Consider the following 115,343-nt stretch of genomic DNA (forward strand, 5'->3'; position numbering starts at 1 on the left):
GCAGAGCCGGGTATGGTGTCTGTAGCCAATTACAACTGTCCGGGACAGGTGGTGATTACCGGAGCCTCTCAGGCTGTGGAAGAAGTTGCCGAAAAGCTGAAAAAAGCAGGAGCCAGAAGAGTGCTTCCCCTACAGGTATCCGGGCCTTTTCATTCTCCCATGCTTGCGGAAGCAGAAGAAAAGTTAAGAAGCGCTTTGCAGGAAATCAAGGTGCAGAAGCCGGGGATTCCTTATACCGCCAATGTGACGGCGCAGTATGTAAGAGAGGCCGGTGAGGTGAAAGAACTTCTGGCTCGTCAGGTCTCTGCTCCGGTACGGTGGCAGCAGTGTGTGGACACCCTTCTGTCTGATGGTGTAGAGACTTTTGTAGAAGTAGGACCGGGAAAAACCCTCACCGGATTTGTGCGGAAAATAGACAAAAATGCCAGGGTACTGCAAGTGCAGACCATAGAAGATTTTCAAAATCTGGTAAATATCTGGAAAGAAAGGTAGGAAATTGGAGTGATGTTAGAAGGAAAAGTGGCATTGGTAACCGGAGGCGGCAGAGGCATTGGACGCGCCATTGCCCTAAAGCTGGCTGCATACGGGGCGGCTGTGGCGGTAAATTACTGCGGCTCTAAGGAAAAAGCGGAAGAGGTGGCAGACTTGATTTTAAAAAACGGAGGAAAAGCCAAAGTCTATGCCTGTAATGTAGCAGATTTTCAGGCTAGTAAAGAGATGACAGAGCAGGTGATAAAGGATTTTGGGGGGCTGGATATTCTGGTCAACAATGCAGGCATTACCAGGGATAATCTGCTGATGAAGATGTCAGAAGAAGAGTTCGACATGGTTCTCAATACCAATTTAAAGGGAACCTTTCACACCATGCGCCATGTGTCCCGGTATATGTTAAAGCAGAGAAAAGGAAAGATTATCAATATTTCTTCTGTGTCCGGGATTCTGGGAAATGCAGGACAGGCCAATTATGCAGCCAGCAAAGCCGGGGTTCTGGGTCTTACAAAGACAGCGGCAAGGGAGCTGGCCTCCCGGGGTATTACAGTAAATGCCATTGCGCCGGGATTTGTGGAAACCGACATGACAAAGGTGCTGAAAAAGGAAGTTCAGGAGGCAGCCTGCAGCCAGATTCCCCTGGGACATTTTGGAAAAGCAGAGGACGTGGCGGAAATGGCTGCATTTCTGGCTTCGGATAAGGCAGCTTATATTACGGGACAGGTATTTTGTGTAGACGGCGGCATGAGCATGTAGGAGGAAAAAATGAGAAGAGTAGTTATAACCGGAATGGGAGCCATTACACCTCTTGGGTTAAATGTGGAGGAATACTGGCAGGGATTAAAAGAAGGGCACACAGCCTTTGGTGAAATCACAAAGTTTGACAGCAGTGCATATAAAGTACATTTGGCAGCCGAAGTGAAAGGCTTTCAAGGAAAAGAATATATGGATTTTAAGGCGGCAAAGCGTATGGAACTTTTCTGCCAATATGCGGTGGCAGCAGCAAAAGAAGCGTTGGAACAATCGGGGCTTGATATGGAACAGGAAGATGCTTACCGGGTGGGCTGTTCCATTGGGTCCGGCATTGGAAGTCTGCAGACAGTAGAACGGGAACACCAGAAGCTTTTGGAAAAAGGGCCCAATCGTGTGAATCCCCTTATGGTGCCCATGATGATTTCCAACATGGCGGCAGGTAATGTGTCCATTCAGTTCGGACTGAAAGGCAAAAGTCTGAATGTGGTGACAGCCTGTGCATCCGGCACCCACTGTATCGGCGAAGCGTATCGGAGTATACAGGCCGGAGACGCGGAAGTAATGGTAGCAGGCGGCGCAGAATCCTGCATTACCCCGGTGGGTGTGGCAGGTTTTTCCGCCCTGACCGCCTTGTCTGTATCTGCAGACCCCAAACGCTGTTCCATTCCTTTTGACAGGGAAAGAGACGGATTTGTCATGGGCGAAGGAGCCGGAGTTCTGGTACTGGAGGAGTTGGAGCATGCCAAAAAGAGAGGGGCAACGATTCTGGCAGAAGTGTTGGGGTACGGCGCTACCAGCGATGCTTATCACATTACCTCACCCAGAGAAGACGGCGAAGGGGCAGCTAAGTGCATGGAATACGCCTTGAAAGAGGCGGGTATTCCTTTGGAAAAGATTTCTTATATCAATGCCCACGGAACTGGAACACACCACAATGATTTGTTTGAGACAAGAGCCATTAAGAAACTCTTTGGTGAGCATGCTTATGAAATGAAAGTCAATTCCACAAAATCCATGATTGGGCATCTTCTGGGTGCAGCAGGAGCTGTGGAAGCCATTGCCTGTGTAAAGGAAATACAGGAAAATTATATACATGAGACCGCAGGATGGCAGGTGCCGGATGAGGACTGTGATTTGGATTATGTAACCGGACAGGGCGTGGAAACGGAAGTGAACTATGCACTGAGTAATTCTCTGGGATTTGGCGGACACAATGCCAGCCTGCTTCTGGGCGAATATGGAAAGGACTGAAAACATGGAATTGGAGAAAATAAAAGAGCTGATTCAGGCGGTGAGCCAGTCAGATTTAACCCGCTTTTACATGGAAGATGGGAACCTGAAAATTTCCATGAAGGCAGGAAAAAAGACCGTGGTAAAAGGGGTAAAAGACCCCATACAGGAGGAAAAAGAGACAGAAGAAATTCCCTCTTTTAAGGAACAGAGAACCGTTAAGGCCCCTCTGGTGGGAACCTTTTACAATGCCCCTTCTCCCGGTGCAAAGGTCTTTGTACAGGAGGGGGACAGCGTGAAGAAAGGCCAGGTATTGGGAATCATTGAAGCCATGAAGCTGATGAATGAGATTGAGGCAGAAGAAGACGGTGTGATTGAGAGAATTCTGGTCTCCAATGCGTCCATGGTGGAGTATGGACAGCCGTTATTTGTTATGAAATAGGAGGACGTGATGAAGCTGACAACAAAGGAATTAATGGAAATGATTCCCCACAGACATCCCTTTCTTCTGGTGGATACCATAGAAGAACTGGAACCCGGTGTGCGGGCTGTGGGACGCAAATGTGTGACTTATGACGAACCCTTTTTTGCCGGACATTTCCCACAGGAACCGGTCATGCCGGGGGTGCTGCAGATAGAAGCCCTGGCCCAGACCGGAGCGGCGGCTATTTTAAGCAAGCCGGAAAATAAGGGAAAAACCGCTTATTTCGGAGGTATCCGCCAGGCAAAGTTCCGGCAGAAGGTAGTGCCGGGGGATGTGCTGACTTTAGAGGTAGAGCTTGTGAAGGTAAAAGGCCCGGTAGGCGTGGGAAAAGCCGTAGCCAGAAACCAGGAGGGCAAAATCACAGCAGCCGGAGAATTGACATTTATGATTGGATAGAGGAGTGGCAGGTATGTTTCAGAAAATCTTAATTGCAAACCGGGGAGAAATTGCAGTGCGGATTATCCGCACCTGCAGAGAAATGGGCATTTGCACGGTGGCTGTTTATTCGGAGGCTGACCGGGACGCACTTCATGCCCAGCTGGCAGATGAGGCCGTGTGTATCGGTCCGGCATCTCCTATGGAAAGTTATCTGAATATGGGAAGGATATTAAGCGCAGCCATCGCCACAAAGGCGGAAGCTATTCACCCGGGCTTTGGTTTTCTTTCGGAGAACAGCCGCTTTGCCGCCATGTGCGAGGAGTGTCACCTTGCTTTTATCGGCCCTTCTGCCCAGGTGATAGAAAAAATGGGGAATAAAGCAGAGGCCAGAAAAACCATGGTGCAGGCAGGCGTTCCGGTGGTTCCGGGGAGCAAAGAGCCGGTTTATGAAGCTGAAGAGGCTCTTTTGCAGGCAGAAAAAATCGGTTTTCCCATTATGATAAAAGCGGCTCTTGGCGGCGGCGGCAAGGGCATGCGTGTGTCTGTCTGCCGGGAAGATTTTCTGGAAAATTTCCGCATGGCACAGACGGAAACCCTGCACGCTTTTGCAGATAATGCCATGTATCTGGAGCGTTATATTGAAAAGCCCCGACATATAGAAGTACAGATTCTGGCAGATAAACAGGGACAGGTCATACAGCTTGGGGAAAGGGATTGCTCCATTCAGAGGCGGCATCAGAAACTGATTGAAGAATCTCCTTCCTGCGCTGTATCACCCAAAGTCAGAGAACAGTTGGGGGAAACGGCCTGCCGGGCAGCTCTGGCTGTGGGATATGAAAGTGCCGGAACCATCGAGTTTCTTCTGGACAAATCCGGGGAATTTTTCTTCATGGAAATGAATACCAGAATCCAGGTGGAGCACCCGGTTACAGAGTTTGTTTCCGGAGTGGATTTGATAAAAGAACAGATTCGTATTGCAGCAGGACTTCCTTTATCTGTAAAGCAGGAAGAGGTTCTTTTGCAGGGGCATGCCATAGAATGCAGAATCAATGCGGAGAATCCTGAAAATAACTTTCTGCCCTGTCCGGGAACCATTCAAAATCTTCATATTCCCGGCGGGAAAGGGGTGCGGGTGGACACGGCGGTGTATTATGGATACCGGATTCCTCCCAATTATGATTCTATGATTATGAAGGTCATTGTCCATGATAAAGACCGGGCTTCTGCCATTGCCAAAATGCGCAGTGTACTGGGAGAAGTGATTATTGAAGGGGTGGAAACCAATCTGGATTTTCAGTACGATATTCTGAATCAGAGAGACTTTGAAGAGGGAAACGTGACAACCCATTTTATAGAAGAACATTACGGAGAGAGGGGTGAAAGAACATGTCTCGACTAAAAGAATTGTTTAAGAAAACAGCCGGAATACAGGCAGAAAAAGCACAGGAAAAGAGAGAAACAGAAAGCCCCTCTGTGCCGGAAGGCCTGTGGGTTAAGTGCCCCAAATGCGGGGAACTCTTATGCAAGGAAGAGGTAGTACGGCATGCATATACCTGTCCGAAATGCGGTGGATATTTCCGCATGAAAGCCAAAACCAGGATGAAACTGGCTGCAGATGAGGGGAGTTTTACGCCCTGGTTCACAGAGATAAACGGGAAAAATCCATTGGACTATCCAGGCTATGAGGAGAAACTGGAGGAATTGAGAAACAAGACAAATCTGGATGAAGCTGTGTACATCGGGAAGGGAAAAATTGACGGCAGTCCAGTGGTTTTAGGTGCCTGTGACACACGTTTTCTTATGGGGAGTATGGGATATGCCGTGGGAGAAAAAATCGCCCTGGCCTTTGAGCGGGCTGTGCAGGAAAAGCTGCCGGTGATTCTTTTCTGCTGTTCCGGCGGCGCCCGTATGCAGGAAGGCATTGTGTCTTTGATGCAGATGGCAAAGACGGCTGCGGCCATCAAAAAGCACAGCCAGGCGGGACTTCTGTATGTTTCTGTACTGACAGACCCTACCATGGGCGGAGTGACCGCCAGTTTTGCCATGCTGGGGGACGTGATTCTGGCAGAACCCCAGGCTTTAATCGGTTTTGCAGGACCCAGAGTCATAGCCCAGACCATTGGAGAGAAGCTGCCGGAAGGTTTTCAGAGGGCAGAATTTCTTTTAGAGCATGGTATGATTGACCGGATTGTAAAGAGAGAGGAACTGCGGCAGGCCTTGTCTGCTCTGGTGAAAATTCATGAGCGCAGACAGGGATATTGTCAGTTTTTCGGTATTTCTATTCCAAAAGAAGAGAAAAGTCAGCAGGAAAACTCCGGAAAACAGGTTCAGACAGAGAACGAAAAGAGAACAGCCTGGGACAGAGTGGAAACGGCCAGAAGCAAAAAGCGGCTGACGGCTTTGGACTATATGGAAACCGTATTTGACGGCTTCTGGGAACTTCACGGAGACCGTCTTTTCGGAGATGACCCTGCCATTATGGGCGGGCTGGCTCTTTTAGACGGGCAGCCGGTGACCGTTATCGGGATTCAGAAAGGACGGACAACCAAGGAAAATCTGGCGAGAAATTTCGGTATGCCTTCTCCGGAAGGATACCGCAAAGCTCTGCGCCTTATGAAACAGGCAGAAAAATTCCAAAGGCCGGTGATTACCTTTATTGACACCCCCGGCGCCTTCTGCGGTATGGAGGCAGAAGAACGTGGACAGGGAGAGGCCATTGCCAGAAATCTGCTGGAAATGGCAGATTTGCAGGTGCCGGTGCTGTCTGTGGTAACCGGAGAGGGAGGCAGCGGCGGCGCCCTGGCTTTAGGCGTAGGAAATGAGGTTTGGATGATGGAAAATGCCACGTATTCCATCTTGTCGCCGGAAGGCTTCGCCTCTATTCTCTGGAAAGACAGTAAGCGGGCGAAAGAGGCGGCAGAGGTCATGAAGGTAACTGCCAAAGACTTGCAGGAACTGGGGATAATTGAGCAGGTGATTTCCGAAGAAATTCCCGCCTGCCCGGAAAATCTCCGGGAAATAGCAGGAGAAATGAAGAAAAGAATGAAACAATTTCTGGAAAAATACAATGCCATGACACCAGAGGAACTGGCGCAGCAGCGATACGAAAGATTTCGCAGAATGTAAAGGAGAGGCTATGGAAAAAACACTGAAAATCGGATTGCTGGAAGCAAAAATTCCGGTGATACAGGGGGGGATGGGTGTGGGAATCAGCCTCTCCACCCTTGCAGGAACTGTGGCAAAAGAAGGCGGTATCGGCATGATTTCCACGGCTCAGATAGGCTGGAGAGAGCCGGATTTTAAGAAGAATCCCTTTGCTGCAAACTACCGGGCCATAAAAAAAGAAGTGCAAAAGGCGAGAGCCATAGCCCCCGGCGGGATTCTGGGTGTCAACATTATGACAGTTACCAGAAACTATGCCCAGTATGTAAGAACAGCAGTGGAGGCAGGCGTTGACCTGATAGTTTCCGGGGCCGGACTTCCTGTGGATTTGCCTGCTTATACAGAGGGAAGTCCGGTAAAAATTGCACCTGTGGTATCATCCCTGAAATCCTTTTTGGTGCTGTGCAGGCTGTGGGAGAGGAAGTATCAAAAAGTCCCGGATTTTGTAGTGGTAGAAGGACCAAAAGCGGGGGGACATCTGGGTTTTTCACAAGAAGAACTGGAAAGATTTCAGAGAGATTCCTATGATGAGGTGCTGCTTTCTATTATAGAAAAAGCCAGAGAATATGGGGAAAAAGTCGGAAGAAAAATCCCGGTTCTTGCAGCCGGAGGGATTTTTGACAAAGAAGATATGTGCCATGCGCTTGCCCTTGGGGCAGACGGAGTGCAGGTGGGAACCCGCTTTGTTGCCACAGAGGAATGTGATGCGCCCAAAGCTTATAAAGAGGCTTATATACAGGCCCAAAAAGAAGATATCTGTATCATAAAAAGTCCGGTGGGAATGCCGGCAAGAGCCATCAGAAATCCGTTTTTGGAACAGGTAGGGAAGAATACCATGAAAATTCAGCATTGCTACCAGTGTATTTCCACCTGTAAGCAGAAAGAAATTCCTTATTGTATTACAGAAGCGTTGGTACATGCTGCAGAAGGGGATATCGAGCATGCTCTTTTATTTTGTGGGGAGAATGCGTGGAAATGTGAAAAAATAGAAAAAGTGAAGGATATTATGAAGGAATTTGCAGAGGCGGCACGAATGTAAAGGTGCCGCCTCTTTTTAAATGATAGAAAATCTGATTTTGCAAACTGGTAGATACTAAATGTAGTCTTTTGGAAACTATTGGAAAATTTTGGTATTTCGTATACTAAGAGCAGAAAATAATAACTGCAAGTTTACAAAGGAGAAATGACTGTGCAAAAGAGTTTTGGCAGAAGAATTAACAAAATCAGAAAGGAACAGGGGATTACTTCAGAAGCCCTGGCGGTTATCTGCGGCGTGAATCCAGTTTTCATCCGACAGATTGAAGGCGGTACCCGGACACCCAGTCTTCCTGTTTTTGTCCGCATTTGCAACGCACTGGAAATGTCACCGGAATATTTTTTACAGGATGAATTGAAAGAGAACCCCCATTCCTGCGACAGAGAAGAAATCATAGAATACATTTCAAAATTTACCCCTGCAGAACTGAAAATGGCAAAAAATATTATTCAGGCCATGGAAATTTCTTTTTCAGATAAGGAAGATTAGAACTTGCTATTTTTCCCGATTTTTTGTATGCTTAGTACAGACGCAATATCACAGACATGAAGGAGGAAATGAATATGAGCAAATTGGAAGAACTGGGATTTGAACTGCGCCATGTAGGTATAAACTGTGAAAACGAAGGAGAAGCCTGCAGCGTAGCAGAGCGTTTTGAAACAATTTTCGGATTTACAAAGAAAGTGGGCAACAGCTCTGTATTCGCAGGAACCGCGGTAGAGGCTATGAAAACACCGTATCTTGGAAAGAACGGACACATTGCCATCGGCACTACAGACGTAGCAGAAGCAGTGAAGTATCTGGAGAGCCAGGGCGTGGAGTTTGATATGGAAACTGCCAAATATAAGAATGAAAAAATGATTGCCGTTTATATGAAAGAGGAAATCGGCGGTTTTGCCGTACATCTAGTACAGAAATAGGAAAGAAACGGGAATTACTACTTGAAAATAGAAAGAGGTTTGAGTATAATTTTCATGGTGACGGGGTATAGGGTGAAAGCCACATACCCCTTGCTTTTTGCTATAGAGAAAGAACATGTAAAAAAGTAAAGGAGATATAGAAGATGAGTACAGTAAGAACAAGATTTGCCCCCAGTCCTACAGGAAGAATGCATGTGGGAAATTTAAGAACGGCTCTTTACGCTTACCTGATTGCAAAACACGAAGGCGGAAGTTTCATGCTGCGTATTGAGGATACAGACCAGGAACGTTTCGTAGAGGGTGCGCTGGATATTATTTACCGCACACTGGCGAAAACCGGACTGGTGCATGACGAAGGTCCGGACAAGGACGGCGGTTACGGTCCTTATGTGCAGAGTGAGAGAAATGCCCAGGGCATTTATTTAAAATATGCAAAACAGCTGATTGAGCAGGGAGATGCGTACTACTGCTTCTGTACAAAGGAGCGTCTGGAATCCCTGAAATCCCAGGTGGGTGACAAGGAAATTGCCATGTATGATAAGCACTGTCTGCATTTGAGCAAAGAGGAGGTAGAGGCAAAGCTGGCGGCAGGGGAGCCTTACGTTATCCGCTTCAACATGCCTACAGAGGGAACCACTACGTTCAGTGATGACATTTACGGAGATATTACGGTGCCGAATAATGAACTGGACGATTTGATTCTTATTAAATCAGACGGTTATCCGACTTACAACTTTGCCAATGTGATTGACGACCATTTAATGGGCATTACCCATGTGGTAAGAGGAAATGAGTACCTGTCCTCCTCCCCGAAATACAACCGTATTTATGAGGCGTTTGGCTGGGAAATCCCTACTTATGTGCACTGCCCTCTGATTACCAATGAAGAGCACAAAAAACTCAGCAAGCGTTCCGGTCATTCTTCTTACGAAGATTTGCTGGAACAGGGATTTTTGACAGAAGCGATTGTGAACTATGTAGCGCTTCTGGGTTGGTGTCCGGAAGATAACCAGGAAATCTTCTCTTTAGAGGAACTGGTGAAAGTCTTTGACTATCATCACATGAGCAAATCTCCGGCTGTTTTTGACATTCAGAAACTGAAATGGATGAACGGCGAGTACATGAAAGCCATGGATGATGAAAAATTCTATGAAATGGCTCTGCCCTATCTGAAACAGGCCATTACCAGAGAAATCGATTTGAAAAAGGTAGCGTCCATGGTGAAGACCAGAATCGAAGTTTTCCCGGATATCCCGGAATTAGTAGATTTCTTTGAGGCAGTACCGGAGTATGATAATGCCATGTACACCCATAAAAAGATGAAGACCAATCCGGAAATTTCTCTGGAGGTGCTCGCGAAGGTTCTTCCGGTTCTGGAAGCACAGGAAGACTACAGCAACGATGCTCTTTACGAACTGCTCTGCGGTTTTGCAAAGGAAAACGGATACAAAAACGGACAGATTCTCTGGCCAATCCGTACGGCACTTTCCGGCAAACAGATGACTCCGGCAGGCGCTACGGAAATCCTGGAAGTGCTCGGAAAAGAAGAAAGTCTGAAACGGATTCAGGCAGCCATTGAAAAATTAAGCTGAGATGGAGAGAAACGCAGCACAGGAAAAAGCCATTCACCACAGCAGCGGCCCTATGATGCTTCTGGCCGGGCCGGGTTCCGGTAAAACGACTACGATGATAAGGAGGATCCGGGCCCTGTTAAGTGAACAGCATATCAATCCTGCAAACATTCTGGTAGTCACCTTTACCAAGGCGGCTGCCAGAGAAATGAAAGAGCGGTTTGAAAAACTCTGTGAAAAAGAAGGAGAGCAGCAGAATTACAGGCAGGTTACCTTCGGCACCTTTCACGGGATTTTCTACGGGATTTTAAGACATGCTTACGGCCTTTCCAGAAACAATATTATCAGTGAAGAGCGCAGGTACGATATGCTCAAAGAGATTGTCTATGCTCTGCGGATAGAGACAGAGGACGAGAAGGAACTGTTTGAGGGATTGGCAGGGGAAATCAGCGAGGTGAAAAACAGCCGGATTCCTTTGGAACATTATTATTCTAAAAACTGTCCTGACGAGGTGTTCCGCCGGATTTATACAGAATATGTATCCGGCTGCAGAAAGGCAAGACTTTTGGATTTTGACGATATGCTTTTGTACTGCTATGATTTGCTGACCCAGAGACCGGACATTTTGGCAGGATGGCAGAAAAAATTTCGTTACATTCTGGTGGATGAATTTCAGGATATCAATAAACTGCAGTATGACATTGTGAAAATGCTGGCTGCCCCGGACAATAATCTGTTTATTGTAGGGGATGATGACCAGTCTATTTATGCTTTCCGCGGGGCAAAGCCGGAAATTATGATGCATTTTCCAAAGGATTTTCCCACCGTGCAGACGGAACTTCTGGCCTGTAATTACCGTTCCACAAAGCGGATTGTGGAAGCCGCAGGAAAGGTTATCGGACACAATAAAAGACGGTTTAAGAAGAAAATCCATACGGAAAATGAGGAAGGCAGGAAACCGCTTATCAAAGGCTTCGGCACGGGAAGAGAAGAGGAGGTGTACGTAAAGGACTGCATTTTAAAAGCCAGAGAGGAGGGCTGCCCTCTGGAAGAGATAGCTGTGCTTTACCGCACCAATTCCGGCGCCGGCTCCCTGGTGGAACTTCTGATGGAATACCAGATTCCCTTTCAGATGAGAGATACACTGCCGAATCTGTATGAACACTGGATTTCCGGGAATTTTATCTCTTATATGAGACTGGCTATGGGAGAGCGGAGCCGTCAGGAATTCCTCCAGGTAATGAACCGCCCCAACCGTTATATCTCCCGCAATGCACTGGAAGACTCTCAGGTGTCCTTTGAAGCTCTCCGGTGGTTCTATGAGGACAAGGAGTGGATGTGCGACCGCATCGACAAGTTTGAGGAAGACTTGAAGAAACTGAAAAATATGACCCCTTACGGAGCTGTCAATTATATCCGCCATGGTGTCGGGTATGAGGAATACTTAAAAGGCTACGCCGCATACCGGAAGCTGAAGATGGAAGACCTGTATGAAGTGATGGATGAACTGGCAGAAAGCGCCAGAGGCTACAAAACTTACGAGGACTGGTTTGCGCATATGGCAGAATACACCAGAAAATTAAAAGAACAGGCTAAAACCCAGATTTCCGGCAAAAGCGGTGTGGTGATTTCCACGCTTCACAGCATTAAGGGACTGGAATTTGACCGTGTGTTTATCATGGATGTGAATGAGGGAATCATACCTTATCACAAGGCAGTTTCTGAAAATGATATTGAGGAAGAGCGGAGGCTGTTTTATGTGGGCATGACACGGGCCAGAAAAGAACTGAGCATGCTCTATGCAAAGGAACGTCATGAAAAGAGAACAGAACCTTCCCGGTTTCTGACGGAAAGCGGGATTACAGAGCAGGAGGAGAGTGCATGAGCAGACATACATCTTCGCCCAGGGAAAGAATAAACATTTACATAGGGAATATTCGGAAACTGACCGGGGACTGTGCAGATAAGAAGCATGCGCAGAGTATCTGCGGCAGGCGCCTTCTGGCCTATGGTCTGCTGGATACAGGCTGTAGGGGAATTTTTCGGGAAAGAGCGCCTTGGGAGGAAGTTTCTGAATATTTAGAACGTATTATGCAGAGAGGAGAGCAGGGAAAACCATATTTTCCCGCTTTCCCTTCTGTATTTTTTAATATCAGCCATACCGGAGCTTATGCGGCCTGCGCGGTGGCAAAGGTGGCCTGCGGACTGGATATCCAGGAGGTTCGGGCAGTAAAGAGTGAACGGCTTTTGCAGCGGACACTTTCAGAAGAAGAATATGCCCTCGTTAAGGCTTCCGGAGAGCGCAATAGAGAATTTTGCAGACTTTGGGCCAAAAAAGAGAGCTTTTTGAAGCTGAGCGGGGAGGGGATTACCAGGGATTTGAAACATATTCCTGTGCCTGCATGGTATGAGCAGTTTGCGCCTTATGAAAATGTGGAGGGATGTATCAGCGCACAGAAAGTTTGCGGCTGTATGTACAGGGAAGTGACGGCGGAAGAATATTTAGAAAAAATTTCGTTTTTTTAATTCTGTTTCTTAGGAAAAATCTTTTATTCTTTGAAGTATGAAAAAAGATATCGAAAGGAACAGGAGAAAAAATGAAAGAAAAAACATGGAAGCATATCTGGTATGCCAGTATATTGCTGTATGCAGTTACCTTATTCTATAGTTTTGTACATAATATTCGGGCCGGGGACTGGGAGCATGTGGGCATGGCTTTTGTGGCAGTGTTGACGCCTTGTATTGTTCCGGCGGTGTTTCGGGTGTTTCGCTGGAAACCAGTGTACGAAATTTATATTCTTTCCAATGCATTTACCTACTTTGCCAGCATTTGGGGCGGTTCTTTAGAGGCATACCGCTTTTGGGGATACGACAAGCTGCTTCATTTTTCCAGCGGCTGGCTGCTTTCTGCTGCTGTGGCTATGCTTTATTTTGCCATAAAGCAGACCAATGAATTTGCGGATAAGAAAGACTGCCTGATTTTTCTGATTTTTCTGAATACGGGAAATATGGCAGTAGCAGAACTGTGGGAATTTTTTGAATATGCCATGCTGGTGTTCTTTCAGAATGACTGTATTAATCACTATACCCAGGGAGTGCGGGACAGTATGAATGATATGCTCTGCGCTGCGGTAGCAGGGATTTTGCTGACTTTGTGTTTTGTGCGGTATTATAAGACCGGGAAGAAAACTTTTCTCATCTGTACTTGTGAAAAGTTTTATGAAAGGAATGTCAAAAAGCAGGAATACAAAATCTAATCCGCTCAAACCAGTCATAAATAAAGATTGTCCTCATATATTATCTTAAAGAGGTGAGGAAAGATGAATCAGACAGAGATTACACGGCTGTTTCCCCTGCGTATCCGGCAGGCGCTTCATAAGGCCTGCCCGGATATGCACCAGGTCTATGAAATCCGTCTTCGTGTTCATGGGCCGCTGATTTTGATTTATCAGGGAAAGGAATTTTTTCTGACAGAGGACGGCAGGCTTTCCCACAGGGAGGCAGAGGCTTGTATGGTCAGTCCGGGAGATATAAAGGAGACCATGGAATATATCAGCAATTATTCCATGTATGCCTTTGAAGAAGAAATCCGCCAGGGCTTTCTGACCATTCAGGGAGGACACCGGGTGGGAATTGCAGGAAAAACCATTCTGGAAGGGAACAAAATCAAAAGTGTAAAATACATATCTTATATCAATCTTCGATTATCACATCAGATAAAGGGGTGTGCAGCGCCCATACTTCCCTATGTTATAAAAAACAAAAGAATATGCCACACATTGATTATTTCACCGCCCAGATGTGGGAAAACCACTCTTTTGCGGGATTTGATCCGTCAGGTCAGCAATGGCAGCAGCCATCTGGACGGCGTCTGTGTGGGCGTGGTGGACGAACGCTCGGAAATCGGGGGCTCTTATCAGGGAATTCCACAGAATGACCTGGGAATCCGCACCGATATTCTGGACTGCTGTCCCAAGGCAGAGGGCATGATGATGCTCATACGTTCCATGTCGCCGGAGGTGGTGGCCGTAGACGAGCTGGGAGATTACGAGGATATTCATGCCATTGAATCCGTGATTCACTGCGGCTGCAGACTGTTTGCCACAGTACACGGCAGTTCTATTGAAGACATTAAGAGAAAACCATTGCTGCAGCGCCTGATGCAGGAGAAAATCTTTGAACGCTATATTATTCTGCATTATGAGAAACGGGCAGGTGAAGTGAAAGCTATTTTTGATGAAAGGGGAACCAGTCTGTACGACTGCAAGAGAAGGCAGGGTATTCTATGCTGAAAATCGCAGGGGCTGTTCTGGTAATTTTTTCCTGTTCGGCTCTGGGGTACAGCAAAAGTATCCACATGACGAGAAGGCTGCAGCAGTTAAGAGAAATCGAAAAGATGGTGTTTCTGATTCTGGGAGAAATTACTTACAGAAGGGAAGCGCTACCGGAGGCATTAGGTACGGTGGCTTACAGGCTGCCAGAGCCTTTGGCCGGCTTTTTAAAGGAGGTGTCTGAGGCTGCGGGGCAGTATCAGGGGGCGTGCTTTCAGGAAATTTTCAGAGAAAAGGCAAAAACATATCTGAGCGGCACAGCGCTGTGTCCAAAGGACCTGGAAGAATTTTTGCAGTTGGGAGCATATCTGGGATATCTGGATATTACCATGCAGAAAAATACCATTACTTTGTACCTGGAACAGTTAAAAAGGGAGATGGAAAACCTGCAGCGGGAAATGCCTGCAAAGCAGAAGCTGTACCGGAGCATGGGAACATTGGGAGGAATTTTTCTGGCAATTATGCTGCTTTGAAAATTATGCAGGGGGAGAGATGCCATGGAAGTGAGTTTATTATTCAAAATCGGTGCAGTAGGCATTCTGGTGTCTGTCCTGTGTCAGATACTAAAGCACAGCCAGAGGGAGGAGCTGGCCTTTCTCACCAGTCTGACCGGTCTTTTGCTGGTGTTGTTCTGGGTGCTGCCCTATATTTATGACCTTTTTCGCACCATAGAAGACTTATTTGCGCTGTAGGGAGGGAAATGCATGGAAGTTTTGAAGGTTGTTATGCTGGGGATGACAGGCATGCTTCTGGGAATTCTTTTAAAAGGCACAAGACCGGAGTATTCCGTGTATTTAAGCCTGGCTGCGGGAATCTGCATTTTTTCTTATATGACAGGGAAGCTGTCCTATCTGTTTTCTTCTGTACTGAAAATTCAGGAATATCTGCCGGTGGACGCACAATATCTGGAAACACTGCTGAAAATGATAGGAATTACCTATGTCAGTGAATTTGCAGCCGGAATCTGCAAAGATGCGGGATATGGAGCCATTGCCTCTCAGATAGATATTTTCGCAAGGCTGTATATTATGGTATTGTCCATGCCGGTGCTGCTGGCGCTGATGGAAACCATTCACAGCTTTCTGGCATGAACCGGGCCGGGAAAAAACCAAAGATAAAGAGAGGGACATGCTCCGTGTGGAGAAAAAAACTGCTTCTGGCGGGAATCTGCCTGTGCGTAGGTTGGAACCTTTCCGGAAAAGAAGTTTTTGCAGCAGCGGAACAGGAGGAGCAGAAAGGGGAAGAAGAACTTTCTGAGAAACAGCAGGAAGCCCAGGAAAAACTTTTGGAAGGGCTGGAATTGGGACAAATGCAGGAGGCGGTCAATGAACTTCTGGGAGAGGAAACCTTCAACATTAGGGAAAGTCTGGCTTTCGTTCTGAAAGAAGGGCGGCTGTTTAGCAAAGAGGGAGTGAAAGAAATCGGGAAAGCTTTTTTGAAAAGTCATTTGTCTGTACAGAAGCAGACGGTAGTGCAGATTTTACTTCTGGTGCTTGCGGCCTCTTTGTTTTCTAATTTTGCCAATGCCTTTGGGAAGGGACAGACCGGGGAAGTCAGCTTTTATGTGGTGTATCTGCTGCTTTTGGTGCTTCTTATTCATACCTTTGGCAGTATGGGAGAGGAACTTTCAAAAAGCCTGCAAGGGTTTGTCCTTTTTATGAAAGCACTGATTCCATCCTATTTTCTGGCAGTCACTGCCGCTGCAGGTTCTGCCAGCGCCATGGTGTTTTACGAAACCGTGCTGCTGGTCATTTATCTGGTACAGGCCGTGCTGCTGAAGCTGATTCTTCCGGGAATCCATGCCTATGTACTCATATCCATGATTAATTTCATCCACAAAGAGGAACTGCTTTCCCGCATGGCAGAACTCTTCAAAACTTTGTTGGAATGGGGGCTGAATGGCTGTACGGCTTTTGTTATCGGCATGCAGGTGATACAAAATATGATAAGCCCGGCAGTGGATTCCCTGAAAAGGGATATGCTGGGGAAAGCGGCAGCAGCTATTCCCGGTGTGGGAAATGCCATAGATGGTGTGACAGAGGTGGCCCTTGGCACAGCCGTGTTAATCCGAAATTCTCTGGGGGTTCTGGGCATGGCCGTGCTGCTGCTGTTGGGGCTGGTTCCTCTGGTGAGACTTGGCATTTCCACCCTGTTATATAAACTTTTGGCAGCCTTGGTGCAGCCGGTGTCCGATAAGAGGATGACCGGCTGCCTGCAGGCTATGGGGGATGGCTGCAGACTGCTTTTGCGGATGCTGTTTACAGCGGAACTGATGCTGTTGATTACCATAGCTGTTTTGACGGTTTCTTTTGCAAATCATTAGCAGGGCAAAAGCCCGGAGAGAGGGTGAAACATGGAAGCGCTGTATGCCTGGCTGGAAAGTCTGATTTGTTATTTTATTCTGCTTTTTGCAGTGATGAATTGTCTGCCTGACAACAGCTATAGAAAATACATTCAGTACTACATGGGGCTGCTGCTCATTCTGGTGGTGTTATCGCCCCTTTTGCATTTATCTGGTATGGAAGGGCAGATAGCTGCTTATACAAAAGAATTCCAGGAGGAAGCACAGGAATGGGAAGAAAAAGCAGAAACCTGGGAAAGGGAGTGGCAGGAGGAGGCAGGGATTATCGAGGGGCAGGAGGTAGTGCCATGAAAGCATGGAAAGATATGATGAAGAAAGAAAATCTGGTGGTGCTTCTTATCCTGGGACTGCTTTTGCTGGTACTGGCCCTTCCCACGGAAAAGACAGACCGGCAAAATGCCAAAAAGGAGGTGGAAACCGCACAGACAGGTACGGCAGAAAACTGGCAGCAGGAAATGGAAAGACAGCTGCAGGAGATACTGGAACAAGTGGAAGGTGTGGGAGAAACCAGGGTCTTTCTCACTTGCCAAAGCAGCAGCAGGAAAATCGTAGAAAAGGACGAAACGGAAACGGTGTATGAAAAGGATGCAAAGGGCACGCAACAGCCTTATGTGGCTTCTGAGGAATACCCCCGGGTAACCGGTGTCCTCATTGTGGCAAAGGGTGGGGGAAATCCTGTGGTTGTGGGGAATATTCAGGCGGCAGTCGAGGCATTATTTCAGGTAGAACCCCATAAAATTAAAGTAATGAAAATGAATTAGAGGAGAATGTGCATGAAAAAAATCTTCAGGAAAAATCAGGTTATCATTACAGCCCTGGCAATCATGATTGCTGTGGCAGGGTACATCAATTATTCAGATAATCATCTGGGTATTGATAAGACGCTGAAGAAGAGTGACGCAGACACTGCCGAGACCTCCGCTGCGGATACAGACGGAATCGTAGAGGAAATCGAAAGTCTGGATTATGATATCACAGACGAGAGCGCCCTTTTAGAGGAAAACAGCAAAGCAGCAGAAGGGGAAGAGGTGCAGCCAAAGGAAGGGGAAGAAAAAGAAACGGCCAGTGCGGAAGGAGAGACAGACGTGCAGACAGAAACTCCGGGAGAAGCTGTGCTGACAGGGGCTTCCGGCTTTGTGGCAGAGGCCAAGGTCAGCAGAGAGCAGGTGCGCTCGGCCAATAAGGAAACCCTTCTGGAAATCATTAATAATGAGAACCTGGGAGAAGAACAGAAGCAGGAGGCTGTAAATTCTATGGTGAACATGACCAATCTGGCAGAGCAGGAATCCGCAGCAGAACTTCTTTTAGATGCCCAGGGCTTTGCAGATGTGGTGGTAAATCTGACGGGAGACAGTGCGGATGTCATTGTGCCTCAGGAATATATGGAGGATGCCAAAAGAGCCCAGATAGAGGATATTGTGAAGCGCAAAACCAGCGTGGCGGCAGAAAATATTGTTATCACACCATTGGATGGGGGAACACAGGAAAATGAATAGTTGTGCATAAAGCCCCTTGACACACATTTCAACGTATACTAAAATAGCGTCAGTGTGCTATATGAGAGAAGGAGGGCCAAACGTGGCTGACTATACCAAAGAAATTACAAAAAGACGTACATTTGCAATTATTTCCCATCCGGATGCCGGTAAAACAACCCTTACCGAGAAGTTTCTTCTTTACGGAGGGGCTATTAATCTTGCGGGAAGTGTAAAGGGCAAGGCAACGGCCCGCCATGCGGTTTCTGACTGGATGGAAATAGAAAAGGAAAGAGGTATTTCCGTAACCTCTTCTGTATTGCAGTTTAATTATGATGGCTATTGCATCAACATATTGGATACTCCCGGACACCAGGACTTCTCAGAGGATACCTATCGTACTCTGATGGCGGCGGATTCAGCGGTTATGGTAATTGATGCTTCCAAAGGTGTGGAGGCCCAGACCAGAAAGCTGTTTAAAGTCTGCGCAATGCGCCATATTCCTATTTTTACGTTTATCAACAAACTGGACAGAGATGCAAACGACACCTTTGACCTTTTAGATGACATTGAGAAGGAACTTGGAATCCCTACCTGTCCGGTGAACTGGCCTATTGGTTCCGGCAAGAAGTTCCGCGGCGTATACGACAGGGAGACCGGGAAAGTCCTTACTTTTTCCGATACCATGAAGGGAACAAAAGAGGGAATTGAGGAGGAAATCGGCATTGACGAGGCCCGTCTTGACGAGGTCTTAGACCCGGAGCAGAAAGAGCAGCTTTTAGAGGAAATCGAACTTTTAGACGGTGCCAGTGCGGAGTTTGACCAGAAACTGGTGGATGAAGGAAAACTTTCTCCGGTATGCTTTGGTTCTGCGCTTACCAATTTTGGTGTGGAAACCTTTTTGAAGCATTTCCTGAAAATGACTTCCAGTCCCCTGCCGAGAAAAGCAGACATCGGAGAAATCGACCCCATGAAGGAGGATTTTTCTGCGTTTGTCTTTAAAATTCAGGCCAACATGAATAAAAACCACAGGGACAGAATTGCGTTTATGCGCATCTGCTCCGGTAAGTTTGAGGCTTCCAAAGAAGTGTTCCATGTCCAGGGCAATAAGAAAATGCGCCTTTCCCAGCCGCAGCAGATGATGGCGCAGGACCGTCATGTGGTGGAAGAGGCTTATGCAGGAGATATTATCGGTGTCTTTGACCCTGGTATTTTCTCTATTGGAGATACGGTATGCTCACCGGGGAAAAAATTCCAGTACGAGGGTATTCCTACCTTTGCGCCTGAGCATTTTGCCAGAGTCCGTTTGCTGGACAGCATGAAGAGAAAGCAGTTTGTAAAGGGAATCAACCAGATTGCCCAGGAAGGTGCCATTCAGATTTTCCAGGAAATCATGGGCGGTATGGAAGAAATCATTGTAGGCGTAGTAGGCGTCCTGCAGTTTGACGTTTTGAAATACCGTCTGGAAAACGAGTACAATGTAGACATTCGTCTGGAAAACCTGCCTTACGAGCATATCCGCTGGATTGAGAACAAGGAAGAGGTGGACGTAAAAGCCCTCACCGGAACTTCGGACATGAAGAAGGTGATGGATATGAAGGGAAATCCGCTTCTGCTGTTTATCAACAGCTGGAGTATCGGCATGACCCTGGACAGAAACGAAGGCCTTGTGCTGGCGGAATTTTCCAGAAATTAAGAAAAGAAGTGAGAAAAAGCGGTTTTTTACGGGAAAAGTAAAAAACCGCTTTTCATTTTTGCAGGGATTTGGTATAATAAAAAGCAGGATATTTCCTATAGGAGGTTTGAAAAATGGCGGAAGACAGAAACAGATATAAAATACATGACAATGGTTCTCTTGGGGAAGTACAGATTGCAGATGAGGTAGTAGCGATTATTGCAGGACTGGCAGCGACAGAAGTGGAAGGTGTCGGTTCCATGGCTGGAAATATTACAAACGAACTGGTTGGAAAACTGGGTATGAAAAACCTTTCCAGAGGTGTGAAGGTAGATGTTCTGGAAGATGTAGTCTGTGTGGATTTGGCTCTGAATATTGAGTATGGATACAATATTTTAGAGACCAGCAAGAAGGTACAGGAGAGAGTAAAAACTGCCATTGAAAACATGACAGGACTGACTGTTTCCGATGTCAACGTGCGGATTGCAAGCGTTGAAATTGACAAGACTAAATAGTTCATTGACAAGTGAAAAAGCAAAAAGCGGGAGATAAGGTGTCTTTTTCAGAGGCACCTTATTTTAAACTACAGCAGAAAAAGACAATACGGAGGAATATATGGGAAGACGAGAAATGCGGGAGCATATTTTTAAGCTGCTTTTTTTAAACGAATTTAACGGAACAGAGGAAATGCCGCAGCAGATACAGCTGTATTTTGACGGCTTAGAGGACTTAAATCCGGTAGAGCAGGCTTATATGGAAAATAAGTATGCCAAAATTACAGAGCGCCTGGAAGAACTGGACAGTATTCTCAATGAAAAGAGTGCAGGCTGGAAGACCAAACGAATGAGCAAGGTGGATTTGAATATTCTGCGTCTGGCAGTATATGAGATGAAATATGACGAGGATGTTCCTGTAAAGGTTGCGATTAATGAAGCAATAGAAATCAGCAAAAGCTTCGGCGGGGAGGATTCTGCTTCTTTTGTAAACGGAGTTTTAGGAAAAATTGCAAGGGAAAGTTTATGAACAGTATTTATTCCGTAGGACAGGTAAATAATTATATCAGAACCATGTTTGACCAGGATTTTATGCTGAATAAAATCTACATCAAAGGCGAGGTTTCCAACTGTAAGTACCATACCTCCGGACATATTTATTTTTCCCTGAAAGATGAAAGCGGCACAATTTCCTGCGTCATGTTTGCGGGCCAGCGGAAAGGTCTGGGCTTTGCCATGAAAAACGGGGATAAGGTGGTGGCCGGCGGCAGCGTCAGCGTTTACGAAAGAGACGGTAAGTACCAGCTCTATGCCAGAGAAATCACCCTGGAGGGCGCCGGACTTTTGTACGAGCGGTTTCTGGCAATGAAAAAGGAACTGGAAGAAATGGGAATGTTTGCGCCGGAATACAAACAGCCCATTCCTGTCTGGGCAAAAAAAGTAGGCATAGTGACTGCGCCCACAGGGGCGGCAGTGCAGGATATCCGCACCGTGGCAGGCAGGAGAAATCCCTATGTGCAGCTGATTCTCTACCCGGCTCTGGTGCAGGGCGAGGGCGCAAAGGAAAGCATTGTAAGAGGTATCGAAGTCCTGGATGATTACGGTGTAGACGTGATTATTGTGGGAAGAGGCGGCGGTTCTATTGAAGATTTGTGGGCTTTTAATGAGGAAGAAGTGGCAAGGGCCATTTTCAACTGCCGAACCCCTATTATCTCTGCGGTAGGACATGAAACGGATACCACCATTGCGGACTTCGCAGCAGATTTGCGGGCTCCTACGCCTTCCGCGGCGGCGGAGCTGGCTGTGGCAGATGTGCGCGTGCTTTTCAACCAGCTTTTAAGTGCAAAACAGAAACTGATGCAGACCATGGACAACCAGATGTTTTGGATGCGCCAGAGAGTGGAGAAGTACGGGACAAAGCTGGAATATTTAAGTCCGGCAAGACAGATACAGGAAAAACGCACCCGGCTTTTGCAGGCAGAAGACCGGATGTACAGCGCTATGGAAAATCAGATTTTCCGCGCCCGTCAGAATCTGGGAATTTATATTGAACGCATGAAGGGCTTATCGCCCCTGGATAAACTGAAGCAGGGATTTTCTTATGTGGAAAATGGAAAAGGTCATGCAGTTACCCACGTTTCACAGGTAACAGGAGGCGAAGTGCTGCAGATTCAGGTGACAGACGGAAGAATTCAGGCCAAAGTGCTTGGTACGAAACAGGAGGAGAGAGGAGTTTGAAATGGCAGAGACAGAGAACAGAAACCAGGAAATGACCATGGAAGAAGCTCTGAAGGAATTAGACGGGATTGTAGAACGTCTGGAGAGCAGAGAGATTTCCCTGGAGGACTCCTTTGCTTTATATCAGAAAGGGATGGAACTGCTGCGGCAGTGCGGCAGCAAAATTGACACTGTTGAGAAAAAAATGCTCAAACTGAATGAAGATGGTGAGTTAAGTGAATTTTAAAGAAGAACTGAAACAGAAAACAGCCCGGGCAGAACAGGTGATTGCTTCTTTTCTGCCAAAAGAAGAGGGCTTTGCAAAGCATATGGCAGAAGCAATGAACTACAGCATGCGGGCAGGCGGAAAGCGGCTGCGGCCTGTGTTTATGGCAGAAATGTATGAGCTTCTGGGGGGAACGGGAGAAGTTATCCGTCCCTTTATGGCGGCTATGGAGATGATTCACACCCATTCTCTGATTCATGATGACCTTCCGGCTCTTGACAATGATGAATACAGGAGAGGGAAGAAAACCACCCATGTGGTGTTCGGTGAGTCGGCGGCTATTCTGGCAGGAGACGCTCTTTTAAACTATGCTTATGAGACCGCTTTTCGCGCCTTTGACCTGGCAAAAGGAGAGAAGGAACTTCGCCGGACAGCCAGGGCTTTGGAGATTCTGGGAGAAAAAACGGGAATCAAGGGCATGTTGGGAGGACAGGGAGCAGACGTGGAAAATGACGGTAAGCCGCTCTCAAAGGATATGCTGGATTTTATTTATGAAAATAAGACTTCTGCGCTGATTGAGGCTTCGCTTATGATTGGAGCGGTGCTGGCCGGAACAGAGGATATGGTAAAAATAGAGAAAATCGGCAGCTGCATTGGTCTGGCTTTTCAGATTCAGGACGATATTCTGGATGTGACAAGCAGCCGGGAAGAACTGGGAAAACCAGTGGGCAGTGACGCCAAAAACAACAAGACCACATATGTGACCTTAGAAGGAATTGAAAAAGCGGGAGAGGAAGTAAAGCGTCGGACAGAAATGGCTATAGAGCTTCTCGATGACCTTCCGGGAGAAAAGGAATTTTTGAAGGAGCTGTTTCTTTCTCTTTGCACCCGCAGAAAATAGAGGTGCACGATACATGTTATTAGAAACCATAAAAAAGGCAAATGATATTAAGAAAATACCGCCGGATAAATTTCCGCAGTTAGCGGAGGAAATCCGGGCTTTTCTGTTGGATCATGTCAGCCGTACAGGGGGACATTTAGCTTCCAATCTGGGGGCTGTGGAGCTTACCATGGCGCTGCATTATGTGTTTTGTCTGCCGGCGGATAAGATTATATGGGATGTGGGACACCAGTCCTATACCCATAAAATTCTTACGGGCAGACAGGAAGGGTTTGACAGTCTTCGGACTTTGGGCGGTATGAGCGGCTTTCCAAAACGCAGCGAAAGCCCCTGTGATGCTTATGACACGGGGCATAGTTCCACGTCCATTTCTGCAGGCGTGGGATATGTCTGTGCCAGAGATTTAAAGGGAGAGGACTACCATGTGATTTCCGTCATCGGAGACGGCGCGCTCACGGGAGGTATGGCCTATGAAGCAATCAATAATGCTTCTGCGCTGAAGAAGAACTTCATTATTGTTTTAAATGACAACGAAATGTCTATTTCCGAAAATGTAGGGGGCATTTCCAGTTATTTGAGCAATATGAGAACCACAGAGGGATATTTTGAATTGAAAGCAGGCGTAAAGAACAGCCTGAATAAAATTCCGGGACTTGGCCCTGCGGCTATTAAACAGATTCATAAGACGAAGGACAGCCTTAAGAGGCTGATGATTCCGGGTATGTTTTTCGAAGACATGGGGCTGACCTATCTGGGTCCCATCAATGGTCATGACTGTAACCGGATGATTCAGGTGTTCCAGGAGGCAAAAAGAGTCTCCGGGCCGGTGCTGGTACATGTGAAAACAGAAAAAGGAAGAGGCTATGAGCCTGCTATGCGCCACCCTGCCAGATTCCACGGCACGGCGGCTTTTGACCTGGAGCATGGAATTCCCTTAAACAATAATGGAAAAGCCAATTATACAGATATTTTTTCCACGGTTATGCGGAAATTCGGCGACAGAGAAGAAAAGGTGGTGGCCGTAACGGCTGCCATGCCCGACGGAACAGGATTGAAACGGTTCCGTAATATGTTTCCGGATAGATTCTTTGACGTGGGAATTGCAGAGGAGCACGCCGTGACCTTTGCTGCCGGCCTGGCTCTTGGGGGAATGATTCCTGTGGTGGCGGTGTATTCTTCCTTTTTGCAGAGGGCGGTGGACCAGATTATTGAGGACGTATGCCTGCAGAATCTCCATGTGATTTTTGCAGTGGACCGGGCCGGACTTGTGGGCAGCGACGGGGAGACGCATCAGGGCTGTTTTGATTTAAGTTATCTGTCCATGATTCCCAATATGACAGTTATGGCACCGAAAAATAAATGGGAGCTTTCCGATATGATGAAATTTGCGGTAAGCTATGACGGCCCTATTGCCGTGCGCTATCCCAGAGGAGAGGCCTATGACGGGCTGGAGGAGTTTCGGGAACCCATTGTAAGAGGACGCAGTGAAATGATTTGCCGGGGAAAAGGGATTGCCCTGCTGGCAGTGGGCAGTATGGTAAAAACAGCGGAGGCGGTAAGGAAAAAGCTGTTAGAGGACGGAGAAAATCCCACCCTTGTCAACGCCAGATTTGTAAAACCGCTGGATAAAAAAATGCTGGACAGCCTGGCAAAAGACCATGAAGTTATCGTTACTATGGAAGAAAATGTAAAAAGCGGCGGCTTTGGAAGCGCAGTTGTGGAATATCTGCACACCGCGTACCCGGAAGTACAGGTGCTGTCTGCAGCACTTCCGGATGTTTTTATGGAGCATGGAAGTCCGGAAAAACTGAAGGAAAAAGCGGGAATCGATGCCGGTTCCATTTATAATCGGATAAAGGAGGCCAGATAGATGAAAGAGCGTCTGGATGTCCTGCTGGTGAAACGGGGACTGGCCGTTTCCCGTGAGAAAGCGAAAGCTGTCATTATGGCAGGAATTGTATATGTGGAAAATCAGAAAGAAGATAAAGCCGGAAGCATGTTTCCGGATACTGTAAAGATAGAAGTCCGGGGAAATACCTTAAAATACGTAAGCCGCGGCGGATTGAAACTGGAAAAAGCCATGACACATTTCGGTGTGACCCTGGATAAAAAGGTGTGCATGGATGTGGGTGCTTCCACGGGAGGATTTACAGACTGCATGCTGCAGAACGGAGCCGTGAAAGTCTATGCCATCGATGTAGGACATGGACAGCTGGACTGGAAACTGCGAAACGATGAGCGGGTGGTCTGCATGGAGAAAACCAACATCCGTTATGTGGTACCGGAGGATTTGCAGGAACCAGCAGATTTTTCTTCCATTGATGTGTCTTTTATTTCTCTTACCAAGGTACTGCTTCCTGTATATCATCTTTTGAAGGATAACGGAGAGGTTGTCTGCCTCATTAAGCCCCAGTTTGAGGCAGGAAGGGAAAAGGTAGGAAAAAAAGGAGTTGTCCGTGATCCGGCCGTGCACGAAGAAGTCATTGACAAAGTCATTGCCTATGCAAAGAGCATTGGATACGCAGTTCGTCATCTGGAGTTTTCTCCCATTAAAGGACCGGAGGGAAACATTGAATATCTGCTGCATATACAGAAACAGAAAGACGGATTACCGGAAAACCAAGAGGCAGATGTAAAGGGCGTTGTGGCAGCAGCCCATAAAGAGCTGGATAAATAAGTATGGATAAGTTTTATATTATTGCCAATAGTGAAAAAGACGAAGGATTAAAGGTGTCCAAAAGAGTGGCGGAATATCTGGAAAATAACGGAAAACACTGTGTGATTCAGCCTTCCAGCTTTTCTGTACGGGAGCCTTTTACCCATTATACGGATATCAGCACCATTCCCGAAGACGTGGAATGTGTCATTGTATTAGGAGGAGACGGAACCCTTCTCCAGGCGGCCAGAGACGTGGTCAGCCGCCAGATTCCCCTTTTGGGTGTGAATCTGGGAACCTTGGGATATCTGGCAGAGATTGACCGGGAATCCATAGAACCGGCTCTGAATCATCTCATGGCAGACGAATACACCATAGAACGACGCATGATGCTGTGGGGACAGGTATATCACCGGGGAAAGGCCGTGGCGGAAGATGTGGCGTTAAATGATATTGTGATTGGAAGAGAGGGACCCCTGCGGGTTATCCGCTTTAATAATTACGTCAACGGAGAATTTCTCAATTCCTACACGGCAGACGGAATTATTGTCTCCACAGCCACGGGTTCTACAGGGTATAGCTTGTCTGCGGGAGGGCCTATTGTTTCCCCGGAGACGAATATTATGATTATGACACCTGTGGCGCCCCATACCCTGAACACCCGAAGCATTATTTTTCCGGCAGAGGATGAAATTGCCGTGGAAATCACCCAGGGCGCCAAGGAGGGGCAGGGAAAGGCCGTGGCTTCTTTTGACGGAGATACCAACATTTCCATGACTACAGGAGACCGGATTGTGATTCGCCGCTCTGCCAGTGACACCAGAATTATAAAAATCAGCAACATCAGCTTTTTAGAGGTGCTGCGTACTAAAATGAGAAATTAGGAGGAAGGACATGAAGATTGCCAGACATTCAAAGATTCTGGAACTGATTAATCAGTACGATATAGAAACACAGGAAGAACTGGCTGCACGGCTGCAGGCTGCAGGCTTTCGTGTGACGCAGGCCACAGTTTCCAGAGACATTCGGGAACTGAAGTTGATGAAAATTGCAAAGCCGGGCGGCGGCTCCAGATATAAGGTAATGACCTCCAAGGAAAACTCAGACAGCGAAAAATACATAAGGGTCTTAAGAGACGCCTTTTTGTCCATGGACATTGCCCAGAATATTCTGGTGATTAAGACTACCTCCGGTATGGCCAATGCCGCTGCGGCTGCTCTGGACCATATGGAATTTCAGGAAATTGTGGGGAGTCTGGCAGGAGACGATACCATTGCCTGCTTCTGCAAAAGCGCAGAAGAAACCATGGCACTTATGAGCAAAATCAGAAAGCTGATTCATGTGTACGAATAAGAAAACGGAGTAGGAAAAGATGTTAGTGCATTTACATGTTAAAAACCTGGCTTTAATTGAAGAGGCAGAGGTGGATTTTGAGGAAGGGCTGAACATTCTCACCGGAGAGACAGGCGCCGGAAAATCCATTCTCATGGGAGCGGTCAATCTGGCTCTGGGACAGAAAATGTCCAGAGAAATCATAAGAGAAGGCGCTTCTTACGCCCTGGTAGAGCTGGTATTTCAGGTGAGCCCTGACACAGAAGAGAAACTGCGGGAACTGGAGGTGTTCCCGGAAGACGGACAGGTCATTATAACCAGAAGAATTACAGAGAGCAGAAGCATGATTAAGGTCAACGGGGAAACCTGTACGGCTGCAGCCATAAAAAAGGCGGCATCTCTGCTTTTGGATGTTCACGGACAGCATGAACACCAGTCCCTTTTATACCCGGATAAACAGATGGAGATTCTGGATGAATATTCAGAGGCAGAGTCCGGGGAGAAAAAAGAGGCAGTGAAAATGCTTTACGGTGCCTACCGTCAGATCCGAAAAGAACTAGAGGGTTATCAGTTAGATGAAGAGCAGAGACGCAGAGAAATCAGCTTTCTGGAGTATGAAATTCAGGAAATCCAGAATGCGGAATTGAAAGACGGAGAAGACGAGGAACTGGAACATCTCTATCGGAAACTGGTAAACAGCAGGAAAATTACGGAAAATCTGGGAGGCGTATATCAGCTCACCGGATATGAGGAGGAGGGCAGCGGCACCCAGACCGGGCGGGCTCTTCAAAAACTGTCACAGATTTCGGATTTTGATGAAAGTCTGGAAAACTTATACCGCTCTTTGGAAGATATTGACAGCCTGCTCAATGACTTTAACCGGGAAGTGTCTGCCTATCTTTCGGAATTCCGGTTTTCTGAGGAAGAATTCCAGGAAACGGAAAACCGTCTGGATGGTATCAATCATTTAAAGGCGAAATATGGCCATACCATTCCCGAAATCCGTGCTTATCAGGAAGAAAAGGAAAGGGAACTGGAACGTCTCAGAAACTTTGAGGAAAGAAAAGGGCAGTTGGAAGGCGAACTGGAGCAAAAGAGGGAAGAACTGGAAAAAGCCAGCCGGGAACTGACCCAGGTGCGGAAAAGCTGGGCGAAAAAGCTGGAAAATCAGATTACAAAGGGACTGGAGGATTTGAATTTCCTGAATGTGGAGTTTGAAATCCGCTTTTCTCAAAAAGAGAAGTTTTCTCCTCAGGGAAAAGACAGCATTTGCTTTATGATTTCCACAAATCCGGGAGAACCTGTGCGGGAACTTTCCAAAGTGGTATCCGGCGGTGAGCTTTCCAGAATTATGCTGGCCATTAAGACGCTGCTGGCGGATAAAGATGACACGGAAACCTTGATTTTCGATGAAATAGATACCGGAATCAGCGGCAGGACAGCCCAGAAAGTGGCGGAAAAGATGGCGGTTATCAGCAGAAACCATCAGATTATCTGTATTACCCATCTGCCGCAGATTGCGTCCCAGGCCAATGCCCATTATCTCATTGAAAAAAATGTGGAAGAAAAGGGAACTACTACCAGAATCCGCGGCCTTTCTTATGAAGAGTCCGTGGAAGAACTGGCGCGTATGCTGGGCGGAGCAAAAATCACAGAGGCGGTTTTGCAAAATGCAGCAGAGATGAAAGATTTGGCACAGCAACAAAAAAATACAAGATTGAAATAGACGAAAGGTCACATACTAAAAAGGTACACTGCGGTGTATCTTTTTTTGTTTCTATACAGAAAGGTTGTGATTTTTTGTCAAAGAAACGTAATTATCGCCGGTTTCTTATCGTATTATTAGTAGCGGATATTTTCGCCGCAGGTGTGCTGGGATTTCGCCATCTGCAAAACAGTATTCCGAATACCGTGTATATTCATGCGGGACAGGAGGAAGAACTTTCCCGTGCGCTGGATTCTCCTTTGCTTACTTATCCGGATACGATTGACGTATCGGACCGGGGAAGCTACCGGATTTCCTGTTCCCTTTTTGGAATCCTTCCAATCAAAGAGGTTCAGGTGCAGACCATGGAAGAAAAAAGCGTTGCCGTGTGCGGTGTACCTGTGGGGCTTTACATGGAGACAGAGGGCGTTCTGGTGGTAGACACCGGGGAAATTCTGCAAAAAGACGGTATTTCCTGCAGACCTGCCGCAAATATTGCCAAAGCAGGGGATTATATTCTGGAGGTCAACGGCACGCCTATATCCGGAAAAAAAGAACTGATTCAGCAGATTCATGACAGTAAAGGAGAAGCCATGGAGCTGCTGGTAAACAGGGGAGGAGAAAAAATCCCCTTATCGCTGACGCCTGTACTGGCAGAGGATGACAGTTATAAGCTGGGTATCTGGGTGCGGGATAATACACAGGGAATCGGAACCATGACGTATGTAGACACAGAAGGAAAATTCGGCGCCCTGGGGCATGGTATCAGTGATACGGACACAGGAGAACTTCTGGACATAGAAGACGGAGAACTCTACCAGGCACAGATTATGTCGATTGTCAAAGGTGTAAAAGGCACACCGGGGGAACTCTCCGGCTACATTGAATACCAGAAGGACAGGAAAATCGGCACTATAGAAAAGAATACGGAAATCGGAATATTCGGCAGAGTGGAGCAGCCGGAAAAGTTGTGCTTAAAAGAGACGGAAATCGGCTATAAACAGGAAGTACAGGAGGGACGTGCAGAGCTTCTTACCTGTGTGGAAGGAGAGGTGAAATCTTATGAAATCCAGATAACCGACATTTACAGAGAGCGGGCAGATACCAACAAGGCTTTTGTTCTGCGCGTCACAGACCCGGAGCTTTTAGCTGCAACCGGCGGAATTGTTCAGGGAATGAGCGGCAGCCCCATTCTGCAGAACGGAAAACTGGTAGGCGCAGTAACCCATGTTTTTGTACAGGATTCTACCAAAGGATACGGAATTTTTATCGAGAATATGCTGTGGTAAGCTGGCGAAAGTAATGGAAAAAAACGAAAAAATGTCGAATAAATAGGAAAACTATCAGAATACAACATAAGTTGTAAGATGATTTAGCTTGATTCTGAAAAGAAGTGATAATATAATACTAATAGTCTTCAGATATGGCGATTCAAAAGGGCGCCCGTCATATGCTGGAGAATAGAGTTGTAACAAAACAGATGGAGGATGAGTAATGGAGAAGTTAAATGTCGCTATAGCAGATGACAATGAAAAAATGTTGGACTTATTGGGGAATCTTATTAACGAAGACAAAGAGCTGGAATTAGTAGGGCATGCTAATAACGGCGCCGAAATTTACGATATTATCAAAGAAAAAGAACCGGATGTTGTACTTTTAGATATTATCATGCCGAAAGTAGACGGGCTGACCGTTATGGAAAAAGTCAGCAAAGATACCAATTTGAAAAAACACCCGGCTTTTATTATTGTATCTGCTGTAGGACAAGAACAGATTACGGAGGACGCGTTTCAGCTGGGAGCAAATTACTATATTCTGAAGCCTTTTGATAATGACATGCTTTTATCCAGAATTAAGCATGTAAGACAGGCCAGGGACAACAGAAGACGGGATTTAAGAAAAGTGAATGCATATGAGAGTGACAGCAGTTATTATGAGAGAAACCTGGAGGCGGACGTTACCAATATTATTCATGAAATTGGTGTACCGGCCCATATTAAAGGTTACCAGTATTTGAGAGATGCCATTATTCTGTCTGTAAACGATATGGAAATGCTGAATTCAATTACGAAAATTCTCTATCCTACCATTGCAAAAAAACACCAGACCACACCCAGCAGAGTGGAGAGAGCCATACGCCATGCCATTGAGGTGGCCTGGAGCAGAGGGAAGATGGATACTATCGATGAACTGTTCGGTTATACTGTAAGTACGGGAAAAGGCAAGCCCACAAACTCCGAATTTATCGCCCTGATTGCCGACAAAATACGTCTGGAATACAGGAAATAAGTTGAAACAGAGGGGAAAAATAACTTTTCTTTGCATAAAAAATGGGGTATAATATGAATAAAGCTTTGATTTGCAAGGAGGGTGTTTCAGTGAAAAAAATATTATTTGTGGCATCAGAGGCAGTTCCGTTTATAAAAACAGGGGGATTAGCGGACGTAGTGGGAGCTTTGCCGAAATGCTTTGATAAAAATGAGTATGATGTGCGTGTGATTATTCCCAAATATTTATGCATGAAAGAAGAATACAAAAACCAGTTGCAGTATGTGACCCATTTTTACATGGATATTGGCTACAGACGGGAATATGTAGGGATTATGCAGCTGGTTCACGAAGGTATCCAGTATTATTTTATTGACAATGAATATTATTTCTCAGGCTATCAGCCATACGGAGACATTCGTTTTGATATTGAAAAATTTGCCTTTTTCTCAAAGGCAGCCCTGTCTATACTTCCGGTCATTGATTTCCGTCCGGACCTTATTCACTGCCACGACTGGCAGACAGGCCTCATTCCGGTATATTTAAAAGACAGTTTCCAGGGCGGTTCTTTCTATCAGGGCATTAAGACTGTTATGACCATACATAACCTGAAATTCCAGGGAACCTGGGATATTAAGACCATTCGGGAACTGACCGGTCTGCCGGCTTACTACTTTACACCGGATAAACTGGAAGCTTATAAAGACGCTAATTTGTTAAAAGGCGGACTGGTTTATGCCGATGCCATTACCACCGTCAGCAATACTTATGCAGAAGAGATTAAGACGGAGTTTTACGGAGAACATCTGGACGGCCTTTTAAGAGCCCGCGCCCATGATTTGCGGGGAATTGTAAACGGTATTGATTATGAAGAATACAATCCGGAAACAGATACATTTCTGGCGAAAAATTACAATGCCAAGAATTTCCGGAAAGAAAAAGTGAAAAATAAACTGGCCCTGCAAAAAGAACTGGGACTGCAGGAAGACCCCAAGGTAATGATGATTGGTGTGGTTTCCCGTCTCACAGACCAGAAGGGCTTTGATTTGGTAAATTATGTAATGGACGAGTTGTGCCAGGACAGTATCCAGCTGGTGGTTCTGGGAACCGGTGAAGAACGGTATGAAAACATGTTCCGTCATTTTGCATGGAAATATCAGGGAAAAGTATCTGCCAATATTTTCTATGACAACGGACTGTCACACAGAATTTATGCGTCCTGTGATGCGTTTTTGATGCCGTCCTTATTTGAACCCTGCGGCTTGAGCCAGCTTATGAGCCTTCGTTACGGTACGCTTCCCATTGTAAGAGAAACAGGAGGCTTAAAAGACACAGTGCAGCCGTACAATGAGTACGAAAGTACAGGTACAGGCTTCAGCTTTACAAATTACAATGCCCATGAAATGCTGGGCACGATTCGTTATGCGGAATCTGTTTACTATGATAAGAAGAGAGAATGGAACAAACTGGTAGACAGAGCCATGGCCAAGGATTTCTCCTGGGCAAGTTCTGCAAAACAATATGAAGAAATGTACAGCTGGTTAATCGGCGGCTGAGAATAGCAAAAGAATCCTGTTATAGAAAATGAGAATTCTGCCATACTAAGAATGTGAACAAAAAACATTCAGGAGGAAAATGCTATGACAGAAATCTCGGTACTTGATTTACAGAATCTGCGTCATTTAATCGGCGGCTTTGAAACTACCCACTGCAAAATGCAGGACTATGCCCATGAGGCACAGGATCCGCAGGTAAAACAGTTTTTCCAGAAATCCGCACAGTGTGCAATGGAAAGCAAGCAGCAGTTAATGCAGTTTTTACAGTAGCAGGAGGGAAAGAAAATGACAGATAAGACAATGGTAGCAGATACCCTGGCAGGAATTAACGGAGAATTGGTGCGCTATGGAGAAATGATTAGCCAGACAGAGAACCAGCAGTTGAAACAGGCGTTAAAACAAATGCGGAATCAGTGTGAAATGTCTCAGGAGGAAATCTATCAGATTGCCAGAGCCAAAAGTTATTACGTTCCGGCTGCGTGTGCAAAGCCGGAGGAAGTAGCCCATGTGCGTTCCGTACTGAGTCAGCCGGGAATGTAAAAGAGAAGAAAAACAAATTCGGGAAATAGACCGAAAAGGGAAAAGAGTCTGCTGCAGGACAGAGAAAAAGAGATGCTCTGTTTGCAGGGACTCTTTTTCTATTGTCATGAGAAATGGGGAGAAAGAATGTACAATGGAGAAAAAAGCAGAAAGTTGTGTTTGCGGCAGAGAAGACAAATTCTATTATGGATTGATTTCCTCTTGACAGAACTTCTAAATGGGTTCATACTAAAAACACCTTTAAAACATTTTCTGAGTCTGTCACATTTAGCCCATATCGAGAATATGGCTTCCTGTGACAGCTCCAACCTTTCAGTTTCAGACGGCATTCGCCGCAAAATCCACCTTATAAAAATAAAAGACAGGCAGGTGATTTCTGTGAAAAACAGTTGACAAGCAGGGAAAAGTGTACTATCATGAAATATATAAACGAACATAAGTTCGTGGTTTGAGAGCAGCAGGAAAAGGAGATTAAATATGGCACAGATGGTCAAAGAAGATAAATTAAAGGCTCTGGATGGAGCACTGGCACAGATTGAAAAGCAGTTTGGAAAAGGTTCTGTGATGAAACTGGGAGATTCCACAGCCAATATGAATGTGGAAACCGTTCCTACAGGTGCGCTGAGTCTGGATATTGCCCTTGGTCTGGGCGGGATTCCAAAGGGAAGAATTGTAGAGGTTTACGGACCGGAGTCCAGTGGTAAGACAACCGTAGCTCTTCATATGGTAGCAGAGGTACAGAAAAGAGGAGGAATTGCAGGATTTATTGATGCGGAGCATGCTCTGGATCCTGCTTATGCAAAAAATATCGGAGTAGATATCGACAATTTATACATTTCCCAGCCGGACAATGGCGAGCAGGCTCTGGAAATTACAGAAACCATGGTGCGTTCCGGCGCTGTGGACATTATCATTGTGGACTCTGTAGCCGCACTTGTGCCAAAGGCAGAGATTGAAGGCGATATGGGAGATTCCCATGTGGGGCTTCAGGCACGTCTTATGTCACAGGCTTTGAGAAAGCTGACAGCTCATATCAGCAAATCCAACTGTATTGTTATTTTCATTAACCAGCTTCGTGAAAAAGTGGGTGTTATGTTTGGAAATCCGGAAGTTACTACGGGTGGACGTGCACTGAAATTCTATTCTTCTATCCGTATGGATGTGCGCAGAATTGAGACACTGAAACAGGGCGGAGAAATGGTAGGAAACCGAACCAGAATCAAAGTCGTAAAAAACAAGATTGCGCCTCCGTTTAAGGAAGCCGAATTTGACATTATGTTTGGAGAAGGAATTTCCAGAGAAGGGGATATTTTGGATTTGGCGGCTAATATCGGCGTAGTGAATAAAAGTGGTGCATGGTATGCTTATAATGACGGAAAAATTGGACAGGGACGTGAAAATGCCAAGAAATATTTAAAAGAAAATCCGGAAGTTTCCGAAGAAATCGAAAAGAAAGTGAGAGAATTCTATAGTCTGATTCCGAAAGAAGAAGGCGCGGAGGCGCAGAATGCAGACAGTACAAATACGGAGAAATCCGTAGAGGGTCTTCAGCCTGCAGAGCGTAATAAAGAAGATTAAGGAGGGGAACTTCCATGACGGTTACAGAGATAAAAGCTGTAACAAAACAGAAGTTTCAGGTGGAACTTGACGGGCAGGAGACCTTTGTTTTATACAGGGGTGAGTTGTCCCGCTATGGAATCGAAGAGGAGCGGGAACTTTCTCCGGAAGTATACCGGGAATTGGTGGAGGAGGTGCTCACAAAGAGGGCAAAGCTTCGAGCCATGCACCTTCTTCAGAAAATGGACCGGACAAAAGCAGATTTAAGAAGAAAACTGGAGCAGAGCGGTTATCCCGTCCAAGCCGTGGAAGCGGCTCTGGATTATGTGGAATCCTTCCACTATATTGACGATGCCCGCTATGCAGCCATGTATATAGAAAATCAAAAGAGCCGAAAAGGTATGGCGAGAATCCGCATGGAACTTGTACAAAAAGGCGTATCCTCAGAAATTATACAGCAGGCCTTTGAAGAAGCAGAGGAAAAGACAGATTCCAGGAGTGTCATCCGGCAGATGCTGAAGAAAAAACGAAGAGGGGAAGGCCCTTTGGAGGAAAAAGAGAAGCAGCGGTTATATGGCTTTTTTATGCGGAAAGGTTTTTCTTCTTCTGATATTTTGGCAGTTTTTCGCGAATTGTGAAATTACACAGAAATACGGTTTTTACTTCATGGTTTTCTGTTGACTTTTTTCAAAATTCAGTATAAAATTATACTGTTGTATCCGTACAATGAAAACTAAATAAGGAGGTGCTCCTGTGATAAGCTATGTAATAATTGCAATTGTTGCTGTAGCTGTTTCACTGCTGATTTCCATTCCGGTGACTGCAAATATTTCAGTGAAGAAAAAAGCGGAAAAAGATGCGGAAACTATCGGTACAGCGGAAGTGAAAGCAAGAAGCATTATAGATGAAGCATTGAAGACTGCTGAAACAAAAAAACGTGAAGCTCTCTTAGAAGCAAAAGAAGAAAATCTCCGAACCAAGAACGAGTTGGAAAAAGAGACAAAAGAGAGAAGAAACGAACTTCAGAAGTACGAAAAACGTGTTTTGTCGAAAGAAGAGGCTCTTGATAAGAAAGCAGATGCTTTGGAGAGAAGAGAAGCCGAGTACACAGCAAAGGAAGCAGAATTAAAGAAAAAAGAAAAGAAAGTCGATGAATTACAAGGACAGAGAGTACAGGAACTGGAAAGAATTTCAGGTCTGACCTCCGAACAGGCAAAAGATTATCTGTTGAAAACTGTTGAAGACGAAGTAAAAATTGACACCGCCAAGCTTTACAAAGAATTGGAAAGCAAGGCAAAAGAAGAAGCCGATAAAAAGGCGAAAGAGTATGTAGTAACTGCGATTCAGAAATGTGCAGCAGACCATGTGGCAGAAGCGACAATTTCTGTTGTACAGCTTCCGAGTGATGAGATGAAAGGTCGTATCATCGGACGTGAAGGACGAAACATCCGAACACTGGAGACGCTGACAGGTGTGGATTTGATTATTGATGACACTCCTGAGGCTGTGGTGTTATCCGGATTTGACCCTATCCGAAGAGAAGTAGCCCGAATTGCTCTGGAAAAATTGATTGTAGACGGACGTATTCATCCGGCAAGAATTGAAGAAATGGTTGAAAAGGCTCAAAGAGAAGTTGAATCTATGATGAGAGAAGAAGGAGAAGCAGCGGCACTGGAAGTTGGTGTCCATGGTATTCATCCGGAACTCATTCGTCTTCTGGGCCGCATGAAGTTCCGCTCCAGCTACGGACAGAATGCATTGAAACATTCTATCGAAGTGGCACAGCTGGCAGGTTTGCTGGCAGGCGAAGTAGGAACAGATATACGAATGGCGAAAAGAGCAGGTCTGCTCCATGACATTGGTAAGTCTATCGACCATGAGGTAGAAGGCTCCCATATTCAGATTGGTGCTGACTTATGTAAAAAATATAAAGAATCACAGATTGTGATTAATGCTGTAGAGTCCCATCACGGCGATGTGGAACCTACATCCCTGGTTGCCTGTATTGTACAGGCTGCAGACGCAATTTCTGCGGCAAGACCAGGTGCGAGAAGAGAAACTTTAGAAACTTATACCAACAGATTAAAACAGTTAGAAGACATTACAAACTCCTTTAAGGGAGTAGATAAATCTTTTGCTATTCAGGCAGGAAGGGAAATTCGTGTTATGGTAGTACCGGAGCATGTTACAGATGCGGATATGGTACTTTTGGCCAGAGACATTTCCAAACAGATTGAAGCAGAACTGGAATATCCGGGACAGATTAAAGTAAACGTAATCCGCGAATCAAGAGTTGTAGATTATGCCAAGTAATAAAATCGACTGAAACGATGAAAAAGAAAAGACCCCAAGGGAGAGTAATCCGGGGTCTTTTTTCTTTTGGGAAAACATAGACTGTAATGGGTGAAGAGAATGAAAAAATATAGTAAAATGTTTTCCATATTATATATGGCAGGGTTTGCAGCGGGAATTGTGTGCACGAATCTGCTTTTTGAGAAGACGGGCTATCAGAGCAGTCTTTTGTCCATATATCTGGCGGATGCAGTGCAGAAGGAGACAGAAAAGGCAGGTCTTTTCGGAGAATTGCTGGTAAGAAGAGGAGTCTTTTTTGGATTTGGAACCATTTGTGGTCTGACTGCGGTGGGAGTTCCGCTGGTTGCCATGAGTCTTATCTGGTTTGGATTTCTGGCGGGAAGTCTTATGACAACATTTTTGCTGGATTACGGTATTCGGGGAATTTTCCTGGGAATTATATCCTTTGTGCCCCAGATGTTTTTTTATGTTCCGGGTTGGTTGATTTTTTTCTTTTCTGTAATACAGATGAGTCAGAAATTTTGGGGAAACCGGAAAAGAGAGTCGGCAGACTATCGGGCCTATTTCTTTTTTCTTTCCTTGGCAGCCGTGTGCCTGCTTTTGGGAATCTGGCAGGAAAGTTATGTTAATCAAAATCTTTTAAACTATATTTGGAAAAAATGGGTTTGAGTTCATAAAAAATTAATATTTAGCAACTTACCACATGTGGTATTTGAGTAAAAATAATCGTTCGATATGTTGTGTAAAAGGGGAAAACCTTTTAAAAACAGGGATTTTTGTTAAATTAAGGTTTGATTTTTGTGTGATATATGATATATAATCAAACTATGCCTACAGAAGGGGAATGAAATATGAAGTGCGAAATAGAAGAGTTTATTGGCTATTTACATAATACCAGAGGCACTTCCAAAAATACAGAAGTTTCATATGAACGTGATTTGAAAAAGCTGGAGCGTTTTTTGACAGAGGAGAAAATAGAGAGTGTAGAGCAAGTCAATGCCACACTTTTGAACTCTTATGTTATGTACATGGAGAGAAAGAATTTTGCAGCGTCATCTATTTCCAGAAGTATTGCTTCTATCAGAGCGTTTTTTCATTTTTTATGTCAGACAAGAAGCTGGAAAGAAAATCCGGCTGAGCATTTGAAAGCACCGAAGATAGAGAAAAAAATGCCTGGTATTCTCACGATAGATGAAGTGGATTTGCTTTTGAAGCAGCCGCGGGAAAACACGGCAAAGGGAATCCGGGACAGAGCTATGCTGGAACTTTTGTATGCCACTGGTATCAGAGTAAGTGAATTAATCAGCCTTACCTTAAAAGATATTAATTTGAAACTGGGATATATTACCTGCAGCAGCGGGGAGAAGGAGCGAGTGATTCCATTTGGAAGTGCTGCGAAAAGGTCTGTGGAACATTATATGGAAGGGGCCAGGGCAGAACTTTTAGGTTCTCAGGAAAGTGAAATGTTGTTTTTAAACTGTTCCGGGAAATCTATGAGCCGTCAGGGGTTCTGGAAGGTACTGAAAAGCTATGCGGAGGCAGCAGGTATTCAGCAGGACATTACACCTCATACCCTGCGCCATTCTTTTGCCGCCCATCTGGTACAGAATGGTGCGGATTTAAAAAGTGTTCAGGAAATGATGGGACATTCAGACATTTCCACCACCCAGATTTACATGAATATGAACATGAATAAGATTCGGGATGTGTATATGAAAGCGCACCCCAGAAGATAAAAAGCAAGAAAAAGCCCTTTGGGGTATGCCAAGAGAAAGGTATACGCTCAAAGGGTTTTGTTTTGTACGGATATCAGCAGAGTTCTGCAATGGTATAGATGAGTTTTTCGGTATCTTCCCAGCCAAGGCAGGGGTCTGTGATAGATTTGCCGTAAACGTGGTCAGGACCGATTTTCTGGCTTCCTTCTACCAGGTAACTTTCAATCATAACGCCTTTTACCAGATTACGGATATCCGGGGAGACCAGACGACTGTGGAGTACTTCTTTTACAATGCGAATCTGCTCCTTGAATTTTTTGCCGGAGTTGGAGTGGTTGGCATCAATGATGGCAGCAGGATTTGCCAAGTCTTTTTCCCGGTACATATCCAGAAGACGCTGCAAATCTTCGTAATGATAGTTGGGAATCGTATTGCCATGTTTGCTGACGGCGCCTCTTAAAATGGTGTGGGTCAGAGGATTTCCCTCAGTAGCCACTTCCCAGCCTCTGGAGATAAAATCGTGTCCGGCTTGTGCTGCAATCACAGAATTTATCATAACGGAGAAATCACCGCTGGTAGGGTTTTTCATACCTGCCGGAATGTCCAGGCCGCTGACCATAAGGCGGTGCTCCTGATTTTCTACAGAACGGGCGCCGATGGCAACGTAGGAAAGTAGGTCAGAAAGATAATGCCAGTTATCGGGATAAAGCATTTCGTCAGCGGAAGTCAGACCTGTTTCGGCAAGAGAACGCAGGTGCATTCTGCGAATAGCCAGAATACCGGCCAGAACGTCAGGCTTAGCTTCTGGGTCAGGCTGATGCAGCATGCCTTTATAGCCCTCGCCTGTGGTGCGCGGTTTGTTGGTATAAATACGGGGTACCAGTACCACACGTTCTTTTACTTTTTCCTGCAGACGGGCCAGGCGGTTGGTGTATTCGCAGACAGATTCCTCGTTGTCTGCAGAGCAGGGACCTACAATGACAAGAAATTTGTCTGATTTTCCGGTGAAAATATCCTGAATCATGGTATCACGGATGGCTTTCGCTTTTTTTAATTTTTCGGGTACCGGAATTTGTTCTTTGACTTCATCCGGGGTGGGGAGTTGTTTGACGAATGAAAAACTCATGGCAGTCTCCTTTGTATTTCGTAATCAATATTCTTCAAAACCAAATTATAATACAAGAAAACAGTATTGTCGATAGTTTTGTACAAAATACTTCAAAACTTTAAAGCGATTATGTATGAAAATAATCGCGAAGAAAATAAACAGACAAAAGTGTGGACAAAAGTTCGCTGACAATCAGTCCCCAAAGGTATCCGATAATGCCGTATTTTGGAATGACCAGGCAGACAAATGCCAGACGGACTCCAAGCCCCAGGGTATTCAGCAGGAAACTCTGGTTTACCAGCCCCAGACCATTTAAAATGCCGCCCAGGGTACCGGAGAGGTACAGGCAGGGACAGATAAAGGACAGGATTTTGATAAAGGTTCCGGCAAACTCGCTTTTGAAAAGAAGCAGCCCCAGGAAATTGCCTGCAAAATAGAAAAAGGCAGTAGACGCTGCCCCTAAAAGCAGACAGTATTTCATAGAAAGAAAGATACTGCGCCGGATGTGGTTGCGGTTGCCAACAGCCTGCTGCTCGGCTACAGAGGGAAGCAAAACCGTAGAAACGGCGTTGGTAATAGCAGAGGGAAAGAGTATCAGCGGCAGAGCCATTCCGGTGAGAGTCCCATAGACAGAAAGGGCAGAGGCATTGTCCAGTCCATACAGCCTAAGATGTCCGGGGATGAGCACAGACTCGATACTGTGCAGCAGATTGACTAAAAGCCGGTTGCAGGTCAGAGGAAAGGAGAGACAGACAATGGCTTTTATATCTGCAAAAGGCGATTTCATAAAGCGCAAAGAATATTGCTGTTTCTTATAATCCAAAAGAATAAAAAATCCGGAGAACACCATGGAGGCCAGTTCTCCGCCCAGAAGTCCGCTGACAGCCAGGGCGGGTGTAGGGGAAATTCCTTGTTCTGTCTGAATAAGAAAAAGAAGATAGGAAGTGCCAATACGAGCGCACTGTTCCAGAAGCTGCGCAGCAGCCGGAACGGCCAGTTTTTTCCGGGCAAAGCAGTAGCCGTTGACACAGGCATGAAAAGTTCCCATGGGAATGGAAAGAGCCATGATTTTTAAAAGGGGAGTACAGCTTTCTTCCAAGAGAATGTGCACTGCAAACCAGGAGGCATGACGGTACAGGAAAAAAGAGGACAGCAATGCAATCAAAACGGACAGGAAGGTGGAAAGGAGAAAAATATCTCTGGCTCCCTGCTCGTCTTTTAAGGCAGCTCTTGCGGCTGTAAATCTGGAGATTGCGGTCTGAATCCCTCCTACAGAGAGGGCAAAACACAGGGTATGGATGGGGAAAATAAGCTGGTAGATTCCCATGCCCTGCGCACCAATCACCTGGGAGAGGAATATTCTATAAATAAATCCCAGAATTTTTGTCAGGAATCCGGAGAGGGTTAAGAGCAGGGTTCCTTTTAAAAGCAGATGCCTGTCGTTCATAGTTTCACCGATTTTTCCTTTTTCCTAAATATATTCCCAAAAGGTGCTTGACAGAACAGAGGAAAGGTGATATTCTACTTCCAGATTAGAAATCCGACTAAAATAGTAGGAATTGAAAAGAGGCGATAAATTGAAACTTTCCACAAAGGGCAGGTATGGTCTGCGGGCGATGATTGACCTGGCGCTGTATAGTGATGAAGAGGCAGTGTCCATACAAAGTATTTCTGTCAGACAGAACATTTCCGACAATTATCTGGAACAGCTTGTGCGCAAGCTGAAGAAAGAGGGACTGGTGGTCAGCGTCCGGGGAGCCCAGGGTGGTTACAGACTGGCAAAGCCGGCAGATGAAATTTCGGTAGGAGATGTGCTAAGAGCTTTGGAGGGCAGCCTGGAGGCAGTTTCCTGCGGCGAGGGAAATAACCTTCACTGTCAGGGAGAAGACTTATGCGTGACCCGGTATGTCTGGCAGAGAATTAATCGAAGTATTCAGGAAACAGTGGATTCCATTATGATAAGCCAACTGGTAGAAGAAAGCCGCAAGGTGCGGGAAAAAGGACAAATTAAAGTGCAAAAATGTGATTAATAGGAGATGAAGATTATGAAGACGAGAATTTATCTGGATAATGCAGCAACTACAAAGACTTCTAAAGAAGTAGTAGATGCCATGCTTCCTTATTTTACAGAGGATTACGGAAATCCTTCCAGTATTTACGAAATTGGACAGAGAAGTAAAGAGGCTATTACAAAGGCCCGTGAGCAGATTGCACAGGTGATTGGCGCAAAAACGGAAGAAATTTATTTTACCGCAGGCGGCAGTGAGTCTGACAACTGGGCGTTAAAGGCGGCTTTTGAAGCATATTCAGGCAAGGGCAATCACATCATTACTACGAAAATTGAGCACCATGCGATTTTGCATACCTGCGAATATCTGGAAAAACAGGGCGCCAGAATCACCTACCTGGATGTAGATGAAAACGGTCTGGTAGATTTGGAGGAACTGCAGAAAGCCATCTGTCCAGAAACGATTCTGATCTCTGTTATGTTTGCCAACAATGAAATCGGAACCATTGAGCCGGTGAAGGAAATCGGTATGATTGCAAAAGAACATGGGGTACTTTTCCATACCGACGCAGTACAGGCATTTGGTCAGGTTCCCATTGATGTAGACGAGATGAACATTGATATGTTAAGTTCCAGTGCCCATAAGATTAACGGACCCAAGGGAATCGGCTTTCTCTATATCCGCAAGGGCGTGAAAATCCGTTCTTTTGTACACGGCGGTGCCCAGGAAAGAAAGAGAAGAGCCGGAACTGAAAATGTACCGGGAATTGTAGGTTATGGTGTGGCTGCCAAAAGAGCGGCAGAGAGCATGGAAGAGCGCACAAAAAAGGAAAGAGAACTGAGAGATTATCTTATTGAGAGAGTCTTAAAAGAGGTTCCTTATGTAAAATTAAACGGAGACCCGGTAAAACGTCTTCCGAATAATATGAATTTCAGTTTCCGGTTTATCGAAGGGGAATCCCTGCTGATTATGCTGGATATGAAAGGAATTGCAGGTTCCAGTGGTTCTGCATGTACTTCCGGTTCCTTAGACCCTTCTCATGTACTTCTGGCTATCGGCCTGCCTCATGAGATTGCACACGGTTCTCTGCGTCTGACTCTTGGGGAAGACATTACGAAGGAAGACTTGGATTACACTCTGGAGCAGATAAAAGAAATCGTGGGAAGACTGCGGGAACTGTCCCCGTTATATGAAGATTTTGTAAGAAAACAGGAAAAACAGAAACAGTAAGAAAAATAAGAGAATTTTTTGAATAAACGGAGGAATTTATTATGTACAGTGAAAAAGTTATGGACCATTTTCAGAATCCAAGAAATGTAGGAGAAATCGAAAATGCCAGTGGTGTGGGGACTGTAGGCAATGCAAAATGTGGAGATATTATGCGTATCTATCTGGATATTGATGAAAACCAGATTATCAGAGACTGTAAGTTCAAAACCTTTGGATGCGGTGCAGCAGTGGCCACTAGCAGCATGGCAACAGAACTGGTAAAAGGAAAAAACATTCAGGAAGCACTGCAGATAACCAATAAAGCGGTTATGGAAGCGCTGGACGGACTTCCGCCAGTGAAGGTGCACTGTTCTTTGCTGGCAGAAGAGGCTATTCATGCAGCATTATGGGATTATGCGGAAAAGAATGGAATCAAAATCGAGGGACTGACCAAACCGAAATCTGACATTCATGAGGGCGAAGAGGAAGAAGAGGAAGAATATTAATGGCAAAGAAAAAGGTAGTGGTAGGGATGTCCGGCGGTGTGGATTCCTCTGTGGCAGCCTGGCTTTTGAAACAGCAGGGGTATGATGTTATTGGCGTTACCATGCAGATATGGCAGGAGGAAGACCGGGAGTTTCAGGAAGAAAACGGGGGTTGTTGCGGTCTGAGCGCCGTAGACGATGCCAGAAGAGTAGCTCAAGTGCTGGATATTCCCTACTACGTCATGAATTTCAGAAAAGAGTTTAAAGAAAATGTCATTGATTACTTTACCAGAGAGTATCTGGAGGGCAGAACACCCAATCCCTGTATCGCCTGTAACCGTTATGTGAAATGGGAGTCCCTTTTAAAGAGAAGTCTGGATATTGGCGCCGATTACATTGCTACCGGACATTATGCCAGAGTGGAACAGCTGCCAAACGGCAGGTATGCTATCCGCAATTCGGTTACTGCAAAAAAAGACCAGACCTATGCGCTTTATAATCTGACACAGGAACAGCTTTCCAGAACATTGATGCCGGTGGGAGACTACACAAAAGACGAAATCCGCCGTATGGCAGAGGAAGCCGGACTTCCCGTGGCACATAAAAAGGACAGTCAGGAAATCTGTTTTGTGCCGGATAATGACTATGCAGGTTTTATTGAGGAGCATACAGGCAGAAAAACAGAAAAGGGTAATTATGTCCTGGAAGACGGCAGTGTTATCGGGCAGCACCAGGGAATTATCCATTACACCATTGGCCAGAGAAAAGGTTTGAATCTTGCCATGGGTCATCCCGTTTTTGTGACGGAAATCCGTCCTGAGAGCAACGAGGTAGTCATTGGAGAAAATGAAGATTTATTCGTATATAGTCTGCTTTGCGACAGGGTGAATTTTATGGCCATGGAAAAGCTGGAGGAGGGCAGAAATCTTACAGCAAAAATTCGTTATAATCATTCGGGTGCACCTTGTACACTAAAGGATGCAGGTGACGGAAAGGTAATAGTGACTTTTCAAGAACCTCAAAGAGCCATCACGCCGGGACAGGCTGTCGTCTTTTATCAGGGCGAATATGTGGCAGGAGGCGGCATTATTCTGGGAAAAGCATAAAGAATAGGCAGATAAGAAAAAGGGCTGCTGTATCAGAGGAAAATCGTCTGATACGGCAGCCTTTTTGAGACTGGAAATTTGGTTTTAAAGCTTTATAAATTCCGGTTTTCTCTTTTTGAAAATGGTATAATACCGGAATCCACAGGCTTTTAGCAGTTCGCCCATTTTTGGAAAATCGTAAGCCATATGTTCCGGTGCATGGCCGTCAGAGCCCAGCGTCAGAATTTCCCCTCCCAGTTCCCGGTAGCGAGTCAGAATATCCTCTGTGGGGTTTGGGTGACCCAGTCCATATTTAAAGCCCGCACTGTTACATTCCAGTCCAATGCCCTTTTCAATCAGAGTTTTGAGAATTTCGTCCAGAATATCCCTGTAAGCCCGGTAAGAATAATCTTTGTTTTTCTCAGGGCCGTAGCGTACCACATAGTCAATATGCCCACAGGTATCAAAGCAGGAGAAAGTTTTCAGGTTTTCCAGAACCACTTCAAAATACCGATGGTAGGCCTGGTACTGGGTTCTGCCCTCATAAAAATCTTTCTTATAGGGATCCAGACGGTCGGCTACATGGACGGAGCCGATGAGAAAGTCAAAGTCAGAAGAAGTGGCAAGGGTCGGAATTTCCTTTTTTAAATGAGGCTGAAGTCCCATTTCGAGACCGAAAAACACAGAGATGGTATCTGCGTATTTTTCTTTCAGTTCCCGGCAGGTTTTTTCGTAGGCAGGCAAATCAACCAGAAAGTTCAGCTCTCCCGGGGGAAAATCCAAATCCATATGTTCTGTAAAGCAGATACCGGGAAGCCCCAGGGCAATGCCTCTTTGAATCATGGACTCCATAGGAGCCTGGCTGTCACTGGAAAAAGAGGTATGCAGATGAAAATCATAATACATGGCAAAACTCCTTTACTGTAAAATATGCTTTTTTCTACATTATAAACGCTGATTTGCAGGGGTTTCAAGTGGTATTACAGGAAATTGCTATTTCATAAAAAGGAATTTTGAAAATAGACTTGAATTTTTGGATAAAAACAGGTACAATATGGACAAGGTTGATGTTTCTTTAACGAAGTTAGGCTTTAAAGCTAAACTCTGTTAAAGAACTCCCATATAAATCAATCACTTTTAGGAGGAATGAAAATCATGGCAGTAAAAGTAGCAATTAATGGTTTTGGACGTATTGGACGTCTTGCATTCAGACAGATGTTCGGAGCAGAAGGATTTGAAATCGTTGCAATCAACGACTTAACATCTCCAGCTATGTTAGCTCACTTACTGAAATATGATTCTACTCAGGGTAGATATGAATTAGCTGATAAAGTAACAGCAGGTGAAGATTCCATCACAGTTGACGGAAAAGAAATCAAAATTTACGCAAAAGCTAATGCAGCTGAACTTCCTTGGGGAGAAATCGGTGTAGACGTAGTTCTGGAGTGTACAGGATTCTACACATCTAAAGACAAAGCACAGGCTCACATTGATGCAGGCGCTAAGAAAGTTGTTATTTCCGCTCCGGCTGGAAACGACCTTCCTACCATCGTTTACAATGTAAACCATGAAACATTAACAGAAAATGACAACATCATTTCTGCAGCTTCCTGTACAACAAACTGCTTAGCTCCTATGGCAAAAGCATTAAATGACTTAGCTGAAATCCAGTCCGGTATTATGTGCACAATTCACGCTTACACAGGCGATCAGATGACACTGGACGGACCACAGAGAAAAGGTGATTTAAGACGTTCCCGTGCAGCAGCAGTAAACATTGTTCCTAACAGCACAGGTGCTGCAAAAGCTATCGGATTAGTTATTCCTGAATTAAACGGAAAATTAATCGGCGCTGCTCAGCGTGTACCGACACCTACAGGTTCTACAACAATCTTAACAGCAGTTGTAAAAGGAAACGTTACAAAAGAACAGATTAATGATGCTATGAAAGCAGCAGCTACAGAATCTTTCGGATACAACACAGATGAAATCGTATCCAGTGATATCGTTGGTATGAGATTCGGTTCTCTGTTCGACGCTACACAGACAATGGTTCTTCCATTAGACAACGGCACAACAGAAGTTCAGGTTGTATCATGGTATGACAACGAAAACTCTTACACAAGCCAGATGGTTAGAACAATCAAATACTTCGGAAAATTATTAAACAAATAATTTCAAGTATTTATAAAGGCTCAGGAAGGGGTCCGGTCTATTGTGGGCCGGATCCCTTTCGTTTTTTCAGACCCGAAGAATAAGGAAAAGGAGGCATTTTTTAATGCTCAATAAAAAATCAGTTGACGATATTAACGTAAAAGGAAAAAAAGTCCTGGTTCGCTGTGACTTTAACGTACCCTTACAGGAAGGTAAAATTACAGATGAAAACCGCCTGGTAGCAGCTCTTCCTACGATTAAAAAATTGATTGCTGACGGCGGCAAAGTAATTCTCTGCTCCCATCTTGGGAAACCGAAGGGAGAAGCAAAACCGGAATTATCTCTTGCCCCGGTTGCAAAACGTCTGTCTGAATTATTAGGACAGGAAGTAACATTTGCAGCTGATCCGGAAGTGGTAGGACCAAACGCAAAAGCAGCGGTAGACGCTATGAAAGACGGCGAAGTTGTTTTACTGGAAAACACACGTTACAGAGCAGAAGAGACAAAGAACGGAGAAGCTTTCTCAAAAGAACTGGCCTCTCTTTGCGATGTATTTGTAAACGACGCATTCGGTACAGCACATCGTGCACACTGCTCTAACGTAGGTGTTACACAGTTCGTTGACACAGCAGTAGTAGGCTACTTAATGCAGAAAGAAATCGATTTCCTGGGAAATGCAGTGAACAATCCGGAAAGACCATTTGTTGCAATTCTTGGAGGCGCAAAGGTTTCCAGCAAGATTTCTGTTATCAACAACCTGCTTGATAAAGTGGATACTTTAATCATTGGCGGAGGAATGGCTTATACTTTCTCCAAAGCAGCAGGCGGAAACATTGGTATTTCTCTGTGTGAAGATGATTATTTACAGTATGCCCTTGATATGCAGAAAAAAGCAAAAGAAAAAGGCGTGAAATTACTTCTTCCTGTAGACCACAGAATCGGAGATGCTTTCTCCAATGACTGCAACATCCAGATTGTTAAGAGCGGCGAAATCCCAGAAGGATGGGAAGGTATGGATATCGGACCTGAAACAGAAAAACTTTTCTGTGACGCGGTAAAAGACGCAAAAACAGTTGTATGGAATGGACCAATGGGCTGCTTTGAAATGCCGAACTTTGCACACGGAACAGCAGCAGTGGCAAAAGCACTGGCTGAAACAGATGCAACAACTATCATCGGTGGCGGTGACTCTGCAGCAGCTGTAAATATTCTGGGATATGGCGACAAAATGACACATATTTCCACAGGCGGCGGTGCTTCTTTGGAATTCCTGGAAGGAAAAGAACTCCCAGGCGTTGCAGCAGCAAACGATAAATAAGTCAGGGTCGGGCTTTAAAAGACACCAAATATAAGAAAGAAGGTTATTCCCATGGCAAGAAGAAAAATTATTGCTGGAAACTGGAAAATGAACATGACTCCAAGTGAGGCTGTTGAACTGGTAAACACATTGAAACCACTGGTGGCAAATGAAGAAGTAGACGTGGTATTTTGTGTTCCTGCTATTGATATTGTACCGGTTGTAGAAGCTGTAAAAGGCAGTAACATTCAGGTGGGTGCAGAAAATATGTACTTTGAAGAAAAAGGCGCTTACACAGGCGAAATTTCACCAAACATGTTAGTAGATGCAGGTGTAAAATATGTCATTTTAGGACATTCCGAGAGAAGAGAATATTTCGGTGAAACAAACGAAGACATTAACAAAAAAATGCACAAAGCATTTGAGCACGGTTTAGTACCGATTATGTGCTGCGGCGAAACTCTGGAACAGAGAGAGCAGGGCGTAACTATGGACTTTATCCGTCAGCAGGTAAAAGTTGGATTCCAGGGAATTACTGCAGAGCAGGCGAAAGAAGCGGTTATCGCTTATGAGCCAATCTGGGCTATCGGAACAGGCAAAACAGCAACTACAGAGCAGGCACAGGAAGTTTGCAAGGCTATCCGTGCATGTATTGCAGAAGTGTATGACGAAGCAACTGCAGAAGCTATCCGTATTCAGTACGGCGGTTCTGTAAATGCTGCAACAGCTCCGGATTTATTTGCACAGGCAGATATCGATGGCGGTTTAGTTGGCGGCGCTGCATTGAAACCAGATTTCGGTAAAATCGTAAACTATAAATAATCAAAAGCGATGGATATTATGTAACAACGGAAAGAGAGACCTTGTATGGAAAATTCTGTGCAGGGTCTTTTTTGTATAGCAGAAAAGTTTTTTCAAGAACTCTTACACCCCTTCCAAATCAAAAGGCGGTGTATATTCCTCCTTTGCGCTGCTTTTCTTCTGCATAAACCCTTCGGTCAGTCCCAGGGCGATGGCAGTGTCCAGGACTTTGTTGTATTCATAACTGGTAATGCGCCGGTTGATTTCAGGATAATCGCTGCTTCTATAAAAAGGCGTGTACTGGCTTAACAGGCTGAGCAGGAAGCTGTGTTTGGGAAGTGTTTCCTGCAGCCAGGTAAGGAGTCTTATGGAATCTTCTTTACAGCCCGGAAGTACCATATGGCGTATAATAACTCCTTTTTGCAGAATGCCCTGACTGTCAAAAACAGGAGAGGGACATTGCTGTACCATTTTGATAAGGGCAGGACCGGCAAAGGCAAAATAGTCTTTTGCTTTTGAGTAGCGCAGGGAAAGTGCTGAATCAAAATATTTTAAATCCGGCAGCCAGATGTCCACATAGTTTTTCAGTAAATCAATCATTTCCGGTTTCTCATATCCGCTGGTGTTATAGACAACAGGGATGGTCAGACGATTTTTTACCAGTTCCAGAGCAGGAAGAATCTGAGGCAGAAAATGGGTAGCAGTTATCAGATTAATATTGTGCGCGCCCTGTTCCTGAAGCGAAAGAAAAATTTCTCCCAGACGTTGGGGCGTCAAGTCTTTTCCGATTTGTCCGCTGCTGATGGCGTGATTTTGACAAAAGCAGCATTTTAAGGTACACCCGGAAAAGAAAACGGCTCCGCTGCCTTTGGTACCGCTGATACAGGGCTCTTCCCAGAAGTGCAGGGCAGCTCTGGCCGCTTTCACGGTGGAGAAACAGCCGCAGTAGCCAACACGATGGTTTCTGTCAATTTCGCAGTTTCTGGGGCAGAGCCGACAGTGGGAAGTGGAAAGAAGAGGATGTTCAAGTACTTGTTTCATAAAATAGATGTTCACCTTTCCTGATAAATTTTGTTTTATGCTTTTTTCATCATATAAAAACTTTAGGGATATTTCAAGAGAAAACCAGAAAAGGGTTTCTTTTTGGGATTTTTTGGAGTAAAATAGTGTATGTGAACCGGAGAAATTTGGAAAAGCAGAGAAAAAGGATGTTTATATTCATGTCAGGGAAAAAAGACAATAAGAAAGAAAAATTGAAAAGCTTGAAAAAAGCGGATGAAAGACTGAAAAAAGAGAAAAAAGGTGTAAAGAAAACAAAAAGGAAGAGGGGTTCCGGCAAGAAAATTGCTGTGGGAACAGCGGCGGCAGCGGTATGCATTCTGGCAGCAGGTTATGTGGCTGGGGCTGTGTACTATCAGAATCGATTTTACCCCGGAACGGAAATTAATGGCGTGAAATGCGGCGGACAGACTGTGGCAGAAGTGAAAAAGGACGTTAAGGAAACTTCCGAAACTTATACGCTTACCATTCAGGAAAAAGACGATAAAAAGGAAATTATCAGCGGGGATACGATAAAGCTCACATATAAAGACGATAAAGGTCTGGAAAAGACCAAGGAGAAGCAAAATTCCTGGATTTGGCCTGTGCAGATTTTTGGAGACAAAACTTATAAAGTCAGTATGGACAGTTCTTATGATGAGGCCAGCCTGACCAGTGCAATCGACCAGCTGCAGTGTCTGCAGGATGCCAATGTGACCCAGCCCCAGAATGCTTCCATAGAAGATAACGGAACCTCGTATGTGATTGTTCCGGAAGTGTTGGGAACGGCACTGGATAAGGAAAAGACGGTTGCTGCTATTAAAGAGGCAGTGGATACACGAAAGGAAACTCTTTCTTTGGAAGAGGCAGACTGTTATTTGAAGTCGACAGTGCTGCAGACAGATGAAGCGCTGAAACAGGAGGCGGACAGACTGAATACGCTGACCAGTGTACAACTGAGTGTGAATTTTGGCAGCGGTACGGAAACCATTACCAGAGACATGCTGAAATCCTGGCTGAAAAAAGGAGAGGACGGCAGTTACAGTTTTGATGAAAGTGTCGTAAAACCAGTAGTTATCGGCTGGTCTGAAAAATATAATACTTACGGCAAGGCAAGGGACTTTCAGACTTCCGGAGGCGCCACGGTACATCTGACCGGCGGGGACTATGGCTGGAGAGTGTGGCAGGACAAGACGACAGAAGCGCTTATGGCTGCTTTGAATGAAGGCAAGAGCCAGGAACTGGAAGCTACCTGGCTGTACAAGGGACAGACTCATGGCGGAAACGACATTGACGGAACCTATGTGGAAATTTCTATCAGTGAGCAGCGTATGTGGTTTTATAAAGACCATGTATGCCTGGTAGATACTCCTGTAGTAACCGGAAATCCAAACAAAGGAAACGGAACCCCGGCAGGAGGTGTCTGGAGGCTGAAAGATAAAGCCAGCCCCTTTACGCTGGTTGGAAAGAAGCCGGATGGAAGCATTGATTATGAAGAACCCGTGAATTACTGGATGCCCTTTAACGGAGGAATCGGGATTCACGATCTGACCAAGCGAAGTGAATTCGGAGGTGATATTTACCTCTACAATGGTTCTCATGGCTGTATTAATACACCTCTTGAGAATGTGAGAACGATTTATGAAAATATTGAAGTGAATACGCCTGTTGTTGTGTATTAATATTATGCATCATTCTATGCATAAAAATAGGTGAAAGAGGCCGCTGTGCAGCTGATATGTATATATTTGATATTTACAGATTAGAAATGCACAGCGGTTTTGGCATATTTTTCGCTTGCAAAGAGAGAGAAAAGCTGATATAATGCATAGCAGTTGAATAAATATACATTATATACAGAATAAATGAATATTATATGAATAAAGGAGAGGCAATTATGAAAAAGAAAATTTTAGTTATGGCAATGACCGCCGCTATGCTGGCGGCAGCAGGATGTGGAAGTGGAAAGAGCGCAGAACCGGTGGAGATTTCTTCAAAAGAAGACTTGGCAGATTTAAAGATTGGTGTGCAGATTGGTACTACAGGAGACAGCCAGGCGACAGAAGCGGTTAAAGAAGATAAGCAGGTAAGCCGTTTTAACAAGGGAGCCGATGCGATTCAAGCGTTGAAAAACGGAAAAATTGACTGTGTGGTTATTGACTCTCTCCCAGCAGAAAAATTTGTGGAAGCAAACGATGATTTGAAAATTGTAGACGGCATTTTTGATAAAGAAGAATATGCTATCTGTCTGAAAAAAGGCAACATAGAACTGAAGGAAGAAATGAATCAGGTGTTGAAAGAGTTAAAGGAAGATGGAACCTTAGAGCAGATTCAGAGCAATTATCTTGGAGATGAAGTGGGAGAACACCCCTATGAATCTCCTGCGGACGCAGACCATTCTAAAGGAACGCTTACTATGGCTACCAATGCAGAATTTGAGCCATGGGAATACAAAGAAGGCGATGAAATCGTGGGGATTGATGCGGATATTGCAAGAGCGATCTGCGATAAAATGGGATATGACCTGAAGATTGAGGATATGGCATTTGAAATGATTCTGGCTACCGTAGATACCGGAAAAGCAGATTTCGGTGCTGCTGGTATGACCGTCAATGCAGAGCGTGAAAAAAGCGTGGACTTTACGGACACTTATGCGGAAGCTACTCAGGTAGTCATTGTGAAGAAATAATAAGGAGACAGAAGATATGTTGGAAAATTTACAGGCATGGTTTCAGCGCTACTTTGTGGATAACGGCGCAACCTCTTGGTGGCTGGAAGGTTTGAAAACAACCGTTCTGGTTACCCTGCTGGCCCTTTGTATCGGTGTGGTGCTGGGATTTCTCATTGCCATTATCCGTACCACTCATGAGCAGACAGGAAAGCTGAAACTCCTGAATCTGCTGGCAAAGATTTATCTGACGGTTATCCGCGGTACACCGTCCATGATTCAGATTTTGATTTTCTATTCCGTGGTTTTTGCCAGTGTGAATCTGAATAATATTATCATCGGCGGAATTGCCTTTGGTATTAATTCCGGCGCTTATGTGGCAGAAATTGTCCGTTCCGGTATTATGTCTATTGACAAGGGACAGACAGAAGCGGGCAGAAGTCTGGGACTTTCTGCAGTGCAGACTCTGTGGCTGATTATTATGCCTCAGGCATTTAAAAACGTGCTTCCTGCGCTGATTAATGAGTTGATTGTACTGTTAAAAGAAACAGCTATTATTGGTTATATCGGCACTACAGATATTACAAAAGCGGCAACTCTGGTACAGAGCCGTACTTACAGTGCGTTTGTGCCTTTGATTTCAGCGGCTGTATTCTACCTGGTGCTGGTTATGCTGCTGACCCACTTTATGGGCAAACTGGAAAGGAGGCTGCGCAAGAGTGAACACTAAAGGAGAAGTTTTGATTCAGGTGCAGAACCTGCAGAAATCTTTTGATGGAAATGTGGTTTTGGATGGAATTTCCACCGAAATCCACAAAGGAGAAGTTGTGGCTATTATCGGACCTTCCGGTTCCGGTAAATCTACGTTTCTGCGCTCTTTAAACCTTATGGAGGAACCTACAGGGGGAAAAATCCTGTTTGAAAACGTGGATATTACAGATCCCAAGGTGGATATTAACCGTCATCGTCAGAAAATCGGCATGGTATTTCAGCAGTTTAATCTGTTTCCACATAAGACCGTGAAGGAAAATATTATGCTGGCGCCGGTGACTTTAAAGCTGATGACTCAGGAAGAGGCTTCTAAAAAGGCCGATGAACTGCTGGAGAGAGTGGGACTGCCGGATAAAGCAGGAGCCTATCCGGGACGCCTTTCCGGAGGTCAGAAGCAGCGTATTGCCATTGCAAGAGCCCTGGCTATGAATCCGGACGTTATGCTTTTTGACGAGCCTACTTCTGCCCTGGACCCGGAAATGGTAGGGGAGGTTCTGGAAATTATGAAGGAACTGGCTCATACGGGTATGACCATGGTAGTGGTAACTCATGAAATGGGATTTGCAAGGGAAGTAGCCAGCCGTGTGCTGTTTGTGGACGGAGGAAACATTCAGGAGGACGCAGAACCTCAGGAATTTTTCGGCAATCCGAAGAATCCCCGTCTGAAAGAATTTTTATCAAAAGTACTGTAATGGAAAACTGCCAAAAGAACAGTTGTCATCCCCAAAGACCGCTTGTTCTTTTGGCAGTTTTGTTGTTTGAAAAATTTTGTGGGAAATATTTGGAAGAGACAGAAACGGAAATCTTGGGATTGAAAAATCTGGGATTTCTGTTAAAATATAAACGGGTAAAAAGTTAGTAAATCAAATTTTATATAAGGGAGAAATTACTATGAGTAAAAAACCAACCGTATTAATGATTCTCGATGGCTATGGATTGAATGACAAGTGTGAGGCAAATGCGGTCTGCGAAGGAAAAACACCGATTATGGACCAACTGAAAGCACAGTGCCCATTTGTAAAGGGAAATGCCAGCGGTATGGCCGTAGGTCTTCCGGAAGGGCAGATGGGAAATTCAGAGGTCGGACACCTGAATATGGGGGCAGGCCGTATTGTATATCAGGAACTGACAAGAATTACAAAAGAAATTGAGGATGGAGACTTTTTCAAAAATGAAGCTCTGTTAAAAGCTGTGACAAATGCAAAAGAACAGAACAGCGCCCTGCATTTATTCGGTCTGATGTCAGACGGCGGTGTGCACAGCCACCTGACTCATGTATTCGGTCTTCTGGAACTGGCTAAAAGAGAAGGGCTGTCCAAAGTTTTTGTACACTGCTTCCTGGATGGAAGAGACACACCTCCTACAGGCGGCAAAGGTTATGTGGAACAGCTTTGTGCGAAAATGGAAGAACTGGGTGTAGGACAGGTTGCCTCCGTTATGGGACGTTACTATGCAATGGACCGCGATAACCGCTGGGATCGTGTGGAACTGGCTTTCAATGCCATGACAAAGGGCGAAGGCGTACAGGCTGAATCTGCTGTGGAAGCTATCCAGGCTTCTTATGACAATGATAAGACAGATGAATTTGTTCTGCCTACTGTCATTGTGAAAGACGGAGCACCAATCGGAACAGTAAAAGACAAGGATTCCGTTATCTTCTTTAACTTCCGTCCGGACCGTGCAAGAGAAATTACAAGAGCCTTCTGTGATGATGACTTCACAGGTTTTGCGAGAGACAAGAGATTGGATCTGACTTATGTATGCTTTACAGAATACGACCCGACGATTCCAAACAAAGAGGTTGCTTTCCATAAAGTATCCATTAACAATACTTTCGGAGAATTTCTGGCAGCAAACGGTCTGAAACAGGCTCGTATTGCAGAGACAGAGAAATATGCCCATGTAACCTTCTTCTTTAACGGTGGTGTGGAAGAGCCAAACGAGGGAGAAGACCGTATTCTGGTAAAATCTCCAAAAGTTGCAACTTATGATTTAAAACCGGAAATGAGCGCTTATGAAGTATGCGATAAACTGGTAGAGGCGATTAAATCTGACAAATATGATGTCATTATCATCAACTTTGCAAACCCGGATATGGTTGGACATACCGGTGTGGAAGCAGCTGCTATCAAAGCCATTGAAGCAGTGGACGAGTGTGTGGGAAAAGCAGTAGAAGCAGTGAAAGAGGTAAACGGACAGATGTTTATCTGTGCAGACCACGGAAATGCAGAACAGCTGGTGGATTATGAAACAGGCGCACCGTTTACAGCACACACCACAAATCCGGTTCCCTTTATTCTGGTAAATGCAGACCCGTCTTATGGCTTGAGAGAAGGGGGCTGTCTGGCAGACATTGCGCCAACCCTGATTGAATTAATGGGTATGGAACAGCCGGCAGAAATGACAGGAAAATCTCTGCTGATTAAAAAATAAAAAGTATACAAAGTTATCCTTTTAAAATCCACAGGATTTTGTGTAGTATTCCGGGTTGTATTTTTACAGCCCGGGTGCTATGATAAAGTCACATTTCAAAAGAAATCTAAAACATCAGGGCCAGTCGGCCGAACAATCCAAAACATGAAAAATCGAAAGCAGGAAAACAGATAAGACTGTTATATGCTATGTTTTTATGCTGCATGGCACATCCGTGTTCTTTTTCTGGATTCCTGGGAAAGGGGACACTATGAGCAGTCATGGAAAAAGAAAAATACGTATCTGGGGAATAGTGCTTTCGCTGCTTCTCTGTCTTTGCACTTTTGTGCAGGCAGCAGAACTTGGAAAAGTAACTATGGAAAGAGTAAGATGGGTGGAATATCCCCATTATTGGGGTGTTCATGGCACCTATTTTTATACGGCTCACACGGAACAGGGAGATTATACCGCGTACTGTCTGGAGCCGGACAAAAATTTTGTGCCGCCCGGAGAGTATGAGCCGGAGATGCAGTCGGACAATGAAGGCCTAAGAGCAGCTCTTTATTATGGTTACGGAGGACCGGGACAGGGAGCCTATATTGATCAGTCTGCCTATGAAGGTCTGGGAGATTCTTCGCTGGAGGATGCCAAATATGTGCGTACCCATCTGGCGGTTTCTTATTTTTTTGACAGAGAAAATGCATTTCACAACATGGATGAAGCAGATGTGAAAAAATCCGGTGTGTGGGAATTTATTGACTGGCTGGAGGGAAGAGAGATTCCTTCCGTTTCTTCCCGGTTTTCCAAAACTTCCTTGTCTGCTTATTATGAAAAGGGGACAGATTATCAGAGAACAGAAAGTATACAGTATCTTTCTGAAAATGGAGAAAATAGGATTTCTTTTACCTGTCCGGAGGGTGTAAAGCTGCATAAGGAATCTACCGGAGAAATTCAGACCGGACAGGTCAGCGTAAGCGCAGGGGAAAGCTTTTATTTTTCCGCACCCTTGGATGCAGCATCTAAAACAGGCGAAATCTGGCAGTCCGGAAAATTGTATGGGGAAAAGGATGGCAGATGGGAAGCCATGGTATTGCCTGCAAAAGGCGATTCCCAGACCTCCGGTTATGGATGCTTCCATATAAAAAATGCACAGCCCACAGAATTTCAGGTGAAGTGGACAGTTCTGGGAAACCTGGAGATACAGAAAACCGATGCACAGACAGGGGAAGCCGGGGCCCAGGGAAATGGAAGCCTGCAGGGCGCTGTCTATACGGTGAGTAAAGACGGACAGGAAATCGGAAAGATTGAGACAGACGAAAAGGGCTACGGAAGATTGGAAAATCTTGCAGCAGGAACTTATACGGTAAAAGAGACAAAGGCCCCTGCAGGATACGAACTGGATACCCAGACGTATACTGTGGCGGTACCAGGGCAGGATGGCAGTACGGATGTAAAAATTCATTCCAAAGAAAAACCCATAAAAGTGCGGCTAAAACTGCAGAAAATTGACCATGAGACAGGAAAGCCCGTACCACAGGGAAACGGGTCTTTAAAAGGCGCAGAATATACGGTTTATGCGGCCGAGAACATTGGCAGTCTGAAAAAGGACAGTCCGGCCGGGAAAATCGTAACGGATGAAAAGGGAATGGGTGTGTTGGAAAATCTTCTTCCTGGAAGTTATTATGTCCGAGAGACGAAATCCTCCCCAAAATATTTTTTAGATGAAACCAGATATGAAGTTACTTTTCCACTGGATGGAGGAAAAACAGAAGAAGTGATTACCAGCAGAGAGAAGCCCGTAAGAGGACAGATTGAACTGCAGAAACAGGATGCAGAAACCGGGGAACACAAGCCGCAGGTCACAGGAGCTGTGTTTGAAGGGGCTGTTTACGGTATTTATGCAGAAGAGGACATAGGTTCCTTGAAGAAGGGTGAGAAGGTGACTGAAATCAAGACCGATAAAAAGGGGTACGGAAAAGCGGAAAACCTCTTTTGCGGCACTTACCGGGTAAAAGAATTATCTGCGCCGGAGGGCTATCTTACAGATGAGAAAGAATATGTTGTTACCATACCAGAGGCGGAAGAAGACAGTACACAGCTGAAAATTCTCATAAACAGTAAAGAAAAACCCATAAGAGGAGATGTGTCCCTTACAAAACTATTAAAAGAGGACCAGGAGGAGGATGGTTTCAAGAAGCCCGGGGCAGGCATTTCATTTACTTTTACTGAAGTGGGAAACGAGAAAAACCAAGTGACGATTACTACGGATAAAAACGGCTATGCGTCTACAAAAGACGAAAAGTATCCACAAGGGCGGCTTCTCTATGGGACTTATCGGGTAAAGGAATCCAACACACCGCAGGGTTATACACCGGCAGCGCCTTTTGAAATCACAATAAAGGAAAAAAATCAGACTTTATATTATATTCTGGAAAATGATGAGATTCTGTGCCCGGTAAAAATCGTGAAGACGGCAGCGGATACGGGAAAAGTAATAGCTAAAGAAGGAACGAAATTTAAAATTCAGAAACAGACAGAAAAAGGATGGGAGGACCAGGAATTTTTAGTTTCCATGTATCCCCAGGAAACCAGACAGACGATTTTTGAGACCGATGAAACCGGAAGTTTCCACTTGCCCCAGAAGTTAAAGGCAGGACAGTACCGTGTGGTGGAAATACAGCCGCCCAAAGGCTACGCTCTAAACCCGGTGCCCTTGGAATTTTCCGTATATAATGGGATGAATCAGGGAGAAAATCTGGAAGTCCTTTTTGCAGATAAACCACAGCAGGGAAAAATTCGTCTTGTGAAAAAAGATGAGGATACCAAAGAAAATGTGGGAACAGGGTTTGTATTTTCCGTTACTGCCGGGGAAGATATCTATACTGCAGACGGAACGCTTCGGATGAAAAAGGGAGTAGAAGCTGAGCGGATTACCACAGGAGAAGACGGGACAGCAGTGACCAGGCCTTTGTATCCGGGAAAATATATTTTAAAAGAAGAACAGCCGGGAGAATATTATGCAGCCAGTCAAAAGGTTTACGAGGTACTTTTGGAGGCGGGAGAGGGAGAAGAAATTTTCCAGGTGGAGTGTGAAGCAAAAAACAGGAAAACCAGAATTGAAGTTGTGAAGACCGAAGCAGGAGAAGCGGGAAAAACGCTTCAGGGAGCGGAGTTTATACTGTTTGAAGAAAAACAGCTGACACAGGAACAGATTGCGGGAACGGCAGAATTACCAACAGAAGGCGGACAGGTGCTGGTGACCGATGAAAAGGGAACATGTATGGCCGTGAATCTGAAACACAAAACCATTTATTATCTGGTTGAGACAAAGGCGCCGGAAGGGTATGGGCATAATGGGAAGCGCTATAAACTGGCGGTAGATGAAAAGGGGCTGATAGATGGAAAAGAGACTTGCAGACTGGAAATTGAGAATTATCCCATTGTTTTGGAAGTTTCCAAAAAAAGCCAGGAAAGCAAAAAGGAATTAAAAGGTGCCAAACTGACATTGAAAGAAGAAAATGGTGCTGTACAGGAAACCTGGGAGACCGGAGAGAAACCTCATGTTATAAAATATCTGAAGCCGGGGAATTATATTATAAGGGAAGAAAAAGCGCCCAAAGGATATAAAACGGCGGCGGAGATACGGCTGGAGGTAAAAGATACGCCAGAAGTCCAGAAAGTCGAGATGACAGATGAATTTTTAAAAGGAAAATTGTGGATTACAAAAAAGGATGAAGAAAGCGGAAAGATATTGGGCTCTGGTTTTGTGTTTGTGGTAACGGCAGCAGCAGACATCTGCAGCCCGGAAGGGGAAATTGTGTGGAAGAAAGGCGATACGGTGCAGGAGATTGTCACAGATGAGAAGGGCATGGCCTGTGCGGAAAATCTGTTTCCAGGAAAATATCAGGTTGAAGAGAAGCAATCCGGGGAATATTATGCAGTAGACAAAGGAAAACATGAGGCAGAGATACGAGTGACAGAAGGAAACAGTACAGAAGACTGCAGTTTTACGGTATTCAACAGCAAAACCAGAATTACACTGGAAAAAACAGATGCCCGAAAGAAGAATCCCATGGAACAGGTAGTATTTGTCGTTGCAGAAGCAGAGGCGTCACAAAAGGAAATGACAAGAAAAGAACTTTTAGAAAAGGGAAAAGAAATAACAACTGACAGAGAAGGAAAAATTTCCCTTACAGAATTGAAACATCAGAAAGCGTATTTCTTTACAGAAGTAAAGACAAGAGACGGGTATCAGTTGGACGAAACAGTATATCGGATTCCGGTAGATGAACAGGGATTGATAGACGGGAAAAAAGAGAAGACCTTAAAGTTGGTAAATGAACCTGTTGTGAAAAAAGAAACACCAAAAGCTGCAGAGGCGGTAAAAACGGAAGATGAGAGCAGAGGTGTGCTGTTTCTGTTTCTTTTAGCAGGCAGTGCCGGTATTTTGGGGGCAGCTTTAAGAGGCAGAAAGAAGAAAAGACACTAGAACCAGAATTTGGCATAAAGTCAGGAGGTATTTGCCATGAACCGCTATTTACCTATCAGAAAGGTTTACGCCAGAGAAGTGCTGGATTCCAGAGGGAATCCCACAGTAGAAGCAGAAATTACGGTAGGAGAAGGTATTGTGGGAAAGGACGGATATACCGGAAGGGCTATTGTTCCTTCCGGTGCATCCACAGGAAAGTTTGAAGCTTTGGAACTGCGGGACGCAGAACCGCGTTACAGAGGCCTGGGAGTACAAAGGGCAGTAGAGCATGTCAATACCGTGTTGGCAGACGCAGTGCTGGGAGAAAATGCACTTTGCCAGAGCCGGATTGATTGTCTGCTTCTGGAGGCAGACGGCACAGAGAAAAAGGAGCATATGGGAGCCAATGCCATACTGGCTGTATCTCTGGCGGTGGCAGATGCGGCTGCAAAGGCTATGCGCATGCCTTTGTACCAGTATCTGGGAGGCTGCAAAAGCACACAGCTGCCAGTACCTATGATGAATATTTTAAATGGCGGGAAACATGCAGACAACACTGTAGATTTTCAGGAATTTATGATTATGCCTGTAGGCGCCTGCTGCTTTAAAGAAGGACTTCGCATGTGCGCAGAGGTTTACCATACGCTGAAAGAGTTTTTAAAAGAGCGAAAATTGTCTGCAGCTGTAGGAGATGAAGGTGGATTTGCGCCGGATGTACAGGGGGCAAAAGAAGCTTTGGCTATGATGGCAGAGGCTGTAAAGCGCGCAGGCTATACCCTTGGGAAGGATATCTGTTTTGCCATAGATGTGGCAGCCAGTGAGCTGTACGAAGAAGACAAAAAGGCTTACTATTTTCCGGGAGAATCTTTTATGACTGGCACAGAAGTCTATCGCACAGCAGAAGAGATGACCGCTTACTACGAAGAACTGACAGAGACATTTCCCGTTTTATCCATTGAGGATGGGTTAGACCAGGAAGACTGGGAAGGCTGGCAGAGGCTGACGCAAAGACTGGGGCAGAAAGTACAGCTGGTGGGGGATGATTTGTTTGTTACCAATACAGAACGGATTGCCAGGGGAATCACTATGGGCGCCGGCAATGCGGTGCTGATAAAAGTTAACCAGATTGGGACTTTGACAGAGGCCATGGAGGCTGTGGAACTGGCTCATAAAGCGGGATACCGAACCATTCTTTCCCATCGTTCGGGAGAGAGTGAAGATACGTTTCTGGCTGACTTGGCTGTGGCAGCGGGCAGCGGACAGATAAAGGCAGGTGCGCCCTGCAGGGGAGAGCGGACGGCAAAGTATAACCGCCTTCTTGCCATTGAGGATATGCTGGGAGAAACTGCCTGCTATGATTATAAGGGGATAAATGGGAATCTGCGAAAATAACAGTTGAAATCATGCTGCGCCTGTGTTAAACTTTAGATGTTTAGCAATTAGGAGGTGTGAACGTGGAAATTTTGAGAATTGTTTTGACCGTACTTTTCGTTATAGATTGTATAGGCTTATCTGTTATTATTCTGATGCAGGAAGGAAAGTCCCAGGGACTGGGAAGTATTGCCGGAATGGCAGATACTTACTGGGGGAAAAATAAAGGACGCTCCATGGAAGGCGCAATGGTAAAAGCAACCAAAATTATGGGGATTTTATTTTTTGTGCTGGCGTTAGTATTGAATCTGAACTTTTAAACATGGCACTCTTGCATTGCAAGGGTGTCATCTTTTTAACAGGAAAAGGAGAAAATTTGAAGAAAAATCAACAGCTGAAAAAGAGGAAAAAAATTTTATATGAGTTGATGTGCTGCAAGGAATATGAGCCTATGAGAGCCAGAGATTTGGCAGTGCTTCTGCAGATTCCTTCGGGAAAAAGGGAGGAACTGCACAAGGTACTGGATATACTCCTGAAAGAAGGGAAAGTCACCATCAGCAAGCGCGGCAAGTATGAGGCTGTGAGAAAGCCGGAAAAAGACCGCAGAAAACAGACAGAAAAACAGGAGAAAAAAGAAAAGACCGGTTTGGGATATAAAAAGGGCCATGTTTATACAGGAACCTTTATCAGTCATCCCAGAGGCTTTGGTTTTGTAGAAATTCCCGGTGAGGAAGAGCGACAGGATATTTTTATACCGGAAGAGCAGGTAGGACGGGCCTTGCATGGAGATACGGTGCAGGTAACGGTACAGAAGGAAGAAAAGAACGGACGGCGTTGTGAAGGTGCAGTGACAAGGATTCTGGAGCATGGAATCGAAGAAATCGTGGGAACTTATGAGCAGTCGGCAGGTTTTGGCTTTGCAGTGCCGGACAACCAGCGGTTTGCCAGAGATATTTTTATTCCCCAGGGAAAGGCTATGGAAGCCGAGGACGGAGATAAAGTTCTGGTGAAGATTAAGGATTATGGTCGGGGAGGAAAATCTCCGGAAGGAATCGTGACAGAAATCCTGGGAAAGCCGGGAGAAAAAGGCGTAGATGTCCTGTGTGTGGCGAAAAGCTATGATTTGCCCATGGAATTTCCGGAAAAGGTGGCCAATCAGGCCCAGCGCGTAAAAGAGACGTTAAATGAGGGAGATTTTTATGGCAGAGAAGATTTGAGGGATGTGGTTATGGTTACCATTGACGGGGAAGACGCCAAAGATTTGGATGATGCGGTTTCTCTTACAAAGGAAAACGGCCTGTATCATCTGGGGGTACACATTGCAGATGTAAGCAATTATGTGCAGTACAGCAGTGCTTTAGACAGAGAAGCACTGAAAAGAGGCACCAGTGTCTATTTGGTGGACCGGGTAATTCCCATGCTGCCCAAAAAACTTTCCAATGGTATCTGTTCTCTGAACGCAGGAGAGGACAGACTGGCGTTAAGCTGCCTGATGGATATTAATGAAAAAGGAAAAATTGTGTCTCACCGCATTGTGGAGACCGTCATCCGGGTGAATGAGAGAATGACATACACAGACGTAAAAAAGATTCTCCTGGGTGAAGACGAAGCGGTGACAGAGAAATACAGAGAACTGGTTCCCATGCTTTTGGAAATGGGCGAGCTTTCCGGACTCCTTCGGAAGAGAAGAAAGAAGAGAGGAGCCATTGACTTTGATTTCCCGGAAAGCAAAATTCGTCTGGATGACAGTGGAAAGCCAGTGGAAATTTATCCTTATGAACAGAATGTGGCTACCCGGCTCATTGAAGACTTTATGCTGGCTGCAAATGAAACGGTAGCAGAAGAATATGCGCTTTTGGGCCTGCCTTTTGTATACCGGACACACGATACTCCCGATGGGGAAAAGATGGAAGCTGTACTGGAAATGGTTCATCAGGCAGGAGTAAAAGTGAAGAAAGCAAAAGAAGAAATCAGCCCAAAAGAAGTGCAGAAAATTTTAAAAGAGCTGGAAGGCATGGAATGTGAGCCGTTTTTTGCCCGGCTGCTTCTGCGTTCTATGAAACAGGCCAGGTATACCACCCAGTGCAGCGGACATTTTGGCCTGGCTGCCAAGTATTACTGTCACTTTACGTCTCCTATCCGCAGGTATCCGGATTTGCAGATTCACAGAATTATCAAGGAACATCTGCGAGGCAAGATGACAGAGGCAAAAATTCGCCACTATGCGGAAATTCTGGAGGAAGTGGCAGGACAGTCCAGTGCTATGGAGAGAAGAGCCGAAGAGGTAGAGCGGGAAACCGTTAAAATGAAGAAGGCAGAGTTTATGAAGCAGCATATTGGCGAAGTCATGGAGGGAACTATTTCAGGCGTGACGGAATGGGGACTGTATGTGGAACTGCCTAATACGGTGGAAGGTCTGGTGCATGTGAATTCCATGCGGGATGATTATTACACATATGAGAAAGAAAAGTACCGCTTTGTGGGAGATATGACGAAAAAGGTATATTCCATGGGGCAGAAAGTAAAGGTTCGGGTAGAACAGGCGGACATTGCCACAAAAACCGTGGATTTCAGTTTGGAAAGGGAGGATTAAGTCATGGCAAAAGAATCAGGGATTCGTCTGATTGCAAATAATAAAAAGGCATACCATGATTATTTTATAGAGGACACTTATGAGGCAGGGATTGAACTGGCGGGTACAGAGGTCAAATCCCTGCGCATGGGAAAATGCAGTGTTAAAGAGTCTTTTATTCAGATTGAGAAGGGCGAGGTGTTTATTTATGGTATGCATATCAGCCCTTATGAAAGAGGCAATATTTTTAACAAAGACCCTTTAAGGGTGCGTAAGCTTTTGCTTCATACCTATGAAATTCGGAAAATAGAAGGCAAAATCAGAGAAAAAGGGTATACTTTGGTACCTTTGAAGGTATATTTTAAAGGCAGTCTTGTGAAAGTAGAAATGGGCGTGGCGAAAGGCAAGAAGCTTTACGATAAGCGGCAGGACATTGCAAAAAAGGACCAGAGAAGAGAGACAGAGAGAGAATTTAAGGTGAAAAACCTGTATTAACTGCAGGGCAGGAGAGGAGAACAGACCATGATGAAATTTAAAGATATGCCGTATGAAAGAATTGATTTTGTACAGGTAAAAGAGCAGCTGAAAAAATTGATGAAGAAGCTGGAAGAAGCGGGAAGCGGGGAAGAGCAGTTTGCTGTTCACAAAGAGTTTTATAAACTCAATGACAGGGTGCAGACCCAGGTGACGCTTTGTTCCATTCGCCATACCATTGACACCACAGACGAGTTTTATGAGAAGGAACAGAATTACTATGATGAACAGGTGCCCGAGTATTCCAACTTATGTGTGGAATATCAGAAGCGGCTCTTTGCTTCCCCGTACAGGGACGTTCTGGAAGAAAAAATAGGGTCTGTGGCATTTAAAAATATGGAAATTGCCATGAAGTCTGTGTCCGAGGAAGTCATTCCACTGATGCAGGAGGAGAATGCACTGGTGACAGAATATGAAAAACTTCTGGCCAGCGCTAAAATTGGCTGGGAAGGGGAAACCCTGAATCTTTCTCTTTTGACTCCTTATCTGAAAAGTAAAGATCCTGAAGTGAGAAGAAGAGCAGCCCAGAAACAAAATGCTTTCTTTGACAGTATTGCCGATAAATTGGATGAGTTGTATGACAAACTGGTAAAAAACAGAACAGAGCAGGCAAAAACACTGGGATTTGAGACGTATACACCTCTGGGATATCTGCGCATGCAGAGGAACTGTTATGGAAGAAAAGAAATTGAAAATCTGAGACGTCAGGTGAAGGAAGTATGGGTTCCTTTTGCAGAAGAGCTTTTTGAAAAAAGGAGAGAGCGTCTGGGACTTGAGCATATGACTTATACAGACGAACAGGTATACGGACCAGAGGGAAATCCCCAGCCGGAAGGAACGCCGGAGGAAATTCTGGCAGCAGGACAGGAGATGTATGAAGAATTGTCTCCGGAGACAAAAGAGTTTTTTGATTTTATGATGGAAAACGAACTTTTAGATGTCTTTGGCAGAAAGACAAAAGCAGTGGGCGGATATATGACGTACCTTCCGGACTATAAGGCACCGTTTATTTTTGCCAACTTTAACGGCACCAGCGGAGATGTGGACGTTATGACTCATGAGTGCGGCCATGCGTTCCAGGGATACCTGGCAGCAGAAGACCCTATCCGGGAACATGCAGATATTGGTATGGAAACTGCGGAGATTCATTCCATGTCCATGGAATTCTTTACAGAACCTTGGTATCATCTGTTTTTCGGAAAAGAGAAGACAGCCGATTACACCGGTATGCATTTGGAGGATGCTGTGATTTTTGTACCGTACGGCTGTATGGTGGACGAATTTCAGCATGAAGTGTATGACCATCCGGAAATGACGCCTCAGCAGAGGAAAGAGGTGTGGAAAAAGCTGGAGAAGGAATATAAGCCTCATATGGATTATGCAGGGCTGGACTTCTTTGAAAGAGGCTGTTTCTGGCAGAAACAACACCATATTTACAGTTTCCCTCTCTACTATATTGATTATGTGATTGCCCAGCTTTGTGCTTTTGAGTACAAAATCTGGATGGATAAGGACCGCCGGGGAGCGTGGGAGAGTTATCTGAAATTATGCAGGATTTCCGCTTCCGAGTTTCATACTGATTTGTTACAGCAAAGCGGCATAGAGTCTCCCTTTAAAGATGGAGTTATCCGTAAAATTGTGGAGAATTTAAAAGAAATTGCTTGAAAAGTTTCGGCCAGAAAGATATTTGTCTTTGTGCAAAAAACACAAATGCGAGAATTTTGCCAGAAACAGTTGACAAAACTTCATAATTTATTATAATAAAGAAGATTGATTCACAACATTAAGAAAACAAAGTATTAAAGTTTTCAGTGTGAAATTCTAGCAGAGAGGAAGGAAATCAATATGAAAATGAAGAAAGTATTGGCAATGGCCCTTGCAAGCGCAATGATTTTATCTTTAGGCGCATGCGGAAGTTCTTCAGGAGACAAAAAAGCAGAAGGCACTTCTGACGGTGGCGCAAAAACAGAAACAAGCAGTACAGGTTTTGCAGGAACACCGGAGGAGGATTCCTACACAATCGACTTACGTGCAGAACCGCCTGAATTAAACAGTATGCTCACTACAGACGTGGCATCAGGAGATATTCTCCGTATGGTTATGTCCGGTCTGTATAAACTGGATGAAAATGATAAACCGGTGCCAGACCTTGCCGAAGAAACTACTGTAAGCGATGACAAACGTACTTACACTATGAAACTTCGTCAGGATGCAAAATGGACAAATGGAGAACCTGTAACAGCAAATGACTTCGTGTTCGCTTATCAGGCAGTTTGTAACAAAGAGACAGCTTCTTCCTACGCATTTATTATCTATGATAATCTGTTAAATGGTAAAGAAGTATATGAAGGAACAAAAGACCCTTCTGAACTGGGTGTAAAAGCCATTGACGACTATACTCTGGAAGTTACTTTCGTAAACCCGATTCCATATGCAGAGCACCTGTTCTCATTCTCAACCTACTATCCTGTAAACCAGAAGGCTTACGAGGAAATCGGTGCAGAGCACTACGGAGATGAAATGGATCAGCTGGTAACAAACGGTGCGTACACCATCAGCGAGTGGGTACACAATGACCACATTACACTGACAGCAAATGAAGATTTCTATGACCCGGACAGAGTTGCAGTAAAAACCGTTCGTTATAATATGATGAATGATTCCAATGCACGTATGAACGCATTCCAGGCTGGACAGATTGACTGTATCAACCTGACAGGTGACCAGACCGTACAGGCAGAGTCTCTCGGCATTCATGTAGAAAACTATGTAAACAACAGCAACTGGTATATTCAGTTTAACACAAAGAAAACAGACAAAGGCTTGGACAATGCAAATATCCGCCGTGCACTTGGTCTTGCTCTGGATACACAGAGTCTGTGTGACAATATCTTAAAAGATGGTTCCGTACCGGCTACAGGTCTTGTACCAACCGGTATTGCAGGAGCAAATGATGTGCTGTATCGCGAAGCGGCTGGAGATATCACCGGATACAATGCAGAAGAAGCAAAGAAAGCTCTGGAAAAAGGTCTTCAGGAAACAGGACTGAAAGCAGAAGATTTGAAATTATCTTTCCTCTGTGATGATACTGACGGAGCTCAGAGAGATGCACAGTTTATGCAGGAACAGTGGAAATCCGTACTTGGTCTGAATGTAGAAATTACACCACAGCCATTTAAGTCACGTCTGGCTTCTATGAATTCCGGTGATTTCGATATGGTATACGCAGGCTGGGCTCCGGACTACAACGATGCCATGACATTCCTTGACCTGTTTACTACAACAAATGGAAACAACTATGGTAAATACAGCAACACAGAATATGATAAACTGATTGCTGACGCTATGGTGGAAGCAGACCCGGCAGCTCGTCAGGATTTACTGGTTAAGGCAGAAACTCTGGTAACACAGACAGACGCAGCAGTTTACCCAATTTACTTCAGTGCTGTTTCTTATGCCGTGTCTGACAAGGTGCAGAATATGACTCGTACCGGTTTCCAGGAATTTGACTTTACAGACGCTAAATAATTTCGGAAAGCGGAAAGAAAAAATTTTATAAGGTTATTTTAGATAGGAGCTGTTGTTCTGGAATCAGAGTGGTTTCTCACACGGCTCCTGTCTGTTTATGTAAAGCGCAAAAACTTTTGCGCTTTACATAAACAGAACATAAAAATAATAAAGTAAAGAAAACAAAAGAAAGGAGCTGTCTATTTTGTCTAATCGGATACGCTACATTTTAAAAAGAATTATTTATTCTTTTATTACTATTTTAGTTCTGGTAACTATCACCTTCCTCTTAATGCAGTTACTTCCGGGCGAACCGTTTACAGCCGGAAAAGCGTTGCCGGATTCCGTTATGCAGGCCCTGGAAAAGAAATATGGACTGGATAAACCCGTGCTTCAGCAGTTATTTATTTACATAGGAAATGCCTTAAGAGGTGATTTCGGAATTTCTATTCCGGACGGAAGAGCGGTGACAGATGTTATCGCAGAAGCTTTCCCGGTATCCTTTAGTCTTGGTATCCGCGCCCTGCTGTTTGCCTTTATTATGGGTATTCTTCTTGGTGTTGTGGCTGCTGTTAAGAGAGGAACTGTATGGGACAGCGCAGCCATGTTTTTTGCACTGGTTGGTGTTTCTGTACCTTCCTTCATTATGGGTGCAGTTTTACAGTATTTCCTGGGATTGAAGCTGTATCAGGCAACGGGAGTTCAGGTGTTTGCCGTTATTGGCTGGTCTGACTTTAACAGTAAGATTCTTCCGGCTTTTGCTCTGGCTTTTGGCTCTATGGCAACGGTAAGCCGTTTGATGCGAACCAGTATGCTGGATGTACTCAGCCAGGATTATATCAAAACAGCAAAAGCAAAAGGCCTCAGCCAGCGTCAGATTGTTTGGAAACATGCGGTACGTAACGCAGTTATGCCGGTTGTTACCGTTATGGGTCCCCTGGTAGCAGCTGTTTTGACGGGTGCTTTCGTTGTAGAGAATATTTTCTCTATTCCGGGACTTGGAAAATACTTTGTAACCAGTGTGCAGACTCTGAATTATACTATGATTGCAGGTACTACAGTCTTCTACGGTATGTTTCTGATTCTCGCCAATCTGGTTGTAGATTTGATTTACGGATTTATCGATCCACGTATTAAACTGACAGGCGGAAAGGAGTAAGGAACACATGAGAAAAAAGAATAATAAGACAACCGTACAGACAGAACAGTACACTCCTTATGATGTCAGCGGCAAAATTTCTTCGGATGCCTTTGAGGTGTTAGGAGCCGATGCAAAAAGTATGGAATCATTGGCAAGACCTTCTGTCAGCTTTATGAAAGATGCCTGGAACCGTATTCGCAAGAGTAGGGTTGCAGTGATTTGTATGATTATTCTGGGTCTGATTATTCTGGGTGCTATTTTCTGTCCTATGCTGACACCGTTCAGCTATTCTGAGCAGAATGTAGCATTTCAGAATAAACCCATTATGAGTCCGGACTCTGTGACCGGTCAGATGCATATTTTTGGTACCGACGCCCTGGGACGCGACGTATTCTCCAGAGTCTGGTACGGAGCAAGAGTTTCTCTTACCGTAGCGATTGCGGTTGCGCTGATTGACTGTCTGGTAGGTGTTATCTATGGCGGTATCTCCGGTTACTTCGGCGGTGCAGTAGATAATGTGATGATGCGTATTGTGGAAATCATCAGCGGTATTCCTTACCTGATTATCGTTATCCTTCTGATGACGGTTATGGAACGTGGTCTGGGAACTATTATTGTGGCCTATTCCCTTACCGGATGGACCGGTATGGCTCGACTGGTGCGAGGACAGGTTGTTGGTTTGAAGGAGCAGGAATTTGTTATTGCGGCAAAATCCATGGGCGCTTCTCCGGCAAGAATCATTGGCAAACATCTGGTACCCAATGTGCTTAGTGTTATTATTGTCAATATTACGTTGGATATTCCCAATGTTATCTTTACAGAAGCATTTCTGTCCATGTTGGGTCTGGGTATTGCGCCTCCGAAGTCTTCCTGGGGTATTATGGCCAATGACGCCATTAAGGTTTTCCAGATGTTCCCCACACAGCTTGTTATTGTAGCGTTATTTATCTGTGTTACCATGTTGTCCTTTAACCTGCTGGGTGACCAGCTTCGTGACGCATTTGACCCGAAATTAAGGAGGTAAGGAAATGGAAGAAATATTAAAAATAGACAATCTTCATGTTTCTTTTGATACTTATGCAGGTGAAGTACACGCTGTCAGAGGTGTCAGCCTGGAGGTAAACAAAGGAGAAGTGCTTGCTATTGTAGGAGAATCCGGCTGCGGAAAGAGTGTAACGGCTCAGACAATTATGAAACTGAACCCTATGCCTCCTGCAAGAATTAAAGAGGGAAGCATTAAACTTTGCGGTAAAGATATTGTAGCGGCAAGTGAAAAGGAAATGCAGGATATCCGTGGTCAGATGGTCAGTATGATTTTCCAGGACCCTATGACTTGTATGAATCCTACTATGCGTGTAGGCAAGCAGCTTACGGAAACTCTGGTAAACAAGAAAAAAATCAGTAAAGCAGATGCGGAAAAAGAGGCTGTCCGTCTTTTACAGATGGTTCAGATTCCAAATGCCGAGGAGAGAGCAAAGCAGTATCCTCATGAATTTTCCGGCGGTATGCGTCAGCGTGCCATGATTGCTATGGCTTTGGCCTGTAACCCGCAGCTGTTGATTGCGGATGAACCAACAACAGCTCTTGACGTAACCATTCAGGCGCAGATTATGCAGCTGATGGGAAAAATTAAGGACGATACCAAAACAGCGATTATTCTGATTACCCATGACCTTGGGGTTGTGGCAAATCTGGCGGATCATGTGGCTGTTATGTATGCCGGTAAAGTAGTGGAAAAAGGTACCGTAAGAGATATCTTCTACAATCCGGGACATCCTTATACAAAGGCTCTTTTAAAGAGTCTTCCAACGATTGATACAAAGAAAGAGGAGCAGCTGGTATCCATTCCGGGTACCCCTCCTGACTTATATGCTCCGCCGCAGGGCTGCGGATTTGCCAGCAGATGTGAATGCTGCATGAAAATCTGCCGTTCCAATCAGCCGCCGGTATTCCAGGTGAGCGAAGGCCATACGGCGTCCTGCTGGAGACTTCACCCTGATTTTCCGGGAGACAAGGAGGAAAAGGTAAATGGATAAGCTGGTTACTTTAGACCATGTGTCAAAGCACTTTCATGTAGGAAAGGGAAAGAATCTGGTAGCAGTCAATGATATTTCCCTGGACATTTATAAAGGAGAAACGCTTGGTGTGGTAGGTGAGTCCGGATGTGGAAAATCTACATTGGGAAGAGTAGTTATGGGAATTTATCCGGCTACCAGTGGAAAAATGCTTTACAATGGAAAGCAGGTAAATTTAAGACACACCAAAGACCGCTATGTGTATTCTCAGAAAGCACAGATTATTTTCCAGGATCCTTATGCGTCTTTGAATCCCCGTATGACAGTGGGAAGTATTATTGCAGAAGGTATGGAAATTCACAATATGTATGACAAAGAGAAACGTATGCAGCGTGTTTATGAGCTTCTGGAGACAGTAGGTCTGAACCGGGAACATGCAAACCGTTTCCCGCATGAGTTTTCCGGCGGTCAGCGTCAGCGTATCGGAATTGCCCGTGCTCTGGCTGTAGAACCGGAGTTCATTGTGTGTGATGAGCCGATTTCTGCTCTTGACGTATCCATTCAGAGTCAGATTATAAATCTGCTGAAAGACCTGCAGGCAGAACACGGATTTACTTATATGTTTATTGCCCATGACTTAAATATTGTCAAATATATTTCAGACCGTATTGCGGTTATGTATCTGGGAAATCTGGTAGAACTGGCAGATAGTGATGAGATTTATGCTCATACACTGCATCCATACAGCCAGGCGTTGTTGGCATCTGTGCCGATTCCGGACCCGGATAAAGAAGCGCAGAAGGAATCCAGCGTACTGTCCGGAGACGTACCAAGCCCTATCAATCCAAAGCCGGGCTGTCCTTTTGCAAACCGTTGTAAGCATGCAACAGAAAGATGTAAGATGGAATCTCCGAAATTACAGGAAGTTCGTCCGGGACATTTTGTAGCATGTCATTTACATAAATAAAATTCAAATACAAAGAGCCATTGCCGGATGATTTTGGGAATGGCTCTTTTATCAATTATTTTTCTGAAATTAACTCTTGACAAAAATACAGAAACCAGATAGTATGTAATAAGTTTCCTAATGTACTTACATTGGGAATGGGAAATCTACTCGTTTGTGTACCATGCAGTGCTTATTTTATATGAGGGCTTGTACTGGTTTCGACGGGGGTTTTGAAGTTGAGGAAGCCATCTGCAGACTCCGGGACTGCATATCAACCTGGAAACTAAATATAAACGCAAACGATAACGTAGCGTTAGCTGCCTAATTGCAGCTTGTCAGCCTCAGGTCACCCGCTGCTTGAGAATCTGGCATCGACTTTGCGGGGCACTTCGTTTTCAAAGCTTTGAGAAAATGGAAGATTTTATGAAGCTACCAAGTGTAACAGCCTGTTATTCGGCGGCTGCATAAGGGAATGTTAAAAGAATAACTGTGATGGGAGATGCCGCAAGGGATAGACTTTCGGACAGGGGTTCGATTCCCCTCAGGTCCATAGGGAAAGGAGTTCGTTCTAAAAGAGATTAGTACGGATTCCTTTTTTGTTTTTGGAACGGAAACCATGCGAAGAAATTTCACATTTTTGACAAATTTGTCTGCTATACTATACATTACAGTGCGAAGGAGGAAAAGACCATGGATAAATGCAGAATACTGGTTGTGGATGACGAGAGCAGAATGAGAAAACTGGTAAGGGATTTCCTTGTAAAACAGGATTTTGAGGTATTGGAAGCCGGAGACGGGGAAGAGGCTCTTGATATATTCTATAAAAAGAAAGACATTTCCTTGTTGATTCTGGACGTGATGATGCCCAAGATGGACGGCTGGGAGGTATGCCGGGAAATTCGGAGAGAGTCCAAAGTGCCGATTATTATGTTGACAGCCAGAGGCGATGAGCGGGACGAACTTTTAGGATTTGAACTGGGAGTAGACGAGTATATTTCAAAACCTTTCAGCCCGAAGATTCTGGTAGCCAGGGTGGAAGCTATTTTGCGGCGTACCAGTTCTATCGGTGCAGATGAACTTTTGAGCGCAGGCGGTATTGAAATCAATAAAACTGCCCATATTGCGGCCATTGACGGTACCCCTATAGAATTAAGCTACAAGGAATTTGAACTGCTCAGCTATTTTTTGGAAAATCAGGGAATTGCCCTTTCCAGAGAAAAGATTTTAAATTCTGTATGGAATTATGATTATTTTGGCGATGCCAGAACCATTGATACCCATGTAAAGAAACTGAGGAGTAAAATGGGCGATAAGGGAGAGTACATCAAAACCATTTGGGGTATGGGATATAAATTTGAGGTGTCATGATGAAAAAATCCATTAAAATCAGACTGGCAGTTACTTACATTGTGATTATGTGCCTGTCTCTGGCGGTAATGCTGGGGGTGAATTCTCTGTTTTTAGAGAAATACTACCTTGCCAGGAAAACAGACAGTCTAAAGAATGTTTATCAGGCCTTAAACAATGTGGACAATTACCAGTACAGTGCTTTGAATGATGATGACGCATTTAAGAAATATCTGGCAGAAAAAAATTTCCGTTTGATTGTGGTAGACCCTTTTGGAAATTGCTACAGTACCACAAAGGATGAGGCGGAAATGCTGGCTTACATGCAGTTTGAGTCTCAGTTTTCCAGGGGAAAACGGGTGATTATGGAGCAAAAGGACAATTATGTAGTAACGAAAATAAGCGGAGACGCCAGTACCATGGACGTGGTCTGCATGTACGGGAATCTGGACGATAAGAGCAGTTTTATGATTCGTACACCGATTCAGAGTATTCGGGACAGCGCACAAATTTCCAACATGTTTTATCTGTATATTGGCCTTGCTACGATTTTGATCAGTTCAGTGATTATCTGGATTATGTCGAGACGGATTATCAGACCGCTGCAGACCCTCAGTGATATTTCCAGGGAAATGGCAGACCTGCATTTTGATGTGAAATATCACAGCACCAGCCAGGATGAAATTGGTATTTTAGGAAATAATCTGAATAAGCTTTCTGAAGACTTGGAAAAAACCATTTCCGAACTGAAAACAGCCAATAATGAGCTGCAGCAGGATATTGCCAAAAAGGAAGAAATTGACGAAATGCGGAAGGAATTTCTGGCGAATGTGTCTCATGAGCTGAAAACCCCCATCGCCCTGATTCAGGGGTACGCAGAAGGTCTGCAGGAATGTATCAATGACGACGCCCAGAGCCGGGAATTTTACTGCGAGGTCATTGTGGATGAAGCCGGAAAGATGAATCAGATGGTAAAGAAATTGCTGACACTGAACCAACTGGAATTTGGTAATGATACAGTTGCTATGGAGCGTTTTGACCTGACAGATTTGGTGAGCGGGGTCGTGCAGTCTGCGCGGCTTCTGGCAGAACAAAAGGGGGCAGAAATTCATTTTAACCAGACAGAACCTGTATATGTATGGGGCGATGAATTTAAAATGGAGGAAGTTGTTACCAACTATGTGTCCAATGCTTTGAATCATGTGGACTATGAAAAGAAGATTGAAATTAAGACGGAAATACGTCAGGATACCGTAAGACTCTCTGTTTTTAATACAGGGGACGTCATACCGGAGGAGGATTTGGATAAGGTCTGGGTAAAATTCTACAAGGTGGATAAAGCCAGAACAAGAGAATACGGCGGCAGCGGTATCGGGCTGTCCATTGTCAAGGCTATTATGGACAGTATGCACCAGAAATGCGGAGTGAAAAATTACAGCAATGGTGTAGAATTCTGGTTTGAGCTCTCCTGCGCAGACGGTCAAAAAACGGAGTGTCAAAAAATGTAAAAACAGATAAAAAAAGGTAAAAAATCCCTGGGTTGGATTTGCATTTTAAAACGTATTCTGCTAAACTAAGAAAATGTAAAAAAACAAAGGAGGGAATACGAATGCCGCCTTTACAGGGACAATGGCTGGAGGCTTTAAAGCCGGAATTTAAGAAAGCCTACTATAAAGAATTGTTTGACAAGGTGGGACAGGAATATCAGCAGAGAAAGATATTTCCTGCACCGGATGATATTTTTAACGCGTTTCATTTTACGCCGCTTGATGAAGTGAAGGTTGTGATTTTAGGGCAGGACCCGTATCACAATGACGGACAGGCTCATGGACTTTGTTTTTCCGTGAAGCCAGATGTGGAAATTCCTCCTTCGCTGGTAAACATTTACCAGGAACTGCATGAGGACTGCGGCTGCTTTATTCCGAATAATGGCTATCTGGAAAAATGGGCAAAGCAGGGCGTACTGCTTCTGAATACAGTGCTGACTGTGCGGGCCCACCAGGCCAATTCTCACAGAGGGATTGGATGGGAACAATTTACGGATGCGGCTATCCAAATACTGAATGAGCAGGACAGACCCATGGTTTTTCTGCTTTGGGGACGCCCGGCACAGATGAAGCGCAGCATGCTGACCAATCCCAAACATTTGATTCTAGAGGCTCCTCATCCCAGCCCGCTGTCTGCCTACCGGGGCTTTTTCGGGTGCAGGCATTTCAGCAAAGCCAATGCATTTCTGGAAAGCCAAGGGCTTTCGACCATTGACTGGCAGATAGAAAACAGATAGAGGATGAAAATACATGGGAAAGAAAAATGACAATACTTTAGTAAAAAATGCTTCGTTTCTGATGGTGGCTGCGCTGATTTCCAAGATTATCGGACTGATTTATAAAAGTCCTCTTTCCAGTACTATGGGAAAGGAAAGTTTTGGCTGCTTTCAATTTGCTCAAAATGTGTACTTTATTTTGCTGATGATTGCCTCTTTCAGCATTCCCCAGGCTGTGTCTAAGATTATGGCGGAACGGCTGGCCTTTAAACGATACCGGGACGCCCAGAAAATCTTTAAAGGTGCGCTTTTATATGCAGTGGTGGTAGGAGGCGCAGTAGCCATTGTCTGTGTTGCAGGCGCACCGATTCTGGTGCCGGAGCGTATGGCAAATGCCAGACTGGCATTGCAGTTTTTAGCGCCTACGATTTTTCTCTCAGGAATTTTGGGAGTGTTCCGGGGTTATTTCCAGGCTTACCGCAACATGCTGCCGACTTCTATTTCTCAGATTGTAGAGCAGACTGCAGTGGCTGTTGTGGCCCTTGTTATGGCTAACTTTATGGTACATCATTTTGCCGATGCACCCGAAAATACCCTGCGAAGCTGGAGTGCGGCAGGTGCAACCATGGGAACAGGGGCCGGAGTGCTTACCGCCCTGTTGTTTATGCTTTTTGTTTATCAGGTAAACCGCAGAGGGATTCAGAAAAAAATAGCCAAAGACAGGGTTTCGGTAGATGAAAGCTACAGGGCGGTCATGAAGACGCTGATTCTGATTATGGCGCCCATTTTGCTCAGTGCCTTTTTGTACAATGTAAACGGATACATTAACAGTATGATTTATACCACGATTTCCGGATTGAAGGGAATGAAAAGCAGCGTGGTGGAAGGACTTTATGCAGAGTGCGGTTTCTTTCTGACAATTATTAATATTCCGCTGACCCTGTCCAGTACAGCCCCTACTTCTATGATGCCGGAGGTATCCGCAGCGTATGCCAGAGGAGATATTTTGACTGTAAAGGAAAAAATCAATAAAGCAACCTGGCTGAGTATGTTTATTTCTATCCCCTGCAGCGTAGGGCTGTTTGCGCTGGCCGGACCTGTGACGAAGCTGTTGTTTTCTACCACAGACGGTACAGCGGGGCGCCTGATGATGCTGGGTGTCATTACGGTAATCATGAACGGAATGTCTAATATCTCCAACGGTGTGCTGCAGGGGATTGGCAAAGCCAATTTACCCATGATTCACGCGGCCATTGCCCTTGGGGTTGATGTGGTTGTTATGACTGTGCTGATGTTTGCCACAAACTTGGGGATTTATACGGTGGTTATTGCTATGATTGTCTACGCGCTGGTGATGTGTGTGTTAAATGACCGCTCTATGAAAAAAGAACTGGGATATGAAAATCCCTGGAAGGAAGCCTATCTTCCTCCTTTTCTGGCCTCTGTACCTATGGGGCTTGCAGCATTCCTGTCATACCAGGGACTGCATGCTGTGCTGAAATCCAATTTCCTGGCTCTGATACCGGCCATTGTACTGGGAGCAGGCATATATTTTGTGGTATATCTTGCAGCGGCAAAACCTGACGCAGAGACACTGGCAGGAGTGCCGGGAGGTGTGGTTCTGGCAAAAATAAGCCGGAAACTCCATTTAGTGAAATAAAAAAGCGAAATGAAAAAGAGAGTTGCTTTTCTTGTCCATGCAACTCTCTTTTTCCATAGAAAAAAATAACCGTTTCTAAGGCTGCAGCTTCTTAAATGCAGTGGAAAGCATCAGTTTGATACGGTTTAGCTGATTCACTTCGCTGGCTCCGGGGTCGTAGTCTACGGCTACAATGTTGGCTTCCGGATAATCGCTGCGAATGGCCTTGATAACGCCTTTACCTACAATGTGGTTAGGCAGACAGCCGAAAGGCTGAATACAGACAATATTTGGCACGTTTCCGTGAATGAGCTCCATCATTTCTCCGGTGAGGAACCAGCCCTCGCCCGTCTGATTTCCGAGAGAAACAATGGGTTCTGCCATTTTTGCCAAATCTTCAATTCTGGCAGATGGCGTAAAGTGTTTACTCTTTTCAAACTCTTTGTTTGCTGCACTGCGGATAAATTCAATAGCAGAAATTCCCAGCTTTCCTTTTTGGGCCAGCGATTTCTTAAAGCCCAGATAATCGGATTTGAAATTCAGGTTATAGAAGCAGTAGCACATAAAGTCAATCAAATCCGGACAAACCGCTTCGGCTCCTTCCTTTTCCAGCAGTTCTGCCAGATGGTTGTTGGCCGCAGGCAGGAATTTTACCAGAATTTCGCCTACAATGCCGACTCTTGGCTTTTTCTCGTCTGTAATAGGCAGAGCGTCAAATTCTCGAATCATTTCCCGGCAGATACGGTTAAACTGTGCGAAAGCCGTATGTCTGCTGCTTAAGAAAGAGATACAACGTTTTTCCCATTTGCGGTGCAGGGCATTGGCAGAGCCTTTTACCACCTCGTAGGGGCGCATACGGTACACACATTTCATAAGAATATCGCCGAATACAGCGCCGTAAGCCAGACGTGTGGCCAGCTTTGGCGTAATCTTAAAGCCCGGGTTGGATTCCAAACCGCTTAAGTTGATGGATATAACCGGAATATAGGACATATCTGCTTTGGCAAGAGCCCGGCGGATAAAGCCGATATAGTTGGAAGCACGGCAGCCGCCCCCTGTCTGGGACATAATAATCGCCACCTTATGTAAGTCATATTTTCCCGAAAGCAGCGCCTGCATAATCTGTCCGACTACCATAAGGGAAGGGTAGCAGGCGTCGTTGTTTACGTATTTCAGTCCCACATCCACGGCTTCTTTGTTGTCGTTTGGCAGAACCTCCAGGTTGTATCCGCTGGCACAGAAAGCTGCCTGCAGAATGTTAAAATGAATGGGCGACATCTGGGGACATAAAATGGTGTAATTCTTCCGCATTTCCTCTGTAAACGGCACACGCTCTATAGAGGAGGGCAGGATATTTCTCTGTTTGTGCTGTTGTTCCTTGGCCTTGATGGCAGCAATCAGGGAGCGGACGCGGATACGGGCAGCTCCTAAGTTGTTCACCTCGTCAATTTTCAGGCAGGTATAGATTTTTCCGCTTTGGGAAAGAATTTCATTTACCTGGTCTGTGGTAACGGCGTCCAAACCGCAGCCAAAAGAGTTTAACTGAATCAAATCCAGATTCTCCCGTTCTTTTACAAAGTTTGCGGCAGCGTAAAGCCTTGTGTGGTACATCCACTGGTCATTGACACGGAGAGGGCGCTCAAGGGGAGCCAGGTGGGAAATGGAATCCTCTGTCAGCACGGCCAGTCCATAGGAATTAATCAAATCCGGGATACCGTGGTGGATTTCCGGGTCAATGTGGTAAGGGCGTCCGGCAAGCACAATCCCCCGTCTGCCGGTTTTGTCCAGGTAAGCCAGGGTTTCTTCGCCTTTTCTTTTGATGTCTTCTCTGCAGGCAGACAGTTCTTCCCAGGCTAAATGTGCAGCTTTGCGGACTTCTGCAGCGGGAATATCCGGAAATTCCTGTACCAGCCGATCGGTTACAGTGTCTTCCCCGGTAAGAGAGAGGAAAGGATTGTGGAACCGGATGGACGGGTCTTTTAATTCATCCACATTGTTTTTAATATTCTCCGCATAAGAGGTTACGATAGGGCAGTTGTAGTGGTTGACCGAATCGTCAAACTCCTGTCTTTCGTAAGGAATACAAGGGTAGAAGATATATTTCACTCCTTGTTTTAACAGCCAGGAAACGTGTCCGTGTGCCAGCTTTGCCGGGTAACACTCGGATTCGCTGGGGATGGATTCAATGCCCAGTTCGTAAATTTTCCTGGTAGAAGTGGGAGACAGCACCACCTGATATCCCAAATTGGTGAAAAACGTATACCAGAAAGGATAGTTCTCAAACAGATTCAGTACACGGGGAATCCCCACCTGTCCTCTGGGGGCCTTGTCAGGAGTAAGCGGCACATAGGAGAACAGCTTTTTATATTTATATTCGTATAAGTTGGGTATATGGTCTTTGTTCTTCTCTTTGCCGATACCGCGTTCACAGCGGTTGCCGGAAATATACTGGCGTCCGCCGGAAAATTTGTTAATGGTCAGACGGCAGTTGTTGGTACAGCCTTTACAGTTGGCCATGGTGGTTTTGTATTCCAGGGTATTGATTTTCTCTATAGGTAGCATGGTGGAAGCTTTCTCTTTGTCATAGCGTTCCCTTGCAATCAGGGCAGCGCCGAATGCGCCCATAATGCCGGCAATATCCGGACGGATGGCTTCGCACTGTGCAATTTTTTCAAAACTGCGCAGCACTGCGTCATTATAGAACGTTCCACCCTGTACTACAATGTGTCTGCCCAGTTCCGAGGCGTCAGAAACTTTAATAACCTTGTAAAGGGCATTTTTGATAACAGAATAAGCCAGTCCGGCGGAAATGTCCGCAACAGAAGCGCCTTCTTTTTGAGCCTGTTTTACTTTTGAATTCATGAAAACCGTACAGCGGGTGCCTAAATCAATGGGGTGTTCGGCAAAAAGAGCGGCTTTTGCAAAGTCCTGTACACTGTAATTTAAGGATTTCGCAAAGGTTTCGATAAAGGAGCCGCAGCCGGATGAGCAGGCCTCATTTAACTGTACGCTGTCTACGGTCTGGTCTTTGATTTTGATACACTTCATATCCTGGCCGCCGATGTCCAGAATACAGTCTACCTCCGGATCGAAAAAGGCAGCGGCATAGTAATGGGAAACGGTTTCTACCTCACCTTCGTCCAGCATTAAAGCCGCTTTTATCAGTGCTTCTCCGTATCCGGTAGAACAGGACCAGGCAATTCTGGCTCCGGCGGGAAGCTGTTCATAGATTTCCTGGATAGCCCGGATAGACGTAGCCAGGGGATTGCCGTTGTTATTGCTGTAAAAAGAGTAGAGCAGAGAGCCGTCTTCCCCTACCAGCGCGGCTTTCGTGGTGGTAGAACCGGCATCGATTCCCAGATAGCAGTTTCCGCGGTAAGTGGAAAGCTCCCCTGTTTTTACGTTGTACTTGCTCTGGCGGCGGTTAAAGGCCTGATAATCTTCTTTGGAAGCAAAGAGGGGCTCCATACGGTCTACCTCAAAGTCCATCGCAATGGCAGCTCTGAGACGGTCACGCATGGAAAGCAGGCTGACATTCTTTGCGTCCTCTTTGGAATTCAGAGCGGAGCCTATGGCTGCGAACAGGTGGGAATTTTCCGGAACAATGGTATGTTCTTCGTCCAGATTTAAGGTGCGGATAAAAGCGGTCTTTAACTCAGAGAGAAAATGCAGGGGACCGCCCAGAAAAGCCACATGTCCACGGATAGGCTTACCACAGGCCAGACCGCTGATGGTCTGGTTTACCACAGCCTGGAAAATGGAGGCAGCCAGGTCTTCCTTGGTAGCGCCTTCATTAATCAGAGGCTGAATGTCTGTTTTGGCAAATACACCACATCTGGCTGCAATGGGATAGAGCGCCTTGTAATTTTTGGCATATTCGTTCAAACCCGGTGCGTCAGTCTGCAGAAGAGAAGCCATCTGGTCGATGAAAGAGCCGGTTCCTCCGGCGCAGATACCGTTCATACGCTGCTCTACATTGCCGCCTTCAAAATAGATAATTTTTGCATCCTCTCCTCCAAGTTCAATTGCCACATCTGTCTTTGGGGCCAGTTTTTCAAGAGAAGTGGAAACTGCAATGACTTCCTGTACAAAAGGAACTTCCAGATGATTGGCAAGGGTCAGTCCTCCGGAGCCTGTAATGACAGGTGCCGCAGAAATTTCACCCAGGGAATGGCAAGCTTCGTCCAAAAGGTCCGCCAGCGTATTCTGGATATCTGCAAAATGCCGTTTGTAATCAGAAAAAAGTAAATGAGAGTCATGGTCTAAAATGGCAATTTTGACAGTGGTGGAACCAATATCAATGCCCAGAAGGTGTCGGGGTGTCTGTGTTTTTTTTTCTTCTGACATAGTCAGAAACCTCCTTCTTGTATGTGTTTCTACTTATTTATTATATGTTCATAAAAAAATCAAGCTACATTATACGACAAAATGTCAAAAAAAACAATTCCCAATATTTTTCTGCATTGCGTTTAAATAAGGGATATGATAAAATGAACTCTGTAACAAAAAAGAATTCTGACTATTTTTGGTCAGATTCCATAAAAAGAGAAATCACATTCTCCTATGGCATGTAAAACATAGAGAAAAGACAGGAAGAAGAGGAAAATAAATTTATGTATACCGTACTGAAGCAGGAAGGCAGGGCAAAGAGAGCCCGTCTGGAAACCGTACACGGAACCATTGAGACTCCCGTGTTTATGAATGTGGGTACAGCGGCAGCTATTAAGGGGGCTGTGGCTACCACGGATTTGCACGAAATCAAAACCCAGGTGGAATTGTCCAATACCTATCATCTCCATGTGCGCCCCGGTGACCACATTGTGAAGCAGTTGGGAGGACTGCACAAGTTTATGAACTGGGACCGCCCTATTTTAACGGATTCCGGCGGATTTCAGGTATTTTCTCTCTCAAAATTGAGAAAAATCAAAGAAGAGGGCGTGTATTTTAACTCACATGTAGATGGAAGAAAGATTTTTATGGGACCGGAGGAGAGTATGCAGATTCAGTCCAATCTGGGCTCCACCATTGCCATGGCGTTTGACGAATGTCCGTCCAGTGTGGCCAGCAGAGAGTATGTGCAGAATTCTGTAGACCGCACCACCAGATGGCTGCAGAGATGTAAGGACGAGATGGCAAGGCTGAATCAGCTGGAGGATACCGTAAATCCCCATCAGCTTTTGTTCGGAATTAATCAGGGCGCCATTTACGATGATATCCGTATTGCCCATGCAGAAACCATTTCCAAAATGGATTTGGATGGTTATGCTGTCGGTGGTCTGGCTGTGGGGGAAACCCATGAAGAAATGTACCGGATTCTGGACAGTGTAGTACCCCATCTTCCGGTGAATAAGCCCACCTACCTCATGGGAGTGGGAACGCCTGCCAATATTCTGGAGGCCGTGTCAAGAGGCGTGGACTTCTTTGACTGTGTGTACCCCAGCCGTAATGGACGCCACGGTCATGTGTATACCAATTTCGGCAAGATAAATCTTTTTAATGCGAAATATGAACTGGATTCCCGTCCTATTGAGGAGGGATGTCAGTGTCCGGCCTGCCGCCATTACAGCAGAGCTTATATCCGTCATCTGTTAAAGGCAAAAGAAATGCTGGGTATGCGTCTTTGTGTACTGCATAATTTGTATTTCTACAATACGATGATGGAAGAAATCAGAGATGCGCTGGATAAAGGGTGCTACGAAGAATATAAGGCACGGAAATTGGAAAGCATGGCTTTAGGAGCAGGGAAATAAGAAAACCGTTTTTCTCCCATATAAAAAAACTATTAAATTTGGGAAAAACCGGAGAAAATACTTGAAGAAACAAGAAAAATTGTGTATTATAACAATAATGTCTATCAGTCTGACAGACAAAGTTTAAGGTTCAGGAGGAAGCAGGATGTTATTATCAACAGCAGCAGGCGGCACAGGAGGCATGATTACTTTGTTCTTACCGCTGGTGGTATTTTTTCTTTTGATGTATTTCATGATTATGAGACCTCAGAAAAAAGAGCAGCAGAGAGTAAAAAGCATGCTGGCAGCTATGGAAGTGGGCGACAGTGTCGTTACAACAAGTGGTTTCTATGGTATCTTGATTGATATTACAGAAGAAGATGTCATTGTGGAATTTGGAAACAACAGAAACTGCAGAATTCCAATGAGAAAAAGTGCGATTGCCGAAGTAGAAAAAGCAAGCGACGGAGTTGCAGAGTAAAATGAGAATGAGAGGTACTGACGGGATATCCTGCAGTACCTTTTTCTTTCATAAGAAAAGGAGAAGATTATGACAGGTATCAGTTTGTTTGAAGTGATTGGTCCTAATATGGTAGGGCCGTCCAGTTCCCACACAGCGGGCGCAGCCTCTATGGCTCTGCTGGCCAGAAAACTGTTTCCGGGAACCATTCGGCAGGTGCAGTTCACTCTGTATGGTTCTTTTGCCAGAACCTATCGGGGACATGGTACGGACAGGGCGCTTCTGGGCGGTATCATGGGATTTGAAACCGATGATTTGCGGATTCGGGATTCTCTGGAATTGGCAAAAAAGGCGGGAATTGCATACAGCTTTTCAAAAGCGGAAGAAGAGCCGGACGATATTCATCCCAATACTGCGGATATGGATATTCAGGGAACAAACGGAGAGCGGCTTTTTGTCCGTGGCGTTTCTCTGGGCGGCGGAAAAGTAAAGATTGTGAAGCTGAACCAGATAGAAGTAGACTTTACAGGAGAGTACAGTACCCTGATTGTCAGTCAGACAGATAAACCGGGTGTGGTGGCCCATATTACAAAGATTCTAAGTGAGGAAGGGGTGAACATTGCCTTTATGCGTCTGTTTCGGGAGGAGAAAGGTGCGGCAGCGTTTACCATTGTGGAATCAGACGAGAAGATTCCAAAAGAAGTATTGGAAAAAATCAGAGAAAATCCACTGGTATCGGATATTATGCTGGTGCAGTTATAGGAGGACAGGAAAATGGATTTTAATCATGGAACAGAATTGCTGCAGCTATGTGCAGAACAAGGACTTTCCATATCTCAGGTTATGAAAATACGGGAAACCGAGATTTCTCAGATGCGTGGAGAAGAAGTAGAAGTAAAAATGAGAAAAGCTCTGGAAATCATGAAAAATTCGGTAAAAGAACCGTTGATACAGCCGGTGAAGTCCGTAGGAGGACTGATTGGCGGAGAGGCAAAGAAGTTAGAGGAACACCGCCGTATGGGGAAATCTATCTGTGGAACTATGCTGTCAAAAGCTATGACTTATGCCATGGCCGTCCTGGAGGTCAATGCCTCTATGGGTGTGATTGTAGCTGCACCGACTGCAGGTTCTTCCGGAGTGGTGCCGGGGGTACTTCTGGCTCTGCAGGAAGAATATCAGCTGAAAGATGAGGAGATTTTAAACGGGCTCTATACCGCAGGAGCTGTGGGGTATCTGCTTATGCGCAACGCTTCTGTGGCAGGGGCGGAAGCAGGCTGTCAGGCGGAAGTGGGGGCGGCGTCTGCTATGGCTGCTGCTGCTGCCGTGGAAGTCATGGGTGGAAGCCCGCAGATGTGCCTGGACGCAGCCTCTACAGCTTTGTCCAATCTCCTGGGACTGGTTTGCGACCCGGTGGCGGGGCTGGTGGAGGCTCCCTGTCAGACCCGGAACTCCATGGGATCCGCCAATGCTCTTGTGTGTGCGGAGCAGGCGCTGGCCGGTGTGGTGCAGATGATTCCCTTTGATGAAATGGCAGAAGCCATGTACCATGTGGGAAGAAGTCTGCCCTTTGAACTGAGGGAGAGCGCATTGGGAGGCTGTGCGGGAACAGAAGCGGCCTGTAAGAGAACCTGTGAAATTTTCGGAGGAGGAAAAGCGTGACCGGTACACACAACAAAAAAGACGATATCGTTCTTATCTGCTGATTATTCTGGGAACCGGGATTATGTCCGTTGCCATTAATTCTATCTATGATGCCCTGCAGATGGTGACAGGAGGATTTTCCGGTCTGGGAATTGTGATAAAGAGCCTTTCAGAGAACTGGATAGACGGCGGGATTCCTCTTTGGTTTACCAATGCAGTGCTGAATATTCCTTTGTTTTTCCTGGGTATCTGGATAAAGGGCTGGGAGTTTACAAAAAAATCGGTTTTTGGCGCTCTGTGTCTGTCTTTCTGGCTGTATTTCATACCGCCCATTCCTCTGATTCAGGATGATATGCTGTTGGCGGCCCTTGCGGCAGGAGTCATTATGGGAGTGGGAATCGGCTGTATTTTTCTGGGACAGGGAACCACTGGAGGAACGGATATGGCAGCGGCTCTGATACAACATAAGCTGCGCGGTTATTCCATTCCCCAGATTCTGCAGGTTATAGATGGAAGTGTGGTGCTGCTGGGGATTTTTGTCTTTGGGATTCATAAGGCTCTGTATGCGGCAGTGGCGATTTTTATTACCTCCTGGACTGCGGACCGCTTTATGGAAGGAATGCATTTTGCAAAAGGGGCTTATGTGATTACGGAAAAGGAAGAACTGGTATCTAAAAGGATTATGGAAGAGCTGAACCGGGGGCTGACAGGGATTTATGCTCAGGGGATTTATTCCCGTCAGGACAGGAAAATGCTGTTCTGTGTGGTAGGGAAAAAGGAACTTGTGAAATTAAAAGAAGTGGTGGAAGAAACAGACCCGGAGGCTTTTGTGATTGTGACAGATGTCAGAGAAGTTATGGGGAAAGGATTTACAAAAGAGAAAGGATAAAAAAGTTACTATCTATATAGAAACCTGCAATATGCAGGAGTGTCTTTAGGCGAAGGCCAGCAGCCGCAAACGCGCGTGAACTCTGCAGCCACTGTCTTCTATTTCTTAACAATACCCAGTATATAGAACAAATGTGACCACTGTGTGTCGTCAAAATAAAGGAACTATAAACTTTAGAAAATTCCAGGGAATAGAAACCATAACGAAAAGGTATAGCGCAAAAGGGATTATTGCTTGAATTATGGCAGGAAAAGGATTATCATATTACTAATTACATTCTATGAATGACAAAAAAATGACAAAACTGCGGAAAGGGTGACAGTATGAAAAGAAATATAGCGTACATTCCCGGTGACGGAATCGGCCCGGAAATTGTAAGAGAAGCAAAGAAGGTTCTGGATAAAGTCTGCAGTGTGTACGGACATGAGTTTCATTATGAAGAATTGCTTTTAGGCGGCGCTTCCATTGATGCACACGGTGTACCGCTGACAGAGGAGACGATAAAGAAAGCAAAGGTTGCAGATGCCGTTTTGATGGGTTCTATCGGCGGAGACGCAAAGACTTCCCCCTGGTATCAGCTGGAGCCGTCCAAGAGACCGGAGGCAGGCCTTCTGGGTATCCGAAAGGCGCTGAACCTGTTTGCTAATTTAAGACCAGCTTATCTCTATGATGAGTTGAGAAAAGCCTGCCCTTTAAAAGAAGAGGTTATTGGGGACGGCTTCGACATGATTATTGTCAGAGAATTAACGGGAGGTCTGTATTTCGGAGAACGCAAGACGGTAGAAGAAAATGGCGTGAGAAAAGCCGTGGATACGCTGTCTTATAATGAAGAGGAAATTCGCAGAATTGCCATCAAGGCTTTTGAGATTGCAGGCAAAAGAAGAAAAAAAGTGACCAGTGTGGATAAGGCAAATGTATTGGATTCCTCCAGATTGTGGAGAAAGGTTGTGGAAGAGGTGGCAAAAAACTACCCGGACATTACACTGGAACATATGCTGGTGGACAACTGTGCGATGCAGCTGGTACATAATCCGGGACAGTTCGATGTGATTCTCACGGAAAATATGTTTGGAGATATTTTGTCAGACGAGGCCAGTATGGTTACAGGGTCTATCGGTATGCTGTCATCAGCCAGCTTAAACGAGACCAGCTTCGGGCTTTACGAGCCAAGCCATGGTTCAGCTCCGGATATTGCAGGAAAAGACGTTGCAAATCCTATTGCCACCATTTTGTCTGCGGCCATGATGCTGCGCTTCTCTTTGGATTTGGATAAAGAAGCGGACGCAGTGGAGGCAGCTGTGGCACAGGTATTAGAAGAGGGCTACAGAACCCCGGATATTTACTCTGAAGGAATGAAAAAGACAGGAACCGCACAGATGGGGAGTCTCATTGCAGAGCGGATTCAGTAGAGAAGGAACAAATAAAAAGGTCGGAAGGAAGGAAGATAGATGAGAAGTGACGCAGTAAAAAAAGGAATGCAGCAGGCGCCTCACAGGTCCCTGTTTCATGCTTTGGGCATGACCAAGGAAGAAATGGAAAAACCGCTGGTGGGAATTGTCAGCTCTTATAATGAAATCGTACCGGGACATATGAACCTGGATAAAATCGTAAATGCCGTGAAACTGGGCGTTGCCATGGCAGGGGGAACTCCGGTGGTATTTCCGGCCATTGCAGTCTGCGACGGCATTGCCATGGGGCATGTGGGCATGAAATATTCTCTGGTTACCAGAGATTTGATTGCAGATTCTACAGAGGCTATGGCTATGGCACATCAGTTTGACGCCCTGGTTATGGTGCCTAACTGTGATAAAAATGTGCCGGGACTTTTAATGGCAGCAGCCAGAATCAATGTACCTACGGTCTTTGTAAGCGGCGGCCCCATGCTGGCCGGAAAGGTGCAGGGACAGAAGAGAAGCCTTTCCTCCATGTTTGAAGCCGTGGGCTCTTACAGCGCAGGAACTATGACGGAAGAAGAGGTAGAAGAATTTGAAAACCATGTCTGCCCTACCTGCGGTTCCTGTTCCGGTATGTATACGGCAAACAGCATGAACTGCCTGACTGAGGTACTGGGCATGGGATTAAGAGGAAACGGAACCATTCCGGCCGTCTATTCCGAGCGTATCAAGCTGGCGAAGCATGCAGGTATGCAGGTTATGGAAATGTACAGAAGAAACATTCGTCCAAGAGATATTATGACAAAGGAAGCTTTGATGAATGCCCTTACGGTAGACATGGCTCTGGGCTGCTCAACCAACAGCATGCTGCACCTTCCGGCCATTGCACATGAAATCGGCTGGGACTTTGATATAACCTTTGCCAATGAAATCAGTGCCAAAACGCCAAATCTGTGCCATCTGGCACCGGCAGGCCCTACCTATATGGAAGATTTGAATGAAGCCGGCGGCGTGTGGGCTGTTATGAAGGAACTGACCAAGAAAGATTTGCTGAATCTGGATTGTATGACCGTAACCGGAAAGACCGTGGGAGAGAATATTGCCAACTGTGTGAATAAAAATCCGGAAGTTATCCGTCCTATTGAAAATCCATACAGCCAGACAGGGGGACTTGCCGTACTGACAGGAAATCTGGCGCCTCACGGCGGTGTGGTAAAGAGAAGCGCCGTATGCGAGGAAATGATGGTGCACGAAGGCCCGGCCAGAGTCTTTGACTGTGAGGAAGACGCCATTGCAGCCATTAAAGGCGGTAAAATCGTGGCGGGAGATGTGGTGGTTATCCGCTACGAAGGACCGAAAGGCGGCCCCGGTATGCGGGAAATGCTGAATCCCACTTCCGCGATTGCCGGTATGGGACTGGGCTCCAGTGTAGCGCTGATTACAGACGGCCGCTTCTCCGGTGCGTCAAGGGGCGCTTCCATTGGGCATATTTCTCCGGAAGCAGCAGTAGGCGGTCCTATTGCCTTGGTAGAAGAGGGGGATATGATTCGCATTAACATTCCGGAAACCAAGCTGGAACTGGCAGTGTCCGAGGAAGAGCTGGCGGCCAGAAGAGCGAAATGGCAGCCAAGAGAGCCGAAAGTGACTACCGGATATCTGGCACGGTATGCCTCTATGGTAACCAGCGGAAACAGAGGCGCTGTACTGGAAATCCAGAAATAAACAGAGGGAGGATTTGTCTATGCAGCTGACAGGTGCGCAAATCGTAATGGAATGTCTGAAAGAACAGGGTGTCGATACGGTTTTCGGGTATCCGGGCGGTACGATACTGAACATATATGATGAATTGTATAAACAGCAGGGAGAAATCCATCATGTGCTGACTTCCCATGAGCAGGGGGCGGCCCATGCGGCAGACGGTTATGCCCGTTCTACCGGAAAAGTGGGAGTCTGTCTGGCTACCAGCGGTCCCGGCGCTACCAATCTGGTAACGGGAATTGCCACTGCCCATATGGATTCCATCCCCATTGTGGCCATTACCTGCAACGTAGGCCTGCCTCTTCTGGGAAAGGACAGTTTCCAGGAGGTGGATATTGCAGGGGTGGTTATGCCCATTACCAAGCACAGTTTTATCGTGAAGGACGTAACAAAGCTGGCCAGAACAATCCGCCGTGCTTTTGTCATTGCAAAAAGCGGCAGACCGGGGCCGGTACTTGTGGATATTACCAAAGATGTAACGGCAAATAAAACAGAATTTACGCCTTATGTGCCGAAAAAGGTGAAACCTTATGTGGAAGAAATCACACAGGAAAGTCTGGAAAAAGCGGCGCAGATGATTCAGGAAGCGAAACGTCCCTTTATTTTTGTGGGCGGCGGCGCAGCGGCGGCCAATGCCTGGGAAGAAGTCAGAGAACTGGCCCATAAGATTCAGAGTCCGGTGACGGATTCTCTTATGGGAAAAGGCGTGTTTTCCGGTACAGACCCTTATTATACAGGAATGTTGGGTATGCACGGAACCAAAGCCTCCAATCTGGGCGTCACAAAGTGCGACCTGCTCATTGCCATTGGAGCCAGATTTTCTGACCGCGTTATCGGAAATCCGCGGAATTTTGCACGAAACGCAAAAATTCTTCATATTGATGTAGATGCAGCGGAAATCAATAAAAATGTGTTGGTGGACTGCAGTGTTATCGGAGACGCAAAAGAAGTTTTGAAGCAGTTAAATCATATGGTTCCGGCAGCAGAGCATAAAGAATGGTTGGAAACCATAGAAGAATTGAAGGAGAAATACCCCTTATCCTATCATCAGGAAGGACTTACAGGTCCGGGTATTATCGAAGAGTTGTATAAGCAGACCAATGGAGAAGCCATTATTGTGACAGAAGTAGGACAGCACCAGATGTGGGCGGCCCAGTATTACAAATATACCATGCCCCGTACGTTTCTGTCCTCCGGTGGTCTGGGCACCATGGGATACGGTCTGGGAGCGGCCATCGGGGCCAAAATGGGTAATCCGGACAAGGTTGTCATCAATGTAGCGGGAGACGGCTGTTTCCGAATGAATATGAATGAGATTGCCACAGCTACCAGAAATGACCTCCCCTTGATTCAGGTGGTAGTCAACAATCAGGTGCTTGGCATGGTGCGTCAGTGGCAGACTTTGTTCTATGAGGGCAGGTATTCTAATACAGTGTTAAGAGACAAGGTAGACTTTGTGAAGCTGGCAGAAGCCATGGGTGCCGTGGGAATCCGCGTTACCCGAAAAGAAGATTTGGCCGGGGCTATTCAGGAGGCTATTCGGTTAAATACAACAGTGGTTTTGGACTGTATCATTGACAGTGATGACAAAGTATTTCCGATGGTTCCGGCAGGAGCCAACATTGAAGACGCTTTTGACGAGGCGGATTTGGAGAAAAGACAGAAATAAAGAAAGAGAAATCAGAGGAGGAAGCATCATGAGCAGAGTTTACAATTTTTCAGCGGGTCCGGCTGTACTGCCGGAGGAAGTGTTAAGAGAAGCAGCAGATGAAATGTTAGATTACAGAGGCTGCGGCATGTCCGTTATGGAGATGAGTCACCGTTCCGGTATGTTTGAAACAATTCTAAACGAGGCAGAGGCAGATTTGAGAGATTTGCTGCAGATACCGGACAACTACAAGGTGCTCTTTCTGCAGGGAGGGGCCAGCCAGCAGTTTGCCATGATTCCCATGAATCTTATGAAGCACGGGGAGGCAGATTACATTGTCACCGGACAGTGGGCAAAAAAGGCATGGCAGGAAGCGCAGAAATACGGAAAGGCAAACAAGATTGCTTCTTCTGAGGATAAAACCTTTTCTTACATACCGGATTGTTCCGATTTGGATATCAGTCCCAATGCAGATTACGTGTACATCTGTGAAAATAACACCATTTACGGTACAAAATTTAAAAAACTGCCAAATACCAAAGGCAAAACATTGGTGTCTGATGTGTCCTCCTGTTTCCTGTCTGAGCCGGTGGATGTAAGCAAATACGGCATTCTCTACGGCGGCGTACAGAAAAATATCGGCCCGGCCGGCATGGTGATTTCCATTATCCGGGAAGACCTGATTACCGAAGATGTGATGAAAGGCACGCCCACCATGCTGACATTTAAAACCCATGCAGACGCAGGCTCTCTGTACAATACGCCAAACAGCTACTGCATTTATATGTGCGGCAAAGTCTTTAAATGGCTGAAAAATATGGGTGGTCTTGCTGTGATGAAAGAGCGGAACGAAAAGAAAGCAAAGCTTTTGTATGATTTCCTGGATGAAAGCCATTTGTTTAAAGGAACCGTTGTGCCGAAAGACCGTTCTCTTATGAATGTGCCTTTTGTAACCGGAAATGCGCAGTTAGATGCGAAATTTGTAAAAGAGGCAAAGGAAGCGGGACTGGAAAATCTGAAAGGCCACAGAAGTGTGGGCGGCATGAGAGCCAGCATTTACAATGCCATGCCGATAGAAGGTGTGGAAACTCTGGTGGACTTTATGAAAAAATTTGAGAAGGAGAATGTCTAATATGTATCGGTATCATTGTCTGAATCCCATTTCTCAGGTGGGTTTAAAGGAATTTAATCAGGAATATGAAAAGACAGAAGGCGCAACAGAGGCAGATGCCATACTGGTGCGAAGCGCAGATATGCACCAGATGGAACTGCCACAGCAGGTATCGGCCGTAGCAAGAGCCGGTGCAGGTGTCAACAACATTCCCCTGGAGGAACTGGCAAAAAAGGGCGTGGTAGTTTTTAACACACCGGGAGCCAATGCCAACGGCGTAAAGGAAATGGTGCTGGCAGGTATGCTTCTGGCTTCCAGAGACATTGTAGGGGGCATTGAGTGGCTGAAAAGTCAGGAACCGGCAGATGATTTGGCAAAAAAGGCAGAAAAAGAGAAGAAAAAATTTGCAGGATGTGAAATCAGCGGCAAAAAACTGGGCATTATCGGTTTGGGCGCCATAGGCGTTAAGGTAGCCAATGCAGCGGTACATCTGGGAATGGAAGTTTACGGATATGACCCCTTTATTTCTGTAGATGCAGCATGGAGTCTGTCCAGAAACATTCACCACATTAATGAAGTCAGCGAGATTTACCGGGACTGCGACTATATTACCATTCATGTGCCGCTTCTGGAAAGCACGAAAAAAATGATTGGCAGGGAAGAAATCGCACAGATGAAGGATGGTGTCGTTCTTCTGAATTTTGCCAGAGACCTTCTGGTGGATGAAGAGGCTTTGTGCAAAGCCCTGGAAGAAGGAAAGGTGAAAAAATATGTGACGGATTTTGCCAATCCTGTAGTAGCCAATGCTCCAAATACGCTGGTAACCCCGCATCTGGGTGCGTCTACAGAGGAATCTGAGGATAACTGCGCCGTTATGGCGGTTCAACAGGTTATGGATTATCTGGAAAACGGAAACATTAAGAATTCTGTGAATTACCCGGATTGTGACGCCGGAAGATGTGTGGATGCGGGAAGAATTACCATTAACCATAAAAATGTGCCGAACATGATTTCTCAGTTTACCAAAACCCTGGGTGACGCAGGGGTGAATATTGCCAACATGACCAATAAAAGTAAAGGGGATTATGCTTATACCATGCTGGATGTGGCATCCCCCATTGACGGTCAGGTGGCAGAGGCGCTGAAAGCCATTGAGCACGTATACAGAGTCAGAATTGTAAAATAAGAGAAGGGAGGCTGCTGTGCCGCCTGCATAGGAAAAATTTTCTTGTGCAGGGGTGCAGGAACCTCTTTTGACATTTTGTGAAAGGGGAAAAATTATGGCAGATATCCGACCATTTCGGGCAATTCGTCCTATTGCGGCAAAGGCGGCAGAGATTGCGGCTTTGCCTTATGATGTGTACAACAGAGAAGAGGCGGCAGAGGAAACCAAGATACATCCACACTCCTTTCTTGCCATAGACCGTCCGGAGACGCAGTTTTTGCCGGATATGGATATGTACAGCCCGGAAGTTTACGAAAAAGCGGCAAAACTTCTGGAACAGCGAATCCGGGAAGGGGATTTTATCGAAGAGAAGGAACCTTGTTTTTACATTTATGAACTGAAACGGGGCAGCCATGTACAGACGGGAATTGCAGCCTGCGCTTCTGCGGAAGACTATCTGCAGCAGGTTATCCGGCGTCATGAGAACACCAAACCGGAAAAGGAAGCAGACCGTATTCGCCACATACAGGCATGCGGAGCCCAGACAGGGCCAGTGTTTCTGGTACACCGCCCCATAGCGGAGCTTCGCAGACTCCTGGAAATCCGCAAACGGACAGCACCGGTATATCAATTTGTTTCCGAGGATGGAATTGGACACAGAGTCTGGATTATCCGTGAAAAACTGACTATAGAGAAAATTCAGCAGCTTTTTTTGAAAACAGAGGCTCTGTATATTGCAGACGGACACCACAGAGCAGCTTCGGCTGTAAAGACGGCCCTGGAAATGCGAAAAGCCTGCCCGGATAAGAAGGGAAAGGAAGAATACCAGTATTTTCTCAGCGTTTTGTTTCCTTCCGATGAACTGGAAATTCTGGATTACAACCGTGTGGTAAGGGATTTAAACGGGCTTGAAAGAGAGGACTTTCTAGAAGCGCTGAAACAATATTTTTCTGTGACAAAGACAGCAGGTCCGGTGAAACCAAGGAGAAAAGGCAGTTTTGGGCTTTGTCTGCCCGATGGCTGGTATCAGCTGGAACTTATGGAAGCATTTCGGCCTCAGGATGCGGTAGAGGGTCTGGATGTGGCTGTGCTGCAAAATCTTGTACTGGCTCCCATACTTGGCATTGAAAAGCCGGGAGAAGATAAGAGAATTTCTTTTATGGGAGGTATCCGTGGGCTGGAAGAACTGGAAGTACAGGTGAAAAAGCAGGGCGGAGCAGCCTTTTCCCTGTATCCGGTTACTATGGAGGAAATCATGGAAACAGCAGATGAAGGAAGGCTGATGCCGCCGAAATCCACCTGGTTTGAGCCAAAGCTGCGCAGCGGACTCCTTATCCATAAGATAGCTATGGACGGCTGCTGATTTTGTATGGTAAAATAAAAAATAATACTGGATTTTACAGGAGAGAAAGGAAGGACAAACATGAAGAAAAAGATGGCGGTCATGCTGTTGGCTGTGGCTCTGGCAGCAGTATCCATAAGCGGGTGCGGCAGCAAAGCAGCTACAGACACAGAAAAAGAAGAAGAACAGAAAGAAAATCCTGTCGATATAAACATTACAGCCTTAAAAGGGCCTACCGCTATGGGGATGGTGCAGTTTATGGATGAAGCGGAGCAGGGAAAGCTGACGGATGAAAATTATCAGTTCTCCATTGCCGCTTCTGCAGATGAGGTTTCCCCAAAGCTGGTGCAGGGAGAAACGGACATTGCTGCGGTTCCGGCAAACCTGGCCTCTGTACTTTATAATAAAACAGAGGGAAAGGTGCAGGTTCTGGCTGTGAATACCCTTGGGGTGCTGTATCTTGTGGAGAATGGGAACAGTGTGCAGTCTGTGGCGGATTTAAAAGGAAAAACCATTTATGCCAGCGGCAAGGGCTCTACACCGGAGTATGCCCTGGATTATATTTTGTCTGCAAACGGAATTGACCCGGAAAAAGGCGTAACCATCGAGTGGAAAAGCGAACATTCTGAGTGTGTTGCAGCAATTTCCAGTACGGAAAACGGTATTGCCATGCTGCCGCAGCCCTTTGTGACCACGGCCCAGACCAAAAATCCGGCTATCCGTACGGCCTTGGATTTGACGGAAGAATGGGAAAAGGTACAGTCCGGGGAAGATACAAAAAGCAGTATGATTACCGGTGTTGTGGTAGCCCGCACAGAGTTTGTGGAAGAACATCCCCAGGCCGTGGAAGATTTTCTGGAGCATTACGAGGACTCTGTGGAATATGTAAACGAGAATACGAAAGAAGCAGCCCAGTTGGTAGGAAAATATGACATTGTTACTGCAGAAATTGCAGAAAAAGCCCTGCCGGAATGTAACATTGTATATATGGATGGCGAGGATATGAAGGAGCAGCTTTCCGGTTATCTGGAGGTGCTGAAAAACCAGAACCCACAGGCGGTAGGAGGCGCAGTGCCGGGAGATGATTTCTATTATATCGAAAAATAAAAAAAGGCAAATCCGGCTCTGGGCAGTGGCATTTTGGCTGCTTATCTGGCAGGCAGCCAGTATAGCCATCGGACAGGAGATACTTCTGGTATCTCCTGTTGCTGTCTTACAGAGATTGAAAACACTGGTATGGGAAAGTACATTCTGGCTGTCCTGTGCGTTTTCCGTCCTGCGCATTGTCAGCGGATTTTTGCTGGGTACGGCCCTGGGGGTGGTACTGGGAGGAGTTTCTTTTGGTTTTTGCAGAATACGGGAACTTCTGGCGCCTTTGGTGCTTACCATGAAATCCATTCCGGTAGCGTCTTTTGTGATTTTGGTGCTTATCTGGATACCTTCAAAGAATCTGTCCGTATTTATTTCTTTTTTTATGGTTTTTCCGGTGGTTTATACCAATGTGATCCAGGGGATAGAAAGTGTGGATAAAAAGCTGTTGGAAATGGCGCAGGTATTTCAGGTCTCGCGGATGAGAAAAATCCGCTATATTTATCTGTCGCAGGTGCTGCCCTTTTTCCGTTCCGGCTGTTGTGTGGCTCTGGGACTTTGCTGGAAAGCGGGAGTAGCGGCAGAGGTTATCGGAATCCCTGACGGCTCTATTGGAGAGCATTTATATCAGGCAAAGGTGTATCTGGACACGCCGGATTTGTTTGCCTGGACGGTGGTCATTATTGTGATCAGTCTGCTGTTTGAGAAGGTGTTTTTGGGAGTCATTGACTGGGGCGTAAGGAAACTGGAGAGGAGATAGGTATGGGAATCCAAATTACAAATCTGAACAAAGCCTATGGAGAGCATCAGGTATTGGAAAATTTCTGCGCAGAAATTCCGGAAGGGAAAACCACCTGTGTTATGGCAGCCTCAGGAAAAGGGAAAACCACGCTTCTTAGAATCCTTATGGGACTGGAAAAGCCGGATGGCGGAGAGATTACAGGACTGGAAAACAAAAGAATCAGCGCTGTTTTTCAGGAGGACAGGCTGTGCGAAAATCTCAGTACAGAAGCCAATATTCGCCTGGTACAGAAGGGAGGGAAAGGCAGAAGCAGGGACTTTTTGCAGCAGCTGCAAGACGGGTTTTCGGCAGTGGGATTAGAAGGCTGGGGGAAGCGTCCGGTAAAAGAGTTGTCCGGGGGTATGAAGCGAAGGGCGGCCCTTTTAAGAGCTCTGTATGCAGACTGGAATATATTGTTTTTAGACGAGCCGTTTAAGGGACTGGACAGGGAAACAAAGGATAAGGTGCTGGCCTTTGTGCGGGAAAAGTGCAGAGGAAAGACTGTACTTTGCGTTACCCATGAAAAGGAAGAAGCGGAAATCCTGGGAGCGGAAATTTTAGAACTTTGAGATTCACAAGTATGCGAAAAGGAAATAATCCTGGATGTAAAGAGGCACAAGAAGACATATTCCTGTGCCTCTTAAAAGGTCTGTTTCTTTCTACAGCAGTCTCGTTTATCTATTCATCTCAATACTCATCTACATGAAGCAGTTCATGCACTTTTCCTTTCAGAAGTCCATCATAAAGAGAGACAATCAATGGATTTTCGTCTGCCTTGCGGATGCTGGTTACGTTGTCTGCCTGATACAGACCCTCCATTCTGGCGCTCTTCGTGCGGCTGCCGGCTCTCGGAGGCTGTCCGCCGCCCATGATACAACCCCTGCGGCAGGCCATAACTTCCACAATGTGGTACTGCTTTCTGCCGCTTCGGATATTTTCCATAACGGTATGGGCATTGGCCAATCCGCTGACGACGCAGACATGCAGCGGCGTGCCTTTATAGGTAACGGTAAATTCTTTGATACCGTCCTCGCCTCTGGCACCTGCTTCCGCAACGCTGTCCATGGTGGCTTTGTCGTGGCGGTCCGCAAAGCGGCGCAGCATAGCTTCTGTCACACCTCCGGTAACACCGAAGATAACGCCGGCGCCGGAGCCGAATCCAAACGGCATATCACAGGCTTCCGTAACCAGTGTAGAGAATTCAATGCCGGAATTGCGAATCATGCGGATGAGTTCTGTAGTGGTAATAACCACATCAGTATCCTGTTCCCCTTTGGTAAAGTTGTTGGGGCGGAGAATTTCCATTTTCTTCGCGGTACACGGCATGATGGATACCACAAACGTTTTCTTGCCCTGATTTTTCTCCGGGTCACGGTAGTATTCCTTCATAACAGCAGAGAACATACCCTGAGGAGAACGGCAGGTGGAAAGGTTATCCTTAAATTCCGGATACTGGTCACTGAGGTATTTCACCCATGCGGGACAGCAGGAAGTAAAAAGAGGAAGATTTTCACCTTTTTCCACTCTGTCCAGAAATTCCTTGGATTCTTCCATAATGGTAAGGTCTGCGGCAAAGGCTGTATCGTAAACTTCATCAAAGCCCATGCGGTGCAGAACAGCCACCAGCTTGCCCATGACGCTGTGGCCCCGGGTAAGACCGAAAGCATCTCCCACAGCAACCCGGACAGCGGGAGCGACCTGTGCGACTACACGGGTATTGGGGTCTGCAATGGCGTCCCAAACCTCGTCCATCTGCGTTTTAATACTGATGGCTCCGGTTGGACAGAAGACCCGGCACTGACCGCAGCTTACACAATCCGTGGCGGACAGGGGTTTGTCAAAAGCAGGCATAACCATGGCGTCCGTACCCCGGTGCGCAAAGCCCAGCACCCCCAGTCCCTGAAGTTCGCTGCAGGCCCGGACACAGTCTCCGCAGAGGATGCATTTATTGGGGTCTCTTACCAGCGCAGGAGAACTGTCATCCAAAGGACGCGGCTCTCTGGTGTTCTGGAAACGCACGGAAGTAATATTCATGCGGTGTGCCAAATCCTGCAGCACACATTCGCCGCTTTTTACACAAGTGGTGCAGTCCCGGCAATGTGCAGACAACAGCAGTTCCACAATCATTTTTCTGTATTTTTTGATTTTTCCCGAGTTGGTATAAATCACCATGCCGTCTCTTGGCTCTTCTGAGCAGGAGGCAAAGGTGCGTCCCCGGTCATCTTCTACGGTACACAAGCGACAGGCACCGAAAATGGATAATTCCGAATGATAGCAAAGCGTTGGCAAATCAATGCCGGCATTGCGGATAACAGAAAGGACATTTTTTTCATCGGTAAACGCTACCTTTCTGCCGTCTATTGTCATAAATCCCATAATAGTCCCTCCTAATATTCAACATAAACTGCATCAAATGCACAGTTTTCCCGGCAGGAATCACACTTGATACAAAGATTCGGATTGATGTGGTAAGTTTCCTTGCGGACGCCGGTAATAGCTCCCACAGGACAGTTCTTTGCACATTTGCCGCAGCCCTTACAGAATTCGGGATTGATGATATAGCGTCTCATGGCAGTACAGCTTTTCGCCGCACATTTGTGTTCCAAAATATGCTCCTCGTATTCCTTGCGGAAGGTCTTTAATGTACTGATAACCGGCAAAGGCGCACTCTTTCCAAGACCGCACAGCGCCATGCCCTTTACCATAGAGGCCAGTTCCTCCAGGGTATCCAAATCTTCCAGCTTTCCTTCTCCGTTTACAATGCGTTCCAGAATTTCCAGCATGCGTTTCGTGCCTTCCCGGCAGGGAACACATTTTCCGCAGGATTCTCTCTGGGTGAAACTCATGAAAAAGCGGGCTACTTCTACCATGCAGGTGTTTTCATCCATAACTACCAGGCCGCCGGAGCCCATAATGGCATTGTATTTCTTTACATTGTCAAAATCCAGCCCTACATCCAGATGTTCACTGGTGAGACAGCCGCCGGAGGGACCGCCAATCTGAATGGCTTTGAAGTCTCCGCCGCCTTTGATACCGCCGCCGATGTCGTAAATAATTTCCCGCAGGGTGGTTCCCATGGGAACTTCGATAAGTCCTGTGTTTTCAATGGAACCGGTGATGGAGAACGTCTTAGTTCCCGGACTCCCCTCAGTGCCGATGGTTCTGAACCACTGGGCTCCTTTTAAGATAATACCGGGTACATTGGCAAAAGTTTCTACATTGTTTAAAACCGTTGGTTTCGCCCACAGACCCTGGTCAACAGTCCTTGGCGGTTTGGTACGGGGCATACCGCGGTCCCCTTCGATAGAAGCGGTAAGGGCAGAGCCTTCTCCGCAGACGAAAGCGCCGGCGCCCCGGTTAATATGCATATGGAAAGAAAAATCAGTTCCCAGAATGTGATTTCCAAGGAGTCCTTTTTCTTCCGCCTGGCGAATAGCATGACGCAGACGGGCTACAGAAAGAGGATATTCTGCGCGAACATAGATATAACCGTTTTGTGCCCCTGTTGCGTAAGCGGCAATGGTCATACCTTCGATTAAGCGGTAAGGGTCGCCTTCCATTACGCTGCCGTCCATGAAAGCACCTGGGTCGCCCTCGTCACCATTACATACCACAAAATGTTCCGGTACGTCTTTGTGGGCTGCCACCTGTTTCCACTTTCTTCCGGCAGGGAAACCGCCGCCGCCTCTTCCCCGAAGCTTAGATTGGTCTACCTCCTCTAAAACATCCTCCGGTGTCATGTCAAAGAGCGCTTTGGCAAGGGCGTCGTATCCGCCGGAAGCTATGTATTCGTCCAGAGATTCCGCATCGAATTTACCGCAGTTTTCCAATACGATTCTGGTCTGTTTGGCAATGAAAGGAATTTCATCGGGAGTTGCGTAGGATTCTCCGTTTTTCTTATAAAACAGCCGTTCTACAGGCTCCTGTTTTAAAACCGTGCGCTGGAAGATTTCCTGGCAGTCTTCTTCCTGTACTTTCACATACTGGTAATGGCAGGGTTCGATTCTCACCAGAGGGCCAAGTTCACAAATTCCCTGACATCCGGTTTTGACAGCGCCGATATGAGGAACATCTTTTTGAAATTCCACGGACACTCCTTCTAAATCCTGACACAGTTCCAGCATTTTGTTGTATATTTTTTCGGAACCTGAAGCTACGCAGCCGGTTCCGGCACATACCAGGATTCTGCACTTGTAAGCGTCGATTTCTTTTTGGGCAGCTTCCCGTTCTTTTAATAAGGCATCTCTGTTTTCAATTATCATACATTGTCACCTCGCAGTTCCGCAATTAATTCCAGCGCCTTTTCCGGCGTCATGGATGGGTGGACTTCGTTGTTGACCGTCATGGTAGGGGCAAGACCGCAGGCACCGAGACAGGATACCGTTTCCACGGTAAAGAGCATATCGTCAGTGGTGTGTTTTTTTCTGCTGAGTCCCAGTTCTTTTTGCAGGGCTTCCAGAATTGGGATGGACTTACGGACATGACAGGCTGTTCCGTCGCAGACTTTAATGATGTATTTTCCCTTGGGTTCAAAAGAAAAGTTTTCATAGAAAGTGGCTACGCTGTACGCCTTTGCCTCACGGACACCGATTTCCTTTGCCACATAGGTCAGCAATTCTCCGGGCAGATAACGGTATTCTGCCTGAATATCCTGCATAATGGGAATCAGAGAACTTGCTTTTCGGCCATAGAATTCAATAATCTCGTCAGTTTTTTCATAGTAGCTTTGGTCGAGCATGATTGCATACCTCCTCATACATTGTCAATACACCGCCAAAATAGATAAGCGAAGTTGTTTATATTATATCTTATATATGGAAAATGCACAACAATTTTTCGACTAAAAATAAAAAATTAGTCATTATTCTTAAACTTTACAAGGGAATGGTTTGATGATAAAATGAAAAAAAGGAGGGTGTATATGTCTGAAAGATTATATGATATGATGGATTGGCCGGAAATTGAGGCTGTGGTATATTCGGAAGAAAGCGAGCCGAAGCGGATTCTGGGACCCAGGAAAACGCCGGACGGTATTTTGATACAGTGCTTTCGGCCGGGAGCGCAGCAGGTAAAGGTGCTGCTTGGCAGGGGGAAACCAGAGTATGAAATGGAGATGGAAGACGAGACGGGATTTTTCTCTGTACTGCTTCCGGGGGATAAGATTCCAAAATATAAATATGAAGCAGTGTATGAAGACGGCAGAAAGGAAAAAATTTATGACCCGTACGCTTTTGAAAAGCAGATTACCATAGAGCAGGAGCAGCAGTTTGCAGCAGGCATTTGTTATGATATTTATGAAAAACTGGGGGCACATCCCATGGAGCTTCACGGGGTGGAGGGCGTTTATTTTGCTGTCTGGGCGCCCAATGCCATGCGTGTCAGTGTGGTAGGGGATTTTAACAGATGGGACGGAAGAGTACATCAGATGAATCGTCTGAATGTATCCGGGATTTTTGAACTTTTTATTCCGAAAGTCAAACCGGGAGCCCTTTACAAATATGAAGTGAAAGCCAAAGGCTCTCTGGTGTATTTAAAGGCAGATCCTTATGGCAATCAGGCGGAGGTGCGGCCGAAAACCGCTTCTGTGGTTGCGGATTTGAATCAGTATCAGTGGCAGGATGACCAGTGGATGAAGGAAAGAGGACAGAGAAACCGGGAGGACAAGCCTTTGGCTGTATACGAAATGCATTTGGGCTCCTGGAGAAAACCAGAAGAAGAGGGCAGACTGTTTTATAATTACCGGGAACTGGCTCCCATGCTGGCAGACTATGTGAAAGAAATGGGGTATACTCATGTGGAACTGATGCCGGTTATGGAGCATCCTCTGGACGAATCCTGGGGCTATCAGGTCACTGGATATTATGCCCCTACCAGCCGGTATGGAAGCTGTGAGGATTTCATGTACTTCATGGACTACATGCACCAACAGGGAATCGGTGTGATTTTAGACTGGGTGCCTGCACATTTTCCAAAGGATACTTTCGGTATGTCTCATTTCGATGGAACCTGTCTCTATGAGCACTTAGACCCAAGGCAGGGCATGCACCCTCACTGGGGCACGCTGATTTACAATTATGGACGCCCGCAGGTGAAGAATTTCCTCATTGCAAATGCCCTGTTCTGGGCAAAGAAGTATCATGCAGACGGAATACGCATGGACGCAGTGGCTTCCATGCTGTATCTGGATTACGGCAAGAACGACGGGGAATGGGTTGCCAATATTTACGGAGGTAATGAAAATCTGGAAGCTGTGGAATTTTTGAAACATTTGAATTCTGTGTTTAAGAAACAACATCCGGATGTGCTGCTGATTGCAGAAGAATCCACAGCCTGGCCTCAGATTACGGGTAAAGTGGAAGAAGAGGGGCTGGGATTTGATTATAAATGGAATATGGGCTGGATGAATGACTTTATAGATTACATGCAGAAAGACCCTATTTTCCGAGGTGGCGCCCATGATGAACTGACTTTCAGTATGGTGTATGCCTACAGTGAAAAATTCCTGCTAAGTCTTTCCCATGACGAAGTGGTACATGGAAAAGGTTCTCTTTTAAACAAAATGCCGGGAGATAAGGCGAAAAAAATGGCAAATCTTCGGGCTGCTTACGGTTTTATGCTGGTACATCCGGGGAAAAAGCTGCTGTTTATGGGACAGGAATTTGCCCAGGAGAGAGAATGGTCTGAGCAGAGGGGGCTGGACTGGAATCTGCTGGAAGAAACAGACCACAGACAAATGCAGGAATATGTGAAAGCCCTTTGGAAGCTGTACCGGGAACAGCCGGCCCTGTACGAAAAGGACTACGAAACAGAAGGCTTTGCATGGATTAATCACATGGACGCAGAGAGAAACCTGCTGACCCTTATCCGAAAGGGGGAAAGGGAGGAGAATACCCTGGTTGCCGTATGCAATTTTTCGGCAGTGGATTATGAAGCGTATCAGATGGGTGTTCCCTATCCCGGAAAATATAAGGAAATTTTTAACAGTGATAAGGAGGCTTACGGCGGCAGCGGTATGGGAAATCCCAGGGCAAAAACTGCCAAAAAGGCGGAATGTGATGAGCGGCCTTATTCCATAACGATTCAGGTAGCGCCGCTGGCTGTACAGATATTTTCTTATACAAAGGCAGAACCTAAAAAGACCGGAAAAAGACCTGCAGCATCTGTAAGAGTGCCGGTGTCCAAAGTGCGGAGACAGCTTCAGAAGACTATGGAGGAAGAATGGGAAAAAGCTGAAAAACAGAAAATTGAAAAATAAAGTACAGAAAGGTGGAGTGTATGAGAATACTCTTAACAGACGCATTGACAGAACCGTTAGAAATCGAAAGCATTGATGCTTTTTTTAAACAATATGTGACATGGGATTATTGGGAGAAAAAATTGCCCCTTATCGGAAACTTTGTAGGCAGGGTTCTGCTGGCTATTTTAGTTTATATCATTGCCAGCAAGCTGATTCATAAAATATGCAGACTGATTGCTGCTTCTATGAACCGGGCCAATGCAGATACAGGCGTCATACAATTTGTTTCCTCTTTTGTAAAGGCTGCGCTGTATTTTCTTCTGATTGTAAGCATTGCCACAAGCTTTGGGGTAAAGGAATCGTCCATTGCCGCACTTCTGGCATCCAGTGGTGTTGCCATTGGTCTGGCTTTGCAGGGTGGTCTGTCCAACCTGGCTGGCGGTGTGATTATTCTGATTTTGCGGCCTTTCAGCGTAGGAGATTATATTATTGAAAATGCGGGAAATCAGGAAGGAACCGTTGTCAAAATTGACTTGTTTTACACTACACTGTCCACGGTGGACAACCGGAGAATTACAGTTCCAAACGGAACCCTGACGAATTCCAGTATTGTCAATGTAACAGCAAAAGACAGCAGAAAGCTGGAAATCAAGGTAGGGATTTCTTACCAGGCAGATTTGAGAAAGGCCAAACAGATTCTGCAGGGCCTCCTTGAAGAAGATGCCAGTATTATGTCAGAAGAGGGAATGCAGGTGTTTGTAGACCAACTGGCAGCAGACAGTGTAATTTTAGGGCTGCGGGCCTGGGTGAAAACAGAGGAATACTGGGCGACCAAGTGGCGGCTCAACGAGGAAATTAAACTGGCTTTTGACGAAGCAGGTGTTGAAATTCCCTTTCCTCAGCTGGATGTTCATATCAAAGAACACTGACTTTATAGAGTCTTTAGAATATTTAAGAATCAAGAAATATTTTTTCCATTGGTTTGGTGATACAATAACACTATAACAGACAATGGAAGGACGGATGAATATGAAAACCCAGGTGTTGTATAAAAGCAGAACCGGCAATACAGAGAAGCTGGCAAAAGCGATTTTTGAAGCGATTCCCGGACAGTGCAAGGACATTGCACCTTTGGACGGGCAGATAAATTATGAAATGGGAGACATTTACTTTATTGGCTTCTGGACAGACAGAGGCAGCGCAAGTGTGGAGGTTCTGGATTATCTGGGAAGTCTGCAGGGAAAGAAAATTGCCCTTTTCGGAACCTGTGGTATGGGCAACAACCCGGACTATTATAAGAAAATTGAAGAAAATATCAGGGTCTTTATTGAAGATGACAACGAATATCTGGGAGCCTATATGTGTCAGGGGAAAATGCCCATATCCGTAAGAGAAAAATACGGACGCATGAAAAATGCGGAGAATGAAAAAATGGTAAATGCCATGCTGCACAACTTTGATATGGCTATGCTGCACCCGGATGCAGAAGACCTGCGGGCAGCACAGAGATTTGTGAAAGACATTTATGAAAAGCTGGAAAGGGAAGAGCAGAGTTATGAATAAGTTGAGAGAAATGCTGGCGAAGTTTATGTATGGCAGGTACGGCACAGACCGCCTGAATATGTTTTTACTGATTGTACTGATAGTGTGTGCAGGCCTGAATCTCTTTGTGAGAAACGGATATTTCAGTATTGTGATGAGTTCCTGGGAAACTTTGTTAATTGTTTTGATTTATTATCGGATGTTTTCCAGAAATATTCAGAAGCGGTATGCAGAGAATCAGAAATATCTGAGCCTGGAGAATAAGGTAAAACGCTTTTTTGGCAGAACCAAGTATATACAGGAGCAGAGAAAGGATTTCCATATCTATACCTGTCCTCAGTGCAGACAAAAAATCCGAATCCCCAAAGGAAAAGGAAAAATCAGTGTCCGCTGTCCGAAATGCGGGGCAGAATTTGTGAAAAAAAGCTGAAGCAAGTCTTGGTATTATGAAGTACATAACGGCGCTGCCGCATGAAATGCAGATGGGAGATGTCCCGGATTGCTGTTTCATGTGACAGCGCCGTATTTTATTTGGAAACGCTGGAGAAGCTAATGGTTACCATACCGCCGGAGGGAGTGTTGCTCAGGTTTAAGGTTCCGGCATGGGCCTTTATAACCTGTGCGGCAAACCACAAACCAAGTCCGTGATGGGAATTGGCACTTCGGGAAGTATCGTCACGCCACAGTCTTTCCGTGGCATGCGCCAGCGCCCCTTTGCTAAAGCCGGAACCTTCATCCGAGACTCTTATCTGCCAGCTGTTTTTCGTCTCCAGGCCTTCCAAAAACACCGCTTTTCCCGGAGGTGTATGTTCCACCGCGTTGAGCACCACGTTGAGAAAGGCCCGGAGCAGGCGGTCTTTCTGTAAATTGGCAGTTCCTTTTAGATGATGCTCTGTTCTAAGGGCAATGCCTCTGGAAACAGCGAGAGCTTCTGCGCTGCGGCAGAGCTCCTCAAAGAGTTGGGGCAGGCTGGAAGAAACAAAGGGTTCCTCAGCACCTTTGGATACTTCCAGCAGGCTTGTGACATACCAGATGGCCCGGTCATTGGCAGAGCCAATGGTTTCAGCCATTTTGCGGCTGTTCGGGGGCAAATCTTCTTCCAGCAGAAGTTCGGCATTGCCTCCGATTAAGGTGAGGGGTGTCTTTAGATCATGGGTCAGAGCGGCAATTTCCGATTCTCGTTCCTGTTGCGCCGTCCACTGGGCAGACAGAGAACGGGACAATTCCTGCCGCATGTTATCCATGGCCTGTAAGGCCTGGTCAAACTCCCGGATACCTGCATGGGGAAGGGGGAAATCCAGTTCCCGGGCGCCGATTTTTCTGCTGACCTGGCTGAACAGTTTCAGCTTTTCCTTGAGACGGCGGCCCAGCCACAGCGTATTCAGCAGCAGACACAGAACCCAGAAAATTCCAAGAATCGCCCACCACAGGTATTCAAAGGGAGGCAGTGAGCGGCGCAGCAGGGGATTTACAAATTCTCTTCTGTAGTACCAATGCAGCATAAGGGTGGTGCCGTCGGGGTAAGTATAGCGGTAAAAATGAATGTCATTGGTGTTTTGCTGCAGAACATTGGTAAGAAGGCGCAGCTCCTTTTTGGACGCATTGCTTTCCAGTACCTTTCCCTTCGGGTCAAACCATCCATAGGCAGGAAGAAAATCGCTGTTCGGGGTTTGGAAAGCGTCTGGTTTCTCTGCCAGCATTTTTTCAGCCTGCTGGTTGGACACAGAGCCATGGTAGATGATTCCGGTTCTTTGCAGTTGGGTCAGAACCCCAAGCCAGAGCAGAGCGCACAGGAGCATGCTTGCAAGCATAGTCATGGTAAAACGCAACAGAACCAGGGACAGGCTTATACAGGATTGTCTTTTCGCCATTTATATCCCACCCCCCAAACTGTCTCCACAGGATTCAGACTGCAGACTTTTAGTTTTGCGCGAATATTCTTAATATGCTCTGCAATGGCAGAGGAATTTCCCTCTGCGTCAAAGCCGAAAATGGCCTCATAAAGCAGTTCTTTGGTAAAGACCTGTCCGGCATGCAGAGCCAGATATTCGCAGATGGCATATTCTCCCTTTGTAAAAGGCAGAGCATGCTCTTGTGCAAAGGCCGTCTTTGCCTGCATATCAAAGCGCACACCGCCCCGTTTCAGAATATGAGCGGGCAGGCGACTTTCCCGCCTGATATGAGCATTTACCCGCGCCCGCAGTTCTGCAAGACTGAAAGGTTTTTTGATATAGTCGTCTGCGCCTAATCCAAAGCCCTGTACCAGTGCGGCGTCTTCTGTCCTGGCGGTCAGAAAAAGAATGGGGCAGTCCACCTCGGTGCGGATACGGCAGCACACGGAAAATCCATCTTCACCGGGCATCATAACATCCAGCAGAATCAGGTCGTATTGCTGACAGCGTTCCGGCGAAAGCCTCTGTCCGTCTGTTTCGGTATGAATCTGATGACCGTCCTTTGCCAGAGCCCTGCGCACTAAATCCAGCATATCAGAATCATCATCTACTATTAATATTTTTGCCATTTTAGTTCCCTCTTGTGTTTCATATAATTTCTATTCTTAATAGTACCACATTTTTTCTTTGTATTCTCTTTTTTTATTCATCCCTGCCATGTTTGAGTTTTCTTAATATCAAAACGGAAATGCCTCCGCAGGCAAGCAGAACCAGACTGCTTTGTATTCTGGCAAGGCCAGTGGTCTCATAGTAACCGGCAATTCCCAGCGCTGCGGAAACAGGATAAAAAGTCCTGAGCGTATTGGACATACTTGTAAACAGGCCGGCAAAAGAGTATATTTCGGCCAGAACCAGAGCCAGCCAATAGCTTTTTTTCCAGTAAGCTACAAGCGCAATGACAGGGGACACCGCTAAAAATACGCAAATACCCTCCAAAAAGTAGGATTTTAGAAAATGCAGAACCATATTTGTTGACAACGCGTGGATATGGAGAATAGCTTCGCCTAAAAACGTGATGGCAAAAAGCAACAAATAAAGCAGAATACTGAAGACAAAGGTAAGAAGCATTTTTGCGGCAGTCAGCCTGGTTTCGCTGACAGGAACCAGCAGCAGGGATTTTAAAGTGTCATCCTCCGCTTCCCGGCAAATCATATAGCTCCCCAACAGGGCAATCACTGCCGGAAGTACCAGCAGGGTGGCCCATGGCTGGGTCATGGTCATATACCAGCCGGCTTCTTCCAGATAAGGGGAACCATAATCAGTGCTTTTTCCGCCGATGAAAACCATGAAGGCTATCCCACAGACAGCAAAAATCGTAAGCAGTAAAAGGCTCAGGCGGCGGAGTTTTTGACATTCTGCCCAAAGGAAGATTTTCATATGTTCACCCCTTTCTCTTTAAAGAAATTGTTGCAAAGAAGACAGAAGCAGTACCCCAAATGCCGATACAAAGAAGCGCCCACGGAACAGAAATGGTTTGCGTAAGAGTCAGTCCCGGAATCTTTCCCTCTCTGGCAAGAATGGCAGAGAGACTGGCTATGGGATGTACATAGAGATTTACCGGCAGGATAAAAAATCCAAAGAAAATATAAAGCAGGATGATACAAACCGGCAGGACATATCCCTTTTGTGAAACAGCAGCAGCCAGAATCGGCAGTATAGAACATGCAGACAGAACAGCGATTTCCAGACATTTTTTCAACAGAAACAGAATGCTTTCCCATTGAAAAGGGGCACAACCGGAGGCGATACCGAACAAAACGGAGGCAGCCGCTGTTATCAGCATGAAGCAGAAGGAATACATCAAAACTATAAAAAATTTGCTGAAAAAACAGGCCGTTTTAGGGACAGGTATTATCCAAAGCTGTTTCAGTACATGAGCCTGATTTTCCTCGTGCATGAGTATGGTGCAGACAATACCCAAAATAAAGGGCAAAATCATAAAAACTGTATAGCCAAACGCAGACCACTTGTAGAACAGCAAGGGATCAAGGTCTGTTTTTCCAAAGGAACGGAAATAGATAACAGCAAAAAACGGCATGAGAAGAGCCGTAAGCAGCATAAGCCAAAACAGGCTTTTGCGACGTAGTTTCCAGAATTCTGTTTGAATCAGTTTAAGCAATGCCTTTTCCTCCTGTGATTTTTCTAAAATAGTCTTCCAGTGTGTTTCCACCAGTCGTCTGCTTTTGGTTTTTCTCCTCCAGTTCTTTCAGACTGCCCTCTTCTAAAAGGACGCCTCGGTGGAGAATCCCAATATCATCTGCCAACAGGGAAATTTCCGAGAGAATATGGCTGGAAATCAGGATGGTTTTGCCCTGTTTGACACTTAAATCTTTCAGAAAATCCCGTAGTTCGGCAATGCCCACAGGGTCAAGGCCGTTGGTTGGTTCATCCAGAATCAGCAGCTTGGGGTTATGCAGAAGCGCATTGGCAATGCCCAGGCGCTGCTTCATACCCAGAGAATATTTGGCAAACAGTTTTTTGTCCCTGTAGGGCAGCCCTACGATATGCAGAGCCTCCTGTACAGCCAGAGGGTCTTTGAGTCCTCTTAGCCGGGCAAAAATCTCCAGATTTTCGGTTCCCGTCAGATTGGGATAAAAGCCTGGCGCTTCAATGATAGCGCCAATATGGGGATAAAGCTGTTTTTGGTGTCCTTTTATGGGCTTTTGAAAGATTTTTATCTCTCCGGCTGTGGGGGAAGCCAGACCCAGCAGCAGTTTTATAAGCGTGGTTTTCCCGGCTCCGTTTCGCCCCAGAAGACCATAGATTTTTCCTCTTTCTACATGGAGACTGACTTTTTCCAACACGGTCTGTTCCCCATAAATTTTTGTCAGGTGTTTTGTTTCTATAACAAAATCATGCATATAAAATTCCTCGCTTTCCTTTTTCTGAAGCCAGCATAACATTTCTTTTTAAGGAAATTGTAAGGAAAAAGAAAAAAGATAGTTGTTTCGGTTTCCAAAAATCTATGTTAGAATACAACATATAAGACAAAAAAATGAGTCAAAAGTATAAATGAGGAAATGAAAATGGATAATATGAAACTGAAATACCTGGAACGAATGGCAGAGCTTTACCCTACCATAGCCAAGGCCTCTACAGAAATCATCAACCTGCAGGCGATTTTAAACCTGCCTAAAGGCACAGAACATTTTCTGACAGATATCCATGGGGAGTATGAAGCGTTTTCCCATGTGTTAAAGAATGGTTCCGGCTCTGTGCGGAGAAAAATTGACACGGTATTCGGCCACACCATGAGCCGGCAGGACAAGAAAAGTCTTGCCACGTTGATTTATTACCCCAGAGAAAAGATGAATCTCATTAAAAAGCAGGAACATGATAGGAAGGAGTGGTATAAAATCACCTTGTACCGCCTCATTGAAGTGTGTAAGAAAACAGCGTCTAAATACACCAGATCTAAGGTGCGCAAAGCTTTGCCGAAAGATTTCGCTTATGTGATAGAAGAACTGATTACCGAGCGGCCGGATATTACGGATAAGGAATCCTATTATGAGCAGATTATCCACACCATTATTGCCATCGGGAGAGCAGAAGAATTTATCATTGCCCTGGCAGAGCTGATTCAGAGACTGGTGGTAGACCATCTGCATATCCTGGGTGATATTTACGACAGAGGGCCGGGGCCTCATCAGATTATGGATAAGCTGGAAAATTATCATTCCCTGGATATTCAGTGGGGAAACCATGATGTTGTCTGGATGGGGGCAGCGGTGGGACAGGCCTGCTGTGTAGCTACGGTGGTGCGGATTTGTGCAAGGTATGCGAATCTGGATATTCTGGAGGACGGGTATGGTATCAACCTGCTGCCCCTGGCGACCTTTGCCCTTACTTATTATAAGGATGACCCCTGTATTTGTTTTAAAATCAAGGGACACAATACCCTGAATCCGGTGGAGCAGGACTTGAACATGAAAATGCACAAGGCCATTTCCATTATTCAGTTCAAACTGGAAGGACAGCTCCTTATGCGCCGCAGAGAATTTGGTATGGCAGACAGGGCGCTTTTGGATGATATTGATTATACCGAAGGAACCATTACTTTAAACCGCAAGACCTATAAGCTGATGGACAATCATTTTCCTACCATTGATCCGGACAATCCTTACGAGTTGTCTAAAGAAGAAAAAGAAGTAGTGGAAAGGCTGATTTTTGCTTTTGTAAACTGCGAAAAACTCCAGCGGCATATGCAGCTTCTTCTGAAAAAGGGCAGTATGTATAAAATTTACAACCGAAACCTTTTGTATCACGGCTGTATTCCATTAAATGAAGACGGCACGTTTAAGGAAATTCAGGTATACGATAAGGTTTACAAGGGAAAAGAACTGTACGACGTGCTGGAAACTTATGTGCGGAAGGCCTTTGTAGCTGTGGATGAACGGGAAAAGGAGAAAGGAAAGGACATTCTGTGGTTTATCTGGAGCAGTCCCTCTTCGCCGCTGTTTGGAAAAGATAAAATGGCAACCTTTGAACGGTATTTTCTGGCAGAAGAGGAAACGCATAAAGAGAATAAAAATGCCTACTATAAATTTCTGGAAGACGAAGCGGTGGCGGACCGGATTTTACAGGAGTTCCATGTGACAGGAGAATGTACCCACATTGTAAACGGCCATGTTCCGGTACACCACGGGGCGGGAGAAAGCCCCATTAAATGCGGCGGAAAACTGCTGATTATTGACGGCGGATTTTCCAGAGCATACCAGAAAGAAACGGGGATTGCAGGTTATACGCTGATTTACAATTCCTGGGGGATGATTTTGGCCGCCCATGAACCATTTACTTCTGCGGCAGACGCCATTAGTAAGGAAAGCGATATTCTCTCAGACAGTATTCTGGTGAAGCGCACCGTGAAGCGCAAAACCGTGGGAGAAACCGATATTGGTATGAAATTAAAAGAAAGGATAGCAGAGCTGGAGGAACTTCTGGCAGCGTACAGAGACGGCCTGCTGATAGAAAAATCATGAGACACGAAGAAATTCCTATTCAGGTAGAGGGTTCTGCGCCCGAGACTCATTTGACAACGTATATTTTAGGAGATTATCTGGACGAGGCGCCAAATGACATCAGACCTTTGGTGCTTATCTGTCCGGGAGGTGCTTATGCCATGACCTCCAACCGGGAGGCCGAGCCGGTAGCCCTGCAGTTTAATGCCATGGGATACCATGCAGCCATTCTCAGATACTCCTGTGCTCCGGCCGTATTTCCCACTTCTCTTTTGGAGGTGGCAGCCAGTGTGAAGTATATCCGGGAACATGCCAAAGCGTGGCGGGTGAGTCCGGATAAAATTCTGATTATGGGATTTTCAGCGGGAGGACATTTGGCAGCCAGTTATGGTGTTTTCTGGGATGAAAAATTTGTAAGAGAAGCCTTTTCGTGTACCAGAGAACTGCTGCAGCCAAACGGACTGATTCTGTGCTATCCGGTTATTAGTGCAGATGAGAGCATTGCCCATGTGCCCAGCCTGCAGAACCTGCTGGGAGAACAGTATGAGGCGAAAAAAGAAGAGATGTCTTTGGAAAAACAAGTGGGAGAACAGGTGCCGGAAACCTTCTTGTGGCATACTTTTGAGGATAAGACAGTTCCCTTCTGGAACTCTTTTCGTTTTGCAGAGGCGATTGGAAGAGCCGGAATTCCTCTGGAATATCATCTTTATCCCACGGGAGAGCACGGCTTGTCCCTGGCTGTGGACAGTATCCGCAGAAAAGACGGCAGCGGTTCTGAAAAAGGGTGTGAAAGCTGGTTTCCGCTTTTGAAATCCTGGCTTTTGCGGAAATTTGGCCTGTAAAATACCGTATGCGGCAAAAAAATCCTTGCAATGACAGGGACAAGTATGCTATAATACAGGCGTTGCCGAGCGCAATGAAGAAAATAACCACGCCTGTGAATACCAATGGACGGTGCTTACAAAGTCCCGGAGGTGAAGAAGCAGGTGGAAGTGTAAACCAAAAGGAGAGAAAAAAATGAGCGTTATTTCAATGAAACAGTTACTGGAAGCAGGTGTTCATTTCGGACATCAGACAAGAAGATGGAACCCTAAAATGGCTCCGTACATCTACACAGAAAGAAATGGTATCTACATCATCGACTTACAGAAATCTGTAGGTATGGTTGACGATGCTTACAAAGCAATCGCTGACATCGCTGCTGATGGCGGTACAATTCTGTTCGTAGGTACAAAGAAACAGGCTCAGGACGCTATCCAGACAGAAGCTGAAAGATGCGGTATGTTCTATGTAAATGAAAGATGGTTAGGCGGTATGCTGACAAACTTCAAAACTATCCAGAGCAGAATCGCAAGATTAAAAGAAATCGAAGCTATGGAAGCTGACGGAACATTTGATGTTCTTCCTAAGAAAGAAGTTATCAACCTGAAGAAAGAACTGGCTAAATTACAGAAAAACCTTGGCGGAATCAAAGAAATGAAGAAACTTCCGGATGCTATCTTTATCGTAGACCCGAAAAAAGAAAGAATCTGTGTACAGGAAGCTCACACATTAGGTATTCCACTTATCGGTATTGCTGATACAAACTGTGATCCGGAAGAATTAGACTATGTAATTCCAGGAAACGACGATGCTATCAGAGCCGTAAAATTAATTGTTTCCAAAATGGCAGACGCTGTTATTGAAGCAAATCAGGGCGAAGCTGCTGACGCTGAAGAAATCTTCACAGAAGAAGCAGAAGAGGCTGTAGAAGAATAATTTTTTCTATTATACAGGAGGAAATGAAAATGGCTATTACAGCAGGAATGGTAAAAGAATTAAGAGAAATGACAGGCGCTGGTATGATGGACTGTAAGAAGGCTCTTACAGCTACAGAAGGCGATATGGATAAAGCAGTAGAATTTTTAAGAGAAAAAGGTCTTGCAACTGCTCAGAAAAAAGCTGGCCGTATTGCAGCAGAAGGTCTTTGCCAGACTCTGGTATCTGCAGATGAAAAACACGCAGTTGTTGTTGAAGTAAATGCAGAAACAGACTTCGTTGCAAAGAACGATACTTTCCAGGGATATGTTGCTCAGGTTGCTGAAGCTGCTATGGAAACAGAGGCTGCTACAACGGAAGAATTCCTTGCTTCTACATGGAAATTTGATACAACAAAGACAGTAAACGAAGCACTGGCTGCTCAGATTGCTGTTATTGGTGAAAACATGAACATCAGAAGATTCGCTAAGGTGACAGAAGAAAACGGATTCGTTGCTTCTTACACACATATGGGTGGAAAAATCGGTGTTCTGGTAGACGTTGAAACTGATGTTGTAAACGATGCTGTAAAAGAAATGGCTAGAAACGTAGCTATGCAGATTGCAGCTTTAAAGCCACAGTACACAAACAGCTCTGAGGTAAGCGAAGAGTACATTGCACATGAAAAAGAAATTCTGCTTGCTCAGATTATGAACGACCCGAAAGAATCCCAGAAACCGGAAAAAGTTATCCAGGGTATGATTAACGGACGTATCAACAAAGAATTAAAAGAAATCTGTCTGTTAGACCAGGTTTATGTAAAAGCAGAAGATGGAAAACAGAACGTAGCGAAGTATGTAGAAGAAGTTGCTAAAGCAAACGGCGCTAAGATTGCAATCAAAGGCTTCGTTCGTTTTGAAACAGGCGAAGGAATCGAGAAAAAAGAAGAGAACTTTGCTGAAGAAGTTGCAAAACAGATGGGAAACTAATCTGAAATTGAATAAAGTCTGGAAATGTGCTTAAGATCAAGCAATTATGTATGATTGAAGCAGTTTTAAACCTTTCGTAAATTATTTAAATCTATCATAAAATATCGGGTGGATTTTCGTCAAAGTTTCGTCGGAAAATTCGTCAAGAGATTTGACGAAACAGAGTGTGCGAAGTTTGCGTAGTTTTTAATTTATCGGAAGGGAACAGATGATATTGAGTGTTGAGGGTATAT

105 protein-coding genes and 1 other RNA gene (1 of these 106 cut by a window edge) are annotated in these 115,343 nt (G+C 45.6%); 93 read left to right on the forward strand and 13 right to left on the reverse strand.

The window, feature by feature from the left end; genetic code table 11:
• The 43 genes from fabD to xerD all read left to right on the forward strand — a co-directional run.
• Positions 1 to 492, forward strand: the 3' portion of a protein-coding gene (gene fabD / locus WBS51_RS00820; RefSeq protein WP_294459509.1) for an ACP S-malonyltransferase. Its footprint begins 435 nt before the window's first position; the window shows 492 of its 927 coding nt (coding positions 436-927); its start codon lies off the left edge, out of view; its stop codon occupies positions 490 to 492.
• Between the two features lie 12 nt (positions 493 to 504).
• Positions 505 to 1,245, forward strand: a complete 741-nt coding sequence (gene fabG, locus WBS51_RS00825) for a 3-oxoacyl-[acyl-carrier-protein] reductase (protein ID WP_173747353.1) — start codon at positions 505 to 507, stop codon at positions 1,243 to 1,245.
• 9 nt (positions 1,246 to 1,254) lie between these two features.
• The gene (gene fabF, locus WBS51_RS00830; RefSeq protein WP_173747354.1) at positions 1,255 to 2,493 is read left to right on the forward strand and encodes a beta-ketoacyl-ACP synthase II; all 1,239 of its coding nucleotides are present in this window, start codon (positions 1,255 to 1,257) and stop codon (positions 2,491 to 2,493) included.
• Between the two features lie 4 nt (positions 2,494 to 2,497).
• On the forward strand, positions 2,498 to 2,914 hold the full coding sequence (gene accB, locus WBS51_RS00835; protein WP_173747355.1) for an acetyl-CoA carboxylase biotin carboxyl carrier protein: 417 nt from the start codon (positions 2,498 to 2,500) through the stop codon (positions 2,912 to 2,914).
• Positions 2,915 to 2,923: 9 nt separating this feature from the next.
• The gene (fabZ, locus tag WBS51_RS00840; protein WP_173747356.1) at positions 2,924 to 3,352 is read left to right on the forward strand and encodes a 3-hydroxyacyl-ACP dehydratase FabZ; all 429 of its coding nucleotides are present in this window, start codon (positions 2,924 to 2,926) and stop codon (positions 3,350 to 3,352) included.
• A gap of 13 nt (positions 3,353 to 3,365) precedes the next feature.
• On the forward strand, positions 3,366 to 4,733 hold the full coding sequence (locus WBS51_RS00845) for an acetyl-CoA carboxylase biotin carboxylase subunit (protein ID WP_291683356.1): 1,368 nt from the start codon (positions 3,366 to 3,368) through the stop codon (positions 4,731 to 4,733).
• Positions 4,721 to 6,460: an acetyl-CoA carboxylase carboxyltransferase subunit alpha gene (locus WBS51_RS00850; RefSeq protein WP_291683355.1), complete on the forward strand. Its 1,740-nt coding sequence runs from the start codon at positions 4,721 to 4,723 to the stop codon at positions 6,458 to 6,460. Before WBS51_RS00845 ends, WBS51_RS00850 begins: the two co-directional genes overlap by 13 nt.
• A gap of 10 nt (positions 6,461 to 6,470) precedes the next feature.
• Positions 6,471 to 7,535, forward strand: a complete 1,065-nt coding sequence (locus WBS51_RS00855) for an NAD(P)H-dependent flavin oxidoreductase (protein WP_291683354.1) — start codon at positions 6,471 to 6,473, stop codon at positions 7,533 to 7,535.
• A 150-nt stretch (positions 7,536 to 7,685) separates the two neighbouring features.
• Positions 7,686 to 8,021, forward strand: coding sequence for a helix-turn-helix domain-containing protein (locus WBS51_RS00860; RefSeq protein ID WP_173747360.1), 336 nt, complete (start codon positions 7,686 to 7,688; stop codon positions 8,019 to 8,021).
• A 74-nt stretch (positions 8,022 to 8,095) separates the two neighbouring features.
• Positions 8,096 to 8,452 carry a VOC family protein gene (locus WBS51_RS00865; protein WP_226853434.1) on the forward strand — a complete coding sequence of 119 codons (357 nt, stop codon included), beginning with the start codon at positions 8,096 to 8,098 and terminating at the stop codon, positions 8,450 to 8,452.
• Between the two features lie 143 nt (positions 8,453 to 8,595).
• Complete coding sequence (gltX, locus tag WBS51_RS00870; protein WP_173747362.1) at positions 8,596 to 10,044, forward strand: glutamate--tRNA ligase; 1,449 nt, start codon at positions 8,596 to 8,598, stop codon at positions 10,042 to 10,044.
• Between the two features lies 1 nt (position 10,045).
• Positions 10,046 to 11,908, forward strand: coding sequence for an ATP-dependent helicase (locus WBS51_RS00875; RefSeq protein ID WP_294459516.1), 1,863 nt, complete (start codon positions 10,046 to 10,048; stop codon positions 11,906 to 11,908).
• A complete protein-coding gene (locus WBS51_RS00880; RefSeq protein WP_294459517.1) occupies positions 11,905 to 12,549 on the forward strand; it encodes a 4'-phosphopantetheinyl transferase family protein in 645 nt (214 codons plus the stop codon). Before WBS51_RS00875 ends, WBS51_RS00880 begins: the two co-directional genes overlap by 4 nt.
• 71 nt (positions 12,550 to 12,620) lie before the next feature.
• Positions 12,621 to 13,280, forward strand: coding sequence for a hypothetical protein (locus WBS51_RS00885; RefSeq protein ID WP_294459520.1), 660 nt, complete (start codon positions 12,621 to 12,623; stop codon positions 13,278 to 13,280).
• Between the two features lie 63 nt (positions 13,281 to 13,343).
• Positions 13,344 to 14,315, forward strand: coding sequence for a stage III sporulation protein AA (gene spoIIIAA, locus WBS51_RS00890; protein ID WP_294459522.1), 972 nt, complete (start codon positions 13,344 to 13,346; stop codon positions 14,313 to 14,315).
• The gene (locus WBS51_RS00895) at positions 14,309 to 14,827 is read left to right on the forward strand and encodes a stage III sporulation protein AB (protein ID WP_173747367.1); all 519 of its coding nucleotides are present in this window, start codon (positions 14,309 to 14,311) and stop codon (positions 14,825 to 14,827) included. Before spoIIIAA ends, WBS51_RS00895 begins: the two co-directional genes overlap by 7 nt.
• 24 nt (positions 14,828 to 14,851) lie before the next feature.
• Positions 14,852 to 15,046: a stage III sporulation protein AC gene (spoIIIAC, locus tag WBS51_RS00900; RefSeq protein WP_173747368.1), complete on the forward strand. Its 195-nt coding sequence runs from the start codon at positions 14,852 to 14,854 to the stop codon at positions 15,044 to 15,046.
• 12 nt (positions 15,047 to 15,058) lie between these two features.
• Entirely contained in the window at positions 15,059 to 15,445 is a 387-nt protein-coding gene (locus WBS51_RS00905) for a SpoIIIAC/SpoIIIAD family protein (protein WP_173747369.1), read from the forward strand.
• 44 nt (positions 15,446 to 15,489) lie between these two features.
• Complete coding sequence (locus tag WBS51_RS00910; protein ID WP_294459525.1) at positions 15,490 to 16,677, forward strand: stage III sporulation protein AE; 1,188 nt, start codon at positions 15,490 to 15,492, stop codon at positions 16,675 to 16,677.
• Between the two features lie 30 nt (positions 16,678 to 16,707).
• Complete coding sequence (locus WBS51_RS00915; protein WP_173747371.1) at positions 16,708 to 17,007, forward strand: stage III sporulation protein AF; 300 nt, start codon at positions 16,708 to 16,710, stop codon at positions 17,005 to 17,007.
• Positions 17,004 to 17,477 (forward strand): stage III sporulation protein AG, encoded by a 474-nt coding sequence (locus WBS51_RS00920; RefSeq protein ID WP_291682003.1) that lies wholly within the window; start codon positions 17,004 to 17,006, stop codon positions 17,475 to 17,477. Before WBS51_RS00915 ends, WBS51_RS00920 begins: the two co-directional genes overlap by 4 nt.
• A 12-nt stretch (positions 17,478 to 17,489) precedes the next feature.
• A complete protein-coding gene (locus tag WBS51_RS00925; RefSeq protein WP_291682001.1) occupies positions 17,490 to 18,212 on the forward strand; it encodes a SpoIIIAH-like family protein in 723 nt (240 codons plus the stop codon).
• Between the two features lie 82 nt (positions 18,213 to 18,294).
• A complete protein-coding gene (locus tag WBS51_RS00930) occupies positions 18,295 to 19,887 on the forward strand; it encodes a peptide chain release factor 3 (RefSeq protein WP_173747374.1) in 1,593 nt (530 codons plus the stop codon).
• Positions 19,888 to 20,000: 113 nt separating this feature from the next.
• Positions 20,001 to 20,381: an Asp23/Gls24 family envelope stress response protein gene (locus WBS51_RS00935; protein WP_173747375.1), complete on the forward strand. Its 381-nt coding sequence runs from the start codon at positions 20,001 to 20,003 to the stop codon at positions 20,379 to 20,381.
• A gap of 100 nt (positions 20,382 to 20,481) precedes the next feature.
• Entirely contained in the window at positions 20,482 to 20,889 is a 408-nt protein-coding gene (gene nusB / locus WBS51_RS00940) for a transcription antitermination factor NusB (RefSeq protein ID WP_173747376.1), read from the forward strand.
• Positions 20,886 to 22,097, forward strand: coding sequence for an exodeoxyribonuclease VII large subunit (xseA, locus tag WBS51_RS00945; RefSeq protein WP_291681999.1), 1,212 nt, complete (start codon positions 20,886 to 20,888; stop codon positions 22,095 to 22,097). Before nusB ends, xseA begins: the two co-directional genes overlap by 4 nt.
• A 1-nt stretch (position 22,098) precedes the next feature.
• Complete coding sequence (xseB, locus tag WBS51_RS00950) at positions 22,099 to 22,323, forward strand: exodeoxyribonuclease VII small subunit (RefSeq protein WP_173747378.1); 225 nt, start codon at positions 22,099 to 22,101, stop codon at positions 22,321 to 22,323.
• Positions 22,313 to 23,203 carry a polyprenyl synthetase family protein gene (locus WBS51_RS00955; protein ID WP_173747379.1) on the forward strand — a complete coding sequence of 297 codons (891 nt, stop codon included), beginning with the start codon at positions 22,313 to 22,315 and terminating at the stop codon, positions 23,201 to 23,203. The genes xseB and WBS51_RS00955 overlap by 11 nt, the downstream gene beginning before the upstream one ends.
• Positions 23,204 to 23,216: 13 nt before the next feature.
• On the forward strand, positions 23,217 to 25,073 hold the full coding sequence (gene dxs / locus WBS51_RS00960; protein WP_294459529.1) for a 1-deoxy-D-xylulose-5-phosphate synthase: 1,857 nt from the start codon (positions 23,217 to 23,219) through the stop codon (positions 25,071 to 25,073).
• On the forward strand, positions 25,074 to 25,880 hold the full coding sequence (locus WBS51_RS00965; RefSeq protein WP_294459530.1) for a TlyA family RNA methyltransferase: 807 nt from the start codon (positions 25,074 to 25,076) through the stop codon (positions 25,878 to 25,880).
• Between the two features lie 2 nt (positions 25,881 to 25,882).
• Positions 25,883 to 26,743 (forward strand): NAD(+)/NADH kinase, encoded by an 861-nt coding sequence (locus WBS51_RS00970; RefSeq protein ID WP_173747382.1) that lies wholly within the window; start codon positions 25,883 to 25,885, stop codon positions 26,741 to 26,743.
• 10 nt (positions 26,744 to 26,753) lie between these two features.
• On the forward strand, positions 26,754 to 27,212 hold the full coding sequence (argR, locus tag WBS51_RS00975; RefSeq protein ID WP_173747383.1) for an arginine repressor: 459 nt from the start codon (positions 26,754 to 26,756) through the stop codon (positions 27,210 to 27,212).
• 19 nt (positions 27,213 to 27,231) lie between these two features.
• Positions 27,232 to 28,917 (forward strand): DNA repair protein RecN, encoded by a 1,686-nt coding sequence (gene recN / locus WBS51_RS00980; RefSeq protein ID WP_294459532.1) that lies wholly within the window; start codon positions 27,232 to 27,234, stop codon positions 28,915 to 28,917.
• A 74-nt stretch (positions 28,918 to 28,991) separates the two neighbouring features.
• Positions 28,992 to 30,185 carry a SpoIVB peptidase gene (spoIVB, locus tag WBS51_RS00985; protein WP_294459533.1) on the forward strand — a complete coding sequence of 398 codons (1,194 nt, stop codon included), beginning with the start codon at positions 28,992 to 28,994 and terminating at the stop codon, positions 30,183 to 30,185.
• Between the two features lie 205 nt (positions 30,186 to 30,390).
• Complete coding sequence (spo0A, locus tag WBS51_RS00990) at positions 30,391 to 31,185, forward strand: sporulation transcription factor Spo0A (RefSeq protein WP_173747386.1); 795 nt, start codon at positions 30,391 to 30,393, stop codon at positions 31,183 to 31,185.
• An 89-nt stretch (positions 31,186 to 31,274) separates the two neighbouring features.
• On the forward strand, positions 31,275 to 32,720 hold the full coding sequence (glgA, locus tag WBS51_RS00995) for a glycogen synthase GlgA (protein WP_294459535.1): 1,446 nt from the start codon (positions 31,275 to 31,277) through the stop codon (positions 32,718 to 32,720).
• 84 nt (positions 32,721 to 32,804) lie between these two features.
• Positions 32,805 to 32,990 (forward strand): hypothetical protein, encoded by a 186-nt coding sequence (locus tag WBS51_RS01000; RefSeq protein WP_173747388.1) that lies wholly within the window; start codon positions 32,805 to 32,807, stop codon positions 32,988 to 32,990.
• Between the two features lie 15 nt (positions 32,991 to 33,005).
• Entirely contained in the window at positions 33,006 to 33,260 is a 255-nt protein-coding gene (locus WBS51_RS01005) for a spore coat protein (RefSeq protein ID WP_173747389.1), read from the forward strand.
• Positions 33,261 to 33,746: 486 nt separating this feature from the next.
• Entirely contained in the window at positions 33,747 to 34,838 is a 1,092-nt protein-coding gene (gene recA / locus WBS51_RS01010; RefSeq protein WP_291682009.1) for a recombinase RecA, read from the forward strand.
• 14 nt (positions 34,839 to 34,852) lie between these two features.
• A complete protein-coding gene (locus WBS51_RS01015) occupies positions 34,853 to 35,455 on the forward strand; it encodes a regulatory protein RecX (RefSeq protein WP_294459537.1) in 603 nt (200 codons plus the stop codon).
• A 115-nt stretch (positions 35,456 to 35,570) separates the two neighbouring features.
• On the forward strand, positions 35,571 to 37,130 hold the full coding sequence (gene rny, locus WBS51_RS01020) for a ribonuclease Y (RefSeq protein WP_291681988.1): 1,560 nt from the start codon (positions 35,571 to 35,573) through the stop codon (positions 37,128 to 37,130).
• Positions 37,131 to 37,247: 117 nt separating this feature from the next.
• Positions 37,248 to 37,799 carry a stage II sporulation protein M gene (locus tag WBS51_RS01025; RefSeq protein WP_342694032.1) on the forward strand — a complete coding sequence of 184 codons (552 nt, stop codon included), beginning with the start codon at positions 37,248 to 37,250 and terminating at the stop codon, positions 37,797 to 37,799.
• Positions 37,800 to 37,981: 182 nt separating this feature from the next.
• On the forward strand, positions 37,982 to 38,866 hold the full coding sequence (gene xerD, locus WBS51_RS01030; RefSeq protein WP_173747396.1) for a site-specific tyrosine recombinase XerD: 885 nt from the start codon (positions 37,982 to 37,984) through the stop codon (positions 38,864 to 38,866).
• Between the two features lie 73 nt (positions 38,867 to 38,939).
• On the opposite strand, the gene WBS51_RS01035 is transcribed toward xerD, so the two are convergent.
• Positions 38,940 to 39,971 (reverse strand): 3-deoxy-7-phosphoheptulonate synthase, encoded by a 1,032-nt coding sequence (locus tag WBS51_RS01035; protein WP_294459539.1) that lies wholly within the window; start codon positions 39,969 to 39,971, stop codon positions 38,940 to 38,942.
• Between the two features lie 109 nt (positions 39,972 to 40,080).
• Positions 40,081 to 41,400: a polysaccharide biosynthesis protein gene (locus tag WBS51_RS01040; RefSeq protein ID WP_173747398.1), complete on the reverse strand. Its 1,320-nt coding sequence runs from the start codon at positions 41,398 to 41,400 to the stop codon at positions 40,081 to 40,083.
• Between the two features lie 130 nt (positions 41,401 to 41,530).
• On the opposite strand from WBS51_RS01040, the gene WBS51_RS01045 reads away from it, so the two are divergent.
• Genes WBS51_RS01045 through mnmA form a run of 4 tightly spaced genes read left to right on the forward strand, consistent with a single transcriptional unit; the run spans position 41,531 to position 44,762 of the window.
• Complete coding sequence (locus WBS51_RS01045) at positions 41,531 to 41,983, forward strand: RrF2 family transcriptional regulator (protein ID WP_294459542.1); 453 nt, start codon at positions 41,531 to 41,533, stop codon at positions 41,981 to 41,983.
• Positions 41,984 to 41,998: 15 nt separating this feature from the next.
• Positions 41,999 to 43,192, forward strand: coding sequence for a cysteine desulfurase NifS (gene nifS / locus WBS51_RS01050; RefSeq protein ID WP_294459543.1), 1,194 nt, complete (start codon positions 41,999 to 42,001; stop codon positions 43,190 to 43,192).
• 41 nt (positions 43,193 to 43,233) lie between these two features.
• Positions 43,234 to 43,677 (forward strand): Fe-S cluster assembly scaffold protein NifU, encoded by a 444-nt coding sequence (gene nifU / locus WBS51_RS01055; protein ID WP_173747401.1) that lies wholly within the window; start codon positions 43,234 to 43,236, stop codon positions 43,675 to 43,677.
• Entirely contained in the window at positions 43,677 to 44,762 is a 1,086-nt protein-coding gene (mnmA, locus tag WBS51_RS01060) for a tRNA 2-thiouridine(34) synthase MnmA (protein ID WP_173747402.1), read from the forward strand. The genes nifU and mnmA overlap by 1 nt, the downstream gene beginning before the upstream one ends.
• Positions 44,763 to 44,846: 84 nt before the next feature.
• Here mnmA and WBS51_RS01065 read toward each other — a convergent pair whose 3' ends face one another.
• Positions 44,847 to 45,647, reverse strand: a complete 801-nt coding sequence (locus tag WBS51_RS01065; RefSeq protein WP_294459545.1) for a histidinol-phosphatase HisJ family protein — start codon at positions 45,645 to 45,647, stop codon at positions 44,847 to 44,849.
• Positions 45,648 to 45,896: 249 nt separating this feature from the next.
• On the opposite strand from WBS51_RS01065, the gene gap reads away from it, so the two are divergent.
• The 3 genes from gap to tpiA all read left to right on the forward strand — a co-directional run bounded on the left by gap (position 45,897) and on the right by tpiA (position 49,014).
• Complete coding sequence (gene gap, locus WBS51_RS01070; RefSeq protein WP_173747404.1) at positions 45,897 to 46,916, forward strand: type I glyceraldehyde-3-phosphate dehydrogenase; 1,020 nt, start codon at positions 45,897 to 45,899, stop codon at positions 46,914 to 46,916.
• 103 nt (positions 46,917 to 47,019) lie between these two features.
• Positions 47,020 to 48,213 carry a phosphoglycerate kinase gene (locus WBS51_RS01075; protein ID WP_173747405.1) on the forward strand — a complete coding sequence of 398 codons (1,194 nt, stop codon included), beginning with the start codon at positions 47,020 to 47,022 and terminating at the stop codon, positions 48,211 to 48,213.
• Positions 48,214 to 48,264: 51 nt separating this feature from the next.
• Positions 48,265 to 49,014: a triose-phosphate isomerase gene (gene tpiA / locus WBS51_RS01080; RefSeq protein WP_173747406.1), complete on the forward strand. Its 750-nt coding sequence runs from the start codon at positions 48,265 to 48,267 to the stop codon at positions 49,012 to 49,014.
• 102 nt (positions 49,015 to 49,116) lie between these two features.
• Here the strand turns inward: tpiA and WBS51_RS01085 are convergent, their stop codons facing one another.
• Positions 49,117 to 50,034 carry a radical SAM protein gene (locus WBS51_RS01085; protein WP_173747407.1) on the reverse strand — a complete coding sequence of 306 codons (918 nt, stop codon included), beginning with the start codon at positions 50,032 to 50,034 and terminating at the stop codon, positions 49,117 to 49,119.
• Between the two features lie 179 nt (positions 50,035 to 50,213).
• Between WBS51_RS01085 and WBS51_RS01090 the strand changes: the two genes are divergently transcribed.
• The 21 genes from WBS51_RS01090 (at position 50,214) to WBS51_RS01190 (ending at position 77,709) form a co-directional block, all read left to right on the forward strand.
• Positions 50,214 to 51,713: a L,D-transpeptidase family protein gene (locus WBS51_RS01090; RefSeq protein ID WP_294459549.1), complete on the forward strand. Its 1,500-nt coding sequence runs from the start codon at positions 50,214 to 50,216 to the stop codon at positions 51,711 to 51,713.
• A gap of 215 nt (positions 51,714 to 51,928) precedes the next feature.
• A complete protein-coding gene (locus tag WBS51_RS01095; protein ID WP_294459552.1) occupies positions 51,929 to 52,720 on the forward strand; it encodes a transporter substrate-binding domain-containing protein in 792 nt (263 codons plus the stop codon).
• 16 nt (positions 52,721 to 52,736) lie between these two features.
• Positions 52,737 to 53,429 (forward strand): amino acid ABC transporter permease, encoded by a 693-nt coding sequence (locus WBS51_RS01100; RefSeq protein ID WP_173747410.1) that lies wholly within the window; start codon positions 52,737 to 52,739, stop codon positions 53,427 to 53,429.
• On the forward strand, positions 53,419 to 54,162 hold the full coding sequence (locus tag WBS51_RS01105) for an amino acid ABC transporter ATP-binding protein (protein ID WP_291681982.1): 744 nt from the start codon (positions 53,419 to 53,421) through the stop codon (positions 54,160 to 54,162). The genes WBS51_RS01100 and WBS51_RS01105 overlap by 11 nt, the downstream gene beginning before the upstream one ends.
• Before the next feature lie 199 nt (positions 54,163 to 54,361).
• Entirely contained in the window at positions 54,362 to 55,903 is a 1,542-nt protein-coding gene (gene gpmI / locus WBS51_RS01110; RefSeq protein WP_173747411.1) for a 2,3-bisphosphoglycerate-independent phosphoglycerate mutase, read from the forward strand.
• Positions 55,904 to 56,153: 250 nt separating this feature from the next.
• Entirely contained in the window at positions 56,154 to 60,371 is a 4,218-nt protein-coding gene (locus tag WBS51_RS01115; protein ID WP_294459553.1) for a SpaA isopeptide-forming pilin-related protein, read from the forward strand.
• A 36-nt stretch (positions 60,372 to 60,407) separates the two neighbouring features.
• Positions 60,408 to 61,742, forward strand: coding sequence for a phosphopyruvate hydratase (eno, locus tag WBS51_RS01120; RefSeq protein WP_173747413.1), 1,335 nt, complete (start codon positions 60,408 to 60,410; stop codon positions 61,740 to 61,742).
• A gap of 62 nt (positions 61,743 to 61,804) precedes the next feature.
• Positions 61,805 to 62,041, forward strand: coding sequence for a preprotein translocase subunit SecG (gene secG / locus WBS51_RS01125; protein ID WP_173747414.1), 237 nt, complete (start codon positions 61,805 to 61,807; stop codon positions 62,039 to 62,041).
• Between the two features lie 2 nt (positions 62,042 to 62,043).
• Positions 62,044 to 64,314, forward strand: coding sequence for a ribonuclease R (gene rnr / locus WBS51_RS01130; RefSeq protein ID WP_173747415.1), 2,271 nt, complete (start codon positions 62,044 to 62,046; stop codon positions 64,312 to 64,314).
• Positions 64,315 to 64,317: 3 nt separating this feature from the next.
• A complete protein-coding gene (gene smpB, locus WBS51_RS01135) occupies positions 64,318 to 64,788 on the forward strand; it encodes an SsrA-binding protein SmpB (protein ID WP_173747416.1) in 471 nt (156 codons plus the stop codon).
• Between the two features lie 30 nt (positions 64,789 to 64,818).
• Complete coding sequence (locus tag WBS51_RS01140) at positions 64,819 to 66,492, forward strand: M3 family oligoendopeptidase (protein WP_294459566.1); 1,674 nt, start codon at positions 64,819 to 64,821, stop codon at positions 66,490 to 66,492.
• 186 nt (positions 66,493 to 66,678) lie between these two features.
• Positions 66,679 to 68,355, forward strand: coding sequence for a peptide ABC transporter substrate-binding protein (locus tag WBS51_RS01145; protein WP_342694033.1), 1,677 nt, complete (start codon positions 66,679 to 66,681; stop codon positions 68,353 to 68,355).
• Positions 68,356 to 68,539: 184 nt separating this feature from the next.
• Positions 68,540 to 69,493: an ABC transporter permease gene (locus WBS51_RS01150; protein ID WP_226853440.1), complete on the forward strand. Its 954-nt coding sequence runs from the start codon at positions 68,540 to 68,542 to the stop codon at positions 69,491 to 69,493.
• Positions 69,494 to 69,500: 7 nt separating this feature from the next.
• On the forward strand, positions 69,501 to 70,499 hold the full coding sequence (locus WBS51_RS01155) for an ABC transporter permease (protein WP_173747418.1): 999 nt from the start codon (positions 69,501 to 69,503) through the stop codon (positions 70,497 to 70,499).
• A gap of 4 nt (positions 70,500 to 70,503) precedes the next feature.
• A complete protein-coding gene (locus WBS51_RS01160; protein ID WP_173747419.1) occupies positions 70,504 to 71,511 on the forward strand; it encodes an ABC transporter ATP-binding protein in 1,008 nt (335 codons plus the stop codon).
• Positions 71,504 to 72,457: an ABC transporter ATP-binding protein gene (locus WBS51_RS01165; protein WP_173747421.1), complete on the forward strand. Its 954-nt coding sequence runs from the start codon at positions 71,504 to 71,506 to the stop codon at positions 72,455 to 72,457. The genes WBS51_RS01160 and WBS51_RS01165 overlap by 8 nt, the downstream gene beginning before the upstream one ends.
• A gap of 185 nt (positions 72,458 to 72,642) precedes the next feature.
• Positions 72,643 to 72,992, forward strand: a transfer-messenger RNA (tmRNA) gene (gene ssrA, locus WBS51_RS01170).
• Between the two features lie 137 nt (positions 72,993 to 73,129).
• The gene (locus WBS51_RS01175) at positions 73,130 to 73,807 is read left to right on the forward strand and encodes a response regulator transcription factor (RefSeq protein ID WP_173747423.1); all 678 of its coding nucleotides are present in this window, start codon (positions 73,130 to 73,132) and stop codon (positions 73,805 to 73,807) included.
• The gene (locus WBS51_RS01180) at positions 73,807 to 75,294 is read left to right on the forward strand and encodes a sensor histidine kinase (protein WP_173747531.1); all 1,488 of its coding nucleotides are present in this window, start codon (positions 73,807 to 73,809) and stop codon (positions 75,292 to 75,294) included. Before WBS51_RS01175 ends, WBS51_RS01180 begins: the two co-directional genes overlap by 1 nt.
• A 101-nt stretch (positions 75,295 to 75,395) precedes the next feature.
• Positions 75,396 to 76,070, forward strand: coding sequence for a uracil-DNA glycosylase (ung, locus tag WBS51_RS01185; protein ID WP_173747425.1), 675 nt, complete (start codon positions 75,396 to 75,398; stop codon positions 76,068 to 76,070).
• A 13-nt stretch (positions 76,071 to 76,083) separates the two neighbouring features.
• Positions 76,084 to 77,709 carry a putative polysaccharide biosynthesis protein gene (locus WBS51_RS01190; protein ID WP_291681970.1) on the forward strand — a complete coding sequence of 542 codons (1,626 nt, stop codon included), beginning with the start codon at positions 76,084 to 76,086 and terminating at the stop codon, positions 77,707 to 77,709.
• A gap of 75 nt (positions 77,710 to 77,784) precedes the next feature.
• On the opposite strand, the gene WBS51_RS01195 is transcribed toward WBS51_RS01190, so the two are convergent.
• Entirely contained in the window at positions 77,785 to 82,035 is a 4,251-nt protein-coding gene (locus WBS51_RS01195; RefSeq protein WP_291681968.1) for a 2-hydroxyacyl-CoA dehydratase, read from the reverse strand.
• 266 nt (positions 82,036 to 82,301) lie between these two features.
• On the opposite strand from WBS51_RS01195, the gene tgt reads away from it, so the two are divergent.
• The 14 genes from tgt (at position 82,302) to WBS51_RS01265 (ending at position 97,264) form a co-directional block, all read left to right on the forward strand.
• On the forward strand, positions 82,302 to 83,438 hold the full coding sequence (gene tgt, locus WBS51_RS01200; RefSeq protein WP_173747431.1) for a tRNA guanosine(34) transglycosylase Tgt: 1,137 nt from the start codon (positions 82,302 to 82,304) through the stop codon (positions 83,436 to 83,438).
• 145 nt (positions 83,439 to 83,583) lie between these two features.
• Positions 83,584 to 83,898 (forward strand): preprotein translocase subunit YajC, encoded by a 315-nt coding sequence (gene yajC / locus WBS51_RS01205; protein WP_291681965.1) that lies wholly within the window; start codon positions 83,584 to 83,586, stop codon positions 83,896 to 83,898.
• Positions 83,899 to 83,967: 69 nt separating this feature from the next.
• Positions 83,968 to 84,639, forward strand: a complete 672-nt coding sequence (gene sdaAB, locus WBS51_RS01210; RefSeq protein ID WP_173747435.1) for an L-serine ammonia-lyase, iron-sulfur-dependent subunit beta — start codon at positions 83,968 to 83,970, stop codon at positions 84,637 to 84,639.
• A gap of 12 nt (positions 84,640 to 84,651) precedes the next feature.
• Complete coding sequence (sdaAA, locus tag WBS51_RS01215; RefSeq protein WP_173747437.1) at positions 84,652 to 85,536, forward strand: L-serine ammonia-lyase, iron-sulfur-dependent, subunit alpha; 885 nt, start codon at positions 84,652 to 84,654, stop codon at positions 85,534 to 85,536.
• Entirely contained in the window at positions 85,475 to 86,407 is a 933-nt protein-coding gene (locus tag WBS51_RS01220; RefSeq protein ID WP_342694034.1) for a YitT family protein, read from the forward strand. Before sdaAA ends, WBS51_RS01220 begins: the two co-directional genes overlap by 62 nt.
• A 323-nt stretch (positions 86,408 to 86,730) precedes the next feature.
• A complete protein-coding gene (leuB, locus tag WBS51_RS01225) occupies positions 86,731 to 87,816 on the forward strand; it encodes a 3-isopropylmalate dehydrogenase (protein ID WP_291681961.1) in 1,086 nt (361 codons plus the stop codon).
• Positions 87,817 to 87,855: 39 nt separating this feature from the next.
• A complete protein-coding gene (ilvD, locus tag WBS51_RS01230; protein WP_173747443.1) occupies positions 87,856 to 89,523 on the forward strand; it encodes a dihydroxy-acid dehydratase in 1,668 nt (555 codons plus the stop codon).
• 19 nt (positions 89,524 to 89,542) lie between these two features.
• On the forward strand, positions 89,543 to 91,228 hold the full coding sequence (ilvB, locus tag WBS51_RS01235) for a biosynthetic-type acetolactate synthase large subunit (protein ID WP_173747445.1): 1,686 nt from the start codon (positions 89,543 to 89,545) through the stop codon (positions 91,226 to 91,228).
• A 28-nt stretch (positions 91,229 to 91,256) separates the two neighbouring features.
• Complete coding sequence (gene serC / locus WBS51_RS01240; protein WP_173747447.1) at positions 91,257 to 92,339, forward strand: 3-phosphoserine/phosphohydroxythreonine transaminase; 1,083 nt, start codon at positions 91,257 to 91,259, stop codon at positions 92,337 to 92,339.
• 1 nt (position 92,340) lies between these two features.
• A complete protein-coding gene (locus tag WBS51_RS01245; protein ID WP_291681958.1) occupies positions 92,341 to 93,504 on the forward strand; it encodes a phosphoglycerate dehydrogenase in 1,164 nt (387 codons plus the stop codon).
• A gap of 94 nt (positions 93,505 to 93,598) precedes the next feature.
• The gene (locus WBS51_RS01250; RefSeq protein WP_291681956.1) at positions 93,599 to 94,846 is read left to right on the forward strand and encodes a DUF1015 domain-containing protein; all 1,248 of its coding nucleotides are present in this window, start codon (positions 93,599 to 93,601) and stop codon (positions 94,844 to 94,846) included.
• Between the two features lie 60 nt (positions 94,847 to 94,906).
• Complete coding sequence (locus WBS51_RS01255; protein ID WP_291681954.1) at positions 94,907 to 95,932, forward strand: ABC transporter substrate-binding protein; 1,026 nt, start codon at positions 94,907 to 94,909, stop codon at positions 95,930 to 95,932.
• A 25-nt stretch (positions 95,933 to 95,957) separates the two neighbouring features.
• Positions 95,958 to 96,674, forward strand: a complete 717-nt coding sequence (locus tag WBS51_RS01260; protein ID WP_462904520.1) for an ABC transporter permease — start codon at positions 95,958 to 95,960, stop codon at positions 96,672 to 96,674.
• A gap of 2 nt (positions 96,675 to 96,676) precedes the next feature.
• Positions 96,677 to 97,264: an ATP-binding cassette domain-containing protein gene (locus WBS51_RS01265; protein WP_173747457.1), complete on the forward strand. Its 588-nt coding sequence runs from the start codon at positions 96,677 to 96,679 to the stop codon at positions 97,262 to 97,264.
• Between the two features lie 118 nt (positions 97,265 to 97,382).
• Here WBS51_RS01265 and WBS51_RS01270 read toward each other — a convergent pair whose 3' ends face one another.
• Genes WBS51_RS01270 through WBS51_RS01280 form a run of 3 tightly spaced genes read right to left on the reverse strand, consistent with a single transcriptional unit; the run spans position 97,383 to position 101,433 of the window.
• On the reverse strand, positions 97,383 to 99,071 hold the full coding sequence (locus tag WBS51_RS01270; RefSeq protein ID WP_291681950.1) for a [FeFe] hydrogenase, group A: 1,689 nt from the start codon (positions 99,069 to 99,071) through the stop codon (positions 97,383 to 97,385).
• An 11-nt stretch (positions 99,072 to 99,082) separates the two neighbouring features.
• Positions 99,083 to 100,957 (reverse strand): NADH-ubiquinone oxidoreductase-F iron-sulfur binding region domain-containing protein, encoded by a 1,875-nt coding sequence (locus WBS51_RS01275; RefSeq protein WP_173747461.1) that lies wholly within the window; start codon positions 100,955 to 100,957, stop codon positions 99,083 to 99,085.
• Positions 100,954 to 101,433: a complex I 24 kDa subunit family protein gene (locus tag WBS51_RS01280; RefSeq protein ID WP_173747463.1), complete on the reverse strand. Its 480-nt coding sequence runs from the start codon at positions 101,431 to 101,433 to the stop codon at positions 100,954 to 100,956. The genes WBS51_RS01275 and WBS51_RS01280 overlap by 4 nt, the downstream gene beginning before the upstream one ends.
• 183 nt (positions 101,434 to 101,616) lie before the next feature.
• On the opposite strand from WBS51_RS01280, the gene glgB reads away from it, so the two are divergent.
• The 4 genes from glgB to WBS51_RS01300 all read left to right on the forward strand — a co-directional run bounded on the left by glgB (position 101,617) and on the right by WBS51_RS01300 (position 105,904).
• Positions 101,617 to 103,950 (forward strand): 1,4-alpha-glucan branching protein GlgB, encoded by a 2,334-nt coding sequence (glgB, locus tag WBS51_RS01285; RefSeq protein ID WP_294459554.1) that lies wholly within the window; start codon positions 101,617 to 101,619, stop codon positions 103,948 to 103,950.
• 20 nt (positions 103,951 to 103,970) lie between these two features.
• Entirely contained in the window at positions 103,971 to 104,861 is an 891-nt protein-coding gene (locus WBS51_RS01290; RefSeq protein WP_173747467.1) for a mechanosensitive ion channel family protein, read from the forward strand.
• An 82-nt stretch (positions 104,862 to 104,943) separates the two neighbouring features.
• Positions 104,944 to 105,495: a flavodoxin family protein BilS gene (bilS, locus tag WBS51_RS01295; protein WP_342694035.1), complete on the forward strand. Its 552-nt coding sequence runs from the start codon at positions 104,944 to 104,946 to the stop codon at positions 105,493 to 105,495.
• Positions 105,488 to 105,904: a zinc ribbon domain-containing protein gene (locus tag WBS51_RS01300; protein ID WP_173747471.1), complete on the forward strand. Its 417-nt coding sequence runs from the start codon at positions 105,488 to 105,490 to the stop codon at positions 105,902 to 105,904. Before bilS ends, WBS51_RS01300 begins: the two co-directional genes overlap by 8 nt.
• A 97-nt stretch (positions 105,905 to 106,001) precedes the next feature.
• Here the strand turns inward: WBS51_RS01300 and WBS51_RS01305 are convergent, their stop codons facing one another.
• From WBS51_RS01305 to WBS51_RS01325, 5 genes are all read right to left on the reverse strand, one after another.
• Positions 106,002 to 107,345 (reverse strand): sensor histidine kinase, encoded by a 1,344-nt coding sequence (locus WBS51_RS01305; RefSeq protein WP_173747473.1) that lies wholly within the window; start codon positions 107,343 to 107,345, stop codon positions 106,002 to 106,004.
• Positions 107,321 to 107,995, reverse strand: a complete 675-nt coding sequence (locus WBS51_RS01310) for a response regulator transcription factor (protein ID WP_173747475.1) — start codon at positions 107,993 to 107,995, stop codon at positions 107,321 to 107,323. Before WBS51_RS01310 ends, WBS51_RS01305 begins: the two co-directional genes overlap by 25 nt.
• Before the next feature lie 73 nt (positions 107,996 to 108,068).
• Positions 108,069 to 108,803 (reverse strand): ABC transporter permease, encoded by a 735-nt coding sequence (locus tag WBS51_RS01315; protein ID WP_294459555.1) that lies wholly within the window; start codon positions 108,801 to 108,803, stop codon positions 108,069 to 108,071.
• 4 nt (positions 108,804 to 108,807) lie between these two features.
• Positions 108,808 to 109,545 (reverse strand): ABC transporter permease, encoded by a 738-nt coding sequence (locus WBS51_RS01320; RefSeq protein WP_294459556.1) that lies wholly within the window; start codon positions 109,543 to 109,545, stop codon positions 108,808 to 108,810.
• Positions 109,538 to 110,287: an ABC transporter ATP-binding protein gene (locus WBS51_RS01325; protein ID WP_294459559.1), complete on the reverse strand. Its 750-nt coding sequence runs from the start codon at positions 110,285 to 110,287 to the stop codon at positions 109,538 to 109,540. Before WBS51_RS01325 ends, WBS51_RS01320 begins: the two co-directional genes overlap by 8 nt.
• Positions 110,288 to 110,452: 165 nt before the next feature.
• Between WBS51_RS01325 and WBS51_RS01330 the strand changes: the two genes are divergently transcribed.
• The 4 genes from WBS51_RS01330 to tsf all read left to right on the forward strand — a co-directional run bounded on the left by WBS51_RS01330 (position 110,453) and on the right by tsf (position 115,110).
• The gene (locus WBS51_RS01330) at positions 110,453 to 112,405 is read left to right on the forward strand and encodes a fructose-1,6-bisphosphatase (protein WP_294459560.1); all 1,953 of its coding nucleotides are present in this window, start codon (positions 110,453 to 110,455) and stop codon (positions 112,403 to 112,405) included.
• Positions 112,402 to 113,226, forward strand: coding sequence for an alpha/beta hydrolase (locus WBS51_RS01335; RefSeq protein WP_294459561.1), 825 nt, complete (start codon positions 112,402 to 112,404; stop codon positions 113,224 to 113,226). The genes WBS51_RS01330 and WBS51_RS01335 overlap by 4 nt, the downstream gene beginning before the upstream one ends.
• 175 nt (positions 113,227 to 113,401) lie before the next feature.
• Positions 113,402 to 114,142 (forward strand): 30S ribosomal protein S2, encoded by a 741-nt coding sequence (gene rpsB / locus WBS51_RS01340; RefSeq protein WP_111919382.1) that lies wholly within the window; start codon positions 113,402 to 113,404, stop codon positions 114,140 to 114,142.
• A 29-nt stretch (positions 114,143 to 114,171) separates the two neighbouring features.
• On the forward strand, positions 114,172 to 115,110 hold the full coding sequence (tsf, locus tag WBS51_RS01345; RefSeq protein WP_173747487.1) for a translation elongation factor Ts: 939 nt from the start codon (positions 114,172 to 114,174) through the stop codon (positions 115,108 to 115,110).
• The last annotated feature ends 233 nt before the right edge of the window (positions 115,111 to 115,343 follow it).

It is taken from the genome of Blautia acetica (assembly GCF_038739805.1).
GTDB lineage: Bacteria > Bacillota > Clostridia > Lachnospirales > Lachnospiraceae > Blautia.

Excerpts from the sequence above, each read along its gene's own strand:
- yajC (WP_291681965.1), top strand. The coding sequence starts at position 83,584 with ATGTTATTATCAACAGCAGCAGGCGGCACAGGAGGCATGATTACTTTG.
- WBS51_RS01325 (WP_294459559.1), bottom strand. The coding sequence starts at position 110,287 with ATGCATGATTTTGTTATAGAAACAAAACACCTGACAAAAATTTATGGG.
- WBS51_RS00850 (WP_291683355.1), top strand. The coding sequence starts at position 4,721 with ATGTCTCGACTAAAAGAATTGTTTAAGAAAACAGCCGGAATACAGGCA.
- WBS51_RS01035 (WP_294459539.1), bottom strand. The coding sequence starts at position 39,971 with ATGAGTTTTTCATTCGTCAAACAACTCCCCACCCCGGATGAAGTCAAA.
- WBS51_RS00895 (WP_173747367.1), top strand. The coding sequence starts at position 14,309 with ATGCTGAAAATCGCAGGGGCTGTTCTGGTAATTTTTTCCTGTTCGGCT.
- WBS51_RS01265 (WP_173747457.1), top strand. The coding sequence starts at position 96,677 with ATGGGAATCCAAATTACAAATCTGAACAAAGCCTATGGAGAGCATCAG.
- WBS51_RS01040 (WP_173747398.1), bottom strand. The coding sequence starts at position 41,400 with ATGAACGACAGGCATCTGCTTTTAAAAGGAACCCTGCTCTTAACCCTC.
- WBS51_RS01075 (WP_173747405.1), top strand. The coding sequence starts at position 47,020 with ATGCTCAATAAAAAATCAGTTGACGATATTAACGTAAAAGGAAAAAAA.
- WBS51_RS00875 (WP_294459516.1), top strand. The coding sequence starts at position 10,046 with ATGGAGAGAAACGCAGCACAGGAAAAAGCCATTCACCACAGCAGCGGC.
- WBS51_RS01115 (WP_294459553.1), top strand. The coding sequence starts at position 56,154 with ATGAGCAGTCATGGAAAAAGAAAAATACGTATCTGGGGAATAGTGCTT.
- WBS51_RS01280 (WP_173747463.1), bottom strand. The coding sequence starts at position 101,433 with ATGCTCGACCAAAGCTACTATGAAAAAACTGACGAGATTATTGAATTC.
- WBS51_RS01085 (WP_173747407.1), bottom strand. The coding sequence starts at position 50,034 with ATGAAACAAGTACTTGAACATCCTCTTCTTTCCACTTCCCACTGTCGG.
- tpiA (WP_173747406.1), top strand. The coding sequence starts at position 48,265 with ATGGCAAGAAGAAAAATTATTGCTGGAAACTGGAAAATGAACATGACT.
- WBS51_RS01000 (WP_173747388.1), top strand. The coding sequence starts at position 32,805 with ATGACAGAAATCTCGGTACTTGATTTACAGAATCTGCGTCATTTAATC.
- rpsB (WP_111919382.1), top strand. The coding sequence starts at position 113,402 with ATGAGCGTTATTTCAATGAAACAGTTACTGGAAGCAGGTGTTCATTTC.
- nifS (WP_294459543.1), top strand. The coding sequence starts at position 41,999 with ATGAAGACGAGAATTTATCTGGATAATGCAGCAACTACAAAGACTTCT.
- WBS51_RS00905 (WP_173747369.1), top strand. The coding sequence starts at position 15,059 with ATGGAAGTTTTGAAGGTTGTTATGCTGGGGATGACAGGCATGCTTCTG.
- WBS51_RS00970 (WP_173747382.1), top strand. The coding sequence starts at position 25,883 with ATGGATAAGTTTTATATTATTGCCAATAGTGAAAAAGACGAAGGATTA.
- WBS51_RS01330 (WP_294459560.1), top strand. The coding sequence starts at position 110,453 with ATGGATAATATGAAACTGAAATACCTGGAACGAATGGCAGAGCTTTAC.
- WBS51_RS00855 (WP_291683354.1), top strand. The coding sequence starts at position 6,471 with ATGGAAAAAACACTGAAAATCGGATTGCTGGAAGCAAAAATTCCGGTG.
- WBS51_RS01160 (WP_173747419.1), top strand. The coding sequence starts at position 70,504 with ATGGAAGAAATATTAAAAATAGACAATCTTCATGTTTCTTTTGATACT.
- WBS51_RS01095 (WP_294459552.1), top strand. The coding sequence starts at position 51,929 with ATGAAAAAGAAAATTTTAGTTATGGCAATGACCGCCGCTATGCTGGCG.
- fabZ (WP_173747356.1), top strand. The coding sequence starts at position 2,924 with ATGAAGCTGACAACAAAGGAATTAATGGAAATGATTCCCCACAGACAT.
- ilvD (WP_173747443.1), top strand. The coding sequence starts at position 87,856 with ATGAGAAGTGACGCAGTAAAAAAAGGAATGCAGCAGGCGCCTCACAGG.
- WBS51_RS01275 (WP_173747461.1), bottom strand. The coding sequence starts at position 100,957 with ATGATAATTGAAAACAGAGATGCCTTATTAAAAGAACGGGAAGCTGCC.
- WBS51_RS00920 (WP_291682003.1), top strand. The coding sequence starts at position 17,004 with ATGAAAGCATGGAAAGATATGATGAAGAAAGAAAATCTGGTGGTGCTT.
- WBS51_RS01140 (WP_294459566.1), top strand. The coding sequence starts at position 64,819 with ATGAAATTTAAAGATATGCCGTATGAAAGAATTGATTTTGTACAGGTA.
- eno (WP_173747413.1), top strand. The coding sequence starts at position 60,408 with ATGAACCGCTATTTACCTATCAGAAAGGTTTACGCCAGAGAAGTGCTG.
- WBS51_RS00865 (WP_226853434.1), top strand. The coding sequence starts at position 8,096 with ATGAGCAAATTGGAAGAACTGGGATTTGAACTGCGCCATGTAGGTATA.
- tsf (WP_173747487.1), top strand. The coding sequence starts at position 114,172 with ATGGCTATTACAGCAGGAATGGTAAAAGAATTAAGAGAAATGACAGGC.
- WBS51_RS01015 (WP_294459537.1), top strand. The coding sequence starts at position 34,853 with ATGACGGTTACAGAGATAAAAGCTGTAACAAAACAGAAGTTTCAGGTG.
- WBS51_RS01310 (WP_173747475.1), bottom strand. The coding sequence starts at position 107,995 with ATGGCAAAAATATTAATAGTAGATGATGATTCTGATATGCTGGATTTA.
- WBS51_RS01250 (WP_291681956.1), top strand. The coding sequence starts at position 93,599 with ATGGCAGATATCCGACCATTTCGGGCAATTCGTCCTATTGCGGCAAAG.
- WBS51_RS00885 (WP_294459520.1), top strand. The coding sequence starts at position 12,621 with ATGAAAGAAAAAACATGGAAGCATATCTGGTATGCCAGTATATTGCTG.
- nusB (WP_173747376.1), top strand. The coding sequence starts at position 20,482 with ATGGGAAGACGAGAAATGCGGGAGCATATTTTTAAGCTGCTTTTTTTA.
- serC (WP_173747447.1), top strand. The coding sequence starts at position 91,257 with ATGAGCAGAGTTTACAATTTTTCAGCGGGTCCGGCTGTACTGCCGGAG.
- WBS51_RS01300 (WP_173747471.1), top strand. The coding sequence starts at position 105,488 with ATGAATAAGTTGAGAGAAATGCTGGCGAAGTTTATGTATGGCAGGTAC.
- xerD (WP_173747396.1), top strand. The coding sequence starts at position 37,982 with ATGAAGTGCGAAATAGAAGAGTTTATTGGCTATTTACATAATACCAGA.
- gpmI (WP_173747411.1), top strand. The coding sequence starts at position 54,362 with ATGAGTAAAAAACCAACCGTATTAATGATTCTCGATGGCTATGGATTG.
- leuB (WP_291681961.1), top strand. The coding sequence starts at position 86,731 with ATGAAAAGAAATATAGCGTACATTCCCGGTGACGGAATCGGCCCGGAA.
- gltX (WP_173747362.1), top strand. The coding sequence starts at position 8,596 with ATGAGTACAGTAAGAACAAGATTTGCCCCCAGTCCTACAGGAAGAATG.
- WBS51_RS01190 (WP_291681970.1), top strand. The coding sequence starts at position 76,084 with ATGGGAAAGAAAAATGACAATACTTTAGTAAAAAATGCTTCGTTTCTG.
- ilvB (WP_173747445.1), top strand. The coding sequence starts at position 89,543 with ATGCAGCTGACAGGTGCGCAAATCGTAATGGAATGTCTGAAAGAACAG.
- WBS51_RS01255 (WP_291681954.1), top strand. The coding sequence starts at position 94,907 with ATGAAGAAAAAGATGGCGGTCATGCTGTTGGCTGTGGCTCTGGCAGCA.
- WBS51_RS01245 (WP_291681958.1), top strand. The coding sequence starts at position 92,341 with ATGTATCGGTATCATTGTCTGAATCCCATTTCTCAGGTGGGTTTAAAG.
- bilS (WP_342694035.1), top strand. The coding sequence starts at position 104,944 with ATGGAAGGACGGATGAATATGAAAACCCAGGTGTTGTATAAAAGCAGA.
- recA (WP_291682009.1), top strand. The coding sequence starts at position 33,747 with ATGGTCAAAGAAGATAAATTAAAGGCTCTGGATGGAGCACTGGCACAG.
- mnmA (WP_173747402.1), top strand. The coding sequence starts at position 43,677 with ATGGCAAAGAAAAAGGTAGTGGTAGGGATGTCCGGCGGTGTGGATTCC.
- WBS51_RS00965 (WP_294459530.1), top strand. The coding sequence starts at position 25,074 with ATGAAAGAGCGTCTGGATGTCCTGCTGGTGAAACGGGGACTGGCCGTT.
- fabF (WP_173747354.1), top strand. The coding sequence starts at position 1,255 with ATGAGAAGAGTAGTTATAACCGGAATGGGAGCCATTACACCTCTTGGG.
- dxs (WP_294459529.1), top strand. The coding sequence starts at position 23,217 with ATGTTATTAGAAACCATAAAAAAGGCAAATGATATTAAGAAAATACCG.
- WBS51_RS00935 (WP_173747375.1), top strand. The coding sequence starts at position 20,001 with ATGGCGGAAGACAGAAACAGATATAAAATACATGACAATGGTTCTCTT.
- glgB (WP_294459554.1), top strand. The coding sequence starts at position 101,617 with ATGTCTGAAAGATTATATGATATGATGGATTGGCCGGAAATTGAGGCT.
- WBS51_RS01175 (WP_173747423.1), top strand. The coding sequence starts at position 73,130 with ATGGATAAATGCAGAATACTGGTTGTGGATGACGAGAGCAGAATGAGA.
- nifU (WP_173747401.1), top strand. The coding sequence starts at position 43,234 with ATGTACAGTGAAAAAGTTATGGACCATTTTCAGAATCCAAGAAATGTA.
- WBS51_RS01155 (WP_173747418.1), top strand. The coding sequence starts at position 69,501 with ATGAGAAAAAAGAATAATAAGACAACCGTACAGACAGAACAGTACACT.
- WBS51_RS01005 (WP_173747389.1), top strand. The coding sequence starts at position 33,006 with ATGACAGATAAGACAATGGTAGCAGATACCCTGGCAGGAATTAACGGA.
- ung (WP_173747425.1), top strand. The coding sequence starts at position 75,396 with ATGCCGCCTTTACAGGGACAATGGCTGGAGGCTTTAAAGCCGGAATTT.
- recN (WP_294459532.1), top strand. The coding sequence starts at position 27,232 with ATGTTAGTGCATTTACATGTTAAAAACCTGGCTTTAATTGAAGAGGCA.
- WBS51_RS01100 (WP_173747410.1), top strand. The coding sequence starts at position 52,737 with ATGTTGGAAAATTTACAGGCATGGTTTCAGCGCTACTTTGTGGATAAC.
- argR (WP_173747383.1), top strand. The coding sequence starts at position 26,754 with ATGAAGATTGCCAGACATTCAAAGATTCTGGAACTGATTAATCAGTAC.
- WBS51_RS01290 (WP_173747467.1), top strand. The coding sequence starts at position 103,971 with ATGAGAATACTCTTAACAGACGCATTGACAGAACCGTTAGAAATCGAA.
- tgt (WP_173747431.1), top strand. The coding sequence starts at position 82,302 with ATGTATACCGTACTGAAGCAGGAAGGCAGGGCAAAGAGAGCCCGTCTG.
- WBS51_RS01165 (WP_173747421.1), top strand. The coding sequence starts at position 71,504 with ATGGATAAGCTGGTTACTTTAGACCATGTGTCAAAGCACTTTCATGTA.
- WBS51_RS00915 (WP_173747371.1), top strand. The coding sequence starts at position 16,708 with ATGGAAGCGCTGTATGCCTGGCTGGAAAGTCTGATTTGTTATTTTATT.
- accB (WP_173747355.1), top strand. The coding sequence starts at position 2,498 with ATGGAATTGGAGAAAATAAAAGAGCTGATTCAGGCGGTGAGCCAGTCA.
- WBS51_RS00880 (WP_294459517.1), top strand. The coding sequence starts at position 11,905 with ATGAGCAGACATACATCTTCGCCCAGGGAAAGAATAAACATTTACATA.
- WBS51_RS01065 (WP_294459545.1), bottom strand. The coding sequence starts at position 45,647 with ATGTATTATGATTTTCATCTGCATACCTCTTTTTCCAGTGACAGCCAG.
- gap (WP_173747404.1), top strand. The coding sequence starts at position 45,897 with ATGGCAGTAAAAGTAGCAATTAATGGTTTTGGACGTATTGGACGTCTT.
- sdaAA (WP_173747437.1), top strand. The coding sequence starts at position 84,652 with ATGGATTTTAATCATGGAACAGAATTGCTGCAGCTATGTGCAGAACAA.
- smpB (WP_173747416.1), top strand. The coding sequence starts at position 64,318 with ATGGCAAAAGAATCAGGGATTCGTCTGATTGCAAATAATAAAAAGGCA.
- WBS51_RS01270 (WP_291681950.1), bottom strand. The coding sequence starts at position 99,071 with ATGGGATTTATGACAATAGACGGCAGAAAGGTAGCGTTTACCGATGAA.
- sdaAB (WP_173747435.1), top strand. The coding sequence starts at position 83,968 with ATGACAGGTATCAGTTTGTTTGAAGTGATTGGTCCTAATATGGTAGGG.
- xseA (WP_291681999.1), top strand. The coding sequence starts at position 20,886 with ATGAACAGTATTTATTCCGTAGGACAGGTAAATAATTATATCAGAACC.
- WBS51_RS00925 (WP_291682001.1), top strand. The coding sequence starts at position 17,490 with ATGAAAAAAATCTTCAGGAAAAATCAGGTTATCATTACAGCCCTGGCA.
- xseB (WP_173747378.1), top strand. The coding sequence starts at position 22,099 with ATGGCAGAGACAGAGAACAGAAACCAGGAAATGACCATGGAAGAAGCT.
- rnr (WP_173747415.1), top strand. The coding sequence starts at position 62,044 with ATGGCACTCTTGCATTGCAAGGGTGTCATCTTTTTAACAGGAAAAGGA.
- WBS51_RS01025 (WP_342694032.1), top strand. The coding sequence starts at position 37,248 with ATGTTTTCCATATTATATATGGCAGGGTTTGCAGCGGGAATTGTGTGC.
- spoIIIAC (WP_173747368.1), top strand. The coding sequence starts at position 14,852 with ATGGAAGTGAGTTTATTATTCAAAATCGGTGCAGTAGGCATTCTGGTG.
- WBS51_RS01315 (WP_294459555.1), bottom strand. The coding sequence starts at position 108,803 with ATGAAAATCTTCCTTTGGGCAGAATGTCAAAAACTCCGCCGCCTGAGC.
- WBS51_RS01090 (WP_294459549.1), top strand. The coding sequence starts at position 50,214 with ATGTCAGGGAAAAAAGACAATAAGAAAGAAAAATTGAAAAGCTTGAAA.
- WBS51_RS01335 (WP_294459561.1), top strand. The coding sequence starts at position 112,402 with ATGAGACACGAAGAAATTCCTATTCAGGTAGAGGGTTCTGCGCCCGAG.
- WBS51_RS01305 (WP_173747473.1), bottom strand. The coding sequence starts at position 107,345 with ATGGCGAAAAGACAATCCTGTATAAGCCTGTCCCTGGTTCTGTTGCGT.
- WBS51_RS00845 (WP_291683356.1), top strand. The coding sequence starts at position 3,366 with ATGTTTCAGAAAATCTTAATTGCAAACCGGGGAGAAATTGCAGTGCGG.
- WBS51_RS01145 (WP_342694033.1), top strand. The coding sequence starts at position 66,679 with ATGAAGAAAGTATTGGCAATGGCCCTTGCAAGCGCAATGATTTTATCT.
- spo0A (WP_173747386.1), top strand. The coding sequence starts at position 30,391 with ATGGAGAAGTTAAATGTCGCTATAGCAGATGACAATGAAAAAATGTTG.
- WBS51_RS01195 (WP_291681968.1), bottom strand. The coding sequence starts at position 82,035 with ATGTCAGAAGAAAAAAAAACACAGACACCCCGACACCTTCTGGGCATT.
- WBS51_RS01180 (WP_173747531.1), top strand. The coding sequence starts at position 73,807 with ATGAAAAAATCCATTAAAATCAGACTGGCAGTTACTTACATTGTGATT.
- spoIIIAA (WP_294459522.1), top strand. The coding sequence starts at position 13,344 with ATGAATCAGACAGAGATTACACGGCTGTTTCCCCTGCGTATCCGGCAG.
- fabG (WP_173747353.1), top strand. The coding sequence starts at position 505 with ATGTTAGAAGGAAAAGTGGCATTGGTAACCGGAGGCGGCAGAGGCATT.